104 protein-coding genes, 3 tRNA genes and 2 pseudogenes (2 of these 109 running past the window's edge) are annotated in these 114391 nt (G+C 66.2%); 49 read left to right on the top strand and 60 right to left on the bottom strand.

The window, feature by feature from the left end:
- Together AC1DKN_RS02115 and AC1DKN_RS02110 are read right to left on the bottom strand one after the other, a co-directional pair.
- Positions 1–203: the beginning of a hypothetical protein gene (locus tag AC1DKN_RS02115; RefSeq protein WP_028277630.1), read on the bottom strand. It extends 391 nt beyond the left edge of the window; only the first 203 of its 594 coding nucleotides appear in the window; its start codon is at positions 201–203; the stop codon falls past the left edge of the window.
- 38 nt (positions 204–241) lie between these two features.
- Positions 242–1597, bottom strand: a complete 1356-nt coding sequence (locus AC1DKN_RS02110) for an MATE family efflux transporter (RefSeq protein WP_476870325.1) — start codon at positions 1595–1597, stop codon at positions 242–244.
- Between the two features lie 149 nt (positions 1598–1746).
- Here AC1DKN_RS02110 and AC1DKN_RS02105 point away from each other — a divergent pair, with 149 nt between their 5' ends.
- Positions 1747–2181, top strand: coding sequence for a DoxX family protein (locus AC1DKN_RS02105; RefSeq protein WP_476870324.1), 435 nt, complete (start codon positions 1747–1749; stop codon positions 2179–2181).
- Positions 2182–2358: 177 nt separating this feature from the next.
- The gene (locus AC1DKN_RS02100; protein WP_476850678.1) at positions 2359–3333 is read left to right on the top strand and encodes an acyl-CoA thioesterase; all 975 of its coding nucleotides are present in this window, start codon (positions 2359–2361) and stop codon (positions 3331–3333) included.
- A gap of 10 nt (positions 3334–3343) precedes the next feature.
- On the opposite strand, the gene dnaB is transcribed toward AC1DKN_RS02100, so the two are convergent.
- Positions 3344–4729, bottom strand: a complete 1386-nt coding sequence (gene dnaB / locus AC1DKN_RS02095) for a replicative DNA helicase (RefSeq protein WP_018775337.1) — start codon at positions 4727–4729, stop codon at positions 3344–3346.
- An 828-nt stretch (positions 4730–5557) separates the two neighbouring features.
- Between dnaB and AC1DKN_RS02090 the strand changes: the two genes are divergently transcribed.
- Positions 5558–6004, top strand: coding sequence for a hypothetical protein (locus tag AC1DKN_RS02090; protein ID WP_476850679.1), 447 nt, complete (start codon positions 5558–5560; stop codon positions 6002–6004).
- 3 nt (positions 6005–6007) lie between these two features.
- Positions 6008–6580: a hypothetical protein gene (locus AC1DKN_RS02085; protein WP_476859629.1), complete on the top strand. Its 573-nt coding sequence runs from the start codon at positions 6008–6010 to the stop codon at positions 6578–6580.
- A gap of 40 nt (positions 6581–6620) precedes the next feature.
- On the opposite strand, the gene AC1DKN_RS02080 is transcribed toward AC1DKN_RS02085, so the two are convergent.
- Both AC1DKN_RS02080 and AC1DKN_RS02075 read right to left on the bottom strand, forming a co-directional pair.
- Positions 6621–7058 carry a TFIIB-type zinc ribbon-containing protein gene (locus AC1DKN_RS02080; RefSeq protein ID WP_476870323.1) on the bottom strand — a complete coding sequence of 146 codons (438 nt, stop codon included), beginning with the start codon at positions 7056–7058 and terminating at the stop codon, positions 6621–6623.
- Between the two features lie 73 nt (positions 7059–7131).
- Positions 7132–7758 (bottom strand): FMN reductase, encoded by a 627-nt coding sequence (locus AC1DKN_RS02075; protein WP_476850682.1) that lies wholly within the window; start codon positions 7756–7758, stop codon positions 7132–7134.
- A gap of 141 nt (positions 7759–7899) precedes the next feature.
- On the opposite strand from AC1DKN_RS02075, the gene AC1DKN_RS02070 reads away from it, so the two are divergent.
- On the top strand, positions 7900–8322 hold the full coding sequence (locus AC1DKN_RS02070) for a DUF1801 domain-containing protein (protein ID WP_230009171.1): 423 nt from the start codon (positions 7900–7902) through the stop codon (positions 8320–8322).
- 171 nt (positions 8323–8493) lie between these two features.
- On the opposite strand, the gene rplI is transcribed toward AC1DKN_RS02070, so the two are convergent.
- The 4 genes from rplI to rpsF all read right to left on the bottom strand — a co-directional run bounded on the left by rplI (position 8494) and on the right by rpsF (position 10265).
- Positions 8494–8946, bottom strand: coding sequence for a 50S ribosomal protein L9 (rplI, locus tag AC1DKN_RS02065; protein ID WP_018775331.1), 453 nt, complete (start codon positions 8944–8946; stop codon positions 8494–8496).
- A 17-nt stretch (positions 8947–8963) separates the two neighbouring features.
- Complete coding sequence (rpsR, locus tag AC1DKN_RS02060; protein ID WP_003800144.1) at positions 8964–9203, bottom strand: 30S ribosomal protein S18; 240 nt, start codon at positions 9201–9203, stop codon at positions 8964–8966.
- A gap of 125 nt (positions 9204–9328) precedes the next feature.
- Positions 9329–9904, bottom strand: a complete 576-nt coding sequence (locus AC1DKN_RS02055; protein WP_476870322.1) for a single-stranded DNA-binding protein — start codon at positions 9902–9904, stop codon at positions 9329–9331.
- Positions 9905–9959: 55 nt separating this feature from the next.
- Entirely contained in the window at positions 9960–10265 is a 306-nt protein-coding gene (gene rpsF / locus AC1DKN_RS02050; protein ID WP_026266755.1) for a 30S ribosomal protein S6, read from the bottom strand.
- A 271-nt stretch (positions 10266–10536) separates the two neighbouring features.
- On the opposite strand from rpsF, the gene AC1DKN_RS02045 reads away from it, so the two are divergent.
- A complete protein-coding gene (locus AC1DKN_RS02045) occupies positions 10537–11220 on the top strand; it encodes a DUF1345 domain-containing protein (protein ID WP_476870321.1) in 684 nt (227 codons plus the stop codon).
- 11 nt (positions 11221–11231) lie between these two features.
- Here AC1DKN_RS02045 and AC1DKN_RS02040 read toward each other — a convergent pair whose 3' ends face one another.
- From AC1DKN_RS02040 to AC1DKN_RS01975, 14 genes are all read right to left on the bottom strand, one after another.
- Complete coding sequence (locus AC1DKN_RS02040; protein WP_476870320.1) at positions 11232–12545, bottom strand: M18 family aminopeptidase; 1314 nt, start codon at positions 12543–12545, stop codon at positions 11232–11234.
- A gap of 62 nt (positions 12546–12607) precedes the next feature.
- Positions 12608–13498: an intradiol ring-cleavage dioxygenase gene (locus AC1DKN_RS02035; RefSeq protein WP_476856795.1), complete on the bottom strand. Its 891-nt coding sequence runs from the start codon at positions 13496–13498 to the stop codon at positions 12608–12610.
- Between the two features lie 294 nt (positions 13499–13792).
- The gene (locus AC1DKN_RS02030) at positions 13793–15256 is read right to left on the bottom strand and encodes an amino acid permease (RefSeq protein WP_476870319.1); all 1464 of its coding nucleotides are present in this window, start codon (positions 15254–15256) and stop codon (positions 13793–13795) included.
- A gap of 285 nt (positions 15257–15541) precedes the next feature.
- Entirely contained in the window at positions 15542–16276 is a 735-nt protein-coding gene (locus AC1DKN_RS02025; RefSeq protein WP_476870318.1) for a response regulator, read from the bottom strand.
- Positions 16236–17615, bottom strand: coding sequence for a sensor histidine kinase (locus AC1DKN_RS02020; protein ID WP_476870317.1), 1380 nt, complete (start codon positions 17613–17615; stop codon positions 16236–16238). Before AC1DKN_RS02020 ends, AC1DKN_RS02025 begins: the two co-directional genes overlap by 41 nt.
- A gap of 36 nt (positions 17616–17651) precedes the next feature.
- The gene (locus AC1DKN_RS02015; protein WP_476870316.1) at positions 17652–18536 is read right to left on the bottom strand and encodes an ABC transporter permease; all 885 of its coding nucleotides are present in this window, start codon (positions 18534–18536) and stop codon (positions 17652–17654) included.
- A 3-nt stretch (positions 18537–18539) separates the two neighbouring features.
- Entirely contained in the window at positions 18540–19481 is a 942-nt protein-coding gene (locus AC1DKN_RS02010; RefSeq protein WP_223914891.1) for an ABC transporter ATP-binding protein, read from the bottom strand.
- Positions 19482–19645: 164 nt separating this feature from the next.
- The gene (locus tag AC1DKN_RS02005; protein WP_476870315.1) at positions 19646–21142 is read right to left on the bottom strand and encodes a phosphatase PAP2 family protein; all 1497 of its coding nucleotides are present in this window, start codon (positions 21140–21142) and stop codon (positions 19646–19648) included.
- A gap of 15 nt (positions 21143–21157) precedes the next feature.
- Positions 21158–22345, bottom strand: a complete 1188-nt coding sequence (locus AC1DKN_RS02000) for an MFS transporter (protein ID WP_476870314.1) — start codon at positions 22343–22345, stop codon at positions 21158–21160.
- A complete protein-coding gene (locus AC1DKN_RS01995) occupies positions 22342–23115 on the bottom strand; it encodes a DeoR/GlpR family DNA-binding transcription regulator (RefSeq protein ID WP_476870313.1) in 774 nt (257 codons plus the stop codon). The genes AC1DKN_RS02000 and AC1DKN_RS01995 overlap by 4 nt, the downstream gene beginning before the upstream one ends.
- A 140-nt stretch (positions 23116–23255) precedes the next feature.
- Positions 23256–24938, bottom strand: coding sequence for an ABC-F family ATP-binding cassette domain-containing protein (locus AC1DKN_RS01990; RefSeq protein WP_476850693.1), 1683 nt, complete (start codon positions 24936–24938; stop codon positions 23256–23258).
- A gap of 35 nt (positions 24939–24973) precedes the next feature.
- On the bottom strand, positions 24974–26992 hold the full coding sequence (locus AC1DKN_RS01985; protein WP_476870312.1) for a penicillin-binding transpeptidase domain-containing protein: 2019 nt from the start codon (positions 26990–26992) through the stop codon (positions 24974–24976).
- 72 nt (positions 26993–27064) lie between these two features.
- Positions 27065–27721: a response regulator gene (locus AC1DKN_RS01980; RefSeq protein WP_230009120.1), complete on the bottom strand. Its 657-nt coding sequence runs from the start codon at positions 27719–27721 to the stop codon at positions 27065–27067.
- The gene (locus AC1DKN_RS01975) at positions 27718–29145 is read right to left on the bottom strand and encodes a sensor histidine kinase (RefSeq protein ID WP_476870311.1); all 1428 of its coding nucleotides are present in this window, start codon (positions 29143–29145) and stop codon (positions 27718–27720) included. The genes AC1DKN_RS01980 and AC1DKN_RS01975 overlap by 4 nt, the downstream gene beginning before the upstream one ends.
- 196 nt (positions 29146–29341) lie before the next feature.
- Between AC1DKN_RS01975 and AC1DKN_RS01970 the strand changes: the two genes are divergently transcribed.
- Positions 29342–30442 carry an FtsX-like permease family protein gene (locus tag AC1DKN_RS01970; protein ID WP_476870310.1) on the top strand — a complete coding sequence of 367 codons (1101 nt, stop codon included), beginning with the start codon at positions 29342–29344 and terminating at the stop codon, positions 30440–30442.
- Between the two features lie 43 nt (positions 30443–30485).
- On the top strand, positions 30486–31214 hold the full coding sequence (locus tag AC1DKN_RS01965) for an ABC transporter ATP-binding protein (RefSeq protein WP_476870309.1): 729 nt from the start codon (positions 30486–30488) through the stop codon (positions 31212–31214).
- 3 nt (positions 31215–31217) lie between these two features.
- On the opposite strand, the gene AC1DKN_RS01960 is transcribed toward AC1DKN_RS01965, so the two are convergent.
- The 5 genes from AC1DKN_RS01960 to AC1DKN_RS01940 form a co-directional block, all read right to left on the bottom strand.
- The gene (locus AC1DKN_RS01960) at positions 31218–32666 is read right to left on the bottom strand and encodes a phytoene desaturase family protein (protein ID WP_476850698.1); all 1449 of its coding nucleotides are present in this window, start codon (positions 32664–32666) and stop codon (positions 31218–31220) included.
- Positions 32663–34141: a glycosyltransferase family 87 protein gene (locus tag AC1DKN_RS01955; protein ID WP_476850699.1), complete on the bottom strand. Its 1479-nt coding sequence runs from the start codon at positions 34139–34141 to the stop codon at positions 32663–32665. Before AC1DKN_RS01955 ends, AC1DKN_RS01960 begins: the two co-directional genes overlap by 4 nt.
- 270 nt (positions 34142–34411) lie before the next feature.
- Positions 34412–34546 carry a hypothetical protein gene (locus AC1DKN_RS01950; protein WP_263407439.1) on the bottom strand — a complete coding sequence of 45 codons (135 nt, stop codon included), beginning with the start codon at positions 34544–34546 and terminating at the stop codon, positions 34412–34414.
- Between the two features lie 753 nt (positions 34547–35299).
- Positions 35300–35884, bottom strand: a complete 585-nt coding sequence (locus AC1DKN_RS01945) for a histidine phosphatase family protein (protein ID WP_028277661.1) — start codon at positions 35882–35884, stop codon at positions 35300–35302.
- Positions 35885–37363 (bottom strand): CCA tRNA nucleotidyltransferase, encoded by a 1479-nt coding sequence (locus AC1DKN_RS01940; protein ID WP_223914879.1) that lies wholly within the window; start codon positions 37361–37363, stop codon positions 35885–35887. It lies immediately after the preceding gene.
- Positions 37364–37534: 171 nt separating this feature from the next.
- Between AC1DKN_RS01940 and AC1DKN_RS01935 the strand changes: the two genes are divergently transcribed.
- From AC1DKN_RS01935 to trxA, 5 genes are all read left to right on the top strand, one after another.
- Positions 37535–38083, top strand: a complete 549-nt coding sequence (locus AC1DKN_RS01935; RefSeq protein ID WP_223914878.1) for an NUDIX hydrolase — start codon at positions 37535–37537, stop codon at positions 38081–38083.
- A 62-nt stretch (positions 38084–38145) separates the two neighbouring features.
- The gene (gene murJ / locus AC1DKN_RS01930; RefSeq protein WP_476859687.1) at positions 38146–40209 is read left to right on the top strand and encodes a murein biosynthesis integral membrane protein MurJ; all 2064 of its coding nucleotides are present in this window, start codon (positions 38146–38148) and stop codon (positions 40207–40209) included.
- 171 nt (positions 40210–40380) lie between these two features.
- Positions 40381–41916, top strand: coding sequence for an ABC transporter substrate-binding protein (locus AC1DKN_RS01925; RefSeq protein WP_476850702.1), 1536 nt, complete (start codon positions 40381–40383; stop codon positions 41914–41916).
- Positions 41917–42213: 297 nt separating this feature from the next.
- Entirely contained in the window at positions 42214–43170 is a 957-nt protein-coding gene (gene trxB, locus AC1DKN_RS01920; protein ID WP_028277980.1) for a thioredoxin-disulfide reductase, read from the top strand.
- Positions 43171–43207: 37 nt separating this feature from the next.
- Positions 43208–43534 carry a thioredoxin gene (gene trxA, locus AC1DKN_RS01915; RefSeq protein ID WP_223914875.1) on the top strand — a complete coding sequence of 109 codons (327 nt, stop codon included), beginning with the start codon at positions 43208–43210 and terminating at the stop codon, positions 43532–43534.
- A gap of 4723 nt (positions 43535–48257) precedes the next feature.
- On the opposite strand, the gene AC1DKN_RS01910 is transcribed toward trxA, so the two are convergent.
- A complete protein-coding gene (locus tag AC1DKN_RS01910) occupies positions 48258–48500 on the bottom strand; it encodes a hypothetical protein (protein ID WP_230008313.1) in 243 nt (80 codons plus the stop codon).
- Between the two features lie 1533 nt (positions 48501–50033).
- Here AC1DKN_RS01910 and AC1DKN_RS01905 point away from each other — a divergent pair.
- Positions 50034–50900, top strand: a pseudogene (locus tag AC1DKN_RS01905) (IS110 family transposase); the annotation flags it as partial.
- Between the two features lie 184 nt (positions 50901–51084).
- On the opposite strand, the gene AC1DKN_RS01900 reads toward AC1DKN_RS01905, so the two are convergent.
- The 8 genes from AC1DKN_RS01900 to rpmH form a co-directional block, all read right to left on the bottom strand.
- Positions 51085–52359, bottom strand: coding sequence for a ParB/RepB/Spo0J family partition protein (locus AC1DKN_RS01900; protein ID WP_476850703.1), 1275 nt, complete (start codon positions 52357–52359; stop codon positions 51085–51087).
- Between the two features lie 67 nt (positions 52360–52426).
- Positions 52427–53494 carry a ParA family protein gene (locus tag AC1DKN_RS01895; RefSeq protein ID WP_476870308.1) on the bottom strand — a complete coding sequence of 356 codons (1068 nt, stop codon included), beginning with the start codon at positions 53492–53494 and terminating at the stop codon, positions 52427–52429.
- Positions 53495–53581: 87 nt separating this feature from the next.
- Entirely contained in the window at positions 53582–54232 is a 651-nt protein-coding gene (gene rsmG, locus AC1DKN_RS01890; RefSeq protein WP_018775676.1) for a 16S rRNA (guanine(527)-N(7))-methyltransferase RsmG, read from the bottom strand.
- 16 nt (positions 54233–54248) lie between these two features.
- Positions 54249–54839 carry a Jag family protein gene (locus AC1DKN_RS01885; RefSeq protein ID WP_230009108.1) on the bottom strand — a complete coding sequence of 197 codons (591 nt, stop codon included), beginning with the start codon at positions 54837–54839 and terminating at the stop codon, positions 54249–54251.
- The gene (gene yidC / locus AC1DKN_RS01880; RefSeq protein ID WP_230009109.1) at positions 54839–55816 is read right to left on the bottom strand and encodes a membrane protein insertase YidC; all 978 of its coding nucleotides are present in this window, start codon (positions 55814–55816) and stop codon (positions 54839–54841) included. The genes AC1DKN_RS01885 and yidC overlap by 1 nt, the downstream gene beginning before the upstream one ends.
- Before the next feature lie 15 nt (positions 55817–55831).
- Complete coding sequence (gene yidD / locus AC1DKN_RS01875) at positions 55832–56227, bottom strand: membrane protein insertion efficiency factor YidD (protein WP_476870307.1); 396 nt, start codon at positions 56225–56227, stop codon at positions 55832–55834.
- Positions 56220–56630 (bottom strand): ribonuclease P protein component, encoded by a 411-nt coding sequence (gene rnpA / locus AC1DKN_RS01870; protein ID WP_079552763.1) that lies wholly within the window; start codon positions 56628–56630, stop codon positions 56220–56222. The genes yidD and rnpA overlap by 8 nt, the downstream gene beginning before the upstream one ends.
- 41 nt (positions 56631–56671) lie before the next feature.
- A complete protein-coding gene (gene rpmH / locus AC1DKN_RS01865; RefSeq protein WP_003800212.1) occupies positions 56672–56809 on the bottom strand; it encodes a 50S ribosomal protein L34 in 138 nt (45 codons plus the stop codon).
- Between the two features lie 463 nt (positions 56810–57272).
- Between rpmH and dnaA the strand changes: the two genes are divergently transcribed.
- The 11 genes from dnaA to AC1DKN_RS01810 all read left to right on the top strand — a co-directional run bounded on the left by dnaA (position 57273) and on the right by AC1DKN_RS01810 (position 69663).
- Entirely contained in the window at positions 57273–58694 is a 1422-nt protein-coding gene (dnaA, locus tag AC1DKN_RS01860; protein WP_018775671.1) for a chromosomal replication initiator protein DnaA, read from the top strand.
- 585 nt (positions 58695–59279) lie between these two features.
- Positions 59280–60404 (top strand): DNA polymerase III subunit beta, encoded by a 1125-nt coding sequence (gene dnaN, locus AC1DKN_RS01855; RefSeq protein WP_018775670.1) that lies wholly within the window; start codon positions 59280–59282, stop codon positions 60402–60404.
- 99 nt (positions 60405–60503) lie between these two features.
- Positions 60504–61388, top strand: coding sequence for a phosphogluconate dehydrogenase (NAD(+)-dependent, decarboxylating) (gnd, locus tag AC1DKN_RS01850; RefSeq protein ID WP_476870346.1), 885 nt, complete (start codon positions 60504–60506; stop codon positions 61386–61388).
- A gap of 45 nt (positions 61389–61433) precedes the next feature.
- Positions 61434–62660 carry a DNA replication/repair protein RecF gene (recF, locus tag AC1DKN_RS01845; protein WP_476870306.1) on the top strand — a complete coding sequence of 409 codons (1227 nt, stop codon included), beginning with the start codon at positions 61434–61436 and terminating at the stop codon, positions 62658–62660.
- Positions 62657–63214: a DciA family protein gene (locus AC1DKN_RS01840; protein WP_223914868.1), complete on the top strand. Its 558-nt coding sequence runs from the start codon at positions 62657–62659 to the stop codon at positions 63212–63214. Before recF ends, AC1DKN_RS01840 begins: the two co-directional genes overlap by 4 nt.
- Positions 63215–63628: 414 nt before the next feature.
- Positions 63629–65728, top strand: coding sequence for a DNA topoisomerase (ATP-hydrolyzing) subunit B (gene gyrB / locus AC1DKN_RS01835; protein ID WP_374706707.1), 2100 nt, complete (start codon positions 63629–63631; stop codon positions 65726–65728).
- 61 nt (positions 65729–65789) lie between these two features.
- Positions 65790–68528, top strand: coding sequence for a DNA gyrase subunit A (gyrA, locus tag AC1DKN_RS01830; RefSeq protein WP_476850707.1), 2739 nt, complete (start codon positions 65790–65792; stop codon positions 68526–68528).
- Entirely contained in the window at positions 68525–69157 is a 633-nt protein-coding gene (locus AC1DKN_RS01825) for a DUF3566 domain-containing protein (RefSeq protein WP_243178157.1), read from the top strand. The genes gyrA and AC1DKN_RS01825 overlap by 4 nt, the downstream gene beginning before the upstream one ends.
- Positions 69158–69255: 98 nt before the next feature.
- Positions 69256–69329: transfer RNA gene (locus AC1DKN_RS01820), tRNA-Ile, on the top strand.
- A gap of 63 nt (positions 69330–69392) precedes the next feature.
- On the top strand, positions 69393–69515 hold the full coding sequence (locus AC1DKN_RS01815) for a DLW-39 family protein (protein WP_308288829.1): 123 nt from the start codon (positions 69393–69395) through the stop codon (positions 69513–69515).
- 72 nt (positions 69516–69587) lie between these two features.
- A tRNA-Ala gene (locus tag AC1DKN_RS01810) sits at positions 69588–69663 on the top strand.
- A 58-nt stretch (positions 69664–69721) separates the two neighbouring features.
- Here AC1DKN_RS01810 and AC1DKN_RS01805 read toward each other — a convergent pair.
- Positions 69722–70090 (bottom strand): cupin domain-containing protein, encoded by a 369-nt coding sequence (locus tag AC1DKN_RS01805; protein ID WP_230006371.1) that lies wholly within the window; start codon positions 70088–70090, stop codon positions 69722–69724.
- A 131-nt stretch (positions 70091–70221) separates the two neighbouring features.
- Here AC1DKN_RS01805 and AC1DKN_RS01800 point away from each other — a divergent pair, with 131 nt between their 5' ends.
- Complete coding sequence (locus AC1DKN_RS01800) at positions 70222–71151, top strand: DMT family transporter (protein ID WP_476850708.1); 930 nt, start codon at positions 70222–70224, stop codon at positions 71149–71151.
- Between the two features lie 54 nt (positions 71152–71205).
- On the opposite strand, the gene AC1DKN_RS01795 is transcribed toward AC1DKN_RS01800, so the two are convergent.
- Positions 71206–72078, bottom strand: coding sequence for a glycosyltransferase family 2 protein (locus AC1DKN_RS01795; RefSeq protein ID WP_223914864.1), 873 nt, complete (start codon positions 72076–72078; stop codon positions 71206–71208).
- Positions 72079–72266: 188 nt separating this feature from the next.
- Entirely contained in the window at positions 72267–73265 is a 999-nt protein-coding gene (locus AC1DKN_RS01790; RefSeq protein WP_476870305.1) for a hypothetical protein, read from the bottom strand.
- A 155-nt stretch (positions 73266–73420) separates the two neighbouring features.
- Between AC1DKN_RS01790 and AC1DKN_RS01785 the strand changes: the two genes are divergently transcribed.
- Positions 73421–73966 (top strand): peptidylprolyl isomerase, encoded by a 546-nt coding sequence (locus AC1DKN_RS01785; protein WP_026538031.1) that lies wholly within the window; start codon positions 73421–73423, stop codon positions 73964–73966.
- Positions 73967–73975: 9 nt separating this feature from the next.
- Positions 73976–74845, top strand: a complete 870-nt coding sequence (locus AC1DKN_RS01780) for a rhomboid family intramembrane serine protease (RefSeq protein WP_230008395.1) — start codon at positions 73976–73978, stop codon at positions 74843–74845.
- Positions 74846–75961: 1116 nt separating this feature from the next.
- Here the strand turns inward: AC1DKN_RS01780 and AC1DKN_RS01775 are convergent.
- Both AC1DKN_RS01775 and AC1DKN_RS01770 read right to left on the bottom strand, forming a co-directional pair.
- The gene (locus AC1DKN_RS01775) at positions 75962–76567 is read right to left on the bottom strand and encodes a DNA-3-methyladenine glycosylase I (protein ID WP_476870304.1); all 606 of its coding nucleotides are present in this window, start codon (positions 76565–76567) and stop codon (positions 75962–75964) included.
- 104 nt (positions 76568–76671) lie between these two features.
- Complete coding sequence (locus AC1DKN_RS01770; RefSeq protein ID WP_476870303.1) at positions 76672–76926, bottom strand: cell division protein CrgA; 255 nt, start codon at positions 76924–76926, stop codon at positions 76672–76674.
- Positions 76927–77103: 177 nt separating this feature from the next.
- Between AC1DKN_RS01770 and AC1DKN_RS01765 the strand changes: the two genes are divergently transcribed.
- Both AC1DKN_RS01765 and AC1DKN_RS01760 read left to right on the top strand, forming a co-directional pair.
- Positions 77104–77871 (top strand): class E sortase, encoded by a 768-nt coding sequence (locus AC1DKN_RS01765; RefSeq protein ID WP_476870302.1) that lies wholly within the window; start codon positions 77104–77106, stop codon positions 77869–77871.
- 170 nt (positions 77872–78041) lie between these two features.
- Complete coding sequence (locus AC1DKN_RS01760) at positions 78042–78683, top strand: anthranilate synthase component II (protein ID WP_028278232.1); 642 nt, start codon at positions 78042–78044, stop codon at positions 78681–78683.
- Positions 78684–78746: 63 nt separating this feature from the next.
- Here AC1DKN_RS01760 and pknB read toward each other — a convergent pair whose 3' ends face one another.
- Genes pknB through AC1DKN_RS01725 form a run of 7 tightly spaced genes read right to left on the bottom strand, consistent with a single transcriptional unit; the run spans position 78747 to position 88494 of the window.
- Positions 78747–80720: a Stk1 family PASTA domain-containing Ser/Thr kinase gene (pknB, locus tag AC1DKN_RS01755; RefSeq protein ID WP_476850713.1), complete on the bottom strand. Its 1974-nt coding sequence runs from the start codon at positions 80718–80720 to the stop codon at positions 78747–78749.
- A 6-nt stretch (positions 80721–80726) separates the two neighbouring features.
- The gene (locus AC1DKN_RS01750) at positions 80727–82571 is read right to left on the bottom strand and encodes a protein kinase domain-containing protein (protein WP_476850714.1); all 1845 of its coding nucleotides are present in this window, start codon (positions 82569–82571) and stop codon (positions 80727–80729) included.
- Positions 82568–84025, bottom strand: a complete 1458-nt coding sequence (locus AC1DKN_RS01745) for a peptidoglycan D,D-transpeptidase FtsI family protein (protein ID WP_476850715.1) — start codon at positions 84023–84025, stop codon at positions 82568–82570. The genes AC1DKN_RS01750 and AC1DKN_RS01745 overlap by 4 nt, the downstream gene beginning before the upstream one ends.
- Entirely contained in the window at positions 84022–85467 is a 1446-nt protein-coding gene (locus tag AC1DKN_RS01740) for an FtsW/RodA/SpoVE family cell cycle protein (protein ID WP_476850716.1), read from the bottom strand. Before AC1DKN_RS01740 ends, AC1DKN_RS01745 begins: the two co-directional genes overlap by 4 nt.
- Complete coding sequence (locus tag AC1DKN_RS01735; RefSeq protein WP_476870301.1) at positions 85464–87263, bottom strand: PP2C family protein-serine/threonine phosphatase; 1800 nt, start codon at positions 87261–87263, stop codon at positions 85464–85466. Before AC1DKN_RS01735 ends, AC1DKN_RS01740 begins: the two co-directional genes overlap by 4 nt.
- Before the next feature lie 2 nt (positions 87264–87265).
- Complete coding sequence (locus AC1DKN_RS01730; RefSeq protein WP_018775647.1) at positions 87266–87748, bottom strand: FHA domain-containing protein FhaB/FipA; 483 nt, start codon at positions 87746–87748, stop codon at positions 87266–87268.
- Positions 87745–88494 (bottom strand): FhaA domain-containing protein, encoded by a 750-nt coding sequence (locus AC1DKN_RS01725; protein WP_476870300.1) that lies wholly within the window; start codon positions 88492–88494, stop codon positions 87745–87747. The genes AC1DKN_RS01730 and AC1DKN_RS01725 overlap by 4 nt, the downstream gene beginning before the upstream one ends.
- A gap of 384 nt (positions 88495–88878) precedes the next feature.
- Between AC1DKN_RS01725 and AC1DKN_RS01720 the strand changes: the two genes are divergently transcribed.
- A tRNA-Leu gene (locus tag AC1DKN_RS01720) sits at positions 88879–88961 on the top strand.
- Positions 88962–89172: 211 nt separating this feature from the next.
- On the opposite strand, the gene AC1DKN_RS01715 is transcribed toward AC1DKN_RS01720, so the two are convergent.
- Positions 89173–89865, bottom strand: coding sequence for a TetR/AcrR family transcriptional regulator (locus AC1DKN_RS01715; RefSeq protein WP_476850718.1), 693 nt, complete (start codon positions 89863–89865; stop codon positions 89173–89175).
- A gap of 194 nt (positions 89866–90059) precedes the next feature.
- Between AC1DKN_RS01715 and AC1DKN_RS01710 the strand changes: the two genes are divergently transcribed.
- From AC1DKN_RS01710 to AC1DKN_RS01695, 4 genes are all read left to right on the top strand, one after another.
- Positions 90060–91448: a flavin monoamine oxidase family protein gene (locus AC1DKN_RS01710; protein ID WP_476850726.1), complete on the top strand. Its 1389-nt coding sequence runs from the start codon at positions 90060–90062 to the stop codon at positions 91446–91448.
- Between the two features lie 54 nt (positions 91449–91502).
- Positions 91503–92462, top strand: coding sequence for a universal stress protein (locus tag AC1DKN_RS01705; protein WP_459383496.1), 960 nt, complete (start codon positions 91503–91505; stop codon positions 92460–92462).
- 14 nt (positions 92463–92476) lie between these two features.
- On the top strand, positions 92477–94009 hold the full coding sequence (locus tag AC1DKN_RS01700; protein ID WP_476850727.1) for an APC family permease: 1533 nt from the start codon (positions 92477–92479) through the stop codon (positions 94007–94009).
- A gap of 128 nt (positions 94010–94137) precedes the next feature.
- Entirely contained in the window at positions 94138–94620 is a 483-nt protein-coding gene (locus AC1DKN_RS01695) for a pyridoxamine 5'-phosphate oxidase family protein (RefSeq protein WP_230008243.1), read from the top strand.
- 98 nt (positions 94621–94718) lie between these two features.
- Here AC1DKN_RS01695 and AC1DKN_RS01690 read toward each other — a convergent pair whose 3' ends face one another.
- Both AC1DKN_RS01690 and AC1DKN_RS01685 read right to left on the bottom strand, forming a co-directional pair.
- Entirely contained in the window at positions 94719–95357 is a 639-nt protein-coding gene (locus AC1DKN_RS01690) for an NADPH-dependent F420 reductase (RefSeq protein ID WP_230008242.1), read from the bottom strand.
- Positions 95358–95410: 53 nt separating this feature from the next.
- Positions 95411–96043: a hypothetical protein gene (locus tag AC1DKN_RS01685; protein ID WP_230008241.1), complete on the bottom strand. Its 633-nt coding sequence runs from the start codon at positions 96041–96043 to the stop codon at positions 95411–95413.
- 196 nt (positions 96044–96239) lie between these two features.
- Between AC1DKN_RS01685 and AC1DKN_RS01680 the strand changes: the two genes are divergently transcribed.
- On the top strand, positions 96240–96617 hold the full coding sequence (locus AC1DKN_RS01680) for a VOC family protein (RefSeq protein ID WP_223914848.1): 378 nt from the start codon (positions 96240–96242) through the stop codon (positions 96615–96617).
- Positions 96618–96645: 28 nt separating this feature from the next.
- Here the strand turns inward: AC1DKN_RS01680 and AC1DKN_RS01675 are convergent, their stop codons facing one another.
- A complete protein-coding gene (locus AC1DKN_RS01675) occupies positions 96646–97254 on the bottom strand; it encodes an NADPH-dependent FMN reductase (protein ID WP_230008239.1) in 609 nt (202 codons plus the stop codon).
- A gap of 141 nt (positions 97255–97395) precedes the next feature.
- Positions 97396–97800 carry a DUF5997 family protein gene (locus AC1DKN_RS01670; protein ID WP_476870299.1) on the bottom strand — a complete coding sequence of 135 codons (405 nt, stop codon included), beginning with the start codon at positions 97798–97800 and terminating at the stop codon, positions 97396–97398.
- A gap of 133 nt (positions 97801–97933) precedes the next feature.
- Here AC1DKN_RS01670 and AC1DKN_RS01665 point away from each other — a divergent pair, with 133 nt between their 5' ends.
- Positions 97934–98689 carry a LysR family substrate-binding domain-containing protein gene (locus AC1DKN_RS01665; protein ID WP_476870298.1) on the top strand — a complete coding sequence of 252 codons (756 nt, stop codon included), beginning with the start codon at positions 97934–97936 and terminating at the stop codon, positions 98687–98689.
- 76 nt (positions 98690–98765) lie between these two features.
- Here the strand turns inward: AC1DKN_RS01665 and AC1DKN_RS01660 are convergent, their stop codons facing one another.
- Complete coding sequence (locus AC1DKN_RS01660; protein ID WP_476870297.1) at positions 98766–99167, bottom strand: hypothetical protein; 402 nt, start codon at positions 99165–99167, stop codon at positions 98766–98768.
- A 797-nt stretch (positions 99168–99964) separates the two neighbouring features.
- Between AC1DKN_RS01660 and AC1DKN_RS01655 the strand changes: the two genes are divergently transcribed.
- Positions 99965–100261 carry a PLD nuclease N-terminal domain-containing protein gene (locus AC1DKN_RS01655; protein ID WP_476870296.1) on the top strand — a complete coding sequence of 99 codons (297 nt, stop codon included), beginning with the start codon at positions 99965–99967 and terminating at the stop codon, positions 100259–100261.
- 19 nt (positions 100262–100280) lie between these two features.
- Positions 100281–100832, top strand: coding sequence for a GNAT family N-acetyltransferase (locus AC1DKN_RS01650; protein ID WP_476870295.1), 552 nt, complete (start codon positions 100281–100283; stop codon positions 100830–100832).
- Between the two features lie 142 nt (positions 100833–100974).
- On the opposite strand, the gene AC1DKN_RS01645 is transcribed toward AC1DKN_RS01650, so the two are convergent.
- Positions 100975–101538: a dihydrofolate reductase family protein gene (locus AC1DKN_RS01645; protein WP_476870294.1), complete on the bottom strand. Its 564-nt coding sequence runs from the start codon at positions 101536–101538 to the stop codon at positions 100975–100977.
- A 1120-nt stretch (positions 101539–102658) separates the two neighbouring features.
- Here AC1DKN_RS01645 and AC1DKN_RS01640 point away from each other — a divergent pair.
- Positions 102659–103306, top strand: a pseudogene (locus tag AC1DKN_RS01640) (4a-hydroxytetrahydrobiopterin dehydratase); the annotation flags it as partial.
- A 93-nt stretch (positions 103307–103399) separates the two neighbouring features.
- Positions 103400–103993 carry a GNAT family N-acetyltransferase gene (locus AC1DKN_RS01635; RefSeq protein ID WP_476870345.1) on the top strand — a complete coding sequence of 198 codons (594 nt, stop codon included), beginning with the start codon at positions 103400–103402 and terminating at the stop codon, positions 103991–103993.
- Between the two features lie 303 nt (positions 103994–104296).
- On the opposite strand, the gene AC1DKN_RS01630 is transcribed toward AC1DKN_RS01635, so the two are convergent.
- Positions 104297–104632, bottom strand: coding sequence for a hypothetical protein (locus AC1DKN_RS01630; RefSeq protein WP_230012656.1), 336 nt, complete (start codon positions 104630–104632; stop codon positions 104297–104299).
- A gap of 97 nt (positions 104633–104729) precedes the next feature.
- Here AC1DKN_RS01630 and AC1DKN_RS01625 point away from each other — a divergent pair, with 97 nt between their 5' ends.
- The 8 genes from AC1DKN_RS01625 (at position 104730) to AC1DKN_RS01590 (ending at position 110632) form a co-directional block, all read left to right on the top strand.
- Positions 104730–105050, top strand: a complete 321-nt coding sequence (locus tag AC1DKN_RS01625; protein ID WP_230010922.1) for a DUF6221 family protein — start codon at positions 104730–104732, stop codon at positions 105048–105050.
- A gap of 129 nt (positions 105051–105179) precedes the next feature.
- Positions 105180–105482: an urease subunit gamma gene (locus AC1DKN_RS01620; protein ID WP_476870293.1), complete on the top strand. Its 303-nt coding sequence runs from the start codon at positions 105180–105182 to the stop codon at positions 105480–105482.
- Between the two features lie 8 nt (positions 105483–105490).
- Positions 105491–105841 (top strand): urease subunit beta, encoded by a 351-nt coding sequence (locus AC1DKN_RS01615; protein WP_230010925.1) that lies wholly within the window; start codon positions 105491–105493, stop codon positions 105839–105841.
- The gene (ureC, locus tag AC1DKN_RS01610) at positions 105838–107628 is read left to right on the top strand and encodes an urease subunit alpha (RefSeq protein ID WP_476870292.1); all 1791 of its coding nucleotides are present in this window, start codon (positions 105838–105840) and stop codon (positions 107626–107628) included. The genes AC1DKN_RS01615 and ureC overlap by 4 nt, the downstream gene beginning before the upstream one ends.
- Positions 107629–107647: 19 nt before the next feature.
- Positions 107648–108130, top strand: a complete 483-nt coding sequence (gene ureE / locus AC1DKN_RS01605) for an urease accessory protein UreE (RefSeq protein ID WP_476851767.1) — start codon at positions 107648–107650, stop codon at positions 108128–108130.
- 165 nt (positions 108131–108295) lie between these two features.
- On the top strand, positions 108296–108964 hold the full coding sequence (locus AC1DKN_RS01600; protein ID WP_476851768.1) for an urease accessory protein UreF: 669 nt from the start codon (positions 108296–108298) through the stop codon (positions 108962–108964).
- Positions 108965–108998: 34 nt separating this feature from the next.
- Complete coding sequence (gene ureG, locus AC1DKN_RS01595) at positions 108999–109616, top strand: urease accessory protein UreG (protein WP_476870291.1); 618 nt, start codon at positions 108999–109001, stop codon at positions 109614–109616.
- Between the two features lie 299 nt (positions 109617–109915).
- Entirely contained in the window at positions 109916–110632 is a 717-nt protein-coding gene (locus tag AC1DKN_RS01590) for an urease accessory protein UreD (RefSeq protein ID WP_476870290.1), read from the top strand.
- Positions 110633–110700: 68 nt separating this feature from the next.
- Here AC1DKN_RS01590 and galK read toward each other — a convergent pair whose 3' ends face one another.
- From galK to AC1DKN_RS01575, 3 genes are all read right to left on the bottom strand, one after another.
- Positions 110701–111873, bottom strand: coding sequence for a galactokinase (gene galK, locus AC1DKN_RS01585; protein ID WP_476870289.1), 1173 nt, complete (start codon positions 111871–111873; stop codon positions 110701–110703).
- Positions 111870–113006, bottom strand: coding sequence for a galactose-1-phosphate uridylyltransferase (gene galT, locus AC1DKN_RS01580; protein ID WP_476870288.1), 1137 nt, complete (start codon positions 113004–113006; stop codon positions 111870–111872). The genes galK and galT overlap by 4 nt, the downstream gene beginning before the upstream one ends.
- A 66-nt stretch (positions 113007–113072) precedes the next feature.
- Positions 113073–114391, bottom strand: partial view of an alpha-galactosidase gene (locus tag AC1DKN_RS01575; protein ID WP_476870287.1) — the 3' portion only. It continues 847 nt past the right edge of the window; only the last 1319 of its 2166 coding nucleotides appear in the window; its start codon lies beyond the right edge, outside the window; it ends in the stop codon at positions 113073–113075.

Here is a 114391-nt window from a genome sequence, read left to right as displayed (position 1 = left end):
GGTACGGTCCAGATCATCACCACACCGGTGGCCAGCAGGTAGAGGCCGCCGGCCCAGCCCATGCCCGATTCTGGCGGCGCCGCCCAGAACACGGTGACCGCGCCAAACACGAGCGCGACGGCCGCCCTGACAAGCACGGGCTTGAAGAGGTCGGCCGCGGCGCGGATGGCAGGGGTCGCGTCAGGCGCTGCGGGAAGAGTCACCCGTCCAGTTTAGTGCTTGGCACGTACCCAGCCCGAACTCACCGCGCGCCGAGCACCATCCACCGGTCCGTCCTGGCCCGGAGGCCCAGCGTCAGCGCCCGCGCCGCCATGTAGCCGAGTGAGAACGCGGCCCACAGCCAGAGCAATCCCGCGCCGGCACCGGCGCCGGAATACAGCACGGCCAGCAGCAGCGGCAGGTAGGCAGCGAGGTTGACGACGCCGGCGATCGCCAGGTAGCGGGCGTCGCCCGCGCCGATGAGGACGCCGTCAAGGACGAAGACGTACCCGGCCAGCGGCTGCCCGGCGGCGAGCCCCCAGAGGGCGAGGGTGAGTGCCGCCCGGACTTCGGCGTCGGGTGTGAAGAGGGCGCCCGCCCACGGTGCCGCGGCTGCCAGAAGGATTCCGGTCAGGACGCCGAAGCCGACCCCCCACCGGGTCATGGTGCGCGTCAGCGCTCGTGCCGCCACCGGCCGGGCCGCGCCGAGTTCCTTGCCGATCAAGGCCTGGGCCGCGATCGCGAGGGCGTCGAGGGCGAAAGCGAAGAACGTGAAGACGGTCATGGCCAGCTGATGCGCGGCGAGATTGACCGGCCCCTGGGCGGTGACCACCACCACCGTGGCGAGAATCGCGATCCGCAGGCTGAGTGTGCGCAGCATCAGCCAGGAACCCACCCCGGTCAGGGCCCGGATGCCACGCCAGTCCGGCCGCAGGGACACCCCGTGGTTGCGGGCGTTGCGCCGGACGATCAGCACATAGACGGCCGCCATGGCCCACTGCGCGATGCTCGTGCCCACGGCCGAGCCGGTCACGGACCAGCCCAACCCGTAGACGAGGACCAGGTTCAGCGCGATGTTCAGCGTGAAACCCGCAGCGGCGACGATCAGCGGGGTCCGGGTGTCCTGGAGTCCGCGCAGCACCCCGGTGCCCGCGAAGATGAGCAGCATCGCCACGAGGCCGGGCATGGACCCGCGCACATAGTCCACGGCAAAGGCATGCACCTCGCCGTCGGCGCCCATCAGGTCCAGGAGCGGGCCCGCGGCCAGGAACCCGGCGACCGCAAGGACGAGTCCGAGCAGCAAAGCCAACCAGATGCCGTCGCGCCCGGCGGCGAGGGCTTTGGCCAGCTGGCCGTTGCCGATGGCCCGCGCCACTGCCGGGGTGGTGGAGTACGCGAGGAACACCATCAGTCCGACTGCCGTGTGCAGGACCGCCGATGCCAGCCCGACGCCGGCCAGTTCGGCCACGCCGAGATGGCCCACAATGGCCGAATCCGCGAGCAGGAACAGCGGCTCGGCGATCAGGGCGCCGAAGGCCGGCACTGCCAGGCGCAGGATTTCCCGGCGCTGCCCGGTAGTCGGCGGCGGGGCGGTGGACAGCTGCGGGGAAGGTTGCACGCGTTAACCCTAGCCGGGCCGTTGAAGCGACCCAGCGCGTCATTTAGTTGACATTTCAACTAAATATCCGGAAGACTGGATCTTGAACGCAAACGAAGCCGCGGCGGCTGAGAGCCGCGCCGCCCCCTACTTACGAAACGGTATTTCCCATGAACCAGCCCGCCCTGACCACCTCCGCCCGAACCATCCTGCGCGTCATCGCCGGCTTCCTTTTCGCCGCCCACGGCTGGCAGAAGTTCAACGAATTCACGATCGCAGGCACCCAGGCCGCCTTCACCCAGATGGGTGTTCCGGCAGCCCAGGCGGTGGCTCCCGTCGTCGCGACCCTCGAGCTCGTCGGCGGTGTCGCGCTGATCCTGGGCGTGCTCACCCGCGTGTTTGCGGTCCTCCTCGCACTGGACATGCTCGGCGCCCTGTTCATGGTCCACGCCTCCGCCGGCGTCTTCGTCGCAACCGGCGGCTATGAACTCGTCCTGATCCTGGCGGCCGCCGCCGCAGCCGTGGCACTCGTCGGTGCGGGCACGTTCTCCGCCGACCGCGCCCTCTTCGGCCGCGCCGACTCGAAGCTCCGCGTCCTGGCCTAAGGCATCCATGGCATAGCTCACGGCCTGGAGCGCGACGGCGGGCGGTCACCTTTTGGTGGCCGCCCGCCGTCGTGTGTCTCCGGGTTATGGCGTGGTTATGGCGTGGTTGTGGCCTGCAGGAGAGCGATTGTGTCGCTGGCCGGCCGCGCCTGCCGGGCCAATCAGTAAACTCACAACATGAGCGAGAACGCGCCCAATTCCGTGACCCTGCGCTTCCTGGCGGCCCCCACCGATGTCGGCCACAGCGGCTCGGTCGACGCCGGCACCGTGCTCGAGTGGGTGGACAAGGCGGCCTATGCCGCCGCCGTCGGCTGGGCAAAGTCCTACTGCGTGACGGCCTACGTGGGGAACATCCACTTCGCGGACCCGGTCAACAGTGGCGACATGGTGGAGGTCGAGGCCACGATCGTGTACACCGGGCGGTCCTCGATGCATATCCGCACCGTGGTGTCCTCGGGCGATCCGAAGGGCGGCCCCGCCACCATGCGCAGCCAGTGCATCGTGATCTTCGTGGCCGTGGGCGCGGACGGCAAGCCCATACCGGTGCCGCAGTTCGTCCCTGAGACGCCGGACGAAATCGAACAGCGGGACCACGCGCTGGCCCGGATCAAGGTCCGCGAGGACATCGTGGAGGCCATGAGCGGACAGGAATATACCGACGCCGGCACGGCCGAGAGCGTGGTGCTGCGGTTCATGGCCGCGCCCACGGACGTGAACTGGGGCGGCAAGGTGCACGGCGGCATCGTCATGAAGTGGATCGACGAGGCTGCCTATGTCTGCGCCTCCCGCTACTGCGGCAAGGACACCGTGGCCGTATTCTCCGGCGGTGTCCGGTTCTACCGGCCGCTGCTGATCGGCCACGTCGTAGAGGTGGAGGCCCGTCTGGTCTACACCGGCACCAAGGGCATGCACATCGCCGTCCACGTCCGCTCCGGAGACCCCAAGGGGCGCGAGCTGAACCTGACCACGTACTGCCTGACGGTCATGGTCGCCCGCGACGAGACCGGCACCTCGGTCCCGATTCCGCAGTGGGTGCCGGTGTCAGCGGAGGATATCCGGCTGCACGCCCACGCCCGCGAACTGCTCGAAATCCGCGGCCGGGCCCCGGGGAACCGGCTGCCCAACCACCTGCTCGCGGCCCGCGACCACTAGCCGGGCGGGGCTAGAAGCCGCCGCCACCGCCGGCGTCGGCGGCCATGTTGGCAAACCGCGAGTAGTGGCCCTGGAAGGCCACCACAATGTCTTTTGTGGGGCCGTTACGGTGCTTGGCGATCAGGATGTCCGCCTCGCCCGCGCGCGGGGACTCCTTGTCATAGACGTCTTCGCGGTGCAGCAGGATCACCATGTCGGCATCCTGCTCGATGGAGCCGGATTCGCGCAGGTCCGAGACCATGGGGCGCTTGTCCTGGCGCTGCTCGGAGCCACGGTTCAGCTGCGACAGCGCGATCACCGGCACCTGGAGTTCCTTGGCCAGGAGCTTCAGGGCACGGGAGAACTCGGAGACTTCCTGCTGGCGGGATTCCACTTTCTTGCCCGAGCTCATGAGCTGCAGGTAGTCCAGGATCACCAGCTTGAGGTCATGCTGCTGCTTCAGGCGCCGGCACTTGGCCCGGATCTCCATCAGCGACATGTTGGGGCTGTCATCGATGAACAGCGGCGCATCGTTCATCCGGCCCATGGTGGTGGCAATCTTGGACCACTGCTCGTCCTTGATGGTGCCCTTGCGGAGGTCCTGGAGACCGATCGTGGCCTCGGCGGACAGCAGGCGCATGGCGATCTCGTTGCGGCCCATTTCGAGGGAAAACATGACGGTCGCGAGGTTGTTCTTGATGGCGGCCGAGCGGGCGAAGTCCAGCGCGAACGTGGACTTGCCGACGGCCGGGCGGGCGGCGATGACGATCATCTGGCCGGGATGCAGGCCGTGGGTGAGTTCATCGAGCTCGTAGAAGCCGGTGGGTACACCCACCATGCCCTCGCCGCGGTGGCCGGAGGCCTCGATCTCGTCCACGGTGGATTCCATGACGTCCTTGAGGACCACATAGTCCTCCGCGGTCCGGCGTTCGGCGACGGCGTAGACCTCGGCCTGGGCCTGGTTGACCAGGTCTTCGACCTCGCCGTCCTGTCCGTAGCCGAGCTGGACGATCTTGGTGCCGGCGTTGACCAGGCGGCGCAACACCGCGCGTTCGCCCACGATTTCAGCGTAGTAACCGGCGTTGGCCGCCGTGGGGACCGTCTGGATGAGTTCGTGCAGGTAGGCGGGTCCGCCGATCCTGTTGATTTCGCCGCGCTTGGTCAGCTCGTCCGAGACGGTCACGGCATCCGCGGGCTCGCCGCGGCCATAGAGGTCGATGATGGCCTCGTAGATGGTTTCGTGCGCCGGACGGTAGAAGTCCTGGCCACGCAGGATCTCGACGACGTCTGCGATGGCGTCCTTGGACAGCATCATGCCGCCCAGGACTGACTGCTCCGCGGGGATGTCCTGCGGAGGCTTGCGGCTGCCCTCGGCTCCCCGCGTACCCTCGACTGAGTCCAGATGCGTAACTGACAAAACTGCCGTCCTTCATTGTGTGCCGTGGCGGATGTCCGTTCGCCGCGGCGCGTAAGCACTGCGCCTTATGCCCAATGCCCTCGTACCCAGTGCTTTACAGCCAAGCGCCGTATCCCGGCGGGTCAACGCCCAGCCGCGGCGGTGCTCAACGGCCGTGATGCCGAACTGCTGTCATTGCGGAGCTGTGATGCGTACCTGCTGTGTTGCCGAACTGCTGTGATCCCGAACTGCTGTGTTGCCGAACTGCTGTGATGCGGGCGGCAAAACCCGGCACATGCCGGCCGCTCTATTCTTACCAGTCAGCTCCGACAGTTCGCGCCGGACCAGCAACCGCCGTTATCCACAGTGCTGGTGCGGCCGCAGGGCGCCGGATCCCGGAGCCGGTGTCCTGGTGGGCACCATCCGGCGACCGCAGGTTTTTCCGCTTCCCACGCCCGATATCCTGCTACGTTATCCGCCGCCGGGGCAGGCACCAACCCGGCCGCTCCGCTGCCCTGTGGATAACCTGTGCACTAGTGCCTGATGCTTGTGCACAGTCTGTGGGTAGAGCTGTGGATAGAAAAAAGTTAAGCCTGTAATCAGTGCTTGACCTGCGGAAATGTTGCATTCATCTTGTGGACACAAAACAATTTCCGCCAAGCTTCATCCACAGCCTGCACCTTGGAGCTGGGGATACGATGCGGCACAGGAGGCCACATTTGCCGCCCGATACGCACATTTTGTGACCGGATTCATTCCCGCCGAGCCGAATTGACGCCAGCAGCGGCGCACTGTACGCGAGGTGCGGAACATGCTGTGGATAACCGCAATCTGGCATAAGCTCTAATCATGGGCGATGTACTGATAGTCATGTTGCCTGCCCTCATCCTCGCGGCGGTGCTCTGGGCGGCGGTCACGGCGTTGAAGCCGCGGAACCACGGCATCTCAGATGCCGAGCGTTACCAGCAGGAACTGGCGCTCAAGTCCCAGGCCCACTACGCGGCACAGGTCCGGGCTGCCGAGGCCTCCCGCGCCCGGATTGAAGCTACCACGCGCCCCAGCCAGAACTCCCAGCAGCAATCGCAGCAGGCCGACCACGCCCGCTCCGCCCTTTTGGGCCGGGACAGCTCCGGCCACCAGGATGCGTTGTCCGCCATTGGACACCTGAGCCCACAGCTCCTCTTGCAGCTCCAGTCGCTGGCCCACGACGGCCACAAGACGAAGGCCGTCCGGCTGCTGCGGCAATCGACGCGCTCGGACCTGAAGACCGCAAAGAATTACGTAGATCGGCTCTAGCACATGGACTCCCTGCTCATTCCCGTACTGATCCTGGTGCTCGTGGCCGCCGCCGTACTGCTGGCGATACGGGCGTGGAGCCGCCGCGGCGAACGCACCATGCCGGCACCAGCGCCGCAGCCGGACCCCAACTCCGCGGAGCTGGCCCGGACGGCGGCCGCCAGGCTCACCGAGGACCAGCACCGGCAGCTCTACGCGCTGATCGCGCAGGGGCAGGCCATGACCGCCATCAAGGTCTACCTCGAGGCCACAGGCGAGGGCCTACGGGCGTCCCGCGACGCCGTCGCGGCGCTGGCAGCCCACCCCCAGCCCTTCCGCGCCCCTGAGCCGGCGCCGGCGGCCGTTCCGGACGACGACGACGTGCCCCAGCGGTTCTCGTACCGCTACCGCGCGATCGCCAGCAAGGGCGATGTCACCCGCGAGGTGAGCAGCAACATGCTCAATGATGAGATCTACGGGAGGATCCGCACCCTGGCCAAGAGCGGCGACACCGAGGCCGCAGCGACCGCCCTGACCCGCCACTCGGATATTTCCATGAAACAGGCCCGGGAATTCATCGCACTGCTTGGCGACTGAGCCCCGCGGGGCCCGCGCCGGCTCCGGGCCACCGGCAGGGCTAGAAGTCGAACAAGTCCCCCAGCCAGCCTTCCTTCTTCTTCGGACGACGGCGGTCATCGTAACGCGGCTGCTCATACCTGGACTGGTCGGGACGCGGACGGTCGCGGCGGTCATCGTACCGGCGCTCGTCATAGCGGCGGTCATCCGGACGCCGGTCGTCCCGGCGCGGGTCGAGGTTGTACAGCGGCGGCGGAATGTGGCCGCCCGCCGCAGGTGAAAACTCAGCAGGTGAAAACGCCGCAGGTGGCATCGCTGCCGGCGGCAGTGGTGCGGCGGGGACCCCGGCTGCCGGGCCCAACGACTCCGCCGCACGGTCAATGATCTTGTCCAGCTCTCCCCGGTCCAGCCACACCCCGCGGCATTGGGGGCAATAGTCAATCTCCACGCCGCTGCGTTCACTCATGATCAGGTCAATAGAATCCACGGGACACTTCATGTCCCGGACAACGAGCGGGCGGCCGAAAAGGTTCGGACGGCGCTGCAGGCCCGGAAGCCCTGCGCGGGCAGACCTACCGCTGGGCAGCGATCCCGGCCAGCAGCTGCTCAAACGGCAGGGACTCCAGCGCGACCGGCTTCTGCTGCGGCCCTGAGTCCTGCAGCAGAGCGACAAACTCCCCCGCCGCCCGGTCCACGCGCACCGACAGTGGCGAGCCGCCGTCGTCGTTGTTTCCCCAGTCCTGCGGCCCGGCGAAAACCGCGGTGGCGGCGATCCGGGTGCGCAGGTAGGTGAACAGCGGCCGCATCGCGAAGTCCAGCACCATCTGGTGCCGGTCCGTGCCGGCGGTGGCCCCGATCAGCACGGCCTTGCCTTCGAGCGCCTTGGGATCGAGCACGTCGATGAAGGACTTGAAAAGCCCGCTGTAGGACGCGCTGAACACGGGGCTGACGGCGATCAGGCCATCAGAGGCCTCGACGCCGGCAATCACTTCCGCGAGCCGGGGAGCCGCATACCCGGTTACAAAGTTGTTGGCGATGTCCACGGCGAGGTCCCGCAACTCCAGGACCTCGATGTCCACGGCGTAGCCGGCCGCGGCAAGCTGCCGTTCGGCCGAGGCCGCCAGCTGGTCCGCGAGCAGGCGGCTTGAGGAGGGGACGCCGAGTCCGGCGGAGATAACGGTGATACGGCGGGTTTCCACGGAGTGCTCCTAAGTTGAATCCTGGTCAGCAACGCGACTACATGCGTTTGCATCTACCTTTAGAAGCGGCGGGATAGGGGGTTTTATTCCCGGCCACCCTCCCCGCCTGACAGGAATGTCGCGCTCTGCAAGACTGCCCTCATGGCAGAAAACAAAACGCAGGCAACCGGCGCGTCGGTTCAGGAGTTCCTGGCCGCCGTCGAGCATCCGGTCCGGCGCGCCGACGGGTTCCGCCTGCTGGCACTGATGTCCGAAATAACGGGCGAACCGGCGCAAATGTGGGGTCCGACGATTGTGGGCTTCGGCCGCTACCACTACAAGTACGCGAGCGGCAGGGAGGGCGATGCCGCGGCGGTGGGCTTCTCCCCCAGGAAATCCAGCCTGTCGCTCTACGGCCTGACATATGGACCGGAGGCCGCCGAACTCCTCGGCAGGCTGGGCAGGCACAAGCTCGGCGCCGGCTGCCTGTACGTCAACAAGCTCGACGACGTCGACGAGGCCGTGCTCACCGAACTCGTCCGGCTCGGCTACCGGCATGTCACCACGGCGCTGCACCACGCCTAAGGGGATCCGCCCCGCCAAAGCAACGCGGGGTCACCTACGGCCCATGACGCCGTCCAACATGGACCGCAAGTGACCTCGTGTTGGGGTTAAAGCAGAAGGCCCCCGCCTTCGGTCCTCAGAGAGGTCCGGAGGCGGGGGCCTTCCAGCAGTTCAGACTGCAGCCGGTGAGGGCTACTTGCCTGCGACTACGTCGAGTTCGATCACAGCGGAAACGTCGTCGTGCAGACGGACGTTTGCCTGGTAGGAACCGGTCGACTTGATGTGTGCCGGCAGTTCAACCTTGCGCTTGTCGATGCGGCCCAGGCCTGCGGCCTCAACAGCGTCGGCCACGTCGCCCTGCTTGACAGTGCCGAACAGGCGTCCGGTTGCGCCAGCCTTGACGACCAGCTTGACCGGCTTGGCGGAGAGTGCAGCAGCCTGCTTCTGAGCGTCTTCCAGGGAAGCGTGCTCGCGGGCAACGCGGGCAGCCTTGATGGACTCAACCTGCTTCTCGCCACCCTTGGACCAGGTCAGGGCGAAGTTGCGGGGCAGCAGGTAGTTACGTGCGTAACCGTCCTTGACCTCGACAACGTCGCCAGCAGCACCGAGACCGGTTACTTCGTGGGTCAGAATGAGCTTTGCCATTTTAGTTAATCCCTTCCTTAGCCGCGGCCAGCGCCGGAGTAAGGCAGCAGAGCAACTTCGCGGGCGTTCTTGATTGCCTGGGCGATCTTGCGCTGTTCCTGCACCGTGACGCCAGTGACGCGACGGGCGCGGATCTTTCCGCGGTCGGAGATGAACTTGCGCAGCAATGCTACGTCCTTGTAGTCGATGACAGTGATGTCAGCGGCCTTCAAGGGGTTGGACTTTGGTTTGGGCTTACGGAGTTCAGCCTTAGCCATCGTGGAGCTCCTATTCGATGGAGCCCGTGGATATTGATCCACGGGATGGTGGTGATCCGGCGCAGTCTGCACCAGACCGCCTTGCGGCGGCCAGTCGGTTTTCGTTGCCGGACCTTAGATGTTGTTTAGAAGGGAGGTTCGGAATCCGGGCCGTTGCCCCAGCCGCCGCCCGCATTGCTGACCCCGGGCGTGGCCCACGGGTCTTCCTGCGCGGCGGGCTGGTTGCCGCCCCATGTCCCACCGGTGTTGCCGCCCTGGGTTGCACCCTGGCCGCCACCGAATCCACCGCCGCTGTTGCCGCCGCCGAAGCCACCCTGACCACCCTGACCGCCGGAGCGCTGGGTGCGGTTGACCTTGGCGTTGGCGTAGCGCAGGCTCGGGCCGATTTCATCGACCTCAAGCTCGATAACGGTGCGCTTCTCGCCTTCTTTTGTTTCGTAGGAACGGCTCTTCAAGCGGCCGGAGACGATAACGCGCATGCCCTTGGTCAGGGACTCGGCGACGTTTTCGGCTGCTTCGCGCCAGACCGAAGCGCGGAGGAACAGGGTTTCCCCGTCCTTCCACTCATTGGACTGCCGGTCGAAGGTGCGGGGAGTAGAAGCGATGGTGAAATTCGCTACGGCCGAACCGGACGGTGTGAACCTGAGTTCGGGGTCATTGGTGAGATTACCGATAACCGTGATAGTGGTTTCGCCTGCCATCTACTGCCTCCTTGTGCGTTCCTGCGGGGATGAAGATTGAAGGTTGGCCGCTGAATTACTCAGCAACAACTTTCTGCTCTTCGGGGCGGGTGATCTTGGTGCGCATGATGGTCTCGTTGAGACTCAGCTGGCGGTCAAGTTCCTTGGCGGTAGCCGGCTCAGCGGTGAAGTTCACCACGGCGTAGATACCTTCGGACTTCTTCTGGATTTCGTAAGCCAGGCGACGACGGCCCCAGATGTCAACCTTTTCGATGGTTCCACCATCGTTGGTGATGACGTTCAGGAACTTCTGAAGCGACGGCTCAACGGCACGCTCTTCGACCTCGGGGTCGATGATTACCATCAATTCGTAAGGACGCATATGTGAACCCACCTCCTTTGGGCTAAGCGGTTACGGCATTTCCGTAACAGGAGGTTCATTTGCGGTGTCGTGCAATGCCCGGCCGCCGGAACGGAGGCAGGGCGCAGCACAGACTTCAATAGCTTAGTGCATGCGGGCCGGAATCCGCGATTCCGTGCCTCCACCGTACGGCCCCGCGGCCTGGCCGGGAAGAGCGTCGGCGGCCATGTGGATAACCGCCACACGGCCAGCGTTCAGTCGGGGGGCGCATCGGCTGTGCCATGATCTGAAAATGCACACCAACCCCTCGTCAGCCGTGCCGCCACCGCTCCGCCGCAGCCGTCTCCGCTTCGCCGCCATGGTGCTGTTGGGGCTACTCGCCGCCGGGGCGGCCGGAATGTCAGGGCACTGGGTGCAGGCTCCCACGATTGGCTGGTGCGCCGCCGCTTTGACCTACGTCGTCTGGGTCTGGCTGGTTATCGGCCGCCTCGACCCCGCGGACACCCGGTTGCACGCCACAACGGAAGACCCGGCGCGGAGCACGACGGACCTGCTTATCCTGGCCGCCAACGCCGCCAGCCTGGCGGCGGCGGGAGCGGTCATCGTGGATTCGCACAACAACACTGACACCCTCTCCAGGATTGCCGGCGGGCTGCTCGCGGTAGTCTCGGTGGCGCTGTCCTGGACCCTGGTCCAGACGCTGTTCACACTGCGGTACGCGGAGCTGTACTACGGCACGGGCACGAGGGCAGGCTCCCGGGTGGGCGGCATCGACTTCAACCAGAGCCGGCCGCCGCAGTACACCGATTTCGCCTACTTAGCCACAAGTCTGGGCATGACGTACCAGGTGTCGGACACCGCGCTGCAGAACCATGGCATCCGGGCCGAGGCCCTCAAGCACAGCCTGCTCTCCTACCTCTTTGGGACCATCATTCTGGCAACCACCATCAACCTCGTAGTCGGCGTCGCCGCGTAGGGCGCCAGGCGTCAGGCCGCCGTCCGGAAGAACGTCCGGGTCACCGCGGCCAGCCGGTGCGGGTCCTCGACGCCGCACAGCTCGCGCGCCGAATGCATCGACAGCAGGGCGACCCCGACGTCGACCGTCCGGATTCCCAGCCGGGTGGCGGTCAGCGGGCCGATCGTCGACCCGCACGGCATCACGTTGTTGGAGACGAATTCCTGGTACGGAATACCGGCGTCGGTGCACAGCCGGGCCCAGAGGGCGGCGCCGGCGGCGTCGGTGGCGTAGCGCTGGTTGGCATTGATCTTCAGCAGCGGACCACCGTTGAGGACCGGCCGGTTGGCGGGATCGTGCCGCTCGGGATAGTTCGGGTGCACGGCGTGGCCGGCGTCCGCGGAGACGCAGAACGACGCCGCGAAGGCCTGCCGCCGCTGGCTTGCAGAGGCGCCGAGTCCGTCCGAGATCCGCACGAGGACATCTTCGAGGATGGGCCCGCACGCCCCGGACCGGGACGCCGAGCCGATTTCCTCGTGGTCGAAGGCGGCCAGCACGGCAATCGGCGCACCGTCCGGGACGGGCGTGGCGGCGTGCGCCACCAGCGCCGTGAGCCCGGCGTGCGTCGCGGAGAGGTTGTCGAGCCGGCCGGAGGCGAAGAATTCGCCCCTGGCGCCGAACACCGCCGGGGCCTGGGTGTCTGCGATGACGACGTCGTACCCGCCGATCTGCGCCGGATCCACCTCGGCATCGGCAACGCGGTCCGCAAGGAGTCCGAGCAGGTCCTCGCCGGCGGGATCGCCCAGGCCAAAGACCGGATTCATGTGCTGCTGCTTGTCCAGGGCCAGGCCCTCATTGACGGCCCGGTCCAGGTGGATGGCGAGCTGCGGGAAGCGCAGCAGCGGACCGGTGGCCGTGAGGTGCTGCGTGCCGTCGCGCATGACGAGCCGGCCGGCGAGCTGGAGTTCGCGGTCCAGCCAGGAGTTCAGGAGGGGTCCGCCGTAGACCTCGACGCCGGCCTGCAGCCAGCCGAACTTGCCGGTAGTGGGCTTCGGCTTGAGTTTGAAGGAGGGCGAGTCCGTGTGCGCGCCGAGAATGTTGAAACCCGTGGTCGGTCCGGCGCCTGCCGGCACCACCCAGGCGATGAGGGCGCCGTCGCGGATCACGTAGAACTTGCCGGCGGCGGCCGCGGGCTCCGGCCAGGGCTGCAGTTCGTCCAGGCCGGTGAAGCCCCCCGCGTCCAGCCGGCGCGCGGCCTCGTGGACGGCGTGGAAGCTCGACGGCGACGCGCTGACGTACGCGCCGAGGTCCTGGATGTGCTCTGCGGCAGTGCTCGGTGTGGGCATGGCTCCGAGTCTAGCCCGGCACGCACGGGCCCCGGGGGCCGCGGTGCCGGGCGACGCCGCGCCTAGACGGTGACGTTGAGACCGGCGGCGTAGCCCGCGGCCACCGAGCCCGTGATGGTGGCCAGCTGGTAGATGCCGCCGTCGTTGCCGAACACGTTGTCGGACTTCAGCGTGGTGCGGGGGAAGTTCTGCGCGCTGGATTCGTACCCGGCCGACGCGTAGACCTCCTTGCACGCGGCCTCGGTCAGCGCGATCTGTGACACCGCCAGGACCTGGCCGGCCGCCGTCGCATTGTTCATGGACTCGAACACTTCGAAGTGGATGTGCGGCCAGCGGCCGTTGTAGGCGCCGGGGTAGATGGTCTTGAACGTGACCTGGCCGTTGGCGTCGGCCTCCTGGACGCCGCGGAGGTAGTTCTCGTTCTGAAGCCCCGAATCGTACATGGAGTATTTGCCCTCGCGGTCACAGTGCCAGGCGTACACCGCGGCACCGGCCAGTGGGGTGCAGCCGTTGGCGTTGTCGAGAAGGGTCAGCGTGACGGTCAGCGGTACGCCCTCGGCTGTGCTGGTGGAGGTCCCGAAGCTGGATGTGATGTCCTGACGAACCACGCCGGATGCCTCGAGGACGTTGGGCCCGTTGGAACCGTCACCGGGGTAGGGGCCGGCGGTTTCCTGCGGGATTTCGACCCCGCACTCGGCGATCGCCCGGGTGAGCGTCGGAGTGGCCGACGCCGACGCGGCCGAGGGCGCCGGGGCTGTTGCGGCCGAGGTCCCCGCGGCCGACGTCGAACTGCCGCTGGTGCCGCTGGTGCCGCCCGGGCTGCAGGCCGCAAGGGCTGCGGCCGTTCCCGCGCCGAGGAACATGCCCAGCGATCGGCGGCTGACGAGGGTGGAGAGATCGAATTCCAGGCCGCGGTCGTGGTTGGGGTGCGGCTCGTGCGGGGGCTGCGGCATTTTTGTCATGACCCCATCGAACCCGGCAGCGCTATGGGCTGGCTAGTCCCTTCCTGTGACGCGGCTGTGCCCCGGCACGCATGGACATGCCCTCCCCTCGGCCCGGGGACGCGGCTGTGCCCCGGCACGCATGGACATGCCCTCCCCTCGGCCCGGGGACTGGGCATGTCCCCCCGGCACGCAGGATATGCCCTCCCCTCGCGCCGGGCAGTGGACATGATGGCGCTATGTCCAGTGGTGGGCAGGGGGAGGGCATGTCCGGTGGTGCGGGACGGCCGCGGGGGCCTTCCGGGGCTACGACACCGGGCGGGCGCCCACTGTGGCGTCTTCAGCGCCAGGCTCGGCGTCAACCGCGGTGGCGTCCCCGGCAGGAGCCTCACCGGCCCCTGTTGCGGGAACAGCGGCCTTGGCACCGTTCCTGCGGTAGCGGATGACCCCGATCCCCACGACGGCGGCGGCGAGAGCCAGCGAGAGCAGCAGCGATTCCCGCGTGGTTTCCAGGATCACCATGCCGATCAGCAGGGCCACGATGCTCACGATCGACACCCAGGTCAGGTACGGGAAGAGCCACATTTTCAGCTGGAGGTCCTTGGCGGCGGCGCCCATGCGGCGGCGCAGGATCAGCTGGGAGGTCGCGATGACGAGCCACACGAACAGCGCGATGGCGCCGGAGGTGTTGACCAGGAACAGGAAGACCGTGTCCGGGGCGACGTAGTTCAGTCCGACGGTGACGAAGCCGACCACGGTGGAGGCCAGTACCGCGGCGGCGGGCACGCCGCGCTTGGAAATCCGCATCCACGACTTGGGGGCGTCGCCGCGGCGGGACAGCGAGAACAGCATGCGGCTGGCGGTGTAGAGCCCGGAGTTCAGGCAGGAGAGCACCGAGGTCAGCACCACAATGTCCATGATGGTTCCGGCGCCGGGGATGCCGAACAGCTCAATGACCGCGACGTAGGGGCTCTTGGCGACGGAAGCGGAGTTCCAGGGCAGCAGGGTGACCACAATGGCGATGGAGCCGATGTAGAACACGAGGATGCGCCAGACGGTGGACTTCACGGCCTTCTTGACTGCATCGACCGGGTTCTCGGATTCGCCGGCGGCAATGGTGGCAATTTCCGCGCCGAAGAACGAGAACACCACCACGAGGATGCCGGCCAGGACGGCGCCGGGGCCGTTGGGCATGAACCCGCCGTTGCCGATCAGGTTGTCCAGGCCGGGCGCCGGAACGCCGGGGATGAGGCCCAGGATCGCGGCGACGCCGAAGAGCAGGAAGAGCACGATTGCCGCGACCTTGATGGAAGCGAACCAGAACTCGAACTCGCCGAACGACTTAACGGACCCGAGGTTGGTCAGCGTCAGCAGCACCATCAGGGCAAGCGCCCACACCCACTGGTCAATGCCGGGGACCCAGCGGTGCATGATCGCTGCCCCAGCCGTTGCCTCGATGCCGAGGACAATGATCCAGAACCATGCGTAGAGCCAGCCGATGCTGAACCCGGCCCAGCGGCCCAGGGCCTTGTCCGCGTAGGTGGAAAATGAGCCGGTTTCCGGGTTGGCCGCGGCCATCTCGCCCAGCATCCGCATGACGAGGATGACCACGAGTCCCGCCGCGGCGTAGGCAACCAGGATGCCGGGGCCGGCCTGCTGGATCGCCGCACCCGAACCGACAAACAGTCCGGCGCCGATCACGCCGGCGATGGCAATCATGGACAGATGCCTGGGTTTCAGGGATTTTGAAAGCTGCTGGTCAGCGGGCATGGAAGCGCCGTCCTTCGTGGGGGGTTCAGGCCCGCTCGATGCCGGCACGGAATCGAATCCATGCTGTGCGGCGGACCACAATGTCGTTTCACACTAGACCGCGCGGCGGACCGTCCGTCTTGTGCAGTCCTACAAATGACGGCGGGTCAGACCGGGCCATCACCCAACGCGAGGGCCATAGAGTCAACCAAAGTTGCCTCACAGGCAATTCGGCAATGTGCCTGAAACCACTGCTTCAGGTACTACCTCCCGGTAACCTGCCTTGCGGCGGCAGGGCGGCGGCCGTCAGTAGTCCGCGTTGCTTGGCACCACGAGGCCGGTCTCATATGCGTACACCACGGCCTGGACGCGGTCGCGGAGGTGGAGCTTGGTCAGGATCCGGCGCACATGCGTCTTGACAGTGGCCTCGGACAGGAAGTATCGGTGCGCGATTTCGGCATTGGAGAGTCCCTCCGCCATCGCCCCGAGCATCTCGTTTTCGCGGGGCGTCAGGTCTTCCAGCAACGGATCCCGCGCCGGGCGTGCGGGGCCGCCGGCCTGCTGACCGCCGGCGCCGCCTGTCCCTGCAGGATCCAGGCCGCCTGCACCGCGGACATAGGTCTCCAGCAGCCGCTGCGTAACACGGGGTGCCACCACGGCGTCGCCGCTGGCCACCACCCGGACCGCGCTGACCAGTTCTGCCGGCGCCACGTCCTTGAGCAGGAACGCAGAGGCCCCTGCCCGCAGTGCTGCAAAGGCGTATTCATCGAGGTCAAAGGTGGTCAGGATGATGATTTTGGCGTCGGAGCCCGAGGCTGCGATCGCCCGGGTGGCCTCGATCCCGTCCAGCACCGGCATCCGTACATCCATCAGGACGACGTCGGGCGCGAGCTCCCGGACGTGGCGGACCGCTTCGGCGCCGTTGGATGCCTCGCCCACGATGCGCAAATCGTCTTCACCCTCCAGGATGAGGCGGAAGCCCATCCGAAGCAGCGGCTGGTCATCCACCAGCAGGACGCGTACCGGCGTGTTGTCGGACATTGTTCCCCCTTGATTCCGTGGCATTCTCGCCGTTGCAGTTCAGTTCCGCGTGCACGCGCCAGCCGCGGTCACCGGCGCGCCCGGCGTACACGGTGCCAGCGTAGATCCTGGCCCGCTCCCGCATCCCGGCGATTCCATGCCCGGTGCCGAAGGAGTCCAGTGCGTCAGGCTTCGCCTGCGCGCCGGTCCCGGGAGCGCCCGGGTCAACGGTGCCCCTGCCGTCGTCGAGCACTTCAATGGTGACGCGGGAGCCGTTCCGGACAATGCTGACCTCCACCCGGCTGAGGGCGCGGCCGTAGCGCAGCACGTTGGTCAGCGACTCCTGCACAATTCTGTAGACGGTCAGCTGGAACGCCGCATCGTCGGGCAGGGACGGGCCGGTGTGCGTGTAGTGCAGGGGCAGTCCCGCGGTGCGGAAGCCCTCGAGCAGTTTGGCCAGGCTGCCCCCGGCCACCAGCGGCTCGCGCGGGGCATGTCCGGTGGCGGTGTCCTCGCGCAGCACGCCAAGGACGCGCCGCATGTCGGCCAGCGCGGTGCGCCCGGTCCGGGAGAGTTCGGCCAGGACGCCGGCGGCGCGCTCCGGATCCTTCTTGACCACCACGGCGGCGCCGTCCGACAGGCTGATCATGACCGTCAGCGAGTGCGCCACGACGTCGTGCATTTCGCGCGCGATCCGGTTCCGTTCCGTGACCGAGCCCAGCTGCTGGGCCCGGGCGGCCCAGGCCGCGATCTCGTGCTCGTGCTCGCGCCGCTGCCGCACCGAGATCCCGATCCCCGTGGCGATCACATTCGAGAGCGCGATGCCGATGCCCGCCGCGATGCCCGTCAGCAGCTGGAAATTCTCCGGTGTGCGGACCGCCATGTCCGGGAGCCGGCCGTCCAGCGGGCCGACGGCCAGCAGGAAGTACAGGAGCAGCAGCGGGGCGGTGGTCAGGGCCAGGGCGGCGAGGGCGAACCGCCGGGTGCGGACGACGGCGACGGCGTACAGCGAAAACCAGAGCCCGGCGGAGACATTGGACCCCCAGGGATGCAGGAAGGTGACCGCCAGTTCCAGGGCCCCCACAACAGCCGCCACCCGCACCGGATACGCCCGCCGGAAGAGCAGGACCGGCGCGGCCGCGGCGAGCAGCACGGCCACCGGCCAGTCGCCGTGGATAACCGATTCGGCCGCCGTGGGCGTGACCAGGACCAGGTAGCAGAGCACCACCAGCACGTCCATGACCCGCGGATTGGCCAGCAGGTAGCGCCGGAGCCGGCCGCGGCGGCGGGCCGTGAGTTCAGCAAGGGACGCGTCGGCCGGTCCGGCCGGCGCGTCCCTGACAGGTACCGCATCGATCATGCTCTGAGCCTAGACTCTGGGGCCCGTGGCGCCGGCCTAGACGTCCCGCCTCTTGAGCAGGACGGCGGCCAGGAGCACCGGGATGACAACCCAGGCGCCCAGCACCAGGGCCGCCTGCCAGGCTTCGAGGGTGTCCGGGATGTGCTCCACCGCAGTCAGCGGATCCACGGTGTTGCCGGGCAGGTATTTGCGGGCCTCCACGAAGAAGTCGCCCGGAATGAGCTGGAACGCGATGGGTGCCACGAAGAACAGTCCCACCAGGCTCATGATGCCGCCCGCCGAGTTGCGGATCAGCGTGCCCAGCGCCATGCCGATGGCCGCGACCGCCGCCACGTAAATGCTGTTGACAAGGAGCAGCTTGACCGACTGCGAGCTGCCCAGGTCCAGGCCCAGGCCGTAGTTGTCCAGGATCGGGACGGATACGAATCCGGCGGCCAGGGTGGATGCGGCGGTGACGACGAAGGAGGTCACCACCACCACCACGAGCTTGGCCGCGAACGCGGGGATGCGTTTGGGCACCGCCGCGAACGTGGACCGGGCCATGCCCGTGGTGAACTCGGAGCTCATCAGCAGCACGCCGAGGGAGCCCAGGATCAGCTGGGCGAACGCGATGCCGGAGGTGGGCACGCTGACGGCGATGTCGCCGCCCTGGGCCGCGAGCCTGGCGCCGACCTCCGGGTCCCGGGCCGCGGCCTCGGAGAACTGGCCCGTCCCCCAGGCCGAAAGCGCCCCGAACCCCACCATGACCACCACTGTGGAGCCAAGCAGGATCAGAGTGGAGAGCAGGGTGCGGAACTTGATGAATTCGGAGTTCAGGACCCGCAGGAAGCTGGGGCCGGGGCCGGAACTGCTGCCGTTTCCGGACCGCTGTGCGTCGGCGCCGCGGCGCGAGGGCGTGGATTCAACGGTTGTGGAGCTCATGGCTTAGTTGCCTCCGGCTTCGACGGGAACGGCGCCCGTGGTGATCAGCGAGTGGTATTCGACTTCATCCTTGGTCAGTTCCATGTAGGCCTCCTCGAGGCTGGCCTGCAGCGGGGTGAGTTCGTAGATCATGACGTGGTTCTCCAGCGCCGCAGTGGCGATCTGGCGCGGGTCCAGGCCTGTGACTTCGAGGAGTTCGCGCTCCTGGACCTCCACCGAGACCCCGGTCCCGGCCAGCAGCTGCATGAGCCGGTCCGGCTGGTCGGTGCGGACCCGCGTCCGGCCCTGGCCCTTGCCGGTGATGATCTCCTGGATCGGGGCGTCCGCAATGATCCTCCCGCGGCCGATCACGATCAGGTGGTCCGCCGTGACGGCCATCTCGCTCATGAGGTGGCTGGAGAGGAAGACCGTGCGGCCCTCGGAGGCCAGGTACTTCACCAGGTTGCGGACCCACACCACGCCCTCCGGGTCAAGGCCGTTGACGGGCTCGTCCAGGATGACGGTCTGCGGGTCGCCCAGGAGGGCGGCGGCGATGCCCAGCCGCTGGCCCATGCCGAGCGAGAAGCCGCCGACCTTCTTCCTGGCCACCTCGGCCAGTCCGGTCATCTCAATGACTTCGTGGACCCGTTTCTTCGGGATGCTGTGGGTCGCCGCCATGGCCAGCAGGTGGTTGTAGGCGGAGCGGCTCGTGTGGACGGCCTTGGCATCGAGCAGGGCGCCGACGTCGCGCAGCGGTGCGGCGTGCCCGGTCAGCGGAGACCCGTTGACGGTCACCGAGCCCGACGTCGGCCGGTCCAGCCCCATGATCATGCGCATGGTGGTGGATTTTCCGGCCCCGTTCGGACCCAGGAAGCCGGTGACCCGGCCGGCTTCGACGGTGAAGTTGACGCCGGCGACGGCGGTCTTGTCGCCGTAAACCTTGGTCAGGCCTCGTGCTTCGATCATGGAAGCGTTCCTTTGCGTAGCGGGAGATGATCCGGGGCACCGCAGTCACGGGCCCGTCTGCACACCACGCTACCGAGGCAAGCTGCGTATTTCGCCGGTCTCAGGGATGATTCAGGGGCTAATCAGGGTAGTCCGGGAGGATGACAGGGGTTGGATGACGGGGTTCAGCCGAGGGGCGAGTAGTAGGTCAGCGCGCCGGGGCGGACCGTGAATTCCACCCGCCGCACCCCGGGCATGACCTCTCCGTCGACGGCGAGGACCATGGGCCCGTTCCCGGGTTCCACCGTGATCCGGTCCGTTTCGCTCAGATGGGTGATCCCGGACGTGGCCACGGTGCCCGTGAGCACGGCCCAGAGCAGGCGCAACCGGGCGAACGGCTCATCGGCAGTGATCATCCGCAGGTCCAGGACACCGTCCGCGAGTACCGGGCGCACCAGCGGCGCGTGGTCACGGGGGTAATAGCGGCCGCGGCCGATGTACAGGATCCACAGCCGGTGCCGCACCCCGTTGACGATCAGCGTGGTGGGGGTGCCGGCCGCGAAGGTCCGGAACATGGCCACCACTCCGGCCAGGGGTTTGCCCAGCGCCGGCTGGAGCTGCTCCCGCCGGCGGACCAGGTTCGGGTAGAGGCCGATGCTGGCCGTGTTGAGCATGATCAGCTCGAGCTGCTCCGGGCTGTCGGGGAGCCCGCGCTCGACACTCACGTGACCGACGTCGGCCACGGCGGCCTCGCCGCGCGACGCCGCCTGCACGGCGTCCGCCAGGGTGGGGGTTCCGGCGTCGCGGGCGAAATGGTTCAGCGTGCCGCCGGGGAGCACCAGCAGCGGAAGGGAACGTTCGACGGCTGCGGCCGCCGCGGCGCCCACGGTTCCGTCGCCGCCCCAGACGCCCAGGGCCGCAATGCCCGGTCGGGTCGCGACCTGGGCGATGCCCGCGTCGACGGACTCACCGGGCCCGATTTCCTTTATATACGCTTTAGGGAATACTTTTTGCAGGGCGTCGGCAGTCTCGTCAGCATAGGACCCGCCGAGGGTGTTGACCGCGATGCCGAGCCCCTGGCCGTCCGGTAGTTCCGCGGCCGGGGCGGCGCCGCGGCTGGTTTCCGGGAACGGCTGACGGACGGGCCACCACTTCCGCGTCACCATGGCCGCGCCGGCGCCGATCGCGGACCCGAACAGCACATCCGAGGGCCAGTGGGCCCCGGTGTGGACCCGGGAGTAGGCCACTCCGGCCGCGAGGGGGGCCAGCGCCGCACCGAGGGCCGGGCGGACCATGCCGACCCCGAGTGCGAAAGCCACCGCGGAGGCGGAGTGTCCCGACGGCATCGACGAACTCGTCGGCTGCGGGTTCACGAAGCGGAAGACCGGAAGGTGTTCGGGCAGGGGGCGGGCCCGGGGCAGGAGGGTCTTGAACACGACGTTGGTGACCGCCGAGGCGGCGCCTTGCGCGATGAGTCCGTGCACCGCTGCCCGGCGCGTCTTGCCGGGCACCAGGGCCATGGCTCCGGCAACGCCGAACCAAAGTTTGCCCTTGTTGGCGGCGGCGGACAGACGGCGGAAGAAGTCGTCATGGCCTCCTCCCGGCAGATTGGAGACGGCGCGCACCAGTTTGCGATCGAATTTCGACAGGCGGCCGGGGGCCTTCCTCAGCATGGTTCGCATTGGACCACCATACTGCTACCTCGCGGGCAGCGGCTTCGCGGCTCCGGCGAGGACCAGCGCCACCACAATCGGAATCCCGATCGCCAGCAGGGCGGTCCTGACACCGGTGACGTCGCCCAGGTAGCCCAGCAGGGGCGGCCCGGCGAGGAAGGCAATGTAGCCCAGCGTGGACACCACGGACACCCGGGCGGCCGCCTTCTTGGGGTCGTCCGCGGCGGCGGACATTCCGATTGGGAATGCGAGGGCTGCCCCCACGCCCCAGAGCACGGCGCCGGCGGCGGCCAGCCAGATGGTGCCGGCGAACACGAAGAGGCAGAGGCCCGCGGTCGCCGCCGCCATGCTGGCCCGCAGCACGGCAACGCGGCCGTAGACGTCGATCGCACGGCCACCGAAGAAGCGCATGGCGGTCATGGCCAGGACGAACGCGGCGAACAGCAGCGCCCCCGTGGACTGTTCGGCGCCCAGGCCGTCAACCGCGGCCTTGGCAATCCAGTCGTTGCCGGCGCCTTCGGTCAGGGTGGCGCCGAGGACGACGACGCCGATCAGCAGCGTGCGCCCGTCCCGCCAGGCCGAACCGGCGTTGCCGCGGTCCGCGTCCCCCGCGGCGGGTGCCTCGGCAGGCAGGTGGGGCAGGAAATACCGGGGGGCCACCGTGGTCAGGACGGCGACGACGGCGGCTATGACCAGCAGGTGCTCCGGGAGCCCGACCCCCAGGGTGGATAATCCGGCGCCGATCAGGGCGCCGACGAACGCGCCGCCGCTGAAGGCCGCGTGGAACTGCGGCATGATGGTGCGTCCGAGCCGGTGTTCGACGTCGGCACCTTCAATGTTCTGCGAAACATCCCACAACCCGACGCCTATCCCGAAGAAGAACAGGGCAATGGCAGTCCCCGGGATGGAGGCCGCCATCAGTGAGAGCGCGACGCCGACACCGGCCGCCGCGGCCACGAGTCCGGCGCTGCGGACGGTGTTGGCGGTGCCGATCCGGCCGACGACGAACCCGGCCGTCGGCAGGGCGATCAGGGAACCAACCGCGACGCACAGCAGCAGTGTTCCCATTTGGCCCGCGGTGATGTGCAGGATCTCCGTCACGGCCGGGATGCGGGCTGCCCAGCTGGCGAAGACTAACCCGTTGATGCCGAAGACAAGGAAAGTCGCCCCGGTGGCAGCCTTGAGTTGCGGGACGGTTGCGGTACTGGTCATACGATCACTGCTTCCACCGAGTGCTGGGCGAGTTGGTCAAGTTCTTCAGGGCTGAGCTGCCGGTCGGTCACGATGGCATCCACGGCGTCCAGGGATGCGACGAGGGCGACGGCGCTGGCGTTCCATTTGGCGGCGGCACAGGCGACGATCACCCGGGCGGCGGATTCGAGGCCGGCGCGTTTGACTGCGGCGTCGTCGAGGTCGTGGGCCAACAGCCCGTCCTTGAGGTTCAGGGCGCAGGGCGTGACGACGGCGGTGTCGAAGCGCAGCGAGCGGATGTTGGATTCCGTCATCGGTCCGCGGAAGGAAAGTTCGCCGGGGACGAGGCTGCCGCCGGGCATCAGGAGTTCGGGGCGGCGCCCGGCCGGACCGTCGTCCGCGGACAGCGCGGTGACGGCCCGCAGCGACATCGGCATGATCGTCATCTCACGCTGGCGCAACTGGCGGGCGATCTCCGTGGCGGTGGTGCCGCTGTCCAGCCAGACGTGTCCACGGTCCGCGAGCATGGCCGCCACCCCGGCGGCGATCCGCATCTTGGCGGTGTGGTCCTCGAGTTCGCGTTGCCCGTAGTGCGGGTTTTCGCCGCCGAAAACCAGGCTCTTGGCTCCGCCGTGGACCCTCCGCAACACGCCGTGCAGGGCCAGGATGTCGAGGTCACGGCGGATGGTGGCGCCGGAGGCGCCGCAGGCGGCCGTCAGATCGTCCACCGTCACGTGCTCCCGGTCGCGCAGCAGTCCGCCGATCAGGCGGTGCCGCTCATCAGTGTTCATGCTCAAATGCTAGCGGTTGGTGATCATTTAATCATTTGTTGCGCGTTTCAAACAGCAACGCGGGGTCACTTCGCGCCCATAACCGCCCCCGGAATGGGCCGCATCTGACCCCGCGTTGCTTAGTGGACCCCGCGATGGCTCTAGCGGGCGCGCTCGACGCGCTTTTCGTCCCAGACCGGTTCGGCGGACTCGTAGACCCTGCCGTCGGAGCCGAAGACCAGGAAGCGGTCGAAGGTTCGGGCGAACCAGCGGTCGTGGGTGACGGCCAGGACGGTGCCCTCGAAGTGGTCGATCGCCCGTTCCAGGGCCTCGGCCGAGTGCAGGTCCAGGTTGTCCGTGGGCTCGTCGAGCAGCAGCAGCGTGGCCCCGGAGAGTTGCAGCAGCAGGATCTGGAACCTCGCCTGCTGGCCGCCGGAGAGGGATTCGTACTTCTGCTCGGACTGCGCCGCCAGCCCGTAGCCGTCCAGCGCCCCGGCGGCGGCTTCGCGGCCCATGCCCGAGCGGTGCTCGTCGCCCCGGTGCAGGATTTCGAGCAGGGTCTTACCCAGCAGGTCGGGCCGGACGTGGGTCTGGGCGAAGAATCCGGGCCGGATCCGGGCGCCGAGTTTCACGGTGCCCTCGTGCGGCACCTCGGCGATCTCGACGTCGGACACCGGCAGGTGCTCCCGCTCGGGATCCGTGCCGCCGGTGGCGAGCAGGCGCAGGAAGTGGCTCTTGCCCGAACCGTTGGAACCCAGGACGCCCACCCGGTCGCCGAACCAGATTTCGGTGGAGAACGGCTTCATCAGGCCGGTCAGTTCCAGCTTCTCGGCCACGACGGCGCGCTTGGCGGTGCGCCCGCCCTTGAGCCGCATCTGCACGTTCTGTTCGATGGGAAGGGCCTCGGGCGGGCCGGCTTCGAGGAACTTCGCGAGCCGGGTCTGCGCCGCGTGATAGCGGTTGGCCATGTCGGAGCGGAACGCGGCCTTGTTCTTGTACATGTTGACGAGTTCCTTGAGCTTGACGTGCTCCTCGTCCCAGCGCTTGCGCAGTTCCTCGAAGCGCGCGTTCCGGTCGGCCCGGGCGTCCACGTAGGACCCGAAGCCGCCGCCGTGGATCCAGGCGCCGGCGCCGTTGATGCCCGGTTCCAGGGTGACGATGCGGCCTGCGGCGTTGTTGAGCAGTTCACGGTCGTGGCTGATGAAGAACACGGTCTTCTTCGAATCATTCAGTTTGGCCTCGAGCCAGCGCTTGCCCGGAACATCGAGGTAGTTGTCCGGCTCGTCGAGGAGCAGCAGTTCGTCGGGGCCGGCGAAGAGGGCCTCGAGGACCAGCCGCTTCTGCTCGCCGCCGGAGAGGCTCGACGCCGGGCGGTGCTGTGCCCGGTCGAAGGGCAGTCCGAGGGCGGCCATGCAGACCTCGTCCCAGACGGTTTCGACGTCGTAGCCGCCGGCATCCCCCCAGTCCACGATCGCCTGGGCATAGGCCATTTGGGTGGGCTCGTCGTCGTGCTCCAGCATGGCGAGCTCTGCCTCGTCGACGGCCCGCGCTGCGGCGGCCAGGGCAGGCGGGGCGGCGGAGACCAGCAGGTCGCGGACCGTGGACTCGTCCCGGACCTGGCCCACGAACTGGCGCATGATGCCCATGTTGCCGGACCGGCCGATCACGCCTTCGTCCGGGACGAGATCGCCGGAAATGATCCGGAACAGGGTGGTCTTGCCGGTCCCGTTGGGCCCGATCAGCGCTGTCTTGGTGCCGTCCGGGACCTTGAAGGTCACCCCGTTCAGCAGCTGGGTGCCGTCGGAGAGGAAGTAGTCGATGCCGGATACGTCAATATGAGCCACGCGTTCAATCTTCCCACGGCCGGGAAAGCGTCCGCTCAGCCGGCCCGGGTCAGGAACTCCTTGAGCAGCGGCCCGGAGGTGGTGGCCCCGAGTCCGCCGTCCTCGACGAACACGGCGACGGCGAGGTCACCGTGCACGGCCACGATCCAGGCGTGCGTCTTGGGCGGGGTGTCGTTGCCGAACTCGGCCGTTCCGGTCTTGGCCCCGACGGGCTCGCCCGGGACGGAGGCCAGGAACCCGGCATGACCGCTGGTGACGACGGCCCGCATCATGTCAGCCAGTGCCGCGGCTTCCGCTGCAGTTACCGGCTTTTCGACGGCCGTGGCCGGTGCGGGGGCCGACGGCGTCGCGTCACCGGAGGCCGGGGCAGCCGGCGACGTGCCGGCTGTAGCCGTTCCTGTGGGCGCGGCGCCCTGGGCATCTGGGGGACTGTCGCCCTCGTTCGGATTCAATACCAGCTGGGCGGCCACCGGGGCTCCCTTGGCAACCGAGCCGGCCATGACGGCGGCGGCCAGGGGGGACAGGAGCACTTTGCCCTGGCCGATCATGGAGGCGGCATGTTCGGTTCCTTCGGCATCCCCGGGGACGGAGCCGAGGAATGCGGCCGCGCCGAGCGCAGGTGCTTCAACTGCCACGCCCAGGGAGGTCGCGGCGGATTCGAGCTGTGCCTGGGTGACGGTGTCGCGGGCGTTGATGAACGCGGTGTTGCAGGAGTGCGCAAAGGCGTCGCGCAGCGTCACGGACCCCAGGGAGGACTCAGGGTATCCCTCGGCGTTCTTGAAGGTGCGGCCGTCCACCGTGAGGGTGGGCGGGCAGTCCACCTTGGAGTCGGGCGTCATGCCGTTGCGGAACATGGCCAGGGAATCGACCATCTTGAAGATCGATCCAGGGGCATACTGTCCCAGCATCGCGGTGTCGTAGCCGTTGCTGCCCGGCCCGGAGGCGGCCGCCAGGACGGCACCGCTGGAGGGCCGGAGCGCCACAATCGCCGACGCCGGGCCCACCTTGCCGAGGACGTCTTCCGCAAGCTGCTGCAGCTTCGGGTCCAGGGTGGTTTTCAGCGGGGTGCCTTCCTTTATCTCAGTCTGAAAAAGTACGCGGCGTCCCGCGTTGGGCAGAGCCTGCTTCTCTGCGGCGGTGAGGCCTGCCTTCTCGGCGAAGACCTGAATGCCGTCGCTGCCGCGAAGCTGCGCGTCGTATTGCTGTTGCAGGCCACCTGTGCCCGTGGTGTCCCCGGCTTTGAGTGCGCCGTTCGATTTTTCTATCTGTTCTGCATTCGCCTCCGCTGCCGTGCCCAGCAGGGCGCGGGCGAAGGTGCGGTTTGGTGCCAGCGGAAGGGAGTCCCGGATGGCACGGGCGCCGGGAATCTCACCGATCTGAGCGTCGGTGATGGTCCGTCCTTCTTCACGCAAAGTGATGGCGGCAACGAACGCCTCGGGGCCGGCCGCCGCGACCTGCTGGCCGTACGCCGCAGGGTCGACCCCCACCAGTTGGGCAAGCTTGGTGGCGGAATCGGCGGCGTCTGCACCGCCGAGCGCCGGCTTGTCGATGCCAACATTGACCACGGGCCGGTACGTGACCAGCGGGGCCCCGCCGGCGCCCAGGATGTCGGCGCGCGACGGCGAATGGGTTGCCGAGCCGACGAGCTCGCCTTCGGCCAGTTCGGGGACCAGGGTGGCCGGGTTCCAGACCGTCAGCCATTTGTCGCCGGACTTCTTGAACTCGGCGAAGGTGGTGTACTTCCACTCTTCGGAGCCGATCTTCCAGCGGTAGTTGAGCGGGACCGTGGCCTTATCGGACTCCAGCGTCAGTTGGCCGCTGTCCACTGCAGGCCGGGCCGGGTCAAGCCCCTTGAATATTTCCTTGAGCTGGTCGTTGGCGGCACCTGAGTCCTTGCCCTCAAAGGCGACGGATCCGACGTCGAGCGCGGACACCGCGGAGGCGAGCTGTTTGGCAGCGCTTTCGGCGCCCTCACGGCCGTCGCCGCAGGCGACCAGCGAGCCGCCAAGAACAAGGCCCACAAGGGCCAGTGCAAGTTTTGATGAGTTCCCCATGGCGCCCATTATGCCCCGGGCCACCGACAATTCTGTTGTCACATAACACCGTCACCTGCCCGCCGGGGACGCCTAGGGCCGCCGGATGATCCTGCGCTGCGCTGCCACGGCGATCGCGGCGGTGCGGTTGTCCACGCCGAGTTTGCCGTAGATGTGCACCAGGTGCGTCTTGACCGTGGCCTCGGAAATGAACAGCTGCTTCGCGATCGCCCGGTTTCCCATCCCGGTGGCCAGCAATCCGAGCAGCTGGACCTCGCGGGCGGACAGGGCGGGCTCCGGATTCCTGATCCGGCCCATCAGCCGGGCCGCGACCTCAGGGGCCAGCGCAGTGCCGCCCGCCGCGGCAGAGAGCACCGCCTGGCGGATCTGCTCGGGCGGGGCATCCTTGAGCATGTAGCCGCTGGCGCCGGCCTCGACGGCGGCCAGGATGTCGGCGTCGGAGTCATAGGTGGTCAGGATGAGCACCGGCGGCGCCGGCTCGCCGGCCTCTCCTGCCTTGATCCGGCCGGTGGCGGTGACGCCGTCCATGCCGGCGCCCATCTGCAGGTCCATGAGCACCACGTCCGCGGGCTCGCCCAGGGTGTGGAGCCTGGCCAGTCCGGCCAGCGCGGCGGCGCCGTCGGCGGCCTCGGCCACCACTGTGATGCCCTCCAGATCACCCAGCATTGCCCGCAGACCGGCCCGGACCACCGGGTGGTCGTCCACCAGGAACACCCGGATGTTGTTCATTTCCGGTCCCCGCGGGCCGGCGCCGGCGCGGCGTTGGAACCGGGCGCTTGGCCCAGTGGCAGCCGGATGGCCACCACGGTTCCCTCACCCGGGGCAGACTCGATGTCCAGCTGCCCGTGGAGGGCGGCCACGCGGTCCCGCAGCGACGTCAGACCATAGCCGGACCCGTCCGGACGGGCCAGCAAGGCCAACGGGTCGAATCCGGCGCCGTCGTCGTAGATGTCCATGGCCACGTCCGGGCCCAGGAAGGAAAGGGTGACGACGGCGGTGCCCGCCTGCGCATGCGCCCGCACGTTGGCCAGGCTCGCCTGCGCGGCCCGGAGCAGGACCGTCTGGTGGGCGCCGGGGAGTTCCACCGGCACGCCTTCGACGTCGAGGCGGCAACGCAGCCCGGCACCCCGCGCCGCGGTCTCCGCTTCGGTCGTTTCGCACAGCCGGAGAAGTCCGGCCACGAGGGAGCCGTCCTCAAGATCGGGGGACTGCAGGGCCCGGACGAAGTTGCGGGCCTCTGCCAGGTTGGCGGCGGCCGTGTCCCGGACAATGCGGAGCCTGTCCCGTGCCACGGCGGGTTCGCCGTCGTCCAGGGCCTTCTCGGCCGCGCGCCCCATCAGCACAATGCTGGACAAGCCCTGGGCGAGGGTGTCATGGATTTCCCGGGCCAGCCGGGTCCGCTCGGCCAGGGTGCCGGCATTGTGCTGGGTCCGGGCGAGTTCGGCACGGGTGCGGCGGAGCTCTTCGGCCGCCAGCCGCTGGTTTTCCGCCTCCAGGAACAGTGCCCGGTAGGCCAGCCCGGTGACCACAGCGAAGGCTGCGCCGAAAACGGGCCCGAGCACCATGGGCAGCTGCAGCCCCACGCTGGCCGGATCCACACTGGCCAGATCGGGAGACGCGGTACCGCCGTTGTGGAACCAGAGCGCCGCAATGACAAACACTGTGCTCAGTGCGATCGCCGGCAGCGCCAGCCGGCGCCGGAGCACGTGCAACTGCAGGAAGAACAGCGGGAAGGCCAGCCAGACGAAGTCGGCACTGGCCCAGACCAACAGCAGCCAGAGGAGGCAGACGCCGCCCAGCCACCAGGCCGAGTAGAGCCGCGGATCGAACCGGGTCCGGCGGGCGGCGTGCCGTTTCTCCAGCACGGTGCCCACGAGGTAAAAGGCGGCAAGCAGCACGGCCAGCAACAAGGTGATCCACTCCTGGCCCGTGATGCCGCCGGCCAGGAGCCGGAGCAGCGCCACCAGGAGCAGCACCGCAAAGCCGACGTGCAGGCTCACGCGAAGGACGCGCAGAATGACGGCCGCCCCGGTGGGCTCCGTGCCCGGCGCCGGTGCGCCGGCATGCCCAGCGTCGCCGTGCCCAGCCCCGGCATGCCCAGCGCCCTTGGGTCCTGTGCCGTTGTGGACCGTGTTGCCGGCGTCGCCCTCCATGCTTCCAGCGTAGTGCCGGTGCGGCGGGGCTCCTGCGGAAAACGGCCCGCCCCCGGCGGAATCAACCTTTTGGTTGATCGCAGGGCCGTCCGACCGGTGCCGGCGGTCCAACCGGGCGGCCGATGCCCCGGAGCCCGGCGGAAGGAAGGCTGGAAGCAACGCCACAAGCGCCTCAAACGACACCACGAAGGACACCATGTATCTCGCCATCCGCGATATCCGCTTTGCCAAGGGACGGTTCGCCCTGATGGGTGCGGTCGTCGCCCTCATTACCCTCCTGCTCGTCATGCTTTCCGGACTGACGGCCGGCCTCGGAAACCAGTCGACGTCGGCCCTCGCCGCCCTCCCGGCCGACCAGCTGGTCTTCGGCGCCCCGGCCGGGAGCGAACCCAAGGCCTCGTTTACCGAATCCGAGGTCACGCGCGCCCAACAGGGCCTGTGGTCGGCGCGCGACGGCGTCGCCCGCGCCGACGCCGTTGGGATCAGCCAGAGCCGCTTCCAGGCACTCGGCGCCGGAGGCGTGCCGGCACGCACGGCAAGCGTTGCGGTCTTCGGCACCGAGCCCGGCGCAGGCCTGGCTCCCGCCCCGCTGGCAGAGGGAACCATCGCCGTCGGAGCTGGACTGGCGGAGGACCTGGAGCTCAGCATCGGCAGCCACGCCTCGGTGGGCGGCGCCGACCTCGTGGTGACGGCGGTCGTGCCGGAGCAGTGGTATTCCCACACCGGCGTCGTGTGGACCACGCTGGCCGACTGGCAGAAGCTGGCCCATATCCAAGACGCGGACGCCGCGACGGTGCTGGCCGTGACATTCGACTCCACGTCCGGTACAGGGGTGGATCTCGGTGCCGCCAATACCGCCGCGGGAACCGTCAGCACCACGATCGACGGGTCTTTCCAGGCCCTCGGCTCGTACAAGAGCGAGAACGGCTCGCTGCTGCTCATGCAGGCCTTCCTTTACGGCATCTCAGCCCTCGTGATTGTTGCCTTCCTGACGGTCTGGACGGTCCAGCGCACCCGGGACATCGCCGTTCTGAAGGCACTGGGCGGGTCCGCCCGCTACATCCTCCGGGACGCCATGGCGCAGGCGGCCCTGGTCCTGCTGGCCGGCGCGGTGGCCGGCGGGCTGGCCGGTGTGGCCGGTGGAGTCCTCGCGTCGCAGGCGGCACCGTTCCTCCTCACGCCTTGGACAACGCTGCTGCCCGTCGCCGGAATCGTGCTCCTGGGCCTGGCCGGGGCAGCCCTCGCGGTCCGCAGCGTGGCCCGCGTCGATCCGCTCATCGCCCTCGGCGGCAACTGAGCAGCCCCGGCCCGCCTCATATATTTCTAGAAAGGCATATCTCGTGAACTCAACCCTGAACAACACCGCCCTGAACCTCGTCAACGTCACCCTGGAGTACCCGGACGGAGACGGCACCCTTAAGGCCCTGGATTCCGTGAGCCTCAAGGTGAACGCAGGCGAATTCGTGTCCCTGATCGGCCCCTCGGGGTCCGGCAAGTCGTCCCTGCTGGCCGTCGCCGCCACCCTGGTCCGGCCCACCGCCGGCCTGGTGGTGGTCGACGGCGAGGACGCCGGCGGATTGCCCGACTCCGGCCGCACCGCACTGCGGCGGGACAAGATCGGCATCATCTTCCAGCAGCCCAACCTCCTGCCCTCCCTCACCGCGGTCGAGCAGCTCGTGATCACCCAGCGCCTGCGCGGCGGGACGGCGCGGGCGGCCGGGGAACGTGCCGCGGCTCTGCTGGACCTTGTCGGTCTCGGGCATGCCCTGGCGAAGCGGCCGCACCAGCTCTCCGGCGGCCAGCGCCAGCGCGTCAACATTGCCCGGGCACTCATGGGCAACCCTGCCGTGCTGCTGGTGGACGAGCCGACGGCAGCCCTTGACCACCAGCGCAGCGAAGCGATCATCCGGTTGCTGCGGCAGGTCACCGACGAGTTCAGCGTGGCAACGGTCATGGTCACCCACGACACCGATTTCGTGCCGCTCACCGACGCCGTCGCGAGCATGCGCGACGGCCGGCTGTCCGCCAGGGCGGCGACGGCGGCCGCTGCGGCGCCGCGTCGGGGCTAGCGGCTAGGGGACCCGGTATCCGAGGTCCGGGACGCCGAGACCGAACATGTCCTTGAGGGCATGCCGGGCGGCGTGGAAGCCGGGCATCCCGGTGACGCCGGGACCGGGCGGGGTCGACGACGAGCACAAGTACACCCCTGGCAGCGGCGTCCGCCAGGGCACCGGGCTCAGCACCGGCCGCCGCAACATGCCCCAAAGGTCCATGCGGCCTGCGCCGAAGTCCCCACCGACGAAGTTCTCGTCGTACGCCGCCAGCCCTGCGGCCGTGGTCACCTTGAACTGCACCACCACATCCCGGAACCCGGGCGCGAAGCGCTCCAGTTGCGCCATGACCGCATCGCTCATGTCCACAGTGGAACCGGCCGGAACGTGGCAATAGGTCCACAGGATGTGCCGGCCGGCCGGCGCGCGGCCGGCATCAAAACGCGAGGGCTGGGATACCAGCACGTAGGGCCGGTCCGGATGCCGTCCCGAGGCGACCAGGCGTTCCGCTTCGGCGGTTTCCGCCCGGGTGCCGCCCACGTGCACCGTCCCGGCATCGGCGAGGCCGTCCGCCGCCCACGGCACCGGTCCGGAGAGGATGAAATCGACCTTGCAGGAAGCGTTCCCGAAGCGGAAGGACGCCAGGGCGCTCCTATAGCGCGACGGGAGCCGGCCCTCCGCCAGGTGCAGCAGCGCGGGGGGTGCCACATCCAGCAGCGTGGCCCGGGCCGGCGGCAGCTCCGCGAGCGATGTGATCCGCCTGCCGGTCTCGACCACCCCGCCATGGGCCTCGATGTCAGCGGTCAGCGCCCGGGCAATCGCGGCCGATCCACCGCGCGGAACCGGCCAGCCGCCGGCATGGCCCAGGGCGCCCAGCATCAGCCCGGCGCCGGCGGCGGTGATCGAGGGCAGCGGCGCCACGGCATGAGCGGCGACGCCGCTCAGCAGTGCGGGAGCCAGGTCCTGGCTGAACCTCGCATTCCACAGCGGCGAGCCTTGTTCGAGCGCCCGGAGGCCGAACGCGGCGGCGGCCAGGGGATCTGCCGGAATCCGCAGCAGCTGGTTCAGGGTGAGGTCCGCGACGCCCTCCACCCGCCGCACGAGGGGCTCCATGAGCTGGCGGTAGGCGGCGCCGTCCCTCCCGAGTTCCGCAACGGTGCGGTCCAGGGAACGGTAGGCCAGCGCCGCGCGGCCGCCGTCGAGCGGGGATCCGTACGAGAGCTCGGGCACCTCCAGGGGCACGCGCCTGGACAGCTCGAACCGGCGGAAAAAGGGTGAGGCCAGAACCATGGGGTGCACGGCCGAACAGACGTCGTGGAAGTGGCCCGGTTCCATCAGTTCGGCGGTGCGCAGTCCGCCGCCGGGTGTGGCGGCCGCCTCGAACACGTGGACTTTGAGTCCGGCCCGCGCCATGGTCACCGCCGCGGCCAGCCCGTTGGGGCCGGAACCGACGACGGCGACGTCAGTCATGCGCTGTGGCTTTCCGCCACGGCACGCTTCCGCCACGGCACCAGGGACGCCGCGGGCCGGCGCAGATCAATCCGCAGCCAGTCCGGTGCACCGTCGAAGGGGCCGCCATGCGGATCATCGATGCGGTGGCGGCGGATCACGTCGCTGGACGGATCCCAGATGTCCCAGGCGACACGGGCCATCAGGTACGCGGTGGCGAGCATGTGGGCAACCACGGCCAGGACGTAGTAGGGCATGTCGATGTTGTGCTGGGTCGAGCCGCCGCTGGTTGCCTGCCCGAGGTACATCCAGATGGCGCCCCAGTGCAGCGCTTCGATGGCTTGCCAGATGACGAAGTCACGCCAGCGGGGCCGGGCAAGGGCGATCAGGGGGATCAGCCACAACACGAACTGGGGGGAGTACACCTTGTTGGTCAGGATGAACGCGGCCACGATCAGGAACGCCAGCTGCGCGATCCTCGGCCGGCGGGGTGCCGTCAGTGCCAGGACCGCAATCAGGATGCAGGCCAGGAGAAACAGGTCCAGTGCCAGGGAGTTGATGGCCGCGGCCTCAAGCGGATTCCAGCCCAGCCGGGCGGCCACCAGGTTGTAGGCGAACCAGGGCGAGCTGTAGCCCGCCGGCCGCTCCTGCGTGAACTGGTAGAAGTACTTCCAGCCGTCCGGATTTGCCGCGGCTGCCGGGACGTTGACCGCCAGCCAGGCCGCGGTTGCGGCACCGGCCGTGATCAGCAGCGCCCGGATGCGCCCGCTCCGGAGCGCCAGCAGCAGGACGGCGCCGAGGATCAACAGCGGGTAGAGCTTGGTGGCCGTGCCCAGGCCGATGAAGATCCCGGCGAGGACGAGCTTGTTCCGCGCAAAGAAGTACATGCCAAGAGCCAGCATGCACACGGCCCACATGTCCCAGTTAATGACGCCCGCCAGGACAATGCCGGGGGCGAGGGCAACCATCGCCGCGTCCCAGGACCGCCGGCGGTTCGTCCGCGCCGTGGCCAGCACGGTGATGATCCAGACGGCGGCGATCAGGGTGGCGTTGACGTCGAAGTAGCCAAGGACGCGGGGATCGTCGGTGCCGGCGCCGGGCACCAGAAGTGCGGTGGCACCCGCAATCAACCCCATCAGCACGGGGTACTCGAAGAGGCTTCCCGGGGTAATGAAGGGGAAGGCGCCATCGCCGAGGCCGCGGTTGCGGAACAGCTCCGGAAAGTCCGAGTAGCACGTGGCGTAGAACTGCCCGGGTGTTTCCCAGCCGTTGGTGCGGCAGAAGTTCTTGAGCAGAATCCCGGCCAGGGCGGCGAGGACAGTGAGGATGACCAGAACACGATCCACCGTAAAGAATCCCGGCGAAACGATCCCGGGCGCCGAGCGGTGGCCCAAGGGACCGCCTACCAGTTCCGTGAAGTTTCGGAGAAAAGGGTCGCTGCGGCTCGGGATGACCAATCGGACCCGTTTGCGCTCCGGCGGCTTTGTCTCCTGCATGACCTTGAGCTTACCGGGGGACATTGACCCGTGCCGCGCCGCGGTCTTCGCTGGCACGTCGTATCGGAGCCGCCACAACGGCTGGCCACGAAGGGATGCTTAAAAGGGGGAGCCCGTGCGGCGACGCACGGGCTCCCTGGGATCGGTTCCAATGTCAGTCATCAGGTCCTCCTTCGCTGCGGACAGTCCTGCCGGCAACGGGCTCCGCCCCTGCACGGGACTAGTCCATGCGCCGGTGGCGGAAATGTCCGGCCGTCAGCAGATCGGGCGTCAGCGAATCAGGCCGGCCTGATGCATGGCGAGGAACGTGTCGTCCCGCCTTTGGTCCAGGAGTTGGCCGTTGAAGCGTGTCGACTCCCTGCGGCTCAGCTTTCGGAACAGGACCGTATAGAGCTTGTTCATCATGGTTCTTACCTCCCCTCGGGGACTCGATCGGCGCGCCCTGGTGGCGGGCAGGGCTGTGCGGTGGGCAGGAGCGGTGGTTGCGGTAGTCACAGGGACCTTTCGTTGGTGGGGATTGAGCCGCCTTGGTTCAATGGGGCGAACAGGAGGCAGCAGGAATGGGCGGATGAAACGGGCCGCCGTATTTTGGGCGCGACAAATAGAGCGCTGGATGCAGGGAATTCGAATAACCGGTTCCGGGCGTGGCAATTAGCCCGAAAATCCCTGGCCTTAATTAGGCCGGAATTCCGGATAGGAAAAAGTTATTCGATGGAGAATGGCCCCTGGACGCGGTAGCGCCGAAACCCCAACAAGAAGCTGGGTTCCGAACTATGGGGAGGCTGCGCAACCGCGTGGTTCCGCCTGTTCAGGCTGCCGTCATTGGGCTTTCCGTCATGGAAGGCCAACTGCCGCGGGCCCCAGGCTGCATTGCCTGGGACGGGAAAGCGGTCAGGAAACAGTCAGTCCGACATTTGGGCGCGGGTCAGCGAACGAGGCCGGGTTGGCGGTGGTGGAGTACATCCATCCGCTAGTCAAAGTAATCATCATTTTCCCAACCTCCTTTTCTGTTCTGCCGTGGCTCCGGCTGACAGGCCGGGCGACGCGCGCCGTGACCCCGGCAAGTCGCCTTGGGGTCAGAAATAAAAATACACTACGAATGCGGCAGTTGCCTACCGAATTCATAAACTTTTTTTAACTTTGTTTTAAAAACCGGTTTTAGAGTCCCCAGCGCACGATTGCCGGTGTCTTCTTATCCCATCCCAGTGTGCAGACTTTGGCGGTCCCCAACACGAAATGCCGGCCCTCGCGGGGGTCCAATCCGAGCCACCGGGCGGTCAGGATGCGGGAGAAATGCCCGTGCGCGACGATCAGCACATTGTCCAGGCCCGATTCGAGCACCCGGGCCACGATCTTGTCCGCGCGGGCGGCGACGTCGTCGAGCGCTTCACCATTGGGCACGCCGTGCGTCCAGATCAGGTATTCGGGGTTGTCCTTGCGGATGAGGTCCGAGCTGATGCCCTCGTAGTCGCCGTAGTCCCACTCCACCGCCAGCGGCTCCAACTGGGCGTCGGGGTAGCCGGCGAGTTCGGCGGTCCGGCGGGCGCGGCGCAGGGGTGAGGTCAGTACGAGGTCGAAGTCGACGGTCTCGAGCACCCTGCGCGCCTCCACGGCCTGCTGCTCGCCTTCCACCGTGAGGGGCATGTCCGTGAGACCGGTGTATTGCCCGCTCTTGGACCACTCTGTTTCACCGTGCCGCAGGATCCACAGTTGGGGGCGGGGGCCGTTGGATGGTGCAATCACTTAGGACTCCTCAGTGGTGGAGAGTTCGGCGCCGGCGGGCGCCGCCTCGGGCTGTGCCGCCCACCAGTCCCGCAGGCGGGATTCGGCGACGGCGGGATCGAGCGGGCCGTGCTCCATGCGTTCTTCCAGCAGGAATTTGTAGGCGCGGCCCACCACGGGACCGGGCTTGAGACCAAGCAGCGCCATAATCCGGCCGCCGTCCAGGTCCGGGCGGACGGCATCGAGGGACTCCTGCTCCCGCAGCGCCGCGATCCTGTCCTCAAGGTCGTCGTAGGCGAAGGACAGCCGGTCCGCCTTGCGCTGGTTCCGGGTGGTGACATCGGAGCGGGTGAGCCGGTGCAGGCGCTCCAGGAGGGGACCGGCGTCGGTGATGTAGCGGCGGACCGCGGAATCGCTCCAGCCGGCCTCACCGTAGCCGTAAAAGCGCATGTGCAGCTCCACAAGCCTGGCCACGGCCTTGATGGTGTCGTTGTCGAAGCGCAGCGCCTTCATGCGCTTGGCGGTCAGCTTGGCGCCCACCATGTCGTGGTGGCGGAAGCTCACTGCGCCGCCCGGTTCAAAGCGGCGCGTGGCCGGCTTGCCGACGTCGTGCATGAGGGCGGCGAACCGCAACACGAAGTCCGGGCCGGGAACCGGGCCGTCCGCCTTCGACTCCAGCGCTGCTGCCTGTTCCAGGACCTGCAGCGAGTGCTGGTAGACGTCCTTGTGGCGGTGGTGTTCATCGGATTCCAGGCGCAGGGCCGAGACTTCCGGCAGCACCAGGTCCGCAAGTCCGGTATCGACCAGCAGGTCCACGCCGGCCCGCGGCTGCGCGGCGCAGATGAGCTTGATCAGTTCATCGCGCACGCGTTCGGCCGAGATGATGCTGATCCGTTCAGCCATCCGGACCATGGCCTCGCGGACGTCTGCGTGCAGCGACACCCCCAGTTGGGCCGCGAACCTCGCGGCGCGCATCATGCGCAGGGGGTCGTCGGAGAAGGACGTTTCCGGCGGCCCGGGCGTATTGAGGATCGAGGCGTGCAGGTCGCGGACGCCGCCGAAAGGATCGACGAGCTCCAGCATGGGCAGCCGCAGGGCCATGGCATTGATGGTGAAGTCCCGCCGCAACAGGTCATCCGTCAGGGATGTTCCGAAGGCCACTATCGGCTTGCGGGACTCCGGATCGTAGGCGTCGGCCCGGTAGGTGGTGATTTCGATCTGGAAGTCGTCCTTGCGCATCCCGATGGTGCCGAAGGCGCGCCCGATCTCCCAGTAGTTGTCCGCCCATTTCTTGATCAGGGCAACCGTCTGGTCCGGAGTGGCGTCAGTGGTGAAGTCCAGGTCGGGCGAGACCCGGCCAAGAAAAAGGTCACGGACCGGCCCGCCCACGAGGGACAGCTCGTGGCCGGCGTCGACGAAGCGCTGCCCGAGCTCCAGAACCACCGGATCCACCTGGAAAGAAACGGTGTGGGAGTCAGTCTTGTGATGTGCGTGCGCCATAGTTACTTAAGCTTGTCAGAAAACCGCGCCAGCACCACACCGGAACCCGCAAGGATCCGGCGGGTTCGTCACGATTGCGCACGAACCGGCGCGGGCCGACTTTCCCGGCCGTCTACTTTCCGGCCATGTTTAGGTCATCAACAGCGGGCAAGAGTCGTTAGAGTGGACCTCATGGCCCATCCCGTACCGAGCGCTCCCGGCAGGAGGACAAACGCACCGTTGCCGTCGGCAATAGGTGCCAACGTCGCGCCTGTCCAGCACACGGGCCAGGCCTCCCTGCCCACCGTGGAGGAAATCTCCGCCGGCGGCGTCGTGGTGGACATGTCCGACGCCGACCTGCGGGTAGCGATCATCGCGCGCCTTAACCGCGGCGGACGTCTCGAGTGGTGCCTGCCGAAGGGCCACCCGGAAGGCAAGGAAAGCAACGAGGAAGCCGCGGTCCGCGAGATCGCCGAGGAAACCGGGATCGAAGGCAGGATCCTGGCACCGCTGGGAAGCATCGACTACTGGTTCACCGTGAGCGGGCACCGCGTCCACAAGACCGTGCACCACTACCTGTTGCGGGCCACCGGCGGGGAACTCACCATCGAAAACGATCCGGACAAAGAAGCCGTGGACGTCGCATGGGTTCCGATCCAGGAGCTGGCGCGCAAGCTGTCCTTCCCCAACGAACGCCGCATCGCGGATCTGGCCAAAGAAGTCCTGCCGGAAGACCGCTGAAGGCCGCCGGTGCGGCCGGTCACGTCCACGGATAGCGACTAATGCCCCGCGCGGGTGAGACGATGAAGACGATGTCATCAGCCAAACCCGCCCCCGTACCCTCCGGCCCCGCCGATTCCAAAGCTGCCCAATCCGGAGAAGCCCGTTCCAGCGCCGTCATGGCCGCCGGAACCCTCGTTTCGCGTTTCCTGGGCTTCGCCAAGACCTGGATGCTGGCCGCCGCCCTGGGCCTGGGCTCGACGGTCAACGACACTTTCATCAACGCCAACAACCTTCCCAACCTGATCTTCCTGCTCGTGGCCGGCGGGGTGTTCAATGCTGTTCTGGTGCCGCAGATCATCAAAGCCAGCAAGGCGCCGGACAAGGGAGCGGACTACATCAGCCGGCTGCTGACGCTGGCGGTGCTGGTGCTGCTCGTTCTCACGCTGCTGGTCACGCTGCTGGCGCCGTCAGTCATCCAACTGACCACCCAGGGCTACTCGCCGCAGCAGAAGGCCCTCGCGGTGTCGTTCGCGTTCTGGTGCCTTCCGCAGATCTTCTTCTACGGCCTGTACGCCCTGCTGACCCAGGTCCTCAACGCCCACGGGGCCTTTGGACCCGCGATGTGGGCGCCAATCATCAACAACGTCGTGGCGATCGCCGGGCTGGGCATGTTCATCGGCATCATGGGGGCCAACGCCACCAACCCGCACACGATCGACAACTGGGGCCCGTTCCAGACCATCCTCGTCGCCGGGTTCTCCACAATCGGCGTCGTCACCCAGACCGCCGTGCTGCTCATCCCCGTGTTCAGGCTCCGGCTGGGGCTGCGGCCGCGCTTCGGCTGGCGCGGGGTCGGTCTGGGCCATGCCGCGAAGCTGAGCGTCTGGACCCTGGCGACAGCCGCCGTCGGGCAGTTCGCCTTCCTTTACGTCATGCGCATCGCGACGATCCCGGGCGCGGAACGGCTCCGCCTCCAGCAGGCCGGGGATCCCGCGGCAGCCTTCATTCCGGGCAACGCGGTGCTGGAGGTGGCCAGCCAGCTGTACCTGCTGCCGCACTCCATCATTGCCCTGTCCCTGGCCACCGTGCTGTTCAACCGGATGACCCGGGCGTCCCAGGACGGTGACCGGGCCGCCCTGCGAAACGCGCTCTCCCACGGGCTGCGGACCATGGCCGTGGCAACCGTCTTCGGCGCGCTGGCGCTCTTCGCGCTGGCCGGACCGCTGGGCATGTTCTTCTCCGGCAACAATCGCCTGGACGGCGTCATGCTGGCCCAAACCCTCACGATCCTGGCCCTCAGCACCCCGTTCATGAGCGCCAACTTCATGATGTCGCGGGTGTTCTACGCCAATGAGGACGCACGGACGCCGTTCTTCATCCAGCTGGTCCTGGCGCTGGTCAACCTGTCGGCCGCGTTCGCGATCCAGTTCCTGCCGTTCGATCAGATCATCTTCGCCATCGCGATCCTCTACACGGCCGGCAACATCCTTTCCGTGATCGTCAGCGCGACCTTCCTGCGCCGGCTCCTGGGCCACCTCGACGGGCCCCGCATCGCCAGCTCCTACATCCGCATGGGGTATGCGGCCCTGGGTTCCGCCCTCGCCGGAGCTGTGGCGTTGTGGCTGCTGGGCAGCTACAACCCGGACGGCTACGCCTGGAGCGACCGGACCGCCGCCCTGGTGACAATCGTCGTCGTCGGTCCCGTCATGCTGGCCGCCTATTTCCTGCTGCTGAAGCTCTTCCGGGTCACCGAGCTGCAGGACCTCCTGCAGCCGCTGCTTGGGCGGCTCCGGCGCAGCACCGCCGCAGGGCCCGGCACGGGGCCGCAGGCAGACGGCGCGGCGGAGGTCCGGAGGGCACCGGAGCGGGCCACCGTCTCGGTGGATACGGGCCTGATTCCGCGAATTTCCGGCGAGTTCGACGCCGAGTCGTTCCGTGCCGGTCCCGACATTCGGGAAGAGGACTCGTTCCCTTACGGCCGTCCCGCTGGCCCGGAGGGCGGTTACCTGCCGGCAGAAGACCTCCCCAGCACCGCGCAGGGCGGCTTGGGCAAGGGCGATGTTCCCCTGCCGGGCCGCCGCACCTACCAGGGGCCGGCCGGCCACAACCCCTACTTCCCGTTTGGCGGGAAAAAGAAAAAATGATCCCGGCTCCGTTTCGAACTGCCGTGCTCACGCGGCCTGGACAGAGCATCGGCTAGGATCGAAGACTAACAAGGGAAGTTGCGGACCAGCGGTCAACCGGCTTACCGGAGGGCACACGGTCGCTCTCGGAGTGACCACGTCGGCAGGTCCCGGACAGTCTAGGAGGAGCCCGTGTCCCACCCGATCGATGTCGGATCAGTACTCGGTGGCCGCTACAAGGTCACTGCCACCGTACTGACCTCACATGACCAGGATCTGGTGCTGGACGGTGTGGACCAGGTGCTCAACCGCCCCGTGAGCATACTCGTCGCAGGCCCGGGCAACGCCGACCAGGTGGCCCAGAGCGCCCGTGAAGTGGCCACGGGCGAACGTCCCGGCAACGTGCAGATCCTCGATCTTGGCGTCAGCGACGCCACCACGTACCTGATCACCAACCACACCTCGGCCGCGGATCTGCTGGATCTTGTGGTCTCTTCCAACCCGCCGTACGTCGAACCCTTCTTCACGGACACGCTGGGCAGCGAGATCTTTGGGCAGGCCCGCTCCCACGAACCCGAAACCTACGACGGGCTTTACGACGACGAGGAAGTCGACGCCGGGTACATCAACTATGGCCAGGCCCAGGGCACAAACGCACAGCCGCCGGCTTCTCCGGCACCGCCCCCCGCGGGAGTACCGTCGCGGCCCGCTTCCGCTCCTGCTGCCGCGGCAGCAGCCGCGGCGGCCGCCAGGGCACCCACAACCGCACCGCAGGAGACGGCGGCGCATTCAACGGCGCCGCAGCCCGTCCAGAACGGCTCGCCCCGCCAGGCCGAACCGGCAGCGCAGCAGCCGGCAACCGCCGCGGCACCAAAAGTTTCCTTGTGGTCCGACGACGACTACACCGGTGACGATCACCGCGGCGGAGAGCACCACGGCGGCGCAGCCGCGGCTGCCGGAGTGGCTGCTGCCGGCTTCGACTCGGCGGATCGGGCTCCGGGCAACTTCCCCGCCTCCGCCCGTGCCGCCGTCGACCAGGATGAGGACGAGTACGAGTACGAAGACGAGGACGAGCCCAACCGGGAGCCGCGTTCCATGCGCTGGCTGGTGGGCGGGCTCCTGGCTGCCGTGCTGGTGGTCGGCCTGATCTTCGCGGTCACCAACCTTGGCAGCCTCTTCAAGAGCAGCCCGCAGACCAACGCCGCAACCTCCGCCTCCTCCAGCGCACCGGAACCGTCCACCGCGCAGCCGTCGTCGACCGCCACCGAGGCGCCGGCGGCCGGACCGCCCGTCATCGAAGACGTGACGCGACTCGGCAACTTCGATTTCGCCGGAAATTACGACTCCGACCTCGTCAAGACTTTTGACGGCAACGGCGCGAGCTTCTGGTCAGACATGGAATTCGCGACGGACGACTGGGGCGGACTCGCCTCCGAAGTTCCGCTCGTGGTCAAGCTGAAGGACCCTTCCAAGGTCTCTTCCGTCACTCTGAGCCAGTTGGGGGCCTCCGGTGGCAACATCAGCGTCTTCACCAATGACAAGCCGACCCTGGACGGTGCAAAGCAGATTGGCAGCAACAGCTTTACGTCACCGGACCTGACCATGCCGCTGTCTGAACCCGTCACGGCGCAGTACGTGATCGTGTCCATCAAGAAGCTTCCGAAGCTGGCCGCACCCAAGACCCGCTATGGGTACGGCCTGCGCTTGGCCGAAATCAAAGTCCAGTAACGGCCCTGCGCGGCTGCCGCTGCGCCCAAAGGCGGCGGCTGCGCTGTAAGGCTGCGGCTGCGCTCTAAGGCTGCCGCTGCGCCCTCAGGCGGCTGTCGTGCAGCGGAGGCCTTGCCCGCCGGTTGGCCGGTAATCCGGGGCCGTCTCCGGCCCCGACCCCGGCAAACCGGTACCCTGAGTAGTGGTGTTGCTCCGTGACGCCCATTTCGGCCGGAATATTCAATGCCCGGCAATAGTTGTGCCATGTGGCCGGCCATCGCGGCGGGCGCATCGACAAAGGAAGAGGTTCACCGTTCAGTGAGCAACGCAGAAAACACTGCCTCCGAAGTACGTGATGTCATCATCGTCGGCTCCGGCCCGGCGGGCTACACCGCAGCGGTGTACACGGCGCGCGCGAACCTGAAGCCGCTGCTCCTGGCAGGCTCGGTTACGGCCGGCGGCGAACTGATGAACACTACGGACGTGGAGAACTACCCAGGGTTCCCCGACGGCATCATGGGCCCGGACCTGATGGAGAACTTCGAGAAGCAGGCTGCCCGTTTCGGCACGGAGATCCAGTTTGAGGACGTCACCGATTTGGACCTCGACGGCGACGTCAAGACCGTCACCATCGGCACGGGGGAGACCTTCAAGGCCCGTTCCATCATTCTTTCCACCGGTTCGGCCTACCGCGAGCTCGGCTTGCCGAACGAGAAGAGGCTTTCGGGCCACGGTGTGAGCTGGTGTGCAACCTGCGACGGTTTCTTCTTCAAGGATCAAGACATTGCCGTCATTGGCGGCGGCGACTCCGCCATGGAAGAGGCCCTGTTCCTCACCAAGTTCGCCAAGTCCGTCACGGTGGTCCACCGCCGCGATGCCCTCCGCGCTTCAAAGATCATGGCTGACCGCGCCTTGGCCCACGAGAAGATCAACTTTGTGTGGAACACCGGTGTGGAAGACGTGTTGGGACAGGACAAAGTCACCGCATTGCGGTTGAAGAACCTGGTGGACGGCACGGAATCCGAACTGGCCGTAACCGGAGTATTCGTGGCAATCGGCAACGATCCCCGCACCGATCTGGTCAAGGGCAAACTCGAGCTGACCGCAGAGGGAACCATCGCCGTGGACGGCCGCACCTCGAAGACCAGCGTCCAGGGCGTCTTCGCTGCCGGCGACGTCATTGATCCGACCTACCGCCAGGCCATCACGGCCTCCGGTTCCGGGTGCGTGGCCGCCCTCGACGTCGAGCACTACCTCGCAGATTTCCACGCCTAACCGGCGCGCAGCAACCAACGGAAGAGAGACAAAGGTTATGAGCAACGCAAAAGACGTAACGGACGCCAGCTTCAGCACTGATGTACTGGCCTCCGAGAAGCCCGTCATTGTCGATTTCTGGGCCGAATGGTGCGGCCCCTGCCGCAAGCTCGGTCCAATTCTTGACGAGATTTCGGTCGAGTACGGCGAGAAGGTTGATGTGGTCAAGGTGAACGTTGACGACAACCCGGCCATCGCTGCCGAGTACGGCATCACCTCCATCCCTGCCGTGTACCTGTTCCAGGGCGGCGAGGTCAAGGGCACCGTGATCGGCGCCCGGCCCAAGCAGTTCTTCGAGAAGGAATTTGCGGACGTCTTGTCCTAGGCTGACCGAAAGTGGCCCCCGCTTCTGGCGGGGGCCACTTTTTTGTTGTGCTCCACGGCCCACGATCGGGGAGTAGCACTAGGCGGACAGCCCCTAAATCTGCCATAACCGGTATTGCAACCCTGGGTGGTTGTCTATCGGATTGGTTTTTTGTTCTGCTGACTGAGAATTCCCTTGGCCGCCGCCGGCTTGTGAAATGGGCCATCCCTTGGCCGGCGAACTGCTATTCGTGCTGACAGTCACGGAAGGTGTTTGGCCGTTGCTTAGGGGACGCCACCCTCTTGTTTCACGTGAAACATGATGATCGCTGCACCCCCACATATCAGTTCGGTGCGCGGCGTGAACCTACGCGTAGACACAGCGGTTTCCTACTAGAACATCACGGTCGATTTGCGTTGCCTGCGTGTAGGCCGAGGGCTGGTTGCCCAAATTTCGCCGAAGCACAATGCGCCATGTCGCGTAATGGACGTGTTTCACGTGAACATCCAACTTCCTGAGGGTCATGAAGTTTGGGACGGCTTTCGGATGAGTCCGGACTCGAAATGCACTCCGTACACCCGTGGCCCGCCGCGGGGGAGTCGACGGTGGAGGTCCCACATATACCAGGGTCGTGGTTTTCTGACGGGAAGGCTTCCGCCGATACTGCCGTTAGGGCGGTGCCGCACTCCGCTGCCGCCCCGAGTTCGGGCAGGGGCAGCGCCCTCCTGCCAGCGCAACACGCCATGACTGCTCCTGCACGTCCGCCACGGGGCCGGGGAGGGTTGGGGGCCACCCGGGTCCGCGGCGAAATATTAGACCAGTCGACGGGTGGCCAGGACTGCGATCGACTGTCTCTAACACACACATTCGCCCCGTTTCCCAAGAACGGCGATCAATGCCGGCCAGTCACTACCGGCCGTAGCCACCGGCCGCCCGGTTCGGACCCTGTTTCACGTGAAACAGGCGTGTACGTCGCAGCTGCCGAATTGCCCGGCCCACCTCCAGGCTCCCCATGTTTCACGTGAAACGGGTGTGCACGTCGCGAGAGTGCCGACTCCTTCCGCCCACCTCCGCCGCGCCGATGTTTCACGTGAAACACCCCTAGTCGCAATCCATAAATCGCAACTTGGTGCGAAATGATAGTGGACTCTTCGATAAGCCACTGCGGTTACCGACTCAGCGTGCCCATTTCCGCAGGAAAAGAGGTCGGTGGGACGCAAAGATGCGCTTGATGGTCTGCGCCTCCCTGCTGGAAAGGCCCGGCCCAACCTTGGCTGAGCGGCCCCAGGGACGTTGGCCTGCGCCCGTGAACGCCATCGTTCCTCGCCCTAACGCTCGCACCAGCACCGCCGGCTCCGACCCAAATTCCGCGCAACAGACCGGATTTCGCACGGTTCACCGGATCCGATCCCGTCCCAACATCTCCAGACCGCCTGGTTTCACGTGAAACATGTCGGCGGACCAGAAACAGTCTGCGGCGAAGCAGACCCGAGATTCCCGTCCGTAGCCACCGACGGGGGAACGCCCGCCAGCCTTCAGGCCTCTGTGACCCGCCGTGTGTGGGGACAGGCGAACGTGGGTGCCTTTGAAGCGGCGTGCAGTGCGCCCCGGAACCGGCGAGGGGACTTGCCTGTGCTCAGCCGCCGGAGCTTGGGGCAGAGTGTTCATGGGCGTTCTCGGCCGCCCGCTTACGACCATGGGCCTATGTTGTCTGATTTGAAAGCGAACCGATGATCAATTTCGGATCGCTGCGGCAGTCAGTCATCGAATGAACACGCCCGCCGCCGTTACGGCCGCCGCAGTTCCCGCACCCTGCGCGGCGTGGGACGCACGGAACCGGTCCTGCATTCCATAGGGCACCCGACCAAACACAGGGCCCGGCTCTGAGGCGATTCTGACGGTCAGGTCCGACACTTTGTCCAATTCATGGCTAGTCCCGACAATTGGACCGTCGCAGCCTCCGGTCCGCGTCCTACGCCCCTGTACGAGACGCTGCTCCGCTTCACCAGGGTTCCTGTCCAGGGTCACTCCGGCGGCGGTCAAGATCAATCGTGCAGTGCCTGTTCAGAGTTCGTGGGCTGATCGGTTCATCAATCACCATCACCGTTCAGCCCGCGACATGATCTTGTCCCCGCTGATCAATGCCCACTGTCTCCGCCCAGGCCCGGTTCGGTCTCAGGCTCCACTCAAGCTGCATTGGGCTTGCCCAAACTCCTGTGCCGTCAGCAGCTGGCCGCCCCATTTTGCTCTAGAGGGGACCGGATCGGGCCGGCTCTTGTGTCCCCGGGTAGGGTCCATTCGGCATTCGCGGGACAAGAAGATCGCACGCCTGCTCTCATGAAGTCTTGTTCTCATGAAGGTTGGTGTCTGTGCCCTGACAGCCGCGGCGCAGCAGGTTCGATTCCATGGCGGCAAGACCAAGGACACGCAGGTCCAGCCGCGAACCTGCCCCCGCCCCGGCAGGCGCCGCAACCGCCGCTGCCCGCTATGGATGTCCTTCGAGCCCTCGGCGTCTGTCCGCAATTCCCCACTCTCGTAGTGACCGGTGCAGGCCTTACGACCGTCAATCCACGAGCCATCACGACCGCCGACCTGGGTACCAGGCGGAGGTCGGCGGTGGCCGAAACCCAAGCATTTCCCGTCTGTCCAGCGGCTATATGATCCGGAGCTCACTCGATATCCACCAGTTTCTCCACAGAAGTTATTCACACCGTTATCCACAGGTGCTGAGAGATTATTCACATGCCCTTCCTGGTGAGCGGCCGAGCGCCGTCGCCCCTCCGGCACTGGTCCTCTGACCAGCCACCCGCCGTGCCGGGGATATGTCCTGGACCCCAATGAGGAACTCCGGCCCGCAATCAGGTCTTCGAGCGTATATCCCTGAAAAATTAACCGTAGAACGGCGATTTAGTACATCTTCGCGAATGTTTCGACCATCGTCGCTGCACCATAGTCATGTTTCACGTGAAACGGACAGTGGGCCTTTCAAAGGAGGTTCGGGGCAGTTGTCACGGCAGCAGCTCGTACAAGGATCTGGCGTCCCGAGCGGGCTGCCGTCAGTCACTAATCCACAAAGTTATCCACAGCAATATCCACCGCCCTATCCACCGCGCCATCGACCGGCCGCTGGCTAAAACTCGGGCCGGGAGCGGCCCCGCGAACCTCGCCTGGATGCAGCTTTGACCTGCGGTGAAGTACCCTCCGGACGTGTCATCCCACGGCGGCCGGGAGCTGCAAATCCAGGTGGGTCGAACCAAAACCCGTCGAACGCCAGGACCGCCGACGTGTCATTGCATCGCCCGCCGCGCCGGCCGAAGCCAGCTTGTTCCACAGCGCAAGGCGGACTTCAAGAAGACCAGGGGAGCGGAGTCACTGTCCCAAGGAACTCTCCCGTCCCACGTCCAGGTGATCGTTTTGCCGGGCCAAGATGCGACGACGGCACCCGCTGAATCGATGGGCTTTGCCGGGCAGCTCACTTGCTCTGAGCTCGGAGACCTTGGCGGCCCTCACGCCCTCGCTGGGTCTGTCCGGTCGATCATCTTTCCACTCCGGTCCTCGCGGACCCGCCGGGTCCGTTGGCCGATGCAGACACGAAGAGGCTCGTCGACCGTGTGTTTGTCATGCGTTGTTTGCATTGAGACGGCCCTGGACGTGTCCCGACTAAAGCATTTCCTGTCGACCCGGGGATTTGGATGAGGGAGGCACCGGACTGCAAAAGCGGTCGGGTCGGTCGAGCCCGCACAATTGACACGCGCATGCACGCGTCCCGAACCCAATCAGATTGGTCCGGATGCAGACCTTCCTTCTTTGCGGTTTGAATCCCTCGGGTTGCCGCACCAACTTACGGGTCCGGTGCGATCAGCGGATTGGATCCTGCAGGCAACTGCGCCCTGGTGCCCGGGGCGACGAACCTGGCCGCCCGAAACACACTGGTCCGGGGGAGCGGACCCGGCGCGGGTAGCCGTGTAGTTGGAACATGCAGCAGCTCGGCTCCTTCCCTATGATGGCGGCTGGATGCCCACACAAGAGCCATCCCGACAGTTCCAGCCAGGCCGTATCCACAGGAAGGCGTGGTCGGCGTCTGGGATCAGTCGGCACGACCCCGGCCCTACTTCACATGGCCTCCGCTTCCCTTCTCGCGGGTGCGTCGCGCGGCCTGAGCTCCTGCCGGAAGACTCCTTCCAACACTCTGCAGCAGGATCAGCCGGTGTGCAGCAGTACAGGATCTGCACTGCACTCTCATCAAGCGGGTACTGGCAAGCCGGCAGGTGCGTCAGCAGCGGCGCGGTGTGGGGGCCCGCGAGGCGTCCGGTGTGCTGTTCCGGATGAGGGGAGCCGTGTCCGGAGTGCCGGAATAGACCCCCAGAGTGCCATCTCGGCTATTGGATAAGGCGTCGGGCTCACCGGAGGAAGCTGAAAAATGCGGCAGGAACAGCACGCCCGCCGGGGCCCCAAGGAGATCAGGCATGCCTGGCACGCCGGCATGCCCCATGGCGCATGGTTACAGCTGGATGCGGCGATGGGACTGCAGCAGAACGTTGGCGGTCATGGCACCCGGCTACCTGGGTGGGGAGGATGCGTGTCAGGGCCCCGGTTCCCTTTGCCCGGGTCCCGGCAAACTGACAGGCACAATCATGTACCGAATGCGGAATCGGGGACGTGGGTGCAAGCCGGCGAAGGGGTGAGCGGCAAGTTAGCGGGGGAGTCGAAGGACGCAGACATCCGCAAAGCGAGGCAGTTCCGGTCAGCTTTCGCGATCAGACTCCCACAAGAGGTCTTCAACAATGCGATCGAGACTACATGCTTCCTGTGGCGCCGACGCCAGATCACCGTCCGCATCACGGCCCGCGTCCGTTCCCGCGCCAAGGTCGGCGTCCAGGTCTGCGCCGTCGACTTTGTCCCGATCTTCGTCCACGCCCACATCGAGACCTCTGTTGAGGTTCGCTTTTCGAGGCGCGTGTCCGGCGCCAATTTCTACCGTAACCACCGGAACGTTCCTACAAAGCCATGGCCCGAACCCGACGAAGCAGCAAGCAGACCAACCTGCCGGCCCGCGCGCGAACCCACGGTTCAACCCACTTCAATTTTCGTTCACGGAAGCTGCCCCCACGACCCGTGATCGTAAGCAGCGAGAGAGTGCCGCCGGCCTCCGCCAGGACCGGACAGTGCCGTATTAGAGCATCCCGAGGCGTGCAAGGCTTCAGATGCCCTGCAGCCTGCTTAGCCTTCGTTCAGCCAACCACGCGCGGGCATACAACGCAGTAGCGGCGCCATATGACGCTTTCAGGGGCGCCCAGGAGCAGGTGATCCCGCAGAGACTGGGAACGGTACAACAGTCGCTCCGAGGTTCGTCTGTGGCTGCGGCGAGCTTGCTCCGCCGCCAAGCAGCAGCCGCGCCGTAGTGAGCCGCTTCTCCTGCTTCGCACCGGCATGGACCAATGTGGTCGCATGGCGCACCCGCGGCCGGCCCGGCCGACAGGCAAAGGTGGGCCATAGCTGTGGGTCGATTCCTTGCAAGGGGAAGCCGAACCATCATGACGCAGACGGTGGACCCTTGGTCAAACGACTGGTCGGCACCCCAGTCCACCGGCATTGCGCTGACCACCTACGGCGCAATGGCCGAGCCGGATCGCCAATCCGCAGGCGGACTCGCATGGGCAGGGATGTGGTCCGGCTGCCGGATTGACGACTGCGCAGCGGTCTCCAACCGCTGGCCGGATTCATCTGCCCTTTTGTCTCCTCACATAGGTGCCCAGCCTGCCTGGCGTTCGATGGGGCAAGGCGCAGATTCGCGGCCCCGTTTCACGTGAAACATTGACGGACCACTCCAGCCCAGATGGTCAGTGAGCTCTGGAAGGCGGCGAAGATGGCTGTTGCTGACTAGCGCGATCGCAGCGGCACCGGCAGAGAGGGGGCCCTTCCGCAACAACGAGAACTGTGCAGCTGCCATTTATGCTCGGTGTGGCCGTTCCATGCGATCAGAAGCTCCACCCACGGAACGCAACAGAGTGGACGGTACGGCCACCGGAAACGCATCGGACTCCACGCTCAGGAAGCTCCGCCCCAGTCAGGGACACCCGCCTGCCCAGCACCAGCCCGTCGTTCCGCACGTGTCCCTCGGACTCGCCCAAGCAGGGCCGACGATGCTGACGATTTCCACAGAAAGACCACGGCACTGCGTCGGCCCCCACCCACGGCCGCAACCCGCGAGAGCCCGGGCCATGACGGAAGCGAGAGAGCCGCCGGAACTAGTCGGCGCCACCGGTGCCGCCCCGTTACCTTTTTCGTAGCCCGTTCCTGTTGCAGGATGAGGGTGTGCTGGCCTGCCGACCCCGGCATGATTGCCGCCCCCAGTCGTCAATGATCCGGGGGGTGTTGTCACCGGGGTCCGGTAGGTGCCGGAGAGACCTCTAATAGAGGCAGGACAGTTTGGGATCGTCGTGCGTAACGTGGATGCGGGCTCTGACACCGCGGACAGTCCAGCACAGGTATCAGCTGCTGTGACGGGGAGGTACAGGTGATCGGAAACCACGAAAGCATTGATGTCTTCATCGGCCTGGACGTCGGCAAGGGCGAGCACCACGCCGTTGCAGTGGACCGGACGGGGATGAAGCTCTTCGACAAGGCTTTGCCCAACGACGAGGCCCGGCTGCGCGAAATACTGACTTCTCTGGGCAAACACGGCCGCATTCTGCTGGTCGTTGACCAGCCCGCGACGATCGGTGCACTCCCCGTCGCGGTTGCCCAGGCCGCCCGTGTCACCGTCGGATACCTGCCCGGGCTGGCGATGCGCCGGATCGCGGACCTGCACCCGGGCGAAGCGAAAACCGACGCCCGGGACGCGTTCATCATCGCCGAAGCGGCCCGGACCATGCCCCACACACTGCGCTCCATCCAGATCGCCGATGAACAGCTCGCCGAACTGACCATGCTCTGCGGCTTCGACGACGACTTGGCAAAACAGGCCACGCAACATCGAACAGGATCCGAGGCCTGCTGACCCAGATCCACCCCTGCCCTGGAGCGTGTCCTTGGCCCGCGCCTGGACCACCCGGCAGTGTTGGACCTGCTGCGGGCCTGGCCAACCCCAGAAGCCTTGCGCCATGCAGGTCGGCGCAGGATCGGAAACCGGCTAAAAAAGCGTGCACCCCGGATGGGCGAACGCCTTGCCGGCGAAATCATCGACGCACTCGGCCAGCAAACAGTCACTGTCGTGGGGACGAACGCGGCCACGATCGTGCTGCCCCAACTGGCCCGGATGCTCGCCGACATCCGCGAGTCCCGGGACACCGTCTTCACCCGGGTCGAGGCCATCGCCCTCGCCCGCCGTCGTTGCGACACCCTCTACGCCATGTTGCGCGACGGCACTCTCTACGAACCACGGCTAAACCCCAGCGGCTTGACGAAAACCATAGAGGCACCCCCCGCAACTCTCCGGCAGTGGGCGAACACGGCAGCGCCGAACTCGGCACCACCGAATTCGCCGGCACCGGCAGCATCGGTAGAGACAAAGAAGGGAGGGTCTGTTTCACGTGAAACAGACCCTCCCGGAGGACTCAGCGAGTCGCGACCTAGCTGGGAGCTCCCGGCGTGAGGACGTCCATGATGCGGTTCAGGTCCTCGACGCTGGCGAACTCAATGCTGACACGCCCCTTGCGGGCACCAAGCGAAATCTTGACATTAGTATCAAGGCGGTCAGACAGCGACGACGCCAGGTAATCCAGTCGTTCGTGGCGGGCTCCGGCCCGCGGGATGTTGTTCTTGGCCGGCGAGGCGGGGCTCTGATACAGGGTCACAGCTTCTTCGGTCGCCCGGACCGACATGCCTTCTGAAACAATCTTCTGCGCCAGGCGTTCCATGGCCGCGGCGTCAGGAAGTGCTAGGAGTGCGCGGGCGTGCCCTGCGGAGATGACATTTGCCGCAACCCGGCGCTGCACCAGCGGGGGCAGCTTCAGCAGGCGCAGGGTGTTGGAAACCTGGGGCCGCGAACGTCCGATCCGGTCCGCCAGCTGCTCGTGTGTGGTGCCGAAGTCCTCGAGTAGCTGCTGGTAGGCCGCCGCCTCTTCGAGCGGATTCAGCTGGCTGCGATGCAGGTTCTCCAGCAGCGCGTCGCGAAGGAGGTCGTCATCGGTGGTGTCACGGACAATCGCGGGGATAGTTTCCAGGCCTGCGGCCTGTACTGCACGCCACCGTCGCTCACCCATGACGAGCTCATAGGGTTCGCCACCCTCTTCGGTTGAGGTACGGACCACAATTGGCTGGAGGACGCCAATTTCCCGCACAGAGTGCACCAGCTCCGCCATGTCATCCTCATCGAAGACCGAGCGGGGCTGCTTGCGGTTGGGATGGATGTCCGTGACCGGGATTTCGGCAAATCTGACGCCGGGCACCTCTACGAGGTCAACAGTTCCCTCGTCACCGTGCTCGGGCGTGGAGTCAAACGTCAGCTGTTCGCCGGCGTCGGATGCGGCCGCCTTGGCAGCAGCGGTCGCCGGCTTGGAGGCAGCCGACTTTCGGGCGGGGGTTTTCTTGGTCACGGCGGCGCCAGCTGCGTCGGCTTTGTCGGCAGCAACGTCGGCTCCGGCAACAGCGCTGGTTGCTTCAGTGGTGTCAACCGTGAGATCAGCGGAATCGTCGGCCTTGACAGGTGTGGACTCCGGCTCCTTGGCCAGCGCGGCCTTGGTGTCCGCGAGCGTCTCGGCGTCGGAGGTCTTTTTTCGGGCTTCAGGGAAGAAGAGGTCCACGGGCCGGGATGGGGCAGCACCGCTTCCGGAGGCGTTAGCCGCGGCGGAACTTGGAATGAGTGCGCCAAGTCCACGGCCGAGGCCGCGTCGCTTATCGCTCATGGATAAATCCCTCCAGTGGAAGAGCCGGGATTCACCTGGCTCTGGTTAGTGCAATTCTTGAAAGATTCTAACGTTCCGCGATTTCCGCGGCGGCTTCCAGGTAGGACAGGGCACCGCTGGAAGAAGGATCATACGTCATGACAGTTTGCTGGTAGCTCGGCGCCTCGGAAATACGGACCGACCTCGGCACCACAGCGCCGAGCACCTGCTTCGGGAAGTGTTCCCGGACCTCGGCTGCCACCTGGGCGGCGAGGTTGGTGCGGCCGTCATACATGGTCAGCAGAATAGTGGAAACAACCAGATCAGCGTTCAGGTGCTTCTGGATCATCTCGATGTTCTTCAGGAGCTGGCTGAGGCCTTCGAGGGCGTAGTACTCGCACTGGATCGGGATGAGGACTTCGCCGGCCGCACAGAACGCATTGACCGTCAGGAGCCCGAGGCTCGGCGGGCAGTCGATGAAGATGTAGTCCAGCCGCTCCTCGCCATTCTTGGCGCGCTCCTTGGAGTACACATCGATTGCGCGGCGCAGCCGCTGCTCGCGGGCCACCAGGCTGACGAGTTCAATTTCGGCACCGGCAAGGTGGATGGTGGCGGGCGCACAGATCAGGTTGTCGATGTCGGGGCACGGGGCCACGACGTCCTTCAGCGGGACATCATTGATCAGCACATCGTAGATGCTGTCGACATCGGCGTGGTGCTCGATTCCCAGGGCGGTGGAGGCGTTGCCCTGCGGATCGATGTCGATGACGAGCACGTTCAGGCCAGCGGCCGCCAGCGCGGCGGCGATGTTCACGGTCGTCGTGGTCTTGCCGACGCCGCCCTTCTGGTTGGAAACGGTGAAGATCCGGGTTTTCTCCGGTTTGGGGAGCTGCCGGCCGAGCAACCGCTCGCGGCGCTTGTTTTCGTGCGCGAGTTCGCGGGCGATGGGACTGGAATCGTCGATGGAATCCAGCACGTTCCCCGTGTGCGGAAGGGATGTTTCACGTGAAACACCGGCCATCCCGGTCGTCTTCGCAACCGAAGGCGTGTGATTTCCGGAGTAGTCAAAAGCCACTGCAGGAGCCGTAAACGCCCGTGCGGACCCCAGGGACACAAACGGCGGGATCCGTTGTGTGGAGGCTTCGCTACTGCTCACTATGACACGCTCACTCTCATTCGGCTCTTACTGCCGGTTACTAGCCTAACCTCTTCCCCTCAGACTCCCCGGGCACCGGGGCCGGTGCTAGGTAATCTTTTGAGGCTTGTTCACTACGATTCGCACAACGGTGGTGGGTTCCTCAAGCAGGTCTTCACCCACCACCACCACGGACGTCTGAATGCCGCCCAGTTTGCGGATAACCTTGGCGGCCTTTTCGATTTCCTCGCCGGCGCTGCGTCCCTTGATGGCGACGACTTCTCCCTTGCCGGCCAGGAGCGGAATGGTCAGCCCGGCGAGATTGGACAGCGCGGATACGGCGCGGGCAGTCACGACGTCGGCGTTCACGAGTCCCACTGCGAGTTCGGCGCGGGTGCGCATGATCGTGACGTTCTCGAGGCCAAGATCATCCACCACCTCCTGGAGCCAGATGACGCGGCGCTCCAGTGGTTCGATCAGCGTCAGTTCCAGATCCGGCCGCGCAATGGCCAGGCACAGGCCCGGCAGGCCGGCGCCGCTGCCGACGTCGGCGACATGGCTTCCGTGGGCAATCTGGCTCTCAATGACGGCGCAGTTAAGCACGTGCCGGCTCCAAAGCCGCGGCACCTCACGGGGCCCGATCAGGCCCCGCTCGGTCCCGGACGTCGCCAGGTGCTCGACGTAGCGTTTCGCCAGTTCCAGGCGGTCGCCGAAGATGGACTCTGCTGCCTTGAGTTCCGGGGCCGTAATTTCAACCATCAAGCTAGTCAACGGTTCAGTCTGCGGAGACAACGATGTGCCGGTCGGCGCCTTCGCCTTCGGACTCGCTCACGAGTCCCAAATCAGCGACGGCGTCATGCACGATCTTGCGTTCGTAGGCGCTCATCGGAGCCAGGGCAACTGCCTCACCGGAATCCTTCACAGCGGCGACGGCGTCTTCAGCGATCTTCTGCAGGTCGCCGGCGCGCTCGGCACGGTAGCCGTTGATATCCAGCACCAGGCGGGAGCGGTTCTCCGTCGCGGAGAGGACCGCGAGCCGCGTGAGCTCCTGGAGGGCCTCAAGGACTTCGCCGTCACGGCCCACCAGGCTGTCCAGCCCGGCGGCTTCCTCTTCGGCGACGATCGAGATGTAGGTGCGGCCGTTGCGGACCTCGATGTCGATGTCGCCATCAATGTCCGCGATATCCAGCAGTTCCTCGAGGTAGTCCGCAGCGACGTCGCCTTCTTCTTCGAGGCGGCTGGCGGAAACACTCTTGCCGGTGCCGGTCTCCGCACCCTGTGACGAGTCGTCGGCCGCGCTCTGGGCGTCGTCCCGGTCGTCGTCAAACTCGGCGGAAATAGCGTGTTCGGTGCTCTCGGCGGACATTACTTCCTCTTCCTGTTCTTGCGTTGCGGCTGGACGCGCTGGGTCTTGGCTTCGACGGCGGCCGCGGCGGAGGCTTCGGCCTCGGCGTCGGCGTCGACCTTCTTGCCGCCCAAAAGGGGCAGGGCGGGCAGGCCCTTGGCTGCCCGGCGCTCGGCGAGAGCCTTGGCCGCCGGCGATCCCGGCGTAGGCATCCGGCGGATCACGAAGAACTGCTGTCCCATGGTCCACAGGTTGGTGGTGGTCCAGTAGATCAGGACGCCGATGGGGAAGTTAATACCGCCCACACCGAAGACGACCGGCAGGATGTAGAGCATCATTTTCTGCTGGCGCATGAACGGGCTGGCCAGGGCCTCTTCGGACATGTTCTTGGCCATGATCTGCTTCTGCGTGATGAACTGCGAGGCCGTCATGGCCAGGATCATCACGATGGAGAGGATCCACACCGACATCTGGTTCCCGCCGCCGCCGTGGAGCAGGGAGGCGGAGAGCGGGGCACCGAAGATGGTGGATTCGTCGAACTGCTTGACCTGTTCCGGGCTCATGGCGCCGATGCCCTGGCCGCCCGCCTTAGCCGAACTGATGCCGGAGAGCACCTGGAAGAGCGCAAAGAAGAAGGGCATCTGGATCAGCATGGGCAGGCAGGCGGAGAACGGGTTGGTGCCGTGCTTCTTGTACAGCGCCATCTGTTCCTGCGCCATGGCCTGGCGGGAGAGCTGGTCCGTCTTGCCCTTGTACTTGTCCTGCATTTTCTTCAGGTCCGGCTGCAGGAGCTGCATCCCGCGCTGGGCCTTGATCTGCTTGACGAAGACGGGAATCAGGGCGGCGCGGATGACCAGCACCAGCCCGATGATGGCCAGGGTCCAGGTCCAGCCGCTGGCCGCCGGCATGCCAATGGCGCTGAGTCCGTCATGGAAGCCGACCATGATGGCTGAGACCAGCCATTTGAACGGGGCCAAGATTGTTCCAAAGATGTCCATACGATTCCCTATTCGTCAGGCCGCAGTGCGGCCTTCTCCATCAGGCTGAGCAGCCAGGTAGATATCCGGATTGTTCAGCACAACAATTGTGGGGGTGCGGCCCGCGGGCCATTCCCGATGCCCGGCGGGGACATGGTCCACACCACCGGCATTCCATGGATGGCAGCGCAACAGGCGCCTCGCAGCGAGCCAGCTTCCTTTCACCGCGCCGTGGACGGTGATCGCTTCAAGGGCATAGGCCGAACAGCTGGGGAAAAAACGGCAAACCTGGCCGTACAGCGGTGAGATCACCTTGCGGTACGCCAGGAGCAACAGGATGAGGACATTGCGGGGCAAGTTCCAGACTGCCCGGGCCAACCATGCTGCTGCGGATCTTGCAGGAGGGACGACGGCGGCAGTTGAGTTACGCACGCGGGGTCCCTTCCTGTGTCGTCTCGTTAGAACCTGGTGAAGCAGCCTGCGAAAGGCGGTTGCCCAGCCTTTTCATGGTCGTCTCCAAAGCGGCGTCATAGTCGGCGAGCAGCTGGTCCCAGCTGGCTCCCGCTGCGGCGGGCAGGGCCCGGACCACAATGGCGAACCCGCTGCCGTATTTCTGCAACGACAATGCACCGGCTTCTCTCAGTCTCCTCTTAACGAGGTTCCTGACAACAGCGTTCCCGACACTCTTGGAAACGATGAATCCGATCCGGCTTGGTTCATCGGCAGCGAGAGCTGCCGCATATAACACTACGTTCCGGCGTCCATTGCGGACACCGGAACGTACAGTTGTTGAAAAATCGGTTGATGTCCGCAGACGGTTCCTGGTGGCTAGCACCGTTCAACTCGCACAGGGATATGGACCGACGAGTCAGTTATTTAGGCCGACAGTTCGGTGCGGCCCTTGCCACGACGGGCTGCCAGGATGGCACGGCCGGCACGGGTACGCATACGAAGGCGGAAGCCGTGCTTCTTGGCTCGACGGCGGTTATTCGGCTGAAAAGTCCGCTTGCTCACGTTAGTTACTCCAGTGGATCAAAGGTGCGCCCACCCGATCAAGGGGAAGAACTGGCCGACGCTAAGTTTTGGTATGTGCCGCTTCCCTCGTATCTCACACGACGCGGGGCGTCAGGAAAGATGCAGATGAGGCGAAAAGCGTACACATGGGACTTCACAACGTTAGGGCTTGCCAACCTCCCGAGTCAAACCGGCGACCGCTCCGCAAGCTATCCCCACCTGTGGCTAACTGCTCGCGCAGCCTGTGGATGAAGTGCGTCACGCGCCCCATTTCAGAACCACAACGGTGTAATTATCCACAGGACTGAACCCAGCTATCTTCTGGCGTTTTCATCCCCTACAGTGTCTCAGTAACCCCTTATCCACGGACTGTGCATAACCCTGTGGATTGAGCCGGCCGGTGGACAGCTCCGGACCGCGTGGATGCACGTAATGCAGGCCAGCAAGTTTGAGGAACTGATTGATGACAGTAGACGAAGCCAACCAAGCCAACACTGTCGGAAGTTCCTGGCGGCGGGTAGTGAGCCTCCTGGAGAACGACCACCGTGTCTCTCCCCGGCAGCGCGGCTTCGTCATCCTCGCCCAGGCGCAGGGGCTCATCGGTTCCACCCTGCTGGTGGCAGTTCCGAATGAGCTCACCCGCGAAGTGCTGCAGACCCAGGTCAAGGAAGCCCTCGACGACGCGCTCCGCAGCGTGTTTTCCGACGAAATCCGCTGCGCGATCGACGTCGACACGGATCTGGTGCCGCTGCACACAGAACCCGAACCCGCCGTCGAACTTTCCCTGGCCGCCGACCCGACCGTGGAGTTGAAGCCGCAGCCGATGCTGCCGAGCACCTCGCACGAATTCGGCCGGCTGAACCCGAAGTACGTCTTCGACACCTTCGTTATCGGTTCCTCCAACCGGTTCGCCCACGCAGCCGCCGTGGCAGTAGCCGAGGCGCCGGCGAAGGCCTACAACCCGCTGTTCATCTACGGGGACTCCGGACTCGGCAAGACCCACCTGCTTCACGCGATCGGCCACTATGCGCGCCGGCTCTACAGCGGGATCCGGGTCCGCTACGTCAATTCCGAGGAATTCACCAACGACTTCATCAACTCCATCCGCGACGATGAAGGCACCAGCTTCAAGACCACGTACCGCAACGTGGATGTGCTGCTGATCGACGACATCCAGTTCCTGGCCGGCAAGGACCGGACGCTGGAGGAGTTCTTCCACACGTTCAACGCCCTGCACAACAACAACAAGCAGGTGGTCATCACCTCGGACCAGCCGCCGAAACTGCTCGCCGGCTTCGAGGACCGGATGAAGTCGCGCTTCGAATGGGGCCTGCTGACCGACATCCAGCCGCCCGAACTGGAGACCCGCATCGCGATCCTCCGGAAGAAGGCCCTCAGCGAGGGCCTTTCCGCGCCGGACGATGCGCTCGAATACATCGCCTCCAAGATTTCCAGCAACATCCGCGAACTTGAGGGAGCCCTCATCCGCGTCACGGCGTTCGCCAGCCTGAACCGGCAGCCGGTGGATGTGGCCCTGGCCGAGATGGTGCTCAAGGACCTGATCACCGACGACGGTGCCCAGGAAATCACCTCGGCGCAGATCCTCACCCAGACAGCCGACTACTTCAAGCTCAGCATGGAAGAACTCTGCAGCAAGTCGCGCACCCGCACGCTGGTGACCGCCCGGCAGATCGCGATGTACCTGTGCCGGGAGCTGACGGACATGTCCCTGCCCAAGATCGGACAGGAGCTGGGCGGCCGCGACCACACCACCGTTATCCACGCCGACCGCAAGATCCGCGAACTCATGGCCGAGCGCCGGGTCATCTACAACCAGGTGACCGAGCTGACCAACCGGATCAAGCAGCAGCAGCGCAATTCCTGAGCCATCGGCCGGCGCACTCATACCTTATTAACAGGGCCCTGTGGACAACCCTGTGGATACTTAAGGGGACAACCGCAGTTAATGGGCTTAAAACCCTTAAGGCACCTGTGGATTGGCCAGTCGGCCAAAAATCTTGTCCCCATCCACACCCTGTTTAAAACCTGCTCCGCCCACAGTCCATGAACAGGGCTTAACCGCGGATTCGCACGGCAGGATCGAGTTATCCACAGTTTCCACAGCAGTTATTAACACTACTAATCCCAAGAAAATGAAATTCCCTCAAACAACAATCTCCTTCCCACCTCCGAGCAGCTCCCAGGCCCGTTCCGGACCGGCGCAGGAGACCGGCCCCGCGAACAACACCGATGTAACCCGGGGATGGGAGAAACGCTCACCTTGGGGCTAAGCTGTCTGCAGTGCGTCCGTCCCGGACATCTTTTGTGGTTCCTACCGGGCCATGGGGCCCGGGTGGGCGGACGATTCCCTTGTTGACGGAATTCGGCGTCCCTGCCGAGGTCCGCCGCAGCTCGAGCAGTTTCAGCGATTTTCAGCACTAACAGCAGCAATGAAAGGCGGCACCCTTCCGTGAAGTTCAGAGTCGAACGGGACGTCCTGGCAGAAGCCGTGACATGGACCGCCCGGTCGTTGTCTCCGCGGCCGCCCGTTCCCGTACTTTCGGGCCTGCTCCTGAAAGCTGAAGCCGGTACCGTCAGCCTGTCGAGCTTCGACTACGAGACCTCCGCGAGGCTCGAAATCCCCGCTGACATCAGCGCCGAGGGCACTATCCTGGTATCGGGCCGCCTGCTCGCGGACATCTGCCGCAGCCTGCCGTCCGCCCCCGTCGAGGTCGAAACCGACGGCAACAAAGTGACGCTCACCTGCCGCCGAAGCAGCTTCCACCTGGCCACGATGCCCGAGGCTGAATACCCGCCGCTGCCGGCCCTGCCGACGATCAGCGGCACCGTGCCCGGCGATTCGTTCGCCCAAGCCGTATCCCAGGTGATCATCGCGGCCAGCAAGGACGACACCCTGCCGATCCTGACCGGCGTGCGGATGGAAATCGAGGACGACCTCATCACCCTCCTGGCCACCGACCGCTACCGCCTGGCCATGCGGGAAGTCCCCTGGAAGCCTGCGACGCCGGGCATCTCCACGAGCGCCCTGGTCAAGGCCAAGACCCTCAACGAAGTGGCGAAGACCCTGGGCAGCAGCGGCGACATCAACATCGCCCTCGCCGACGACGACAGCCGGCTGATCGGCTTCGAGAGCGGCGGCAGGACCACCACTTCACTCCTGGTCGACGGCGACTACCCGAAGATCCGTTCGCTCTTCCCGGATTCGACCCCCATCCACGCCACCGTGCAGACCCAGGAACTGGTCGAAGCCGTGCGCCGCGTCTCGCTCGTGGCCGAACGCAACACGCCTGTCCGGCTCGCGTTCACCCAGGGCCAGCTGCACCTGGACGCCGGCACCGGCGAGGACGCCCAGGCCTCCGAAGAGCTCGAAGCCCAGCTGTCCGGTGAAGACATCACCGTGGCCTTCAACCCGCACTACCTGATCGAGGGCCTCAGCGTCATCGAAACCAAGTTTGTGCGGTTCTCCTTCACCACCGCACCCAAGCCGGCCATGATCACTGCCCAGCAGGACGCCGAGGGCGAGGACCAGGGCGACTACCGCTACCTCGTCATGCCCGTCCGGCTGCCCAACTAGCCCGTCATTGCCGTGCCCCGGACCTCCGGAGCACGGCACCTGCGGGCCATCACGGCCGTCTCCAACGAAGCACCCCAGCGCAGAAAAGAGTTCATCCCCGTGCACATCGGACTAATCGGCCTTGGAAAAATGGGCTTCAACATGCGTGAACGGCTGCGCAACGGCGGGATCGAGGTCACCGGGTTTGACCGCAACCCCGACGTTGCCGACGTCGCCACCCTGGACGAACTCATCTCCGCCGTCCCGGCGCCGCGCCTGATCTGGGTCATGGTCCCCTCGGGCGAGATTACCGACGCCGTGATCACCGAACTGGGCACCAAGCTCGACGCCGGTGACCTCGTGATCGACGGCGGCAACTCCCGCTTCACGGAAGACCAGAAGCACGGTGCCGCGCTGGCCGAAAAGGGAATCCGCTTTGCGGACTGCGGCGTGTCCGGCGGGGTCTGGGGCCTCCAGAACGGTTACGGCCTGATGGCGGGCGGCGATGCCGCGGACATCGAACGGGCACTCCCCGTCTTCGATGCGCTCCGTCCCGCAGGTGAGCGGGCCGACAGCTTTGTGCACGTCGGCGGCGTCGGCGCCGGCCACTACGCCAAAATGGTCCACAACGGAATCGAATATGGCCTGATGCAGGCTTACGCCGAGGGGTACGAGCTCCTGGCCGCCAAGGAGATCGTCGCCGATCTTCCCGGGACATTCCGGGCCTGGCAGAAGGGGACGGTTGTCCGCTCCTGGCTCCTGGACCTCATGGTCAAGGCCCTTGACGAGGATCCCGGACTGGAATCGATCTCCGACTACGTCGAGGATTCGGGCGAAGGCCGCTGGACCGTCGAGGAGGCCATTGCCAACGCGGTGCCGGCCCCGGCGATCACGGCTGCGCTGTTCGCCAGGTTCTCCTCCCGCGAGGACAATTCGCCGGCCATGAAGATGGTGTCCGCGCTGCGCCACCAGTTCGGCGGCCACGCGACGCGGCCGGCCAAATAATCCTGCCCGGCCACTTGATCCTGCCTGTGAAGTCCTGAATCCCGCGTGTACCTAGAAAAGCTCTCGCTCACCGATTTCCGCAGCTACGCCCAGGTCGATCTCAGCCTTGAGCCCGGAGTCACCGTGCTGGTGGGTTCCAACGGCATCGGCAAGACCAATCTGATGGAAGCGATCGGGTATCTGGCCACGCTCAACTCGCACCGGGTCAGCACGGACGCGCCGCTGTTGCGGTTCGGTGCCGAGCGGGCCATGATCCGGGCCAAGCTGGTCCGTGGCGAGCAGTCCACCGTGCTGGAGCTGGAAATCAACGCGGGCCGGGCCAACCGCGGCCGAATCAACCGGAGCAATCCGGTCCGTGCCAGGGACCTGCTCGGGATCTGCCAGACGGTGCTCTTCGCGCCGGAGGACCTGGCGCTGGTCAAGGGCGATCCGTCCAGCCGCCGCCGGTTTCTGGACGAGCTCCTGGTCAGCCTCATGCCGCGCCACGCCGCGACCAGGAGCGACTATGACCGGGTCCTGAAGCAGCGCAACGCGCTGCTCAAGTCGGCCCGCGCCGGAAAATTCAGCACCGGCCACGAGGCAACGCTCGATGTCTGGGACCAGCACATGGCCCGGGCCGGGGCTGAGCTGCTGCACGCGCGCCTGGAGCTGGTGGACCGGCTGCAACCGCACCTGAAAAACGCCTACGCGCAGCTGACCGACGGCTCCAAGGAGGCCTCTGCGGTGTACCGTTCCTCGCTGCAGGACAGCCTGGACGACGACGGCGCCACCTCAGGACCAGCGGATTCCAGGCCTGCGGACGGAACCGCAGCCGATGAGGCCGCGCCGGCGGAAGACCTGCGCCTGCTCTCCGTCGAGCAGCTCACCGACCGCTACATCCAGGCCTTCGCCGCAGCCCGGCGCAAGGAACTGGAACGGGGAATTTCGCTGGTCGGGCCACACCGCGACGAACTTGAGCTCGTGCTTGGATCGGCGCCGGCCAAGGGCTACGCCTCCCACGGGGAAACCTGGTCCATGTGCCTGTCCCTGCGCCTGGCCTCCTACTACGTCATGCTCGACGATGCCCGCACGGGCGGCTCGCCCCCGATCCTGATTCTGGACGATGTCTTTGCCGAACTCGACGTCCAGCGGCGGCGTAAACTGGCGGCAATAGTATCCGGCGCCGAGCAAGTGCTGGTCACTGCCGCCGTCGAGGACGATATCCCGGCAGAGCTGACCGGACGGCGGGTGAAGGTCATCCCGGGAGGAATCGATGAGCAGGAAAATCGATGAATAAGGATACCGACGGCGGCCTGCAGCCCGGCCGTGACCCCGACGATATCGATGCCGCGCAGGCCGCATTGAACCGGATGCGCGACGCCGCCGCGGCCCGGGGCGAAATCCGCCGAAAGGCGCCGCCGCGGCCCGGCAGTACCCAAAAGCCTGCCCGCAGCGCTGGAACCCGCGGGTTCTCCCAATTCCACGGTACCGGCAGGGATCCGTTGGGCCTCGGAAAAGTCGTGGGACGCCTCGTGGCCGAACGCGGCTGGAGCTCGCCGGTGGCCGTCGGGTCCGTCATGGCGCAGTGGGCCGTGCTGGTGGGCCCGGAGATCTCGGCGCACTGCACTCCCGAGAGTTTTACCGACACCACCTTGCATGTGCGGACCGATTCCACGGCTTGGGCAACCCAGCTGCGGCTGCTCAGCAGCAGCCTGCTGGAAAAATTTCGGACCGAGCTTGGCGATGGCGTCGTCACCAGCATCCAGGTGCTCGGACCCGCCGCCCCGAGCTGGCGCAAGGGCCTCCGGACGGTCAACGGCCGGGGTCCCCGCGACACGTACGGATAGCCCCGGCCCAATGGCGGGCACCGGATCTGAAGCACTTCTTGCAAAAACCCTTGAAAAATCCGCAAGCGGCGTGTAGGGCGCTTGAACCTCCCGGAGTCGTATAGGAACCCTAGGGCTGGACCCCGAAAGCCTTGCAGGGGGAGCCAGCGCCCTCCCAGCGGCACTTTCCCGCCCGTTTGGCGCCCTGGAATGCAAGTTTGGCCCCTATAACACGATAGAATCGGTGTAGATAACTGGGCGCCGGTGAAGCGTTGACTGAGTCCGTTTCCGACGCAATTTCAGCGTGCGGCGGACGGGATCCCCAAGTCAGCGGAAACACCCGGCGTCGTCAGTGACGTGCCTGTTGGCAGGAGCCTTTTCCACGGAAGGGGCAACCGCCGGCCTTCAACGAACATAGAGGAGTCGAAAGCGCCTGTGGCTAACGACAATGCAGAGATCCCGGCAGTGGAAGACGTAGCGGAAGCGGTGGAACAAGAGGCTGCGGTGGCGGCGCCGTCGGGGACCGCGACATCGCGCGAATACGGCGCCAGCGACATCACCGTACTTGAAGGCCTGGAAGCTGTCCGGAAACGTCCCGGCATGTACATCGGCTCCACCGGCCCCCGCGGCCTGCACCACCTGGTCTATGAAGTGGTGGACAACTCGGTGGACGAGGCCCTGGCCGGCTACTGCACGCACATCGAAATCGTGCTGCAGGCCGACGGCGGGGTCAAGGTGGTCGACAACGGCCGCGGCATCCCCGTGGACATGCACCCCACCGAGCACAAGCCCACCGTGGAAGTCGTCATGACGATCCTGCACGCCGGCGGCAAGTTCGGCGGCGGCGGATATGCTGTCTCCGGCGGCCTGCACGGCGTCGGCATTTCGGTGGTCAACGCACTCTCCAGCCGGGTCGACACCGAGGTCCGCCGCCAGGGACACGTCTGGCGGATGTCTTTCGCTGACGGCGGCAAGCCGCAAGGCGGCCTGGTCGAGGGCGAGGAAACCACCGAGACCGGCACCACCCAGACGTTCTACCCCGATGCCAGCATCTTCGAGAGCACCGACTTCGACTTCGAGACACTGCGGGCCCGCTTCCAGCAGATGGCATTCCTCAACAAGGGCCTGCGCATCACGTTGACGGACGAGCGCCGCGCTCCGGAGGAGTCGTCCGAGGACGACGACCTGGACCTGGACACCGTCCCCACCGAAGGTGAGATCGCCGCGGAATTCCACACCGTGGTCTACCAGTACGACGACGGCCTGCTGGACTACGTCAAGCACCTGAACTCCGGCAAGAAGGTTGATGTGGTCCACGAGGACGTCATCGCCTTCGAAACCGAGGACACGGAACGGCACATTGCCCTGGAAATGGCGATGCAGTGGACCAACGCGTACTCCGAAAGCGTCCACACCTACGCCAACACGATCAACACGCACGAGGGCGGCACCCACGAAGAGGGTTTCCGCGCCGCGATGACTTCACTCATCAACCGCTATGCGCGGGAGAAGAACATCATCAAGGAAAAGGAAGACAACCTCACCGGGGACGACATCCGCGAGGGCCTGACGGCAGTCATTTCCGTGAAGCTCTCCGAACCGCAGTTCGAGGGCCAGACCAAGACCAAGCTCGGCAACTCCGAGGTCAAGGGCTTTGTCCAGCGCGTTGTCACCGACGGCCTGGGCGACTGGCTCGAGCGCAACCCCGGCCCCGCCCGGGACGTCATCCGCAAGGCCATCTCCGCAGCCCAGGCGCGCATGGCCGCCCGGAAGGCCCGGGACAACGCCCGCCGCAAGAGCCCGCTGGAATCCTTCGGCATGCCCGGCAAGCTGTCCGACTGCTCCTCGAAGAACCCGGAGAGGTGCGAGGTCTACATCGTGGAGGGTGACTCGGCCGGCGGCTCCGCCAAGCGCGGCCGCAACCCGGAGACCCAGGCCATCCTGCCGCTGCGCGGCAAGATCCTGAACGTCGAGCGTGCCCGGCTGGACAAGGCGCTCGGCAATGCGGAGGTCCAGTCCATGATCACGGCATTCGGCACCGGCATTGGCGAGGACTTCGACATCGCCAAGCTGCGCTACCACAAGATCGTGCTCATGGCCGATGCCGACGTCGACGGCCAGCACATCACGACGCTGCTGATGACGCTGCTGTTCCGCTACATGCGCCCGCTGATCGAAAACGGCTACGTCTACCTCGCGCAGCCGCCGCTGTACCGGATCAAGTGGTCCAATGCCCCGCACGACTACGTCTACAGCGACCGTGAACGCGACGCGAAGCTGCTCTCGGGCCAGGCCGCCGGCCGCCGCATCCCCAAGGACAACGGCATTCAGCGCTACAAGGGCCTCGGTGAAATGGACTACACGGAACTGTGGGACACCACCATGGACCCGGACCACCGGACCCTGCTGCAGGTGACGATGGACGATGCCCTGGCGGCGGACCAGATCTTCTCGGTCCTGATGGGCGAGGACGTTGAATCGCGCCGAAACTTCATTCAGCAGAACGCCAAGGACGTTCGGTTCCTGGACATCTAGAGGGCAGTCAAGCCCCGAATATGCCCGGACTGATATATACCTGAAACGGAAAATATAGACTATGAGTGACGAAACACCAGAGGTGCCGGCCGGCTCCGAGCCCGTCCTTGAAGGCGCCATCCTCGATGGCGACGTACTGACCGACCGCGTCGAGCAGGTGGACCTGCAGACCGAAATGCAGCGCTCCTACCTCGACTACGCCATGGCTGTGATCGTGGGCCGTGCCCTGCCGGATGTCCGCGACGGCCTCAAGCCCGTCCACCGCCGCGTGCTCTATGCGATGTTCGACGGCGGCTACCGCCCGGAACGCTCCTTCAACAAGTGTGCCCGCGTGGTGGGCGAGGTCATGGGCCAGTACCACCCGCACGGCGACACCGCGATCTACGACGCCCTGGTCCGCCTGATCCAGGACTGGACCATGCGCTACCCGCTGGCACTGGGCCAGGGCAACTTCGGCTCGCCCGGCAACGACGGCGCGGCCGCCCCGCGGTACACCGAAACCAAGATGGCGCCGCTGGCCATGGAGATGGTCCGGGACATCGACGAGGAAACCGTCGACTTCCAGGACAACTACGACGGCAAGAACCAGGAGCCGACCATCCTGCCGGCCCGGTTCCCGAACCTGCTGGTGAACGGTTCCTCGGGCATCGCCGTCGGCATGGCCACCAACATCCCGCCGCACAACCTCCGTGAGGTCGCCGACGGTGTGCAGTGGTACTTGGCCAACCCGACCGCCAGCCGCGAAGAGCTGCTCGAAGAGCTGATCCAGCGCGTCAAGGGACCGGACTTCCCGACCGGCGCCACGATCCTGGGCCACAAGGGCATCGAGGACGCCTACCGCACGGGCCGCGGCTCCATCACGATGCGCGCCGTGGTCAACGTCGAGGAACTCCAGGGCCGCACGTGCCTGGTGGTCACCGAGCTGCCGTACCAGGCCAACCCGGACAACCTGGCCATCAAGATCGCCGAACTCGTCAAGGACGGCAAGATCTCCGGCATCGCCGACCTCCGCGACGAGACCTCGGGCCGCACCGGCCAGCGACTGGTGATCGTGCTCAAGCGCGACGCCGTGGCCAAGGTGGTGCTGAACAACCTCTACAAGCACACCCAGCTGCAGGACAACTTCGCCGCCAACATGCTCGCGATCGTCGACGGCGTGCCGCGCACGCTCAGCCTCGATGCCTTCATCCGGCACTGGGTCACGCACCAGATGGACGTCATTGCCCGCCGCACCCGGTACCGGTTGCGGAAGGCGGAGGAGGAAGCGCACATCCTGCGGGCCCTTCTCAAGGCGCTGGATGCGCTCGATGAGGTCATTGCCCTGATCCGTGCGTCCACCACCACCGAAGCGGCCCGCGACGGGCTGATGGAGCTGCTGGACATCGACGAGGTGCAGGCCCGGGCCATCCTGGACATGCAGCTGCGCCGGCTCGCCGCCTTGGAGCGCCAGAAGATCCAGGACAAGCACGCCGAACTTGAGGCCCTGATCGTCGAATACAACTCGATCCTGGCCTCGGAGGAGCGCCAGCGCGAGATCATCAGCACCGAACTCTCGGAGATCGTGGCCAAGCACGGCGATGACCGCCGCACCAAGGTCCTGCTGGGCTACGACGGCGACATGTCCATCGAGGATCTGATCCCCGAGGAGGAAATGGTCGTCACCATTACCCGCGGCGGCTACGTCAAGCGCACCCGCAGCGACAACTACCGCTCGCAGCAGCGCGGCGGCAAGGGCATCAAGGGCGCGCAGCTGCGCGGCGACGACGTCGTCGAACACTTCTTCGTCACCACCACCCACCACTGGCTGCTCTTCTTCACCAACCTGGGCCGGGTCTACCGCGCCAAGGCGTACGAGCTCGTGGAAGCCGGCCGCGACGCCAAGGGCCAGCACGTGGCAAACCTGATGGCGTTCCAGCCGGACGAGCACATCGCCCAGGTGCTGGACCTGCGCGACTACCAGCACGCCCCGTACCTGGTGCTCGCCACCAAACGCGGCCTCGTCAAAAAGACCCGTCTGGAGGACTACGACACCAACCGGTCCGCCGGCGTCATCGCCATCAACCTGCGCGACGGCGATGAGCTTGTCTCGGCCCAGCTGGTGTCCGAGACCGATGACCTCATGCTGGTCTCCCGCAAGGGCCAGTCCGTCCGCTTCACCGCGACGGACGATGCGCTGCGCCCGATGGGCCGTGCCACCTCGGGCGTGACCGGCATGAAGTTCCGCGAGGACGACGAACTGCTGGCGGCCGACGTCGTGCAGGACGGTTCGTTTGTCTTCATTGTCACCGAAGGCGGCTTCGCCAAGCGGACCGCTGTGGAGGAATACCGCCTCCAGGGCCGCGGCGGCCTTGGCATCAAGGTGGGCAAGTACCAGGAAGAACGCGGCCACCTCGTCGGGGCCCTCATTGTCAACGAGGAAGACGAAGTCCTGGTGGTCATGGAAGGCGGCAAGGTGGTCCGCTCGTCGGTCAGCGGCGTGCCGGCCAAGGGCCGCGACACCATGGGCGTGATCTTTGCCAAGCCGGACAAGAACGACCGCATCATCGCCGTCGCGCGCAACAGCGAACGCGGGCTCGAAGTCGAGGAACCGGCCGAAGGTCAAGATGCCGGTGAAGACACCGGCGAAAATACCGCAGACGTGACCGAAAATCGGGCATCCACGCCCGATGACGTAACGTTGGCTGAAGATGGCGGACTGCATGAGGAGTCCGCAGCGGCAGAATCAGTACCGGCCCCGGAGTCAGATGAGTCATCAGGCAATGCCGAGCTGGACGAAGACAATACCGGAGGTAACGAGTGAGTAATTCCGACTCATATCCCAAGCCGAGCAGCGGCGTGCCGAGCGGAGTGCGGCAGCCCGCCGCCGCACCGCGCGTAGGCGCCCCCTCGCGTCCGCAGCAGCGCCCCGGCGTGTCCGGCGCAGCCACGGGAACGGGCCAGCGGCCCGCCGCACCCGGCCAGCGCCCCACGGTCCCCGGCCAGCGCCCAGCCGTCCCGGGGCAGCGCCCCGCCCAGTCCGGCGGGCAAGGCACTGCCGGGCTGATCAAGCCCGCTCCCAAGGCCAAGGTGCGCCGTGCCCGGCTGCTGGTCAGCAAGGTGGACCCCTGGTCCGTGCTGAAAATGGCCTTCCTGCTCTCCGTAGCGCTGGGAATCGTCACCGTCGTGGCGGCGATCGTGCTCTGGACCGTCCTGGACCTGACCGGGATCTTTGACCAGGTGGACAGCCTGCTCGGGACCCTCGCGGGCTCTGAAGGCGGCGGCTTCGAATTGAAGAAGGTGGCATCCCTGGGCCAGGTGGCTTCATTCGCCACCATCATCGCCGTGATCAATGTGGTGCTGCTGACGGCGTTGTCGATGCTTTCGGCGGTGCTCTACAACATTGCCGCGACGCTCGTCGGCGGCATCGGCGTGACCCTCACGGACGACTAATTCCCGTACTTTTCCGCGGATTCCCGCGGAAAAAGGCCTCGATTTGAGATCGGGCCGGGATGTGCTGTACAGTCATATCTCGGCCCGATGAGGCATCGGGGCGTATAGCTCAGGCGGTTAGAGCGCTTCGCTGATAACGAAGAGGTCCCAGGTTCAAGTCCTGGTACGCCCACGGAACCTGTACTGGTTCTGGCAGAGGTTAGTGAAGGTTCGTCCATGACAGAACCGGAACGGGGTGCATGTGAAGAAGTTGCTGGTTATCGCAGCCACGGTCGCAGGCGTCCTCCTCTACAGGAAAGTGCAGGAATCCGAAGCCCGGAAAGTGGTCTGGAGCAATTCAACCGATACGGTTGACTAGCCCGGAATCTGGGGATGGAAGCTGGAAACCGGCTCTCCGGACCTAGGGTATGATTGTCTGGTTGCTTCTTATGGGGGCATGGCGCAATTGGTAGCGCACCTGCTTTGCAAGCAGGGGGTTCGGGGTTCGAGTCCCCGTGCCTCCACCATAGGAAAAGCCCCGGACAGCGGAAACGCTGTCCGGGGCTTTTTTCATGCCTTCCCCACTCACTCCTTCGGCTTGGCGTAGTCCGCCATCCCTTGCCAGTCGATATACACGTAGGGCTCGTCGCCGAGGACCCAGGCGTCGTGGCCCGGCGGAATCACACCGAAGTCGCCGGGCCCGAATTCGAGTTCTTCGCCGTCGTCCATGACGACTTTGATGCGGCCGGAAATCGTGTAGCCGGTATGGCTGGCCATGCAGCTGTCAGTTTTGGCGATCGGCTTGACGTGGTCTGACCATTTCCAGCCCGGAAGGAAGGTGGCCCGTCCAACCGGGCCGGCCTCGAGGTTGACGAGATCCACCTGACCCATGCCCTCGGCAACGGGGCGCGTCTCTTCGGGATCGTCCAGGCTCTTGCGGATCATTGACGCCATGATGGTCTCCTTCTTCGATGATGGCGAGACCGGAACGTGAGACCGCGCCTTAAGATTGGCACCGCGGTATGCACCCGTCAAGGAGCAGCGGCCGTAAGGGCCCCTGCTGTCCGTCCCATTAGTGTTGGAGCGTGAACTTCTTACTTGCGGCCGTAGGCGTGCTGGGTGTGGCCTCGTCGGGGCCCCTCATTGCCGCCACGCTGGGCGCCACGTCGGTCAGTGCCCTCGCCATCGCTTTCTGGCGCAACGCCATTGGAGCAGTCGTGATGGCCGGTCCGGTTGTGGTCCGCAACCCCCGTCAGTTCGGAAAGGTGACCGGAGCCGAGTTCCGCTGGTCGCTCGCCGCGGCGGTGGCCCTGGCCCTGCACTTCGCGTGCTTCATTACCTCCCTGCAGCTGACGTCGGTCGCGGCGGCGACGGCGCTGGTGTGCCTTCAGTCAGGCTGGATCGCGATCTTCCAACTCTTCCGGGGAGTCCGGTTCCGCTGGCCGGTCCTGGTAGGGCTGGGGCTCGCCTTCGGCGGTGTCGTGACAATCACCGGTTTTGATATGGGTTCCTCGCCCGAGGCGCTTGTGGGCGATCTCCTGGCCGTCGCCGGCGGCGCCCTGGCGGGCATCTACACGCTCGCCGGAGGCAAGGCGCGGCAGAGCATGGGCACCGGCGTCTATACGACCCTGTGCTACGGCATGTGCGCCGCGATTGTGGCGGGGATGGCGCTGTTGGCTGGACAGCCGCTGGCAGGGTTCGAAGCCACCGGCTGGCTGGGGATCCTCGCCATTACCGTGTGCGCACAGCTGGTGGGGCACACCGCGTTCAACTATCTGCTGGCGACCATGAGCCCGCTGCTGGTGTCCATGATCATCCTGCTGGAAATCCCCGGAGCGGCGCTCCTGGCCGCAGCCTTCCTGGACGAGACGCTGCCGGCCGGAACCTACGCGGGGCTGGCGATGATCCTGGTGGGGCTCGCCGTCGTGGTCCTGGGGCAGCGAGGCTCACGCTCCGCCCGGAGAACGGGCGAGGGAGCCGGTGAAGAGCGGCTGGCGGAGCTCGGCACCGACTAGGCCGCTCCCGGCGGCCGCATCTCCCGGTGGCCGCGTGGCCGCCGTCATTGGCCGCTATTGGCCGCCGCGGCGGGCCGGCTGGGGAACGTTGACCGTGTGGATGGCACGGAGCAGTTTCGCCGGGAAGTAGACCGAGAAGAAGACCACCATGGGCGCCTTCAGTGCCATCTTCTTGACGTTGTGGGCCTTGTAGGTGCGGTCAAAGCGCGTCACGTAGTAGCGGTAATCCCGCGGCGAGTCCTCCAGCCGCCGGGCCGACATGCCCGAGATCATCTGCGGCCAGTACTGGATCCGGAGCTCGTGGTCGGCCAGGTGCAGCGACAGATCGATGTCCTCGTGCATCTCGTCCCGCTCGTCGCGGCAGGCTTCTGTGCGGATGGTCTCCCAGGCCGAGCGGCGCATTGCCATGTTGGAACCGAAGAGGAAGTGATACTGGTGCTTGGCAAGCCTGAGCATCAGTTGGCGCATTTTGTCGTCGGCCTTGAGCCCGAACCGGCGCATGGGCATGTCGTAATAGACCACCGGACCGGTCGCAGCGTGCACAGACTCGTCGGCGAAGGCCTTCTGCACCTGCTCCACCCAGTCCGGTTCCAGCACGGAATCGGCGTCGATCCGGCCGAGGATATCGCCCGTGGCATGGTCCAAACCGAAATTGCGTGTGGGGATGAGCCCCTGGTCGCGGTCCTGGCTGAGCAGGATGATCGGGCTCTCCGGATACTCCAGCTGCATCTGCCGCACGATTTCCGCCGTGCGGTCCTTGGACAGGTTGTCCACCACAATGATTTCGTGGGCGGGCACCGACTGGTAAACCGCGGCGATCAGACACTGCCGGATGACGCTTTCCTCGTTGTACGCCGGGATGACGATAGACACAGCCGGCGGCGGAGCAAGGAGCAAGGCATCCTGGGGTGATCTATGGGGTGACATCACCACAAATTTAGCATCTAGCCTGGCGTTTCAAGCCGGACCGTGACGTGCCTGCGGAGGCCGCGTCAAACAAAAGGAGGGATCCCGCACCGTGGCGGAATCCCTCCTTGGGAGAGTGCAGGTCACCTGCCGGCAGCGGGACTGCCCGGCGCAGGGTCTCGACTCAGCCGGCCTGTGCCGGCCAGGTTCTACTTGCCGGGCTTGTCTGCGCCGTTGTTCAGGCTGGCCGCGATGTTGCGTACGGCCGTTTTGGCGTCGGTGGCAACCTTGTCGGCGGCCTCAGCGGCGTTGCCGGCGGCGTCCTTGGCCGTTTCCGCGGCTTTGTCCGCCGCGGTGGCTGCGGAATCGGAAGCCTCCTTGGATGCCTCAGCCGCGGAGTCCGCTGCCGCTACAGTCGCGGAACCGGCCTTGTCGGCGGCGTCCTTCAGCGATTCGCCGGCCGGGGCGGCCGTGGGGGCGGGCTTTACCGGCGTCGGTACCTTCCAGGGGTCCTCCACCGGCCTGGACGCCCGCCAGGCGGCGACACCGGCTGCAACGGCGGCAGCGATGATGCCGAAGATCAGCAGGCCGCGGTGCTTGGGCTTCTGCTGCTTGGCGAGCTTGGAATTAGCCGTCTTGGTGACCTCATTGGCGGCCGCCTTGATGTTCTTGCTGGCGTTCTTGCCTGCCTTCTTGGCGTGTCCCTTGACGGCCTGGGCCTGCGTCTGGACGCCGGTGACAACACCGGAATCAACAAGCTTCTGTGCGACGGCGTCCACGTGGGCGGGGGCGTTTTCCAACGTGCGGTGGACGGCCACGGAAGCCTGCCCGATCTGGTCGGAAAGCCTGGGCAGGTACTCGACAACAACCCGGTCGCGTGCATTGGCGATGACCGGGGCTGCCTTGTCCACAGCTTCGTGCAGGCGCGGGGTAGCGCTGTCCGCGGCATCGTGGATCCTCGGCGCCAGCTGAGCCAGGCCATCCTGAAGGCGGGGAGTGACAGTGGCAACGCCGCCGGCCAGATTGTGGGCCGCCGACTTGAGGCCCTCCTGGATCTTGGGAGAGGCGGTGTCCAGTCCGTGCTGCAGGCGGGGAACAGCCCAGTTCACGGCAGCCTCAACCCGCGGGGCCGCCCAATCCTTGGCGCTGTCTACTCCGGTGCTGACTGACTGCTCCAAGTCACGGGCAATACGATCCGTTTTCTTCACAACTACCTCCCGATTAATGTGACGGTTCTGCTGTTAGCCTACGTGTCTAGGAACGCACCGGCTATTCTTCAGGCCGATTTCCAGTGGATTTCACCCAGCGCGGAACTGACTGTGCGGCCCTATGCGGGCGTAGCCGTCATGGAAGAATGGGCCCTATGACTGCCAACGCAACCGCAAAAGCCACTATCCACACGAGCCTCGGCGACATCGTCGTCAACCTCTTTGGCAACCACGCGCCGAAGACCGTCGACAACTTCGTCGGGCTGGCCACCGGGGAGAAGGCCTGGACCCACCCGGAAACGGGCGAGGACAAGACCGGCACGCCGCTCTACAACGGCACCATCTTCCACCGCATCATCAAGGACTTCATGATCCAGGCCGGCGATCCGCTGGGCCGCGGCACCGGTGGACCGGGCTACAAGTTCGACGATGAGATCCACCCGGAACTGACTTTCAACGAGCCGTACAAGCTGGCCATGGCCAACGCCGGCGTCCAGATGGGCCGCGGCACCAACGGCTCGCAGTTCTTCATCACCACCATCCCCACCGGCTGGCTGCAGGGCAAGCACAGCATCTTCGGTGAGGTCGCCGATGACGAATCCAAGAAGGTCGTCGACGCGATCGAAGGCGTCCGCACAGGCATGGGCGACCGCCCCGTCGAGGATGTCACCATTAACAGCATTGACATCGAAAAGCTCTAACCCACCACCATGAGCTACGGAATTCCGGCGGCAGAGCCGTCCGCAGAGGTCCCGGTATGCCCCAGGCACCCGGACCGGCCCGCCTATGTGCGTTGCCAGCGGTGCGGGCGCCCTGCGTGCCCCGACTGCCAGCGGGCGGCCGCCGTCGGATTCCAATGCGTTGACTGTGTCAACGAAACCAAGCGCACGACGCCGGCCGTCAGGACCGTCTACGGCGGCGCCGTGACCGCCGGCAAACCCGTGGTCACTTACGTGATCATCGCGCTGTGTGCCCTTGTCTATGCGCTGCAGTGGATAGTCCCCAACGACGGGATTTACCAGCAACTGGCCTACGCTCCCGCCCTGACCGGCGTTGAACCGTGGCGGATGCTCACCTCGGCGTTCCTGCACTCGCAGGGATTCCTGCTCCACATCGTCCTGAACATGTACACGCTGTGGATATTCGGCCAGATCCTAGAGCCGCTGCTGGGCCACGCCCGCTTCCTGGCCATCTACCTGCTCTCGGCCGTCGGAGGCTCCGTCGGCTTCCTCCTGCTGACCCCGGTGTATCCGCTGAACGGCCCGGTGGGCCTCGTCGGCGCCTCCGGCGCCATCTTCGGCCTGTTTGGCGCCCTGCTGGTGGTCCAGCGCCAGCGCGGCGGCGAAGTCCGCCAGCTCCTGGTCCTGATTGCCATCAACGGCGTCATCGGCTTCATGGTCCCGCAGATCGCCTGGCAGGCCCATCTTGGCGGCCTCGTCACCGGCGCCCTGAGCGCCGCCGTGATTGCCTACACCCCCCGCGGCCCGCGGCAGACCCTGCTGCAGGCCATCGGCCTCGCGGTGGTCCTGGCCCTGGTGATCGCCGTGTCCGTCGTGCGGATGGCCGGCGCCGGCGCTTAGCCCGCTCCTGCCGAAGTCCCCGGCCGCAATCGGCCGTAACCGGCCGGAACTGAACGCCCGGCCCCTTCACTCTTTTGCAGTGTTTCCCTCGCTGGTGTTCCTTGGCTGTTCCCTCCGCTTTGTGGGTCTTTCCCCCTGTACACCCGGGCCGCGCCCCGAACCTGAATTCACAGGTGCGGATCCGAGAGTTTTCCACAGCGGTTATCCACATTGTTAATAACTTACAAGCGTGTAGTTCACTGTGACGACCCGGTTCTGACCGCCCGGGCTGGCGATTATCCAGCTTGCAGGCGATGCTGCCGACCCGATCTCCACACCTGTGGATAACTTCTGTGGGTTGCCCTGTGAGTAAGTGGACAACTGTGCCCGCCCAGGCCCTGTTGCCTGGCGCCGGGCGGCACCAGCCCTGTTCCGGCCGTGCGCCGCGGGCACCCCAGGGAGTACTCCACAGAACGGTGCCACGGGCACACCAGGGACCGGTGCCTCAGGACCTCCAGGCGGCGCCGCGTCTCCCCGACGTTCTCCCAGCGCCGTCGCCCCCACAGGGCCCGCGCGCGGCGGCGGCAGGTCGCGACGGGCCGTGGGACGGCCGCGGTGTGTGTTTCAACAGGGTTATTCACAGTGTTAATAACTTGATGGTCTGAGCATCCGCGGGATTTAACCCGGCTCATGGCCCGGCAGAGGGGGTTGCGGCTCCGATGCGCCGGCTGTTATCCCCAGCTGTGGATAACTTGTGGGTAGTGGGCTGTTATTAAGTGGATAACTCGTCCGGTGCAGCTGTGGTCGGGACGGGCCACAACGGCGCGCGGCCGGCCTGCCCCGAGGCGGCCCCGAGGCTGCCGTGAGCCGGCCGTGCGGCGGGACCGCGGTGCCATCCGCGGCCTGTTGCCGGGATCAGGGAACTTGTCCACAGGAAATCCACACTGTTAATAACTTACAGCCGTGTAATTCAGGACCGGCCGGGGATCTCAACAGTGGCTTTGCGCCCCGCTGTGGCCTCGGAACCCGACTGAACCGCATGAAGACCCGGAAACTTATGAACAGTGTGGATAAGTTTCCCCAGACTTGTGCACAGCTGTGGATAATGAGGCGGGACCTCGCCGGGTCGCCGCCGGGTCAATGTGGCCAGACGCCCGATGACCCGCGCCGGTGGCTGTCCAGCAGATGGGTGTCCACCATTCCGATGGCCTCCATGAGCGCGAACATCGTGGTGGGCCCCACGAAGGCGAAGCCCTTCTTGCGCAGCGCCTTGGAGAGCGCGACGGACTCGGCCGAGGTGGTGGGGACCTCATCCAGGGAGTTCGGCCGGGGTGTGGCGGGCGGCTGGAACGCCCATACGAAGTCAGCCAGGCCGCCGTCGTCCCTCAACGCCAGAGTAGCGCGGGCATTGGTGATGGTTGCCTGGATCTTCAGCCGGTTCCGGACGATCCCGGCATCGAGCATGAGCCGCTCCACATCGGCGTCCGTGAAGCGCGCCACCAGTTCCGGGTCGAACTCCTTGAACGCCGCGCGGAAAGCGGGCCGCTTGCGCAGGATTGTCGCCCATGAAAGCCCCGCCTGAAATCCCTCGAGGCTGATGCGTTCGTAGAGGCCCTGTTCGTCCCGGACGGGCATGCCCCATTCGGAGTCGTAATACTCGCGCAGCATGGGATCCACGGCGGCCCACGCCGGCCGCGCCAGTCCGTCGTCGCCAATGGTCGAGCCGTTTACTGCCGGGGTCATCTGGATTCCTTCGCTGGGCCGGGACTAATGCTGTGGGTTAACGGCGAAGGCCGGCACACTGTGTGTACCGGCCCGTCAGGGATCTGCGCCGCGCGGGCCTGGTGTCAGGAACGCCAGCGTGTGGTCATCAGGAAGCCGATGATCGCGATTCCGAAGCCGGCGACGATGTTCAACGAGCCCCAAGCCTGAACCGGGAAGGCGCCCTCTGTGATGTAGAACGTGATGATCCACAGCAGGCCAATGATCATCAGGCCAAACATGACGGGCTTGAACCAGACCGGATTGGGCTTGTGGGCCTCCGCGGCAGAAGTCTGCGGGGCCACACGGGCAGTCCTTTTACGCGGCTTCGACTCGGGCACTGATCCTCCTTGGCGGGCTGGAACAAGAGCGGCCAACGTGGCTTGGTATCCTGCAGGAAGCGAGCCCCCGCCGGCCAACGTGCTCTTGGTCGAGCTTGAATTCTTGTGTCGCACAATTCTAGCTGTAGTTCCGGCCACGCCGTGGACCCGCGCAACCGTCTTGGAGGAGAACCCGCAGTGCTGGAGTTGGAGCAGGAATCCGGCCGGACGGCGCGCAGCCGCCGCGGGCTGCTCCTGCGCTCCATCCACGTCGCGGGCGAGCTGCTCCTGACCGTGGGCGTCATTGTCCTGCTCTTTGTAGCCTGGCAGTTGTGGTGGACGAATGTGGCCTCCGACGCCCGGCAGCGCGAGGCGGTGCACGACTTTGCCCGCGGGATTGGAACAGCCGCTCCCGCAGCGCCGCCTCTGCCGTCGGCTGTTGCCCCGGATCCCGCCGTCGCGCCCGAACCGGCCGAGGGCGCGACCATCGGCATCCTGTATGTTCCCCGTTTCGGCGCCGGATACACGCGTCCAATCGTTCAGGGAACCACTCCGGCGGTGTTGGACACGCTGGGCATCGGGCACTATCAGGGCACGGCTATGCCAGGGGCTGCGGGAAACTTCGCCGTGGCAGGGCATCGGCAGACCCACGGCGCCGTCCTGGACCATATCGACGCCCTGGTGCCCGGGGACCGGATCTACGTCCAGACCCGTGAGGGCTACTATGTCTACGTGTTCCGGAACAGCCAGACAGTCCTCCCCTCGCGGACCGATGTGCTGTTGCCGGTGCCGATGCGGCCGGGCGCCGCGCCGACGGAGAGCTACCTGACCATGACGAGCTGCAATCCGCGGTTTGGCTCCGAGGAACGCTTTGTGGCCTACGCCCTGCTGGAGCGGTGGCAGTCCCTTTCGGCTGGACCGCCGGCCGAAATTTCCCGGGCGGCCCGCGCGGCCGGGGAAGGCTGACGAATGTATGGCTGGCTTTTCCGCCGCCTTCCCGGGCCCTTGTGGCTCAGGATTGCGACCGCGCTGGTGCTGGCGGCCGGAGCACTGGTATTGATGGTTCAGTTCCTTTTTCCCTGGCTGGCGCAATTCACCCAGTTAACAGATTCAACGATTGGTTCGGCAAGGCACCCATGAGCACAACGAAGATCCTGGTCGTAGACAACTACGACAGCTTTGTCTACACCCTGGTCGGCTATCTCCAGGAGCTCGGTGCGGAGACCACCGTAGTCCGCAACGACGACGTCACGCTCGCCGAGGCGATCGAAATGGCCGAGGCGCGGGACGGGGTCCTTATCTCTCCCGGTCCGGGGAATCCAGCCGGGGCCGGCGTCTGCATTGAGCTGATCAAGTGGTGCGGCAGCCACGACAAGCCCATGCTGGGTGTCTGCCTGGGGCACCAGGCGCTGGCGGAGGCCTACGGCGGAACCGTGACGCACGCTCCCGAACTGATGCACGGCAAGACTTCCCTCGTCGAACACCATGGAACCAGCGTCTTTGCGGGGCTCCCGTCGCCCCTCACGGCCACCCGCTACCATTCGCTGGCCGCTGTCCGCGAGAGCATCCCGGAGGTCCTGGAGATCACCGCGGAAACGGGCACCGGTGTGGTGATGGGCCTGCAGCACCGCACCGCTCCGCTGTGCGGCGTCCAGTTCCACCCGGAATCCGTCCTGACCGAAGGCGGCTACCAGATGCTCGGCAACTGGCTGGAGTCGCTGGGCATGGCGGGCGCTGCCGAACGGGCAGCGGACCTGAGCCCGCTCATCAAGCACTGACCCGGCAGGCACTGGAAGCTCGGGCGCGGCGGTAGCCGGCACCTTAGGTTTTTCCCGACCGGGTTAGGGGAACAGTCCGCCCAGGGCCGCGTCCTCTTTGGACGCGCTCTTCGTCGGCGTCGGCGTGGGCGACGGCGGGGGCGGCGGCGGCGCCGGTGCCTTCGCCACGGTCACGGTAATGGTCTTGCCCTGTTCGACGAGCGAATCCGCGGCATCGGCCTGGCCTGTCACCTTGCCCGGAGCCACCTGGGAGTTCTCCACCTCGGTGGCCTTGAGCACCAGGCCCTGTTCCTTCAGTTTCGCCTCCGCCTCCGCCAGCGGCAGCCCGATCAGCTGCGGCACAGCCACCTTGCCGGTGGAGACGACGATTTCGACCGCGTCCGCCACGGCCACAACCTGGCCCGGGGCCGGGTTGGTGGTGATGACAATGCCGACCGGAACGGTGGGGTTGTTGGACATCTTGGTGGTGAGGGCGCCAGTCAGCCCCGTTTGGTGGAGAAGATCGCGGGCTGCCGCCTCGGTCCGGCCGGGCAGGTCCGTCGGGATGGTGATCGCGCTGGGGCCCTCGGAGATGTTGAGGATGATGTCCGAGTTGGCGTCCATGGAACTCCCCGACGTCGGCACGGTGCCAATCGCGGTGCCTTTGGGAATGCTCTCGTGCTGCAGCCGTTGGAGCTGTGGCTTGAAACCTGCGTTGTACAGCCTTTGCAGGGCCTCTGATTCCGTCAGGGACGTCACCGTGGGAACCAGTACCTTGGTTGCCTGCGGCGGGGCCTGATTCATGAGGTTGTACAGCCACAGGCCGCCGCCGGCCAGCACCAGCAGTGTGAGGACCACGAGCGTCGCGATCCAGGTGCGGCGGCGCGTCTTCTGGCGCGGGGTGTGCTCGCGTTCGACCGGCAGCGCCAGCGGCAGGCTGCCGGTGTCCGCAATGCCATAGAGTTCGGTGCCAGCCGGCTGCAGCACTTCCTCGTCGTCGGGTATTTCTTCGGCGGGCCGCAGCCGGCCGCCGGGGGAATCGTCGAGGAACTTGGCGCCGGTCAGGGAGAAAGCTGCCGTGGGCGCCAGGGGGTCGTGCCGGGGAACCTCGTTGGTGGGGTCGGTGGGGGCCTCGCTGGCGGACGGCGCCGTCACCGGAACGCCGCTGCGCGCGGCCCGCAGGGCGCGGCGGAAGGCGGCGGCGTCCTGGAAACGGTCGGCGCGGTTCTTCTGCAGGGCCTTCATCAACACGCTGTCCAGCGCGGCGGAGACTTCGGGATTGAGGCTGCTGGCGGGCTCGGGGATCTCGCGAACGTGCTGGTAGGCCACGGAGACGGGGCTGTCGCCGATGAAGGGCGGCCGGCCGGTCAGCATCTCGTAGAGAAGGCATCCGGCGGAGTACAGGTCGCTGCGCGCGTCGACGGCTTCGCCCCGCGCCTGTTCCGGGGACAGGTACTGCGCCGTGCCGACGACGGCCTGCGTCTGTGTCATGGTGGCGGACGAATCCGCAATGGCGCGGGCGATTCCGAAGTCCATGACCTTGACGCTGTTTGAATCGGGGCAAAACATCACGTTGGCGGGCTTGATGTCGCGGTGCACGATCCCGGCCTTGTGGCTGTAATCGAGCGCGGACAGCACGCCCAGGGTGAAGTCGATCGCCTGGTCGATGGTGACGTCCTTGGCCCGCACCATGTCGCGGATGGTCTTGCCGGAAACGAACTCCATCACGATGTAGGGCACCCGGACGCTGTCGTCGTGGTCACCGGGGACCGCGTGGTCCCCGGTGTCGAAGACAGCCACGATCGAGGGGTGGTTGAGTGCCGCGACAGCCTGGGCCTCGCGCTTGAAGCGGGCCTGGAACTGCGGATCCCGGGCCAGGTCCGGGCGCAGCAGCTTGACGGCCACGGTACGTCCCAGCCGGGTATCGAGGCCGCGGAAAACATCCGCCATGCCGCCACGGCCGATCAGCTCACCCAGCTCATAGCGCCCGCTGAGGACGCGCTGCGTGTTCGCCGGGCGTTCCTCCCTGTGCGACGGAGTGCGGGGTGTATTGCTCATGATCGTTTAGGGTCCGGACTTGGTAGCTGAAGGTGAAGGGGATGCGGCCGTGGCCTTGGCGAGGTGGTAGGTCACGACGCTTCCCGCGGTCACTTTGGACCCGGAAGGAGGCTGCGAGCTCACGAAAGTGCCCGGATCTTCCTTCTTGTTTGTGGGACTGACGTCGGCTCCCTTGGCCCAGCGCAGCCCGGCGTCCTGGATTGCCTGCTGGACTTCAGCCTCGCTGGCGCCCGCCTTGATGGACGGGACGTCGACCATTTCCGGGCCCTTGGAGTAGCTGACCGTGATGGTGGTGCCGGGCTGGACCGCACCGGAGGGATCGATGTTGGTGACGGTGCCTGGCGTCGCGTCGTTGACGACCTCGACACCAGTGACTTGCAGCCCCTTGCCGATCAGCTCATTGCGGACATCGTTGTACGGCCGCCCGAGGTAGGCGTCCGGGATCAGGTTGACCGCGGCCGGGGTGGATTCGGTGGGTGTCGCGGAGCTGGGCGTGGGGGTGGGGGTCTCGGTCGGGGAAGCCGAGGACGCCGACGGCGTGGCACTGCTCGGTTTCGCGATGCTGGACGTGGCACTGCTCGTGGCCGGACCCTGCGAGGGGAAGAGGCTGCCGGCCTGGCTCAGGACCACACCGACCAGGGCGAACACCACCAGCAGGATCAGCGCAATCAGCGGCCACGTCCACGGGCTGCGTCCGCGGCGCTTCGGCTCCTCCTCCGGCTCGTCGTAGTCTTCTTCCTCCTCTTCCTGCACCCAGCTTCGCTCGGCCGCCAGGGCATCGGCGCGGTTGAGAGCGTTGCGGGCGCCGTAGCCGCTGGCTGCGGCAGCGCCTGCTGCCAGGCCCGCGGCTGCACCTGCACCGGCGGCGCCCACTACGGGCAGCGCGGACGTCGCCGACGTCGACTTGTCCTCTGCGGCGCTGGAGCCAATGACGCTGGTGGCCGCTGTGGGGACGTCGACGGGGGCCGTGATGGGCCCGGTGGCTGCCTCGAAAAGCAGCATGCCCGGTACGGCTGCGTGTGCGGCGGCGATATCACCGTTGCGGATGGCCTCGGCCGCCTCGGACAGCTTGATGGCGTCGGCCGGGCGGTTCTTCGGATCCTTGGCCAGCATGGACATCAGCAGGGCGCGGACGGGTCTGGGCAGTGTGTCCGGCAGGGGCGGAGGCGCATCGTTGACCTGGGCCAGCGCGATGGCGATCTGGGATTCCCCGGAGAACGGCCGGTGGCCCGTGAGGCACTCGTAGCCGATGACGCCGAGGGAGTAGATGTCCGAGGCTCCGGTGGCAGTCTGCCCCGTGGCCTGTTCGGGCGCCAGGTACTGGGCGGTGCCCATCACCTGGCCGGTCTGGGTCAGCGGAACCTGGTCGGCCAGGCGCGCGATGCCGAAGTCGGTGACCTTGACGCGGCCGTCGGGGGTGATGAGCAGGTTCCCCGGCTTGATGTCGCGGTGCACGAGGCCCTGGGCGTGGGCGACTGCCAGGGCCCGCGCCGTCTGGGCGATCATCGAAAGGGTGCGGTCCGGGGAAAGCACTTGTTCGTGCTCGATGATGCTGCTCAGCGGCTGGCCCGGAACCAGTTCCATGACCAGGTAGGCGGAACCCTCTTCCTCGCCGTAATCGAAGACGTTGGCGATGCCCACGTGGTTCAGCAGGGCGGTATGGCGTGCCTCGGCGCGGAAGCGCTGCAGGAAACCGGGGTCGCCCGTGTATTCCTCCTTGAGCACCTTGATGGCGACGATGCGGCCAAGGATCAGGTCTTTGGCTTTCCAGACTTCTCCCATGCCGCCGATCGCAATGCGCGTGGTCAGCTGGAATCTGCCGCCGAGGGTGATTCCCGAAGTAGGCCTCACTTATTCAACACCGCCTCAAAAATCTTCTTCGCGTTCGGACTGGTTAGGTTTGCGCCAGTGGTGATATCTACGCCTTCCATGACGATGGTGACGGCCACTTGCGGGTCATTTGCCGGGGCAAACCCGGTAAACCAAGAATTGTTCAGGCCGTTGCCGAGTTCCGCGGTACCGGTCTTGCCGGCCACCTGGACACCGGGCACGGCCGCACGGTGTGCGATGCCGTCGTCGACAACGCTGACCATCCACTCGTTGATCTGCCGTGCGATCTCCGGAGTCGTGGCGGTGCGCAGGGCCTGGGGTTTCGGTTCGTTGATCGTCCGCAGGTCGGGGGCGCGTACGGCCTTGATCAGGTTCGGCTGCATCTGCACTCCGTCGTTGGCGATCGCCGCCGTCATGGTGTTGATCTGCAGCGGCGTGGCGCGGACGTCGCGCTGGCCGATCGAGGACTGCGCCAGCCCGGCGTCGTCCAGCGGTTCGGTCGGGAAGAAGCTTGGGGCACTGTCCAGCTTGAGCTGGTCGCCGAAGTCCTGGCCGAAGCCGAATTTCTCCGCCTCGTCCGCGATGGCTTTCTGCTTCAGGTCCAGGGCGATGCTGGCGAACGGTGTGTTGCAGGACTGCTGCAGGGCAAACGCGAACGACGCCGTCGTGCGCGTGTAGCAGTTGCCGCCCGCGTAGTTGGGCAGCTTGTAGTCGATGCCGGGGAAGGACATCTCGGCCGGGTTGGGCAGGTCGCTGTCCTTGTTGTACTTGCCCGATTTCAGCGCCGCAGAGGTGTCGATGAGCTTGAACACCGATCCCGGTGCCAGCAGCTCGCCCGTGGGTCCAGAGACGTTCTGGTTCAGGTTGATCCCGGGGACCTGGTTCAGCTCGGTGTAGTTGGCCTGTTCGGCGGCAGCGTCCTGGGTGGCAATGAGGTTGGGGTCATAGGACGGTTTGGACACCATGGCCAGGACCGCGCCGGTCTTCGGGTTGGTGACCACGATGTGCCCGCGAATGCCGTCCGGGATGAGGTCGTACGCCAGCTTCTGGAGCTTGGGGTCCAAGGTAAGCTCCACGGACGCGCCCTTGGGCTGGTTGCCGAGGAACAACTGGCCCACCCGGTCCAGGAACTGCTGGTCCGAGCTGCCGGCCAGGACATCGTTCATGGACTTCTCGAGTCCGGTGAGGCCGTAGTTCTTGGAGAAGTAGCCGGTGACGCCCGCGTAGAGTTCGGGCTGGGAGTAGGTCCGCTGGAATTTGCAGCTTTCCGTGGCGGGCACGGACTCTGCCACCGGGGTGCCGCCGACAATGATCGCACCGCGGTCGTTGCAGTAGTTCTGCAGGATGGCGCGCCTGTTCCAGGCGTTGGCCTTAAGCTCGTCGGCGCCAACCACCTGCACATAGCTGAGCGCGCCGAAGATCAGCACGAACATCGCGATGGCGGCAATCCATGAATTGCGGATGGCCTGGTTCACAGCTGTTTCACCGCCTCGGTGGGTGCGTCGGGACTGTTACGGGGATCCGGCGCCGGTTTGGCAGGCAGCACGGGGAAGTTCTTGCGCGCACCGGGTTCCTGGCCGGGCGGCAACGGCGTTGTATCCACCGGGCCGCGCGCGGAGTGCGAAATCATGAGCAGCAGACCCACAATGATCCAGTTCGCCAGGAGCGAGGACCCCCCGGCGGCGAGGAACGGCGTCGTAAGTCCGGTCAGGGGGATCAGGCGCGTCACGCCGCCGATCACCACAAAGCACTGCAGCGCGATCGCGAAGGAGAGCCCGGTGGCGAGCAGTTTGCCGAACGCGTCACGGGTGCCCAGCGCGGCGCGGAATCCCCGGGTGAACAGCAGCAGGTACATCAGGACGATCGCGAAGACGCCGATCAGGCCCAGTTCCTCGCCAAAGGAGGCGATGATCATGTCGCTGTTGGCGAAGGGGACGAGGTTGGGCCGGCCCTGGCCGAGGCCGGTGCCGACCAGGCCGCCGTTGGCCATGCCGAACAGGCCCTCGACAATTTGGAGGCTGCCGCCGAACTGCCGGCCGTAGACCTCATCGGTGAACGCGTTGAGCCAGCCGTCGATCCGCAGGGCCACGTGCGAGAACACGCGGGCAGCGACGACGCCGCCGACGGCAATCAGCACGAGGCCGATGATCACCCAGCTGATGCGGCTCGTGGCGACGTAGATCATGACGAGGAACAGGCCGAAGAACAGGATCGAGGATCCCAGGTCACGCTGGAAGACCAGCACGCCGATGCTCACGAGCCAGGCGGTGATCATGGGGCCCATGTCCTTGAACCGCGGGAACTGCACCGGGCCGATCTTGCGGCCCGCCAGCAGGATGAGGTCCCGGTTCGACGACAGATAGCCGGCAAAGAAGATGGCCAGCGTGATCTTGGCGATTTCACCCGGCTGGAAGGTCATGGAACCGATCTTGATCCAGACGCTGGCACCCAGGACCTCTCCGGCGGAGACGCCGGGAACCAGCGGCAGGATGAGGAGCACGGCGCTGATGGCCAGGGAGATATAGGTGAAGCGGCGCAGGATCCGGTGGTCCTTGAGGAACCAAATGACCGCGATCGCGACCGCCATGGCCACCAGGGTCCAGCGCAGCTGGTTGTTGCCGGTGTCTTCGCCCACCCTGTCCAGCCGGTGGATCATGGCCAGGCCCAGCCCGTTAAGGGCGACCACGAGCGGAAGTATTACCGGGTCGGCATATTTTGCGCGGAGCCGCAGCACCACATGGAAGGCGAGGGCGGCCAACGCCAGGAGTCCGGACTGGAACCAGAAGTCGGTGTCAAACGCTTTTTGCCGGTCCACGCCCACGAGTGCCTGGGCACCAATCCCTACGGCGAGGGCGAGGACCAGGAGGACAAGCTCCACGTTTCGTCGTGGCCTGGGCACGGGGTCGATGGGTGTCATTTGGCCCCCTCGCAATTCGTAGTCGGGGTGGCGGATGGCGACGGCTTGGCCGCTCCAGGGGAGGCTGTGGCACTTGGCGACGCCGTGGAGCCCGGCTTGGCCGTGGTGCCGGGGGAGGGGGTGGCACCGGCGGACGTCGCTGCGGGGGACGGGGTGAGGCATTCATCGGCCGGGGCGGTCGTGCCGGTGCGTTCCAGGTTTTTGACGATCCGCTGCGCGTCGTAGAGGTCGCGGGCGGGCACAGTCTGGCGCACCCGCTGCTGCGAAAATTCGGGAAGGTCGGACATCTTGATATCGGTTACCGCTTCGAGAGTGGAAAGCTGGATGGGCCCGAGACGCTGGGAGACGCCGTTGAAGATGGCCACATGCTGATCGTGTTCGCCGATGTAGTAGCGCGTCTGGGTCCAGGCGTAGCCAAGCCAGAGTCCGACGGCCAGCAGCGCGACGATCGCGGCGGCAATGGATACGGTAAGCCACCGGCGCGGCCGTCCGGCGGGCCTGAAGTCGTCTGCCTCCTCGCGGTCCTGTTCGGACTTGTGCGTGAGGACCGTGGCCGCGCGCCGGGCCACGGTGCGTCCGGCGATGGAAGGAATGGACCCTGATTCCGCCGCTGCGGCGGCGGCCCCGACAAGTTCGTGCGGGCGCATGGAGAGTTCTTCCCGCAGGACTTCGGCCGAGAGGTGTTCGCCCAGATGCGGGTCGGTGGTGGTCTCGGGTTCCTTGCCCTCGGCGGCCTTCTGTGTGGCGGCGGCCGGCGATGTGCCGTCGGCCGGGGACCCTGCGGCCGGGTCGGCCGGCGGCCCCGAGGCTCCTGCCGCGGCGGCCAGCGCGGCAGGCCCGGTGTCCTGGGCGGAGTTGTCCTTCTTTACGGACTCGTTTACGGACTCGCCGGGGGTTTTCGCGGCACCAACGGTGCTGCCGGCCAGGGGCCCGGCCGGGGCGGCGGGCGCTGACGTCCCGGCGGCCGCTGCGGGCGCGGGCACGACGTCGACGGCGGCGGTCCGGACGTCATCGCGTGTCGGCTCGGCGATGTCGAGTACCACCACGGTCACGTTGTCCGGGGCGCCGGCCTCCAGCGTGAGTTCAACCAGCAGTTCGGCGCATTCGCCCAGGTCCTTCGTCTCCCGGACGGTGCGCTCCACGACGTGGCCGGCCACATAGTTCAGGCCGTCCGAGCAGAGCAGCCATCGTTCCCCGGCCTGGACTGCCAGTGTGTCAAGATCAAGCTCCGGGCTGGCATCGACGTCGCCCAGCACGCGCATGAGGACGTTCTTGTGCGGATGCGTTTCGGCCTCTTCGGGGCGGAGCCTGCCCTCATCGATGAGCCGCTGGACAAAGGTGTGGTCGACACTGACCTGTTCGAACTCGCCGTCGCGCAGCCGGTAGGCCCGGGAGTCGCCGATGTGGGCGAAGTGGAGCTTTCCTTCGGCGAGGAGCAGGGCCGTGACCGTGGTGCCCATCCCGGCGAGCTTGGGATTCATGTGCACCAGTTCGGACAGCAGGGAGTTGGCCGTCTGGATTTCGTCGGCGAGCACGGTCCCGGCGTCGCCGTCGTAGTCGTCGTGGTCCAGGTGGATCATGTCCAGGACGGTCGCGGCGGAGGCGACGTCGCCGCCGGCATGGCCACCCATGCCGTCGGCGACGACGGCGAGGTGCCGGCCGACGTAGGCGGAGTCGTCATTCTTGGCGCGTATGCGGCCGACGTCTGACCGCGCGGCGTAGCGCATGATGAGCGGCCGCTTCGGGGCAGTTGGCTTGCCTTCGGCCCTGTCTGCGGGAAATTCCGGGGCAGCCACGGCTACGGCCTCAATTCGATGACCGTCTTGCCGATTCTCACGGGGACGCCCAGCTCCACCGGGAGGGCCCGGGTCAGCTGCTGGTCTGCCAGATATGTGCCATTAGTGGAGCCGAGGTCCTCGATGAACCAGCGGCTGCCCTGCGGGAACAGGCGGGCATGGCGGCCCGAGGCGTAGTCGTCCTCCAGGACCAGGGTGGCTTCCTGTGCCCGGCCAAGGAGGATCGGGCTCGCCGCGAGGGCGATGGTGGTGCCCTTCAACGGTCCCTCGGTCACGATCAGCTGGCGGGCCTGCTGTTTGACGGGGGCGGGCGGCGGTTCAGCAAGGGAAGGATTCTTGCGCACCTGGCGTGCCGTGGGGGCACCGGCCGCCGCCTTGCGGCCGATCATCAGGTCGCGGCGCATGGCCGAGACAATGCTGAAGATCAGCACCCACAGGAGGATGAGGAACCCGAAACGCAGGGCCGTGATGGTCAATTCGCTCATGCGTGGCCGCCTGGGTGGGCGGGCAGTAGGCGGAAGATGATTTTGGTTCGTCCCATCATGATCGTGGCGCCGTCAGCAAGATCCGAACTGCCCACGATCTTTTGGCCGTTGACGTAGCTGCCGTTCGTGGAGCCGAGATCGATCGCCTGGGCCGTACCAGGCCCAGTCCGGATTTCCAGGTGGCGGCGCGAAACGCCGGTGTCGTCAATAAGGATGTCTGCTTCGGAGGACCGTCCGAGGACGATTGAGGGCGCGTTCAGCGAATAGCGCTGGCCGTCGATGTCCAGTACAGGCTGAAGCTGTGTCGGCTGGCGTGTCGGAGCCGCGGGTACGTTGCCGTGAATACCCGGCTGCGCCGGGACGGAAGGGGCGGAGGCTTTCTCGGTCCGCGAGGTGATGTCGAAATTCCCGGCGCGGTGCTCCTCATCGCGGCGGAAACTGATCCGGACCGGGCCCTGGAGGGTGTAGCCCTGGCTGCGGACATGGTTGATGACGACGTCGCACAGTTCCTCCGCGAGCGGTGTGCCCCATTCCTGGGCGCGCTGGAAGTCCTCGCTGCTGAGGAGTACGTCAAAAACGTTAGGGGCCAGGGTGCGTCCCGCGGCGATCGTGATGGCCTTGTTGTCCACCTCGGTGCGGAGGCGGCTCGCGATCTCGACAGGCTCAACCTGGGCGCGGGAACCGGTGGAGAAGACTCCGCGGACGGCCTTTTCGATGCCGCGCTCGACTTTGTCCAGCAATCCCATGGTCCTTCTCCTTTCCTGTTGGCTGCGGGGCAGCGTTCGTTCCGGAACTCGGTTTCCAACTTTTGCGAGCCCGCGCTCAGCGGACACTCCTACATCAGATACTACTGGGCGTGTCTGGGAATGGCCTCAACGGACGCCGCCGGGGCGACGTCAAAATGAGTGCCCGCCGCGCCCTGACGTGCGCGGACACCGCCGCCGGGACTGCCGAGGCGGGTCCCCGCGTGACGCCCGGCGGCGGGGCAAACGTGGCCGGCAAACGACCCCATTCAGGGGGCTCTGGGGCTCGATTGGTGTTTTCCGGCAATTGTCCGTTATGCTTGATCTCGCTGCTTTTACGAGGTTGGCGGTCCGGGAAACCGGCCCTATCCGAGTGGAAGAAGTTGCGCGCGAGTGGCGGAACGGCAGACGCGCTGGCTTCAGGTGCCAGTGTCCGAAAGGGCGTGGGGGTTCAAATCCCCCCTCGCGCACGCAATCGAAAGAACCCCGGTCTTGGACCGGGGTTCTTTTGTTTAACCCGCGCGGGGGCAGCCGGCGTCGGGGTTTCCCGGTTTCCCCACATTCGAAGGCTTGGCCCGGCGTGTTGCGCCGACCCGCCGGTGTGGGGCGGCGCCGGTCCGTCAAAAGTGGGGAAACTCCGCAGCAGCGGACTCCGCAGCAGCGGACCACGCGGCAAGACCGCTAGGCTGCCCGCAGCGCCCCGAGCCCGGCGAGGAGTGCCTCGAGTCCCAGCTTGAAGGCGACGTCGGCCGGTTTTTCATGGCCTTCCTCGGCCAGGCGCTGGACGGCGGCGGTGAAATGCGGTGTCGACGCGGCCATGGTGCCGGAATCGAAGATGTCCGCGGGTGCGGTGACGTCGTAGGCGGAGCCAAAGATGAACGATTCGATCGCGACAATGGCCGGGACAATGCGCTCCTGCGGAAAGCCTGCGCGGCTGAAACCGGCACTGACGGCCTCATACATGGCCAGTGTCTTGGGCGCGTCGGTCACGGGCAGTACGGCAATGACGGGAATCAGTGGGGTGTGCTTGGAAAATACGTCGCGGTAGCTCCAGGCCCAATCCCTCACGGCCTGTTCCCAGTCCCCGGCCTCGAAGGCGGTGACGTCCACGAACGAGGTCAAGTGGTCCTGGACGAGGACCAGCACGTCCCGTTTGGACGAGACATGGTTGTACAGCGCCGAGGGAGCCACGTTGAGGGTCCGCGCCAGGGCAGCCATGGTGAACCCGTCGTAGCCGCTCTTGCCAATCAGCTGCAGGGCCGCCACGGTGATGCCGTTCTGGTCCAGCACTGCCGCGGCGGGCCGTCCCGCACGGCGGCGGGGCCTGGCTGCGGGGCCGTGCGGATCGGCGGGGGCGCTGGTTGCTGCCGTCATTCCGGGCCTTTCTTCTCTGCTTGGCTTCTCAGTTTGGCTGGCGGGTTCGGGGTGAGCCCGTTCTGCCCCTACTTTACGGGCGAAATTCATTAGGCGGAGGGTCTTCCCCGAAGCGTGTGGAAGGTCTATCATTCTAAATGAACGCCATTCATTTTGTGGTCCGCATCACTCTAGCGGCCACGGGGAGGAACATCATGCTGGAACTTGACCGCGACGTCGTCATCGTAGGAGCCGGCCCGTCAGGCTTGACCGCCGCCCGCGAGCTGAAAAAGGCCGGACTCAGTGTGGCGGTGCTCGAGGCGCGGGACCGCGTGGGCGGCCGGACCTGGACCGACACGGTTGACGGGGCCATGCTCGAGATCGGCGGCCAGTGGGTTTCGCCGGACCAGACCGGGCTCCTGGGGCTCCTGGATGAGCTCGGACTGCAGACCTATTCCCGCTACCGCGACGGCGAATCCGTCTACATTGGCGCGGACGGCAGGCGCACCCTGTACACCGGTGACACCTTCCCGGTCAGCGAAACCACCGCCGTTGAAATGGACAAGCTCACGGCACTGCTGGACTCCCTGGCCGCGGAGATGGTTCCCGAGGAGCCGTGGGCCCACCCCAAGGCCCGCGAGCTGGACACCATCTCCTTTCACCATTGGCTGCGGCAGAACTCAACAGATGAGGAAGCCTGCAACAACATCGGCCTGTTCATCGCCGGCGGCATGCTGACCAAACCGGCCCACGCCTTCTCCGCCCTGCAGGCCGTCCTCATGGCTGCCTCGGCGGGGTCCTTCACCAACCTCACGGATGAGGACTTCATCCTGGACAAGCGGGTTGTCGGCGGGATGCAGCAGGTTTCGCTGCTGCAGGCCGCGGAACTGGGCGACGACGTCGTCCTCGGCAGCCCGGTCCGCACCATCAACTGGGCCAATGACGCGAGCGGAGGCTACCGTGTCACTGCCGTCTCCGACCGGGCCACGGTGAACGCACGTTTCGTCATCATGGCCGTGCCGCCAAACCTCTACACCCGGGTGTCCTTTAACCCGCCGTTGCCCCGCCGCCAGCACCAGATGCACCAGCACCAGTCACTTGGCCTGGTCATCAAGGTCCACGCCGTCTACAGCAGCCCGTTCTGGCGCGAAGACGGCCTGTCCGGGACGGCCTTCGGCGCCGGCGCCATTGTGCAGGAGGTCTACGACAACACCAACCACGAGGACCCGCGCGGCACGCTGGTGGGCTTTGTCTCGGATGAGAAGGCCGACGCCATGTTCGAGCTCAGCGCGGAGGACCGCCGCCGCGCCATCCTCGAGTCGATTGCGTCCTTCCTCGGCGAAAAGGCCCTGGATCCCGAGGTTTACTACGAGTCCGACTGGGGTTCGGAGGAATGGACCCGGGGGGCTTACGCCGCCAGCTACGACCTTGGCGGACTGCACCGCTACGGCAAGGACCAGCTGACGCCGGTCGGGCCGATCTACTGGTCCTGCTCGGATCTTGCGGCCGAGGGCTACCAGCATGTTGACGGCGCCGTCCGGATGGGGCAGCTCACGGCGGCCCGGATCGTCGCTGCTGCGGACCGTGCGTCCGTCGCCTCGTAGAGAATCCCAACAATTCAGTTGAATGCAGTCCAGTTCAGTTAGGAGAGCGGCCAGATGCGTTACGTAGTGGGGTATTCAGCCAATGCCAGGGGCCATGATGCGGTCAATCTGGCCGTCTCCCTGGCGCTCGGGCGGGGGGCGAGCCTGGACCTTGTGCTGGTGGTGCCCGAAGTGCAGCAGTCCGGGCACGCCCTCGCGCCGAAGGCCGGCTTCGAAAATCTGCTCACCGAGCAGGCCCAGGAGTGGCTCGACCAGGCCCTGGCGCTGGTTCCATCCAGTGTCCCGGCGCAGGCACACATCCGCAGCCATGATTCCGACGCGCACGCACTGATCGAGGCGGCCGAGGAATTGGGCGCGGACATGCTCATCATCGGGGCCACCAGCACCGGACTCTTCAAACGGTTCACGATCGGGTCGGTGGCCAGTGCATTGCTCCACGCCTCGACCGTTCCGGTGGCCCTGGCACCGCACGGCTATCACCGCCAGGAGGCTCTGACCCGGATCAGTTGCGGGCTCGGAACCCGGGCCGGTGCGGAGAAGCTGCTCGAATTCGCCCTAGGCATGGCGTCGAACCGGGACGTGCCACTGCGGGTGGTGTCGCTTCTGGCCCTCGACGGCGATGCGGCCGATTCAGCCGACGCGGCCCGGGAGTATGCGGCCAAGTGCCTTGCCGACGCACTGGCTGCCGGCGGGCCGGCAGTACCGGGGGAGGCGAAGGCGGAGGTCCCGGGGGAGGCCAAGACGGAAGCCCAGGTAGAGGCGAAGACGGAAATCGTCGTCGCCCACGGGCGCAGCATCGAGGAAGCCGTGGACCGCCTGGACTGGGAAGACGGCGAGGTCCTGTTGATCGGATCCAGCCGGCTTGCCAAGGGCCGGTCCATCTTCCTCGGCAGCACAGCGGGCCGCATTCTGCGCGCCCTGCCGGTGCCGATGATCGTGGTCCCCAGCGACTATGAACTCAAGCACCTCAATCATTCAGCGTCGAGTGACACCCCCCGAGAGGCACAACAATGAGCGCAGACCATGCGATGTCCAAGCCGTCGCAGACAGGACAGCAGACAGGACAGCACACCGAACAGCAGCACGGACTCAGTGAGAAGGGCCTGAAAGCCGGATCGGTGGGGCTCATTGGCGCCGTCGTCATCGGCATTTCCTGTATCGCCCCGGCATACACCCTTACGGCCGCCCTGGGTCCCACCGTGGCCGAGGTCGGCGTGCAACTGCCGGCGATCTTCCTGGTGGGCTTTATCCCCATGCTGCTGGTGGCCTTCGGCTACCGGGAGCTGAACAACGCCATGCCCGACGCCGGGACCTCCTTCACCTGGGCGTCGCGGGCGTTCGGCCCCTGGATTGGCTGGATGGGCGGCTGGGGACTCATCGCCGCCACCATCATCGTGCTCTCGAACCTGGCCGCCGTAGCGGTGGACTTCTTCTACCTCATGCTGGCGCAGATCTTCGGCAATCCCGAACTCGCCGACCTCACCACCAACCTGCCGCTGAATATCGCGACCACACTGGTGTTTATCGCCCTCGCGTGCTGGATCTCCTACCGCGGCATGGAAACCACCAAGACCGTCCAGTACGTTCTCGTGGGATTTCAGTTGCTGGTCCTCGCCTGGTTCTCGATCTCAGCGTTCAGCCACGTCGCCAACGGAACCGCCTTTGACGCCACGGCCATCTCCCCGGACTGGTTTAACCCGTTCGCCGTGGGATCCTTCTCCGCCTTCGCCGCCGGCGTTTCGCTGTCCATCTTCATCTACTGGGGCTGGGACGTCACGCTGACCATGAACGAGGAGACCAAGAACCCGGAGAAAACGCCGGGACGTGCCGCCACGATCACCGTGCTGGTCATCGTGATCATCTACATGACGGTTGCCCTGGCCACGCTGAGCTACGCCGGCGTCGGCGACACGGGGCTGGGCACCGGCAACCCGGAGAACCAGGGCAGCATCTTCGCCGTTCTGGCGGGACCGGTAATGGGCCCGTTCGCCATCCTGATGTCCCTGGCTATCCTGAGCAGCTCCGCCGCGTCTCTGCAGTCCACATTTGTCTCGCCGGCGCGCACCCTGCTGTCCATGGGCCATTACCGGGCGCTGCCGCAGAAGTTCGGCAGGATCAGCCCCACATACAAGTCGCCGAGTTATGCCACGATCGCCTCTGCCATCGCGGCCGCGGCGTTCTATGTCATCACCCGGACCACGTCGGAAAACGCACTGTGGGACACCATCACGGCCCTGGGCATGATGATCTGCTTCTACTACGGCATCACCGCGTTGGCCTGTGTCTGGTTCTTCCGCGCCGAGGCGTTCAGCGGAGCGAGGGCCTTCTTCTTCAAGTTCCTCGCGCCACTCCTGGGCGGCGTCATCCTGCTGGTCATGTTCGTCAAGACCGCCTACGACTCCATGGATCCCGCGTACGGATCAGGGTCGTCGATCGGCGGTGTGGGGCTGGTCTTCATCCTGGGCATGGGCGTCCTCCTGCTGGGCGTGGTGCTCATGCTGGTCATGGCCAAGCTCCGCCCCGAGTTCTTCAGGGGCCAGGTCCTGACCCGCGGGCACTGAGTCCACTGCCGGTTCAGGGAAGGTCCCGGGAAGGTCTCCGGCCGGCAGCCATTGGAAAGTAAGCACACTTACCAATAGGCTGTCCGGAGGGGAACCTTCCTCCGTTGGAACCAGAACGAGGTGAGAGCATGTCGGATGCCGAAAGCATCAGCAAGGTCACGGACATCATCAACGATTCGCACATCGGAATGTTCACCACCATCAACGAAGCAGGCGCGCTCGTCAGCCGGCCGCTGGCCGTCCAGGAGGTCAAGGACGACGGCGACATGTGGTTTTTCACGTCGGCGACCACCTCTCAGGTGGCCCACATCCGCGCCAACCCGGCGGTGAACGTCTCCTTCGGCAAGCGCACCGAGTGGGTTTCGGTGGCCGGGACCGCTGAAGTGGTCACTGACCGGCAACTGATCCACGACATGTGGAATCAGGTGGTGGAGGCCTGGTTCCCGGACGGGCCGGACACCCCTGAGGTGGTCCTGCTCCACGTCGACTCGGACTCCGCCGAGTACTGGACCAGCCCGGGCGGCACGGCGGCCACCGTGCTGCAGTGGATCAAGTCCAAGGTGACCAACAGTCGGATGAGCGTGGGCAACAGCGGAACGGTCGAGCTGTAGCGCGCCGAACCCGGGCCACCGCCCGGTCTCACCGGTGGATATTGCCGCTCGATATCACCGCTCTGGGCCGATGACGGCCGATCGGGACCGGACTGCTCCTAGTCGGTGATTTTCAGGCCGGTGCCCCAGTTGAAGGTTGGATACGCGGGGTTGGCCTGCAGCGCCATGACCAGCAGCATGAAGCCCTCGAGTTCTCGGGCGTGACGCAGTCCGCCCACCTGGAGCGGACGCAGCCCGGCGGCTTCGGCGAAGACCGCAACCTCGTTGCGGGCCTCTTCGGAGTCCGAGGCGATGAAGACATCCATCGGCTGGCCGCCGGCTGCCCCGGACCCGAGCGGGCCGGCAAAGGTGGTGTTGAAGGCTTTCACCACCCGTGCGCCCGGGAGCAGTCCGGCGATTTCCTCCGCCGCCGACGTCCCCGGGGCGACCACCAGCGAGTCGAAGGTTTCGGTGTCAATCGGATTGCTGATGTCCACCACCGTCTTGCCGCTGAGCGTGTCGCCGAAATGCGTGGCAACTTCCCTGGCCGGGCCGAAGTACAGCGCGAGGACGACGATGTCTCCCTCGGGAACCTCGCTCAGGCCGCCGGAGCTGGTGGTGCCGCCAAGTTCAGCAGCGAGCTTGGCGGCATTCTCCGGCGTCCGGTCCAGGATCTGGACGGAGCGCCCGGCGGCGACAGCCCGGGTTCCGATCGCCCGTGCCATATTGCCGCTGCCGATGATCGTGATGTCAGTCATGATGGAACCTTTCCAAGGTGGCCGCGAACTGCCGGATCGGCAATTCCGGGGAATCAGCCGTGCGCGTGGTCCGGGCCAGGCGGCCCGGCGGCGCTGACGCCGGCCGCGCGTTCGGCGGCAGCGAGGGCATGTTCCAGCCGTTCCACGGCCGGGGCGTAGGCGGCATCGGTGCAGGCGCGGTCCGTACGGCCGCCGAGGCCCTCGGCGGCCTTGATCGCCCGGATCAGTGCCGCGGTTTCCGGTTGCCGGGTATCGCTCATCGCGGGATAGTCAATCGAGAACCCCGGATCCAGTTCGTACCGCTGCCACCGGGCGAGGGCGCTCCGGTGCCGTGCGGCGGCCGCCTCGTTCAAGAGCCGGGTTTCCCGGCTGGCCCGGCGGGCTTCCTGCCGGCGGAGCAGCCGGGGTGCCGCAGCGACGGCCGCCAGGGCAGCCCCCGCGGCCAGCATCCCGAGCGCCAGGCCGGCCCAGGGCCATGTGGAAGAGGCCAGGACGATGGCGGGCACAATGACGGCGAGTCCGGCGAATGCGTCCCAAAACGCGCCGTCCGCGCCTTCGGAAGGCCCGTCGTCGGCCGCCAGGTGCTTGCGGGCGAAATAGACCGAGGCGAACGCTGCCCCGGCAACCAGAATGGCGAGGGCCAGGAACTGCCAGGCCGCGAGGGCGCCGGATAGTGAAAGCGTCATTGCACACCTCCCCGGAACGGTCCCGGGCGGGCGCTGTTCCGCTAGTTCCATTGGAATCCCTGGCGGCGGGGCCGTCAATGCCTGCCGGGCCGGGGCAATGCCCGGCGCCAGCGCGGACGCAAACCCAGGCGCCAGGGCCGGTGCGGAGGCCGCGTCGCGGTTCCTACGCCGAGCCTCCCGGCGTAGCCTAGGGGCCATGCGACTGAAAATGTGCAGTATCCACGTCAAGGATCCAGCCTCGGCCCATGAGTTCTACACCGGCACGCTGGGCTTCGAAACGCTGATGGCCATGCCGGAGCACAACCTCTTCATCATCAAGGATCCGGATGGTGCCGGAGGCGCCGGACTGCTGCTGGAACCCAGTGACAACCCGATCGGCGCGGCCTACATGAACGGTCTGCACGACGCCGGGATTCCCGCGATCGTCTTTGGCGTGCCGGACGTGCGCGCCGAATACGACCGGCTGGCGGCCAAGGGCGTGATGTTCCAGGGGGAACCGTCCGAGGGGCCCGGCGGGACCAGTGTGGTGTTGGATGACGGCTGCGGGAACTTCGTGCAGCTGCACCAGGACTAGATGCCGGAGAACCGCGCCCTGACTCTGCCTAACGGCTCGTCTTGTCCTTGTCCGGGTGCTCGTCGCCGATATGGCCCGGTGCATTGGCGGCCAGGACCCGCGCCACGAAGGAGGCATACTCCTCCATATAGTGGCGCAGCAACCCGGCCGTAGCCTCGTCCTTGACCTCGCCGTCCTCGCCGTAGGCCTCCGGGACGAAGCGGATGTAGGCCTCCGGCGCATTCAGCTGCGGCGCGTCGAGGAAGCTCAGCACACTGCGGAACGAGGACTGCATCACGGCCGTCCCAATGCCGCCGGGGGAGGCGCCGATGATCCCGGTGGGCTTGCGGGCGAAGGAGTTCGTGCCCCAGGGCCGGGATCCCCAGTCGATGGCGTTTTTGAGCGCTCCGGGGATGGACCGGTTGTATTCGGGCGAGACGAACAGGATGCCGTCGGAAGCCGAGATGGCATCTTTGAGGGCCTGCCCAACAGGTGGGAAAGCGGCATCAAAATCCGGGCTGTACAACGGCAAATCCCTGATGGGGATCTCCGTGAACTCCAATTCCGCAGGTGCAAGCCGAATCAGCGCCCTGGACAAAGTGCGGTTGATGGAATTGCTCGAGAGGCTCCCGACAAAATATCCGATCTTGAAGCCCATGGCCTTGTTCCTTCCCGATACGCCGCCGGAGGCAGGTGAATTGGGATGCGGAGGGGATCGGACCGGCGGCCCCGACCCATTCCGCGAGCGTAGTCCTGCGTCCGCGGGTTGAAAAGAGGGGCCGGGAGAAAGCGCGTGCCGCTATTCGGCCTTGGCGCGGGCTTTCTTGGCGTCCTTCTTGGCGGCCTCGTCCTTGACCCGCTGGGCCTCGACGCGGACGGCGGCGTGGGTGGCGCGCTCGGCCACCAGCCAGGCCGGGGGAGCCTGAAGCAGTGCGGTGATTTCCGCCGTCGTCAGCGCTTCCTCAACACCACCGCGGGCCAGGCCGGCGATGGAGACGTTGAGCTTCTGCGCGACCACGGGGCGCGGGTGCGGGCCGTTGCGGCGGAGTTCCGCGAGCCACTCCGGCGGGTTGGCCTGGAGATCGGCAAAATCAGCGCGGGTGATGGTTGAATCCTGGAACTCCTGGGGTGTCGCCGGCAGGTAGATGCCAAGCTTCTTGGCAACGGTGGCCGGTTTCATGGACTGGGAGTTTGCAGAGGTCATAGTCCAAGGGTATCCGGCGGCACGCCCGCAGGGCACCAACCCAGCACCAACCCAGTACCAAACCAGCGCGGGATCAGCACGGTGCCGCCATCGAGGCGGACCCCCGCGCCACCCCGGGCGGTACTGTGAACATGTGTCCGCAGCAGAAGAACCATCCCAGACCCCCGACGAAACCGCCGTCGTCCCAGCCGTCGCAGTCGGGCGGGAGCTGCGCTTCGCGTACGTGGCCGGTGTGACACCGGGCAAATGGATCCGCCGCTGGGAGGAACGGATGCCCGATGTTCCGCTGCACTCCTTTATGTCCGACGACGGCGCGCAGCTGTCCGTGATCCGCGACGGTACCGCGGACCTGAGTTTCGTCCGGCTCCCGGTGGAACGCGAGGGCCTCAGCGTGATCCCGCTCTACGAGGAGCAGCCGGTGGTGGTGGCACCGAAGGGGCACGAGGTCTCCTTGTTTGAAGAAGTGGACCTGGCGGACCTGTCTGCCGAGACGTTTCTCGATGTGCAGGACCTCGGCGGACCCGCGATGGCCCTGCAGGTGGTGGCCTCCGGTGCCGGGCTGGTGATCCTGCCGATGTCCGTGGCCCGGCACTTCAACGTCAAGGACACCGTGGCGCGGAAGCTCACGGGCGCGCCCGGCACGGAGATTGCCCTGGCCTGGCCGAGCGACGCCACGGACGAGGTCATCGAGGAATTCATCGGTATTGTCCGCGGCCGCACCGCGGCGAGCTCGCGCCAGCCCTCGGCGCAGCAGGAGAAACCCAAACGCGAGCCCAAGCCGGACCGGCGCGGCACCGGAGCCGCCAAGAAGCCCAAGGTGGCGCAGCGTTACGCGCCCAACCCGGACAAGGGCCGCGGCAAGGGATCCCGGAAAAAGGGGAAACGCTAGGCCTGTGGAGTTGGACGCTCCTGGCGGCGTTCTGCCGTTGCGGGAACGGCGAAGATAGGCCGTCAGATTGGCCCGCTCATGCGGACAGGTTCGTTTCTATCACCATCAAAATACATCCTCCAAAAAGGGCAACAGAACTCAAATTGATTCCCACGAGAATGGCAACTGCTGCCGAATGAAGGAGCGCCAGTTCAAGAACACCGAAGATCAGGGCGACAGTCACGGTTGCTGCCGTGAGGACCGCCGGAATCAATATTTTCGGAGTTTCGGAACGTTTTAGTAGAGAATATGTCGGGGCCCACAGAATCTGGGTCATCGCCAGTGCCGCGGCCAGCGCAATCACGTAGGACGGCAAGATACTTCCGGGCTCTACCGGCTTGGCCAGAATGACGAAGAGATACACCGAGCACAGAACCAGTGATGCGCCGAGGAAGGCTGCATAAACCTTCAGCTCGTGAATCTTGATGAGGCTTCTCATCCAGCCATAGAGACGTTGATGTTGTCAGTGGCGCAGGCCGGCTCGGACTGGCAAGAGAACCCGCCGTTGGGACGCTGAATCATTGTCTTCCAAGTGTCAGATCCTGTCGTGTTGAAACGAGCATACGCTTCGTGCGCGGGAGCCTGGAACCGCCAGCCAACCATTTCAATGAGACCCGAGCGGTAGATCCGGTTCATTACGTTGTACTGGATGGACCCGATCCGGCAGTAAGGGTTTCCAACGTTGTGCTTGAACTTGACCTGAGCATAGGAACCGCTCCGGCGGTCGCTGCTGTTGACGGCGCCCGGTAGCTCCTGTTGTCGCCGCCAAAGCTCCAGCCATCCTGGCCTACTACGCCGCAGCTGATCGCCCCGGCGACGTCCAGAGTGACCCTGTTGTCCGGAATAAAGGTCTTGTACTCGACAGCATTCGTATACGGCTGGTAAACCATCGGAACGGGCTTCCTCGTCCTGGATACAGACATGTTCAGGGTCTTCTCGGAAACTGCCGACGGAGCATCGGACGTTCCCTTCGCAACGATTTTGTATTTAGCGCTGCGAAAATGCCGCAACTTATCGCTGCGATTCACACTCGAAGGAAATCATGTCAGTGGCGAGCTGGCCGGTGAGGACCGGCTAATGAGACGCTTCCAATCACTTGAGGAGACCCCCTACAAAACGTTGGCGAGGGGCTAAGGCTGCCGCGGCGCCGTGGCTGTTGCGCTGTTGGTATTCCCAGATAGTGCCAAGAGCTGGCGATATGGTTGAGCATCAGTAGCCGCACTACCTTGGGGAAAAATGATATTGGCGCTTTCTACATCGGAAGTAAATCCACTGGTGCCGTCATGGGGCATCATGGGATTCCCGCTGACCCTGAACGCAATCTTGTTCATTGCAGCGCTCGTGAGCATTGCGCGCAATAGGACTCACACCACTGGCGGTACTGTCGTTTGGGCCCTCATCGTTCTTGCAGTACCGCTACTTGGCTCGGTTCTGTGGTTTTTGGTTGGGCGCAGAGAAACATCCAGTTTTCGTCTCCGCGATCACGCGAGAAAGCGGCATGATCGGGTGAATCTGAGCAGCCCGGGACTATGATCACGACGATAATCGACGCATGACTGAGCACTTACCGTCCTGGCCGACCACACCACCGACCTACGGTTCAGTCGTTTTGCGCGAGTTCACCGACGACGACGTACATCTCGCCACCGAGTTGGGAGACGATCCTTACATCCCTCTCATTGGCAGCCTTCCCGCACTCCCCACGGCACAGCAGGCTCTGGAGTGGATCTACCGGCAGCGCGGCCGGTTCGCCGAAGGAAAAGGGCTGTCCTTCGCCATCGCCGATGCCGAGTCCGACAACGCCGTCGGTGCGATCGGACTGTGGCTTCAGAACATGTCGGCCGGCCGCGCAACGGTCGGCTACTCGGTTGCCCCCGCGCACCGGGGTCGCGGGATCGCCACCAGCGCGTTAAAGGCACTGACCGCGTTCGCTTGGACCATCCCCACTCTGCACCGGATCGAGCTGTACATCGAGACGTGGAACAGCAACTCAAGTCGCGTTGCCGAGGCGTCTGGTTTCCAGCGGGAGGGCCTGCTCCGCAGCCACCAGGAGATTGGTAACACCCGGCGCGACATGCTGCTCTATGCGACAACGCGACCTTAAAGACATCTCGCCTGGTGTTTGTATTCTGCTCAGCCGGAGCTTTCGCCGGGGCGGTGCGCAGGCACATTCCGGACTATCTGCTGCCCGTCGACGTGGGCCGCGGGTGGTGAAGTGCTTCCCCGACCGCGCGGAGGAATAGCGCTCAGCGCCTCGTCTCGTACCTGGTCAGGACCACGCCGCCGGGAAACGTCCGCGTCTCCACCAGATTCAGGCTCACCCAGCTGTCGAGCGAGGTGAAGAACGGAGTGCCGCCGCCCACCACGACCGGATGGGTGACCAGCGCGTATTCGTCGATCAGCCCGGCCCGCATGGCCGCCCCGGCGAGCGTTGCGCCGCCGACGCTCATCGGGCCGCCGTCGCCGGCCTTAAGCCGGGTGATCTCGGCGATCGCGTCGCCGGTGATCAGTCGGGTGTTCCAGTCGACGTTGTCGATCGTCGAGGAGAACACCACCTTCGGCGTGTCCCGCCAGTTCCGCGCGAACTCGATCTCCGCCGGGGTGGCGTTGGGCTGCTGGTCGCCGCTCGGCCAGTAGGAGCTCATGGTCTCCCAGAGCTTGCGGCCGTACAGTGACAGGCTGCTAGCCCGCTCCTGGTCGAGCCACCACTGGAACAGTTCGTCGCTCGGCGCGCTCCAGCCGATGTCGTCGCCGGCCGCGGCGATGTAGCCGTCCAGGGTCAGATTCATGCCGTAGATCAGTTTCCGCACGGCGCCAGCCTTCCGTCTTGTCGTGGTCGAGGGCATCATTGAACTCTGTCGTCCCGCATATGATCGGCAGCATCCTGTCCCTCTTGGAGCCACCGTAACCGCCCATGGTCTGGATGCCATAGCCTTCGGTCCACGTTTCAACTGAGCTGCCCGATGAGGGGTCGGCTTACGGACACGTTGCGGAGCGTCGAAACCGGTCTTGACGTGTCCCGGTCAACGATTCTTCACTGGACACCTCCAGTCATCGGGCGCTTCAGGTAAGAGCTAACGAAAGCCGGGGTAGCCCATTCTCACGTCTGTATATGGCGCACGAATCCTGATCGCCGTCCTATGCGGTCAAATATCTGCGTATCAGGACCAGCCAGGTATGTCTGGTGAGGGCGCGAATGAATTGGGAAGTTCCGTGACTTGGTAGAAGCGTTCGGTCTCAGGTTTCCTGTACTTGCTCACGCGGACTGTTTCCAGAGACGGACAGTTCTCCAAGACGTTGAGTGTGCCGTCTTCGGGGAGCACCCCGAAGAGCTCAATGTGCGCCAGAACCGGTAACTCCGTTAGCGGGGCCAGCGATTGAACGATTGTTTTCTTCCCAGATGCGTCCCAACTAGGCAGTGTGCTGAGTCTGATCGTTCTTAGACGTGGCAGTTGACTGAGCGGGCCGAGGTCCGACACGTTAGGCAAGTGCATGATGCTTAGATAATCGAGCCGGCCCAGACCTCCCAAGGACGCCAGGCCCATATCCGGATATGTTGCAATGATAAGGGTCTTCAGATTGACGAATTCCGATAGGCCCGCCAGGGACTTGTATTTGCAGTGCCACACCCGCAGAGCAGTCACTTCAGCTGGGGCCGGATGCGCAGGCAGTGACCGAGCATCGTCTCTCATGAAGTCAGCGATCATCCTGCCACCGTAGTGGAAATATTAGGAAAGCGGCCGGTGAGGGACCGGCTTACGGGCGGTTGCCCAGTATCCGCGCTCGTGGAGACGCCCTTGCTTGGGCAGCAGGCGCAGACTTCCCTTGAAGATGCCCTTGGTATCGGCTTAACTGTTGGCAAAGGGGCGGGAGGCACTTACAAATGACGAGCTCCAGCGCTGAGACTGAATCACAGATGAGGTCCCGAACATGGACATGCTGAACGGCGAGGAGATCGCCGAGGCCAGGCTGACCGACTGGCGCAAGTTGGCCCAGGGACTCCATGCCCGCTACCTGGTCGACGACTTCGGCACCGGTGCACGGTTCGTTACCGCGGTAGGCGAGGCGGGCGATGCGCTCGGACACCACCCGAGCGTGTCGATCGGCAATGGGTACGTCGACCTCAAGATGGTCAGCGCCGACGCCATCTACCGCGACGACGAGGGCACCGAGCACGTCGTCGAATGGGTAACCCAGCAGGACGTCGACCTCGCGCGACGGATCTCCGAGATCGCCGCCGACCACGAGGTCGACGCCGACCCGGCCTCGGTCAGCGTCATCGAGCTCGGTCTCGATACGGCCCACTCCGCGACCATCGCCCCAGTGTGGGCCGCCCTGTTGACCGGGAACGCCGAGGCCCAGGGTCACGGGTCGCCCAGCGACGAGATCCGGGACGCCACAGGGCGTGTACCGAACCTGTGGTTTGGGGACGCCGGTGAGACCCCGAGTCAGCGGTTCCACGTCGAGATCTATGTGGCGCCCGAAGTGGCCGAGCAACGAATCGCCGCTGCCGTCTCCGCGGGCGGGACTGTCGTCGATGACACCGGCGCGCCGTCGCTCACCGTGATCGCCGACCAGGACGGCAACACAGGAGTCCTATGCGTCGCTGAGTCCCCGCGACGAGAGCTACCTCCTGACTCTCTTCAACTCGTTCCCGAGACAACCCCTGAGGTGGGCGTGACGACTTCGCACGTGATCAAGCCGCTCACGGCCGAGACCTTCCCGGCGTGGCTGGCGCTCGCGCAGAAGCACAACGGGGTCTGGGGTGGGTGCTACTGCTCGTATTTCCACGACGACACGGAGCGCACCGTCAAGAGCGAGTACGACGGGCCGACGTTCAAGCAGAGGCTCGTGGCGGAGGGCGTCGCGCACGCCGCGCTCGTCTTCGACGGCGACGACGCGATCGCGTGGTGCGAGTACGGCAGTCCGGTCGAGCTGCCGCGCATCTATCACCGCAAGGAGTACGACGCGGGCGAGACCGAGCCGGCACCGTGGCGCATCACATGCTTCTTCGTCGACCGCGACCACCGACGTTCGGGAGTGGCACGGGAGGCGCTGGATGGCGCGCTCGAGCTGATCGCGCAGGCCGGCGGGGGCGAGGTGGTCTCGTTCCCCAACGAGCTCGCCCCGGGCAAGAGGACGTCGTCCTCATTCCTCCACAACGGTACGAGGGCCATGTTCGAGAAGGCTGGATTCACGTTCGAGCGTCACATCGGCAAGAGCAAGACCGTGATGCGCAAGACGGTCCCGCCGGCCGGCGGCTGACGCTGGGTTCGCACGGGCTGGTCACGACGGCGTCAGGTTCGGCTCGCCGCCCTCTCGATCGCCGCCCTTGAGATCCCGCAACATCGCCGACACTCAGAGTGTTCGAAAACAGGGTCGTCGCCGGGACTCTCCTGAACGAACCCGAGACGCCCCGAACCGTGCGGATATTGGCCGCAAGCCAATCCACGACTAGCGTTGGCCAACAAACCGGACCGATTCCGACACCGACCGCTGACGGTCCCCTTGCGGGCGGCCTGCCTCATAACCCCGGTGCCTCGAAACCCATGCCGCGCATGACGTGGGTTACTTGGCGCAGGCGTCCTGAAGGGCCTTGACGGATTCGGCCGGAACCTGGTCGCCGGAGTCGGCGATCTGGCGCAGCGGGGTGGTGATCTCAGCGGGTGCACCCGCGGCTTCCGCGCTGGTGACAAGACCGCCCAGCAGTTCCTTGTCCTTGGCGCTGACCAGGCCGTTCTTCACGATGGCGCAGGCCTGCTTCTTCACTTCATTGCCGGCCGCCGTCGCAGCCCGTGACGCCCCGTCGTTGACGGCCTTTTCGGTAGCGTCCTGCACTTGCCCACAGCCGGTAAGTCCGATCAAGAAGGCGGCAGCGGCAAGGGCGGCGAGACGTCGTTTCATCCACCCACCCTAACAAGCGCGGCTTGTGCCGGCCTGAGGAAAAAGGGCAAACGCCAGGCCGTAGCCGTGTGGGCACCGGCGCGCATAGGCTCGGTGAGTGGACATCGTCGAGTTCCTGACCGCGCGCATTAGAGAAGACGAAGCCGTCGCCCTAAAGCTGCTCGGCGACCCCACGCTTGCCGTCTCCGGCGAGTGGTATGAACGCCGCCTGCTCCGTGAGTGCGAGGCCAAGCGCCAGCTCATCGGCATCATTGAATCCGCACGCCAGTCCGTGCTGGCCATGTTGGTCAGCCAGGAACCCGCCGAGGCCGGATGGGTGCCGGACGTCATCGAATGGACCACGCTCTCCCTGCACACCCTGGCGCTGCCGTATGCGGACCACCCCGAATTCCAGGCGCACTGGCGGATCACCGGATAGGGCCGTCAGCGGTTAGCTCCTGAGATGATGACGGGTCCCGGAAACCTGCAGGAAATCTCCGCGGCCTACTCTGGTCACACCGCGGCTTCTGCGGTCCGCCAGTCGGCTGGTTCTTGAAGGGATACCGTCATGCACCTCTTGCCCCGTGAGCAGGAAAAGCTCATGATCGTGGTCGCGGCGGATCTCGCCCGCCGCCGCCAGGCGCGCGGACTGAAGCTGAACTTCCCCGAGGCCGTCGCGGTGATCAGCTACGAACTGATCGAGGGCGCCCGGGACGGCCGGACCGTTCCGGAGCTCATGAGCTCCGGAACCACCATCCTTGGCCGCGACGACGTGATGGAGGGCGTGCCGGAAATGATCCACGACGTCCAGATCGAAGCAACCTTCCCGGACGGCACCAAGCTCGTCACCGTTCACGACCCGATCCGTTAGGAGCTTCGATGATTCCGGGAGAATACGTTCTCAGTTCCGCGCCGCTGGTCATCAACGCCGGCCGTGAGGCGGTGGAGGTCGCGGTGACCAACACCGGAGACCGGCCCGTCCAGGTGGGCTCGCATTATCACTTTGCCGAAGCCAACTCGGCGCTGCAGTTTGACCGGGCGGCCGCCTACGGCCGCCGGCTGGACATCCCGGCCGGCACGGCCGCGCGGTTCGAACCCGGGGACAGCAGGACCGTCCGGCTGATCGAGCTCGCGGGCAGACGGGAAGTGTACGGCCTCAGCAACGCCGTCAACGGCGCACTCCGCAAGAGCGGACTCCCTGTTTCCGAAGGGGAAGGTGACGCACAGTGAGTTTCGAGCTATCCCGCAGGCAGTATGCGGACCTCTACGGCCCGACGACGGGCGACGCCATCCGCCTGGCCGACACGGATCTGTTTCTTGAGATCGAGAAGGACCTTACCGTTTACGGCGAGGAAGTGGTGTTCGGCGGCGGCAAGGTGATCCGCGACGGCATGGGCCAGAACGGCCAGGTGACCCGGGACGGTGACGGTTCCGGCGGTATTGGTTCCGGCAGTACCGATTCCGGCGGCGGAGTCCCGGACACCGTGATCACCAACGTCGTGGTGCTGGACTACACCGGCATCTACAAGGCCGACGTCGCGCTCCGGGACGGCCACATCTTCCGGATCGGCAAGGCCGGCAACCCGCAGATCACCGACGGCGTGGACATCGTGATCGGCGCGAGCACCGAGATCATTGCGGGTGAACGGAAAATCCTGACCGCCGGCGGGGTGGACTCGCACATCCACTTCATCTCCCCGGACCAGGTCCCCGCCGCCCTGTGCAGCGGCGTGACGACGATGATCGGCGGCGGCACCGGCCCCGCCGAAGGCACCAAGGCCACCACCGTCACCCCCGGAAAATGGCACATCCAGCGGATGCTGCAGGCCGCCGAAGGGCTGCCCATCAACATCGGCCTGTTCGGCAAGGGCCACGCGTCCGCCGTCGAACCCCTGGCCGAGCAAATCCGCGCCGGCGCGATCGGGCTGAAAGTCCATGAGGACTGGGGCTCCACCACGTCCTCGATCGACACGTCGCTGCAGGTAGCGGACCAGTACGACGTCCAGGTGGCCATCCACACCGACACCCTGAACGAGTGCGGCTTCGTGGAGGACACCATCCGGGCCATCGACGGCCGCGTGATCCACACCTTCCACACCGAAGGCGCCGGCGGCGGCCACGCCCCGGACATCATCAAGATCGCCGGGCTGCCCAACGTCCTGCCGGCGTCCACCAACCCCACCCTGCCGTACACGCGCAACACCATCGAAGAGCACCTGGACATGCTCATGGTCTGCCACCACCTGAACCCGGACATCCCGGAGGACGTGGCATTCGCGGACTCCCGCATCCGCGCCGAGACCATCGCCGCCGAGGACGTCCTGCAGGACCTGGGCATCTTCGCGATCACGTCCTCGGACTCCCAGGCCATGGGCCGGGTGGGCGAGGTGGTCATCCGCACCTGGCAGGTGGCGGACAAGATGAAGAAACAGCGCGGCGTACTGAAGGATCCTGCCGGGGGTGCGCACGGGGCCGCGTCAGGCCTGGGCGCCGAGAGCGACAACTTCCGGCTCAAGCGCTACGTGGCGAAATACACCATCAACCCGGCTATCGCGCAGGGCATGGCCGATTCCATCGGCTCCGTGGAGGTCGGCAAGTTCGCCGACCTTGTGCTCTGGGACCCCGCGTTCTTCGGAGTGAAGCCGGACCTTGTGCTCAAGGGCGGCCAGATCGCCTACGCCCTCATGGGTGACGCCAACGCCTCCATTCCCACCCCGCAGCCGCGCACCATGCGGCCGATGTTCGCCGCCTATGGCAAGGCGCTGCAGCAGTCCTCCATCACCTTCCTCTCCCAGGCCGCCATCGAGGCCAGGGTCCCGGCCGAGCTCGGACTGGAGAAGGTCATCCGGCCGGTGTCCGGAATCAGGAACCTTACCAAGGCGGACCTCAAGTACAACGGCGCCACCCCTGATATCGAGGTGGACCCGGAAACGTATCAGGTGAGCGTCGACGGCGAGGACGTCACCTGCGAGCCCTCAGACGTGCTGCCCATGGCGCAGCGCTACTTCCTTTTCTAGGCTTCCAGAGGAGACCACCATGATCATCGAAAAGGTCCTCGGCAACACCCACGACCTCCCTCCCGGTCCGGACCCCTACTTTGGGCTCCACCGCGAGAAGGTGGTGCTGCCCAGTGCCCAGCTGGTCAAACGCATCCAGCGCGTCACCACCGACCACGGGAAGGAACTCGGCATCCGCCTCCCCGCCGGTTCCGGCGACCTGCGCGACGGCGACATCCTGCACGTGGCCGGCACCAACATGATCGTGGTGTCGGTCCTGCCCACCGACGTCCTGGTGATCGCCCCGCGCTCCATCCACGAGATGGGGGTGGTGGCCCACTCCCTGGGCAACCGGCACCTGCAGGCCCAGTTCTTCGACGCTTCCTCGGAGTACGGGGCGGAGGTGATGGTCTGCCAGTACGACCACACCGTGGAGGACTATCTCAAACACGCCGGAGCGCCCTACAACCGCCAGGAACGCGTGATGCCCGTCCCCTTCCGCCATGCCGAACACTCGCACTAGTTTCGCCGCGGCCGCGCTGGGCGCTCCGCTGGGAAGGGGGCTGTGCCCGTCCCCAGCCGCTCCCAACTCTCGCAAGCTCGAGTCGGGGCCCTCGCGGCAGTGGGCCCACCGCGGTGCCCACCACACCGCAGCCCCCTTCCCAGCTTCGCGCATTCGGGGGCGGTCATGACCCAGTACCAGCTTGCGTTGCAGCAGCTGACGGATTCCGCTTTGCCTACCGGGGCGTTTGCTCACTCGCTGGGGTTTGAGACGTATGTGGAGCGCGGGCTGGTGCACGACGAGGAGTCCTTTGGGGTGTGGCTGGCGGCGTTCATTTCACAGCAGCTGACGTACTCGGACGCCCTGGCAATCCGGTTCCTCTATGAGGACGTTCCGGTTGCCGAACTGGATGCGTTGTTGACCGCCCAGTTGTTACCCCGGCAGTTGCGCGAGGCCAGTACCAAGATGGGCGGGCGTCTGCTGGAGATCGGCGCCGAGATCTTTCCGTCCGCAGATCTGGCGGAGTACCGGGAGCTGGTGGGTTCCGGCCGTGCCGCCGGGCATCAGCCGCTGGCGTTCGCCGTCGTCGCACGGTCCCTGAACGTACCGCTCCCGGAGGCCCTCGCCGCTTATCTGTTCGCCGCGGTGACGTCCTTGACGCAGAACGCCGTCCGGGCGATCCCCCTGGGGCAGAACGCCGGCCAGCGGATCCTGCGGAAGGCGGCCGACGGCGTAGCTGCCGCCGCCGAGCGCTCCAGTCACCTCACGCCTGACGATTTTGGGGCCGTCAGCCCCGGGCTGGAAATTTCGCAAATGCGGCACGAACGCCAGCGCGCCCGCATGTTCATGAGTTAACCCAGCTACACACAAAATATGTCTGGAGAAGAATATGTCTGAGCCCGTCAAAATCGGCATCGGCGGCCCGGTGGGTGCCGGCAAGACCCAGCTCGTGGAGCGGCTCACCCGTCATATGAGCCGGGAGATCTCCATGGCGGCCATCACCAACGACATCTACACAATCGAGGACGCCAAGATTCTCGCCGCCAATGGGATCCTGCCGATCGACCGGATCATCGGCGTCGAAACCGGCGGCTGCCCGCACACGGCCATCCGCGAAGACACGTCCATGAATACGGCCGCCATCGAGGAGCTGAAGAAGCGGCACCCTGACCTGCAGGTGATCTTCGTGGAATCCGGCGGCGACAACCTCTCCGCAACGTTCAGCCCCGAACTGGTGGACTTTTCCATCTACATCATCGACGTGGCCCAGGGTGAGAAGATCCCGCGCAAGGCCGGCCAGGGCATGATCAAGTCCGATCTGTTCATCATCAACAAGACCGACCTCGCCCCCCACGTCGGCGCGGACCTGGCCGTCATGGAGCGGGACTCCAAGGAATTCCGGGGCGAGAAGCCGTTCTGCTTCACGAACCTCAAGACCGACGAAGGGCTGGACCGCGTGATCGAATGGGTGCGGCGGGACGTCCTGATGCTCGACCTGGCGTCGTGACGGCGATTGTGCGGAGTCCGGCGGCTTCGCCGGATTTGGGGCCGTGCCCGTCCCCAGCCGCTCCCGACTCTCGCAAGCTCGAGTCGGGACCCTCGCGGCAGTGGGCCCCCCGCGGTGCCCGCCACGCCGCGGCCCCAAAATCCGGCCTCGCCGCCTCAGCGGTTAAGTCGCCGATGGGGGAGCTGGAACTCGTCGTCGAAAATCGGGACGGACGTTCTGTTGCCACGCATCAGTTCCATCGGGGGGCTTTGAGGGTTTTGCGGCCGCATTACTTGGATGGCAGCGGGCAGGTTTGTTATGTGCTCGTCAATCCTGGCGGTGCCTATCTGGGCGCTGACCTGTATGTGATTGACGTGGAGGTGGCCGATGGGGCGAAGCTGCTGCTCGCCACGCAGTCGGCCACCAAGATCTACCGGACTCCGGGATCCTTTGCCGAACAGCGGATGCGGCTGCGGCTCGGGGAGGGGGCCCGGCTGGAGCTCGCCCCGGATCAGGTGATCGCCTACCGGGAGGCCAGCTACCGGCAGAATACGCACGTGACGGTGCGGCCGTCGTCGAGCCTCATCATGGCCGAAATTGTGACCCCGGGGTGGTCGCCGGACGGGGCCTCGTTCCGGTACGAGGAGCTGCGGTTGCGGACCGAGATCCGGGTCGAGTCGGAGGCGTCCGTCGGGGAGGCGGGCGGGCTGCTGGCCCTGGACAACGTGCTCATCCGGCCGCCCCTGGGCGATGTGACGGGCCTGGCGTTCATGGAGGGCTTCAGCCATCTGGGGTCGCTGATCGTGGTGGACCCGCGGGTGGACCAAGCCCTTGCCGACGAACTCCACGAGATCACGGCCGGGCTCGGCGCCCATACCGGCATCTCGCTCACCGCCGCCGTGCTGGGAACGGCCGGGCTGGTGCTGAGGTCGCTCTCGAACAGCACGGAGGAACTGAGGTGTGTTCTGGGAGCCGCCACCGCCCTGCTGCGCAAGCGCTGGTACGGCCAGGATCCGCTGGATCTGAGGAAGTACTGATGGCCGGGACCCAGCAGAGGACTGCGCTCCGCCGGCTTCGGGCGCTGACCACCCGGCCGGCGGCCTGATCACAGCCGGCGCGCCCCCTCTGCCGGCAGGACGGCGAAGACATCGGGTGCCTGCAGCCCGCGGGCGGCGAAGCCGGCCAGGACCGCGGACCGGACCTGATCGGCGTCGTCCACTGGAACCAGGGCGATGGCGGAGCCGCCGAACCCGCCGCCGGTCATCCGGGCCCCGATGGCCCCGTTGGCGCGTGCGGTGTCAACGGCCAGGTTCAGTTCCGGGCAGGAGATTTCGAAGTCGTCCCGCATGGAGCGGTGGCTGGCGTCCAGCAGGTCTCCGATTGCCAGCGGCCCATGGGACGTGAGCCATTCCGCGGTCCGGGCGACCCGTTCGTTCTCGGTGACAATGTGCCGGACCCGGCGGAACGTCACGTCGTCGAGGACGCGCCCGGCCCGCGGCAGATCGGCGGCGTCAAGGTCGCGAAGGGCGCCGACGCCCAGGGCCCGGGCGCCGCGGACGCAGGAGGACCGGCGTTCGGCGTACCCGCCGGTGGCATGGGCGTGCGAGACCTTGGTGTCGATCACCAGGCAGAGAAGCCCGGACTCCTCCAGGCCGAGCGGCACCGGGCGGGAGCTGAGGTCGCGGCAGTCCAGGTAGACCGCGCAGTCCCGGGTGCCGAGCATCGACGCGGACTGATCCATGATCCCGGTGGGGGCGCCGACGACGTTGTTTTCGGCCCGCCGCCCGATGTCCGCCAGTTCGGCCCGGCCCAGGCCCGCTCCGGTGAGGTCGGAGAGGGCCAACGCGACGGCGCATTCCAGGGCGGCGGAGGAGGACAGCCCGGCGCCGACCGGGACATCGGAGGTCACGTACAGGTCAAAGCCCGGCACTGTGATGCCGGCACGTTCCAGCTCCCACGCCACTCCGGCCGGGTACGCGGACCAGCCGGCCGCCTGGTCCGGGGCGAAGGTATCGAGATCGAATTCGACCGGGTCAGCGGCCGCGAACGCCGAGGCCAGCCGCACGGTGCGGTCCGCCCGGGCCGACACGGCCACGGTGGTGGTGCGGTTGATGGCGAACGGCAGGACAAGGCCGTCGTTGTAGTCCGTGTGCTCGCCGATCAGGTTGACCCGTCCCGGCGCCTGCCACACGCCGTCGGCGTCATGGCCGAAGTGGCCGGCAAAGGCGCGGGTCACCGCGTCCGCCAGGGCCGTTCCTGCGGTGTCGGTGGTGGTCATGCCGTTCCTTCCCTGGCGTCCCGGAGCCGGGCCGCAACCTCTTCGGGAGTCGTGTCGTTGATGAAGGCGCCCATGGCGGCCTCGGAGCCGGCCAGGAACTTGAGTTTGTCCGCGGCCCGCCGGGGGGAGGTGAGCTGCAGGTGCAGGTACCCGGACCGGCGCAGCACCGGGTCAAGGGGTGCCTGGTGCCAGGCGCTGATATACGGCGTCGGGCTGCCGTAGAGGCTGTCGAGGCGGCCCAGCAGGTCCGGATACAGGACGGCGAGCTCGTCACGCTCGGCGCCGGTCAGCGCGGCGAGGTCCGGAACCTGGCGGTGCGGGACCAGATGGATTTCCAGCGGCCAGCGCGCCGCGAACGGCACGTAGGCGCTGAAAAAATCGCCTTCGAGCACCATCCGGGCGCCGTCGGCACGTTCGCTCGCCAAAATCGCCCCGGTCAGGGTGGCCGTCCCGCCCGCCGCCTCATGGAACTGCCGGGCGGCCGCGGCCATCACCGCGGTCCTCGGCGTGACGTAGGGGTAGGCGTAGATCTGGCCGTGCGGATGGTGCAGTGTCACGCCGATGTCCTGGCCGCGGTTCTCGAAACAGAACACCTGCGCCACGCCGGGCAGCGCGCTCAGGGCCTCGGTGCGGTGCGCCCAGGCGTCGATCACGGTGCGCACCCGCCGGGTGCTGAGGGCGGCGAACGTCCCGGTGTGCTCGGGCGTGAAGGCTACGACCTCGCACCGGCCGCCGGCGGTCCCGCGGGTACCCCAGCCCGGCGCTGCCGGGGCGGCGGCGAGATCCGGACCGAGCGAGGGGAAGCGGTTTTCAAACACGGCGACGTCGTAATCCGCCGGGATCTCCGAGGGCCGCGCGTCGGTGCTCGGGCACAGCGGGCACTCGTCCGCCGGCGGAAGATGCGTCCTGTGTTGCCGGTGCGCGGCGACCGCCACCCATTCCCCGGTCAGCGCGTCGTACCGGATTTCCCCGGACGGGCCGCGCTCGGCAAGGTCGCGGCGGTCCCTTGACGGGCGCTGCAGGGGATGGGAAGTGTCGTCGAAATACAGGAGTTCGCGCCCGTCGGCGAGGCGCGTACTGGTCACCGCGGACACCGACGCCGGGGCGTCGCTGCGGCTGATGATGCTGGTCATGGGGTTCCTTCGAAAGTGAGGGGACGTGCGGTGCCCGACCCGGAAGCAGGGGGCGGGACCGGACGGTCAGAGGGCCTGGACGTGGAGGAGCAGGGCGTGCTCCGGGTTCAGGACCGGCAGGGGCAGGCCGACGTGCTGCAGGAAGGCGCCGGTGGCAACGGCCCCGTCGTCCAGCCAGGCCGGCGGCCGGATCTGGGTAAAGGTGTGCGCGTAGTCGCCGTCGAGAAGGGTAGGCAGTTCGGCCCGGACGCGGTAGTTCCGCTTCGGGTCAAGGCCCGGCAGTGAGGCCAGTCCGGGAACCTCAGCCGGGGCGGAGGCCAGGGACACGGCAGCGAACAGGGCCTCGCCGGCGTCGTGCGCAACTACACCGTGGACGCTCAGGGTGGGCTCGGCGGTGTCCGCGTTGACGCGCTTGCCGGAGTGAAGCAGTGCGCGGTGGCGCTTGTAGAGCGCGATGGCGCGGCGCAGCGTGGCCCGTTCCTCGTCCGTGGCTGCGCGGATGTCCCACTCCATGCCGAAATGGCCGAAGAGGGCCGTGATGGCGCGGAAGGAGATGTCGTGGGTGCGGGCCGTGGTGTGCGAGGTGGTGGGGCCGATGTGTGATCCGACGAGTTCGGGGGGGAGGACGGCCTGGGTCCAGCGCTGGATTGTCTGGCGCTCCAGGGCATCGTTGCAGTCCGAGGCCCACACCCGGTCGGTGCGCTGCAGGATGCCGAGGTCCACGCGGGCCCCGCCGGAGGAGCAGCTTTCAATCTCCACGTCCGGGTGGGCTGACTTGAGCGCGTCGAAGAGACGGTACGCGGCCAGCGTCTGCTCGTGGACGGACGGCCGGCCGCCGCGGCCGTGCTCGGTGAGGTCGCGGTTCTGGTCCCATTTGAGGTAGGCGATGTTGTTCTCGCGCAACAGGGCATCGAGGCGGCCGTAGATGTACTGCCAGGCCTCCGGGTTGGCGAGGTCCAGGACGTGCTGATGGCGCCAGGCGTGCGGAAGCCGGCCGCCGTCCTTGTGGGAAAGCAGCGACGGGCCCACGATCCAGTCCGGGTGCTCGCGGGCGACGTCGGAGTCCAGGTTGACCATCTCCGGCTCCACCCACAGCCCAAACTCCATGCCGTGGCCGGTGACCGCGTCGATCAGCGGCGTGAGGCCCTCGGGCCACAGGCCCTCGTCGACGTACCAGTCGCCAAGGCCCGCGTGATCATCGCGGCGGCCGCGGAACCAGCCGTCGTCGAGGACGAAGCGTTCCACGCCGAGCCCGGCGGCCGCTTCGGCGAGTTCGAGCAGCGGCTCGAGGCTGTGGTCGAAGTAGACCGCTTCCCAGGTGTTCAGCACCACCGGGCGGACCCGGCCGGAGGTGGTGTCCACATGCTGCGGCCGGGCACGGAACC

The organism is Arthrobacter sp. 01N444, assembly GCF_056399305.1.
Note: the sequence above shows the minus strand (reverse complement) of the source record. Positions and strands in the feature narration are given on the sequence as shown.

Excerpts from the sequence above, each read along its gene's own strand:
- AC1DKN_RS02010 (WP_223914891.1), bottom strand. The coding sequence starts at position 19,481 with ATGATCGAAGCACGAGGCCTGACCAAGGTTTACGGCGACAAGACCGCC.
- AC1DKN_RS01670 (WP_476870299.1), bottom strand. The coding sequence starts at position 97,800 with ATGACCTCTGCAAACTCCCAGTCCATGAAACCGGCCACCGTTGCCAAG.
- AC1DKN_RS01620 (WP_476870293.1), top strand. The coding sequence starts at position 105,180 with ATGCACCTCTTGCCCCGTGAGCAGGAAAAGCTCATGATCGTGGTCGCG.
- AC1DKN_RS02015 (WP_476870316.1), bottom strand. The coding sequence starts at position 18,536 with ATGAGCTCCACAACCGTTGAATCCACGCCCTCGCGCCGCGGCGCCGAC.
- AC1DKN_RS01940 (WP_223914879.1), bottom strand. The coding sequence starts at position 37,363 with ATGGCGCACGCACATCACAAGACTGACTCCCACACCGTTTCTTTCCAG.
- ureE (WP_476851767.1), top strand. The coding sequence starts at position 107,648 with ATGATCATCGAAAAGGTCCTCGGCAACACCCACGACCTCCCTCCCGGT.
- AC1DKN_RS02105 (WP_476870324.1), top strand. The coding sequence starts at position 1,747 with ATGAACCAGCCCGCCCTGACCACCTCCGCCCGAACCATCCTGCGCGTC.
- AC1DKN_RS01805 (WP_230006371.1), bottom strand. The coding sequence starts at position 70,090 with ATGGCGTCAATGATCCGCAAGAGCCTGGACGATCCCGAAGAGACGCGC.
- trxA (WP_223914875.1), top strand. The coding sequence starts at position 43,208 with ATGAGCAACGCAAAAGACGTAACGGACGCCAGCTTCAGCACTGATGTA.
- AC1DKN_RS02055 (WP_476870322.1), bottom strand. The coding sequence starts at position 9,904 with ATGGCAGGCGAAACCACTATCACGGTTATCGGTAATCTCACCAATGAC.
- AC1DKN_RS01675 (WP_230008239.1), bottom strand. The coding sequence starts at position 97,254 with ATGGGCTTCAAGATCGGATATTTTGTCGGGAGCCTCTCGAGCAATTCC.
- AC1DKN_RS02080 (WP_476870323.1), bottom strand. The coding sequence starts at position 7,058 with ATGAAGTGTCCCGTGGATTCTATTGACCTGATCATGAGTGAACGCAGC.
- yidC (WP_230009109.1), bottom strand. The coding sequence starts at position 55,816 with ATGGACATCTTTGGAACAATCTTGGCCCCGTTCAAATGGCTGGTCTCA.
- AC1DKN_RS01985 (WP_476870312.1), bottom strand. The coding sequence starts at position 26,992 with ATGGGGAACTCATCAAAACTTGCACTGGCCCTTGTGGGCCTTGTTCTT.
- murJ (WP_476859687.1), top strand. The coding sequence starts at position 38,146 with ATGAAGACGATGTCATCAGCCAAACCCGCCCCCGTACCCTCCGGCCCC.
- AC1DKN_RS01725 (WP_476870300.1), bottom strand. The coding sequence starts at position 88,494 with ATGGGATTGCTGGACAAAGTCGAGCGCGGCATCGAAAAGGCCGTCCGC.
- AC1DKN_RS01695 (WP_230008243.1), top strand. The coding sequence starts at position 94,138 with ATGTCGGATGCCGAAAGCATCAGCAAGGTCACGGACATCATCAACGAT.
- AC1DKN_RS01655 (WP_476870296.1), top strand. The coding sequence starts at position 99,965 with ATGATATTGGCGCTTTCTACATCGGAAGTAAATCCACTGGTGCCGTCA.
- AC1DKN_RS02030 (WP_476870319.1), bottom strand. The coding sequence starts at position 15,256 with ATGCCCGCTGACCAGCAGCTTTCAAAATCCCTGAAACCCAGGCATCTG.
- AC1DKN_RS01680 (WP_223914848.1), top strand. The coding sequence starts at position 96,240 with ATGCGACTGAAAATGTGCAGTATCCACGTCAAGGATCCAGCCTCGGCC.
- AC1DKN_RS01775 (WP_476870304.1), bottom strand. The coding sequence starts at position 76,567 with ATGACCCCGGCAGTAAACGGCTCGACCATTGGCGACGACGGACTGGCG.
- rpsF (WP_026266755.1), bottom strand. The coding sequence starts at position 10,265 with ATGCGTCCTTACGAATTGATGGTAATCATCGACCCCGAGGTCGAAGAG.
- AC1DKN_RS01700 (WP_476850727.1), top strand. The coding sequence starts at position 92,477 with ATGTCCAAGCCGTCGCAGACAGGACAGCAGACAGGACAGCACACCGAA.
- AC1DKN_RS02020 (WP_476870317.1), bottom strand. The coding sequence starts at position 17,615 with ATGATCGATGCGGTACCTGTCAGGGACGCGCCGGCCGGACCGGCCGAC.
- rplI (WP_018775331.1), bottom strand. The coding sequence starts at position 8,946 with ATGGCAAAGCTCATTCTGACCCACGAAGTAACCGGTCTCGGTGCTGCT.
- dnaA (WP_018775671.1), top strand. The coding sequence starts at position 57,273 with ATGACAGTAGACGAAGCCAACCAAGCCAACACTGTCGGAAGTTCCTGG.
- AC1DKN_RS01650 (WP_476870295.1), top strand. The coding sequence starts at position 100,281 with ATGACTGAGCACTTACCGTCCTGGCCGACCACACCACCGACCTACGGT.
- AC1DKN_RS01660 (WP_476870297.1), bottom strand. The coding sequence starts at position 99,167 with ATGAGAAGCCTCATCAAGATTCACGAGCTGAAGGTTTATGCAGCCTTC.
- AC1DKN_RS01795 (WP_223914864.1), bottom strand. The coding sequence starts at position 72,078 with ATGTCACCCCATAGATCACCCCAGGATGCCTTGCTCCTTGCTCCGCCG.
- AC1DKN_RS01840 (WP_223914868.1), top strand. The coding sequence starts at position 62,657 with ATGAATAAGGATACCGACGGCGGCCTGCAGCCCGGCCGTGACCCCGAC.
- AC1DKN_RS01710 (WP_476850726.1), top strand. The coding sequence starts at position 90,060 with ATGCTGGAACTTGACCGCGACGTCGTCATCGTAGGAGCCGGCCCGTCA.
- AC1DKN_RS02005 (WP_476870315.1), bottom strand. The coding sequence starts at position 21,142 with ATGCGAACCATGCTGAGGAAGGCCCCCGGCCGCCTGTCGAAATTCGAT.
- AC1DKN_RS01885 (WP_230009108.1), bottom strand. The coding sequence starts at position 54,839 with ATGTCCGCCGAGAGCACCGAACACGCTATTTCCGCCGAGTTTGACGAC.
- AC1DKN_RS02090 (WP_476850679.1), top strand. The coding sequence starts at position 5,558 with ATGGGCGATGTACTGATAGTCATGTTGCCTGCCCTCATCCTCGCGGCG.
- AC1DKN_RS01995 (WP_476870313.1), bottom strand. The coding sequence starts at position 23,115 with ATGAACACTGATGAGCGGCACCGCCTGATCGGCGGACTGCTGCGCGAC.
- AC1DKN_RS01730 (WP_018775647.1), bottom strand. The coding sequence starts at position 87,748 with ATGAGCGAATTGACCATCACGGCCCTGCGTTTCGGGTTCCTCATCCTC.
- AC1DKN_RS01600 (WP_476851768.1), top strand. The coding sequence starts at position 108,296 with ATGACCCAGTACCAGCTTGCGTTGCAGCAGCTGACGGATTCCGCTTTG.
- AC1DKN_RS02045 (WP_476870321.1), top strand. The coding sequence starts at position 10,537 with ATGCACACCAACCCCTCGTCAGCCGTGCCGCCACCGCTCCGCCGCAGC.
- gyrA (WP_476850707.1), top strand. The coding sequence starts at position 65,790 with ATGAGTGACGAAACACCAGAGGTGCCGGCCGGCTCCGAGCCCGTCCTT.
- AC1DKN_RS01980 (WP_230009120.1), bottom strand. The coding sequence starts at position 27,721 with ATGAACAACATCCGGGTGTTCCTGGTGGACGACCACCCGGTGGTCCGG.
- AC1DKN_RS02000 (WP_476870314.1), bottom strand. The coding sequence starts at position 22,345 with ATGACCAGTACCGCAACCGTCCCGCAACTCAAGGCTGCCACCGGGGCG.
- rpsR (WP_003800144.1), bottom strand. The coding sequence starts at position 9,203 with ATGGCTAAGGCTGAACTCCGTAAGCCCAAACCAAAGTCCAACCCCTTG.
- ureG (WP_476870291.1), top strand. The coding sequence starts at position 108,999 with ATGTCTGAGCCCGTCAAAATCGGCATCGGCGGCCCGGTGGGTGCCGGC.
- galK (WP_476870289.1), bottom strand. The coding sequence starts at position 111,873 with ATGACCACCACCGACACCGCAGGAACGGCCCTGGCGGACGCGGTGACC.
- AC1DKN_RS01760 (WP_028278232.1), top strand. The coding sequence starts at position 78,042 with ATGAGCACAACGAAGATCCTGGTCGTAGACAACTACGACAGCTTTGTC.
- AC1DKN_RS01975 (WP_476870311.1), bottom strand. The coding sequence starts at position 29,145 with ATGGAGGGCGACGCCGGCAACACGGTCCACAACGGCACAGGACCCAAG.
- rsmG (WP_018775676.1), bottom strand. The coding sequence starts at position 54,232 with ATGGTTGAAATTACGGCCCCGGAACTCAAGGCAGCAGAGTCCATCTTC.
- AC1DKN_RS01900 (WP_476850703.1), bottom strand. The coding sequence starts at position 52,359 with ATGAGCGATAAGCGACGCGGCCTCGGCCGTGGACTTGGCGCACTCATT.
- AC1DKN_RS01960 (WP_476850698.1), bottom strand. The coding sequence starts at position 32,666 with ATGACTGACGTCGCCGTCGTCGGTTCCGGCCCCAACGGGCTGGCCGCG.
- AC1DKN_RS01685 (WP_230008241.1), bottom strand. The coding sequence starts at position 96,043 with ATGACGCTTTCACTATCCGGCGCCCTCGCGGCCTGGCAGTTCCTGGCC.
- AC1DKN_RS01785 (WP_026538031.1), top strand. The coding sequence starts at position 73,421 with ATGACTGCCAACGCAACCGCAAAAGCCACTATCCACACGAGCCTCGGC.
- AC1DKN_RS01970 (WP_476870310.1), top strand. The coding sequence starts at position 29,342 with ATGTATCTCGCCATCCGCGATATCCGCTTTGCCAAGGGACGGTTCGCC.
- AC1DKN_RS01715 (WP_476850718.1), bottom strand. The coding sequence starts at position 89,865 with ATGACGGCAGCAACCAGCGCCCCCGCCGATCCGCACGGCCCCGCAGCC.
- AC1DKN_RS01615 (WP_230010925.1), top strand. The coding sequence starts at position 105,491 with ATGATTCCGGGAGAATACGTTCTCAGTTCCGCGCCGCTGGTCATCAAC.
- AC1DKN_RS01690 (WP_230008242.1), bottom strand. The coding sequence starts at position 95,357 with ATGACTGACATCACGATCATCGGCAGCGGCAATATGGCACGGGCGATC.
- AC1DKN_RS01955 (WP_476850699.1), bottom strand. The coding sequence starts at position 34,141 with ATGCAGGAGACAAAGCCGCCGGAGCGCAAACGGGTCCGATTGGTCATC.
- pknB (WP_476850713.1), bottom strand. The coding sequence starts at position 80,720 with ATGAGCAATACACCCCGCACTCCGTCGCACAGGGAGGAACGCCCGGCG.
- AC1DKN_RS01935 (WP_223914878.1), top strand. The coding sequence starts at position 37,535 with ATGGCCCATCCCGTACCGAGCGCTCCCGGCAGGAGGACAAACGCACCG.
- AC1DKN_RS01630 (WP_230012656.1), bottom strand. The coding sequence starts at position 104,632 with ATGAAACGACGTCTCGCCGCCCTTGCCGCTGCCGCCTTCTTGATCGGA.
- AC1DKN_RS01780 (WP_230008395.1), top strand. The coding sequence starts at position 73,976 with ATGAGCTACGGAATTCCGGCGGCAGAGCCGTCCGCAGAGGTCCCGGTA.
- galT (WP_476870288.1), bottom strand. The coding sequence starts at position 113,006 with ATGACCAGCATCATCAGCCGCAGCGACGCCCCGGCGTCGGTGTCCGCG.
- AC1DKN_RS02100 (WP_476850678.1), top strand. The coding sequence starts at position 2,359 with ATGAGCGAGAACGCGCCCAATTCCGTGACCCTGCGCTTCCTGGCGGCC.
- AC1DKN_RS02025 (WP_476870318.1), bottom strand. The coding sequence starts at position 16,276 with ATGTCCGACAACACGCCGGTACGCGTCCTGCTGGTGGATGACCAGCCG.
- AC1DKN_RS02085 (WP_476859629.1), top strand. The coding sequence starts at position 6,008 with ATGGACTCCCTGCTCATTCCCGTACTGATCCTGGTGCTCGTGGCCGCC.
- AC1DKN_RS01950 (WP_263407439.1), bottom strand. The coding sequence starts at position 34,546 with ATGATGAACAAGCTCTATACGGTCCTGTTCCGAAAGCTGAGCCGCAGG.
- AC1DKN_RS01740 (WP_476850716.1), bottom strand. The coding sequence starts at position 85,467 with ATGACACCCATCGACCCCGTGCCCAGGCCACGACGAAACGTGGAGCTT.
- AC1DKN_RS01705 (WP_459383496.1), top strand. The coding sequence starts at position 91,503 with ATGCGTTACGTAGTGGGGTATTCAGCCAATGCCAGGGGCCATGATGCG.
- AC1DKN_RS02070 (WP_230009171.1), top strand. The coding sequence starts at position 7,900 with ATGGCAGAAAACAAAACGCAGGCAACCGGCGCGTCGGTTCAGGAGTTC.
- AC1DKN_RS02040 (WP_476870320.1), bottom strand. The coding sequence starts at position 12,545 with ATGCCCACACCGAGCACTGCCGCAGAGCACATCCAGGACCTCGGCGCG.
- AC1DKN_RS02035 (WP_476856795.1), bottom strand. The coding sequence starts at position 13,498 with ATGCCGCAGCCCCCGCACGAGCCGCACCCCAACCACGACCGCGGCCTG.